Source organism: Streptomyces sp. MJM8645, from assembly GCF_001625365.1.
GTDB lineage: Bacteria > Actinomycetota > Actinomycetes > Streptomycetales > Streptomycetaceae > Kitasatospora.
Genome location: NZ_LJJF01000001.1, coordinates 4,401,401 through 4,515,269 on the forward strand (window position 1 = coordinate 4,401,401; position 113,869 = coordinate 4,515,269).

Consider the following 113,869-nt stretch of genomic DNA (forward strand, 5'->3'; position numbering starts at 1 on the left):
GCTCCCCGTCGAGCTCCGGCTCGGCCAGGCCGGCCTCGTCGGCCCCCGCGCGGTCGGCCGACGGGAACCAGTTGCAGGACGACTACCAGCGGGTCATCGCCGACGTGCTGCCCTCGGTGGTGCAGATCACCACCGGCGACAGCCTCGGCTCCGGGATCGTCTACGACGACAAGGGCGACATCGTCACCAACGCCCATGTGGTGGGCACCGCGACCACCTTCACCGTCACCCTCGCCAACAGCACCAAGTCGCTGGACGCCACCCTGGTCGGCAGCTACCCCGACACCGACCTCGCGGTGATCAAGCTGAGCAGCCCGCCGAGCGGCCTCAAGCCGGCCGCCTTCGGCGACTCCGGCAAGGTCCAGCTCGGCCAGATCACCCTCGCCATGGGCAGCCCGCTCGGCCTCTCCAGCAGCGTCACCCAGGGCATCGTCTCGGCCACCGGACGGACCGTCTCCGAACCCAGGGGCGGCGGCTCGCCCGGCGCCACCATCGGCAACATGGTGCAGACCTCGGCCGCGATCAACCCGGGCAACAGCGGCGGCGCGCTGGTCAACCTGGACAGCCAGGTGATCGGCATCAACACGCTCGCGGCGACGGAGCCCGAGGCCAACGGCGCGGCCGCGCCCGGCATCGGCTTCGCCATCCCGGCGTCCACCATCACCAACATCACCGACCAGCTGATCAAGCAGGGCAAGGTCACCAACTCCGGCCGGGCCGCGCTCGGCATCACCGCCCGGACCAGCTTCAACCAGCAGTTCAAGCCCGCCGGCGCGGTCATCGTGGCGGTCACCGCGGGCGGCCCGGCCGCCTCGGCGGGGATGCAGGCCGGCGACGTGATCACCAAGATCGGGGACGCCACGGTCGACTCGCTGAACGCGCTCACCACCGCGCTCGCCTCGCTCACCCCGGGCGACAAGGCCACCGTCGCCTACACCAGGGACGGCAACAGCCGGACCGCCGACGTCACCCTCGGCGCCCTGGAGAGCCCGTAGGACCCGGCCGGCCGGGCCGCACGCCGCGCAAGGGCTCCGCGGACCGGGCCGCCCCACCGGACCGGCGCCGGGACCTCGTCACTTCCTCGACGAGGTCCCGGCGCCGTGCCGCGCCCCGGTTCAGCGGCGGGCGGTGCGGGTGCGCCAGGGCAGTTCGACGGTGATGCTGCTCGGGCCGCCCTCCGGGCTCTGTACCAGGAGCACCCCGTCCACCGCGCGGATCCGCTCGGTCAGCCCGGCCAGGCCGCTGCCCGGGTAGGGGGCGGCGCCGCCCTTGCCGTCGTCCTGGACCAGCACCATCAGCTGGTTGTCGGAGCGCCAGACGTCGACCGAGGCGGTGCGGGCGCCGGCGTGCTTGGAGACGTTGGTCAGCAGCTCGCTGACGGTGAAGTACGCGATGCCCTCGACCGCCGAGTCCGGGCGCTCGGCCTGGCCGTCCGGCCCCTTCAGGTCGACGTTCACCTTGACCCCGCCGGGGACGGTGCAGCGGGCGGCGACCGAGGACAGGGCCGCGTCCAGGCCGCGGTCGGTGAGCACCGCCGGGTGGATGCCCCGGGCCAGGTCGCGCAGCTCCTGGAGGGCCAGCTTCACCTCGCCGTGCGCGTTGTCGACCATCTTCGTGGCGGCCACCACGTCGTCCTCGGTCTCGACCTCGCGCAGCCGCTCCTTGGCCATGCCCAGGTCCATGGCCAGCGCGACCAGGCGGGCCTGGGCGCCGTCGTGCAGGTCGCGCTCGATCCGGCGTAGGTCGGCGGCGGCGGTGTCGACCACCGTGCCGCGGTCGTCCTCCAGCTCGCGCACCCGCTCGGCCAGGGCGCCCGGGAAGAGCAGCGACTCGACCAGGATCCGGTCGACCGCCGCCAGCGCCCGGATCACCCAGGGCAGCACCGGCCACATCACGGTGACCGCGACCAGGGCCACCGTGAAGCTCAGGATGCCCCAGGGCAGCATCAGCACGTTGTAGAGCGCCGAGCGCCAGTTCAGCAGGTCGGTCAGGTGGGCGATGGTGAAGCCCACCACCCCCGGCCGGCGCTGCTGCACCGGCTCCGGCTCGTGGATCGCGGAGTCGTACGCCGCGCGGGCCCGCCAGCGGCCCAGCCCGCCCAGGGCGCGGGAGACGGCCAGCCCGCCGGCCAGCAGCGGCAGGCCGACCACGGTGATCGACATCCCCAGGCCGGCCGTGAGCGTGATGGCGGTGAGCGTGAAGCCGGCGACGCCGAGCGGCAGGTTGAGCAGCAGCTGGCCGACCTGCCGCCACATCTGCGCGCCGTACAGCGGCGAGCGGACCATCTGAGCGTCCTGCTCCTTGATGGCATCCACGGTGCGGCGGTGCAGCGGCTTCATCTGGATCTACCGTCCCTCTTGGTCGAGCTGGTGGAGCAAGCTTCCCGAACCCGGGGCGGGAGATGCCATGGGGGTGATACATCTTCCGGGACGGGGGTTATCCCTACCCCCGTCCTGGTCGTCGGGCCACTGCCCGGTGCTCGCGGGAGTGTCCACCGGACGTCTTGCGGAGCGGGCAGGGTTCGGGCGGAGCGGAGCCGTCCCCTTAGACTCACGCATTGGCCATGGTTATGACCGTGCGAGGAAACGTCGTAGAACTGCCTTGAGGGGTTGTTCACGGCCGAGGTGGAGGGCGAAGGCATGGAGGGGCAGCATGCGGCTGCCGTCGCGGCCGACCCGGCGGTCGGCGGCGGCTACTTCGACGCGTACGCCGCGATGGGCCTGCTGGCCGTCGTCGGGGTGCTCTTCGTCGCCGCGGCGTTCACGGCCAACCGCCTGCTGCGGCCGGTGGTGTACTCGCCCGAGAAACTCCTCGCCTACGAGTGCGGGGTGGACCCGGTGGGCGAGGACTGGGCGCACACCCAGATCCGCTACTACGTGTACGCCTTCCTGTACGTGATCTTCGCGGTCGACGCGATCTACCTGTTCCCGTGGGCGACGGTCTTCGCCACCGCCGGGTACGGCGCCGGAACGCTGATCGAGATGTTCCTCTTCATCGGCTTCCTCGCGGTCGGCCTGCTCTACGCCTGGAAGAAGGGCGTTCTGGAATGGACGTGACGCACACCCACTCGCACGGCGCCCAGGGCGGGCCGGTCCCACTCGGCCTCCCGGACCCGTCGCGCCCCGGCGCCGTCGAGCGCCGTGGCATCGGCCCGCTGGCCCGGCTCGCGCCCGACCCGGTCAAGGTCGTGCTCAACTGGGGCCGCCGCTACAGCCTCTGGTGCTTCAACTTCGGCCTGGCCTGCTGCGCGATCGAGTTCATCGCCGCGTCCATGGCCAAACACGACTTCATCCGGATGGGTGTCATTCCGTTCGCGCCCGGACCCCGTCAGGCCGACCTGATGATCGTCTCGGGGACGGTGACCGACAAGATGGCGCCCGCCGTCAAGCGCCTCTACGAGCAGATGCCCGAGCCGAAGTACGTCATCTCCTTCGGTGCCTGCTCCAACTCCGGCGGCCCGTACTGGGACTCCTACTCGGTGACCAAGGGCGTGGACCAGATCATCCCGGTCGACGTCTACGTGCCCGGCTGCCCTCCCCGGCCCGAGGCGCTGCTCCAGGGCATCCTCAAGCTCCAGGAGAAGATCGCCGCCGAGTCGCTGCCCGACCGCTACGCCGCGCCCGCGGCGGCGCTGCGCCGCCCGCTGGTGACGGGGCCTTCGACCGAGGGAGGGGCCTCATGACTTCCGCCGAGCAGTACGCGGCGTCGGTCGGGGAGTGGGCGACCGGCGCCGAGGCTTACGGGCTGGTCACCGTCGACGTCCCCGCCGAGCACTGGATCGAGGCGCTCACCAACGCCCGCGACACGCTCGGCCTGGGCTACTTCGACTGGCTGAGCGCCGTCGACGAACTGGCCGAGGGCTTCTCCGTGGTCGCCCACCTCGCCTCCGCCGACGCCCCGGGCGTGCGCCACCTGGCGCTGCGCACCCGGGTGCCGCGGGACAAGGCCGCGCTGCCCACCGCCGTCCCGGTCTACGCGGGCGCCGCCTGGCACGAGCGTGAGACCCACGAGATGTTCGGCATCGACTTCCCCGGACACCCCTACCTCGCCACCCTGCTGCTGCCGGACGGCTTCGAGGGGTACCCGCTGCGCAAGGAGTTCGTGCTCGCGGCCCGGGTCGCCAAGGCCTGGCCGGGAGCCAAGGAGCCGGGCGAGTCGGACCACGGCGACGGGCCCGCCCGGCGCAAGATGCAGCCGGCCGGGGTGCCGGACCCGAACGAGTGGGGGCCGCTGAAGGGCACCCTGCCGCCGGTCGCCGAGCGGCCCGCGCGTGGTGCGCGGGCGGCGGGCGCGGCCGGGCGGACGCCCCGGGCTGCTGGTGCTGCTGGTGCTGGGGCCGGTGCTGCTGCCGGTGCCGAGGGCGCGGCGGCGGCGGTGCGGGCGGACCGGCCTCGGCGGACCAGGACGGTGGCGGAGGGGTCGGCGAGTCAGGCGGGGGCCGAGGCTGCTGGTGCCGTTGCTCCGGACGCTGCTCCGACCGCTGGTTCGGCTGCTGCTTCGGCCGCTGGCGAGGCGGCGCCCGTGGTGCGGGCGGACCGGCCGCGCCGGGTCAGGTCGGTGTCCGACGGCTCGGTCAGCCAGGCTGCGGAGCCGGCGCCCGCCGAGGCTGCCGAGGCCGCTGCGCCTGCCGAGCCGAAGGCCGAGGGCTCGGCGTCGCCGCGGACCCGGTCCTCGGACGCGCCCTGGCACAACCCGGTGCCCGCGCACGACGAGCCCGCGAAGCCCGCCGAGGCGAAGGCACCGGCCGAGTCGCAGACACCGGCCGAGCCCGCGAAGCCTGTGGAGAAGCCTGCGGAGGAGTCTGCCGAGGAGCAGTCGCCCGCCGGGCCGGCGAAGCCCGCCGCGCCCGCGGGTGAGCAGGACGAGACGTCGGCCGGACCGGCCGGCCAGGACGGAGACGGCGCGTGAACCTGCTCGACACGGTGCTGCGCTGCGTCGCCACCCTGGTCGTCTTCCTCACCCTCCCGCTGGTCATCGGCCAGACCGAGCACAAGGTCATGGCGCACATGCAGGGCCGACTCGGCCCGATGTACGCGGGCGGCTTCCACGGCTGGGCGCAGCTCGTCGCGGACGGCGTGAAGTTCGCGCAGAAGGAGGACATCGTCCCGGCCGGGGCGGACCGCCGGATCTTCCAGCTGGCGCCCGCCGTCTCGCTGCTGCCGTACCTCTTCGTGCTGCTGGCGATCCCGGTCGGCCCGAACGGCTTCGTCGGCCAGGCGATCGACGCCGGCCTGTTCTTCGTGCTGGCCGTGATGGGCGTCGGCGTGATCGGCAAGCTGATGGCCGGCTGGGCCTCGGCGAACAAGTTCTCGCTGCTCGGCGGCCTGCGCACGGCCGCGCAGCTGATGTCGTACGAGCTGCCGATGGTGCTGGCGGCGGCCTCGGTGGCGATGGCCGCCGGCACGCTCTCGCTGCCCGGGATCGTGGACGCCTGGGAGTGGTACTGGCTGCCCTGGCAGCTCATCGGCGCGTTCGTGTTCTTCACGGCCGGCCTGGCCGAGCTCCAGCGCCCGCCGTTCGACATGCCGGTCGCCGACTCGGAGATCATCTTCGGCGCGTACACCGAGTACACGGGCCTGCGCTTCGCGCTGTTCCTGCTGTCCGAGTACGCGGGCATCCTGGTGGTGTCGGCGCTGACCGCGGTGCTCTTCCTGGGCGGCTGGCACGGCCCGCTGGCGGACCAGCTCGGCTGGCTCTGGATGATCCTGAAGACCTTCGCGTTGGCCTTCGTGGTCATCTGGCTGCGGGTCACCTACCCGCGTCTGCGCGAGGACCAGCTGATGCGCTTCGCGTGGACCGTGCTGATCCCGCTCGCCCTCGTCCAGCTGGCCCTGACCGGCGTCATCAAGGTGGCGATCTCATGAGTTTTCCCGGTGCCGGCCTGGCCAAGGGCCTGGCCGTGACCCTGCGGACGATGACGAAGAAGACCGTCACCGCGCAGTACCCCGACGTGCAGCCGGTGTTGCCGCCGCGTTCGCGCGGCGTCATCGCGCTGCTGGAGGAGAACTGCACGGTGTGCATGCTCTGCGCGCGCGAGTGCCCGGACTGGTGCATCTACATCGACTCCCACAAGGAGACGCTGCCGGCCGCCGAGCCGAACGCGCGGGCCCGCACCCGCAACGTGCTGGACCGGTTCGCCATCGACTTCTCGCTCTGCATGTACTGCGGGATCTGTATCGAGGTGTGCCCCTTCGACGCGCTGTTCTGGTCGCCCGAGTTCGAGTACGCCGAGACCGACATCCTGGAGCTGACCCACGAGCGGGACAAGCTCCGCGAGTGGATGTGGACCGTCCCGGCGCCGCCGGCGCTGGACCCGGCGGCCGAGGAGCCCAAGGAGATCACCACCGCGCGCAAGACGGCGGACAAGCTGGCCGCCGCCGCAGCGGCCGCAGCGGCTGCCTCGGTGGCCTCGGATGAGGGGGAGGCCCAGTGAGCGCCGCCACCCTGCTCGCGGCGACCGGCTCGCTGGAGCCGGCCGCCCGTTCGTTCCTGTCCCCGACCGGGGTGGAGATCGTCTTCCTGCTGGTCGGCATCGCCGTGCTCGGCTCGGCCGTGGTCGCCGTCAGCACCAAGCAACTGGTGCACGCCGCGCTCTGGCTGGTGGTCGCGCTGGGCGGGCTGGCGGTGGAGTTCCTGCTGCTCACCGCCGAGTTCATCGCCTGGGTGCAGGTGCTGATCTACCTCGGCTCGGTGATCGTCCTGGTGCTGTTCGGGCTGATGCTCACCAAGGCGCCGATCGGGCGCTCGCCGGACGCCGACTCCAAGAACCGCTGGGTGGCCCTGGTCGTGGCGCTCGCCTCGGCCGGGACGCTGGTGACGCTGGTCGTCGACGCCTTCCGGACCTCCTGGATCGACCTCGGCGCGGGGGGCGGCTCGGCCGCCGTCACCGGGGCGAGCCTGTTCCGCCACTGGGTGCTGCCCTTCGAGGCCCTCTCCGTGCTGCTGCTGGCGGCGCTGGTCGGTGCGATCGTGCTGTCGCGCGGGTCGACGCGGCGGGTGCCGCCGCCCCGGGCGGGCCGGCTGCGCGCCGGCCGGCCGGTGGGCTCGAACGGGACCGTCGCCGCCACCGTGCCCCGGCCGGCGCCGGAGAACCCGGCGGCCCCTGAGGCTGCGGCGGATCCGAAGGCCGCAGAGGCCCCGGCGGCCCCGAAGGCCGCAGAGGCTGCGCCGTCCGCGCCGTCCGCGCCGTCCGCGTCGGAGGAGAGCTGATGCACCTCGCCTACCCCGTCGTCCTCGCCGCGCTGCTGTTCAGCATCGGCGTGTACGGCGTGCTCGCCCGGCGCAACGCCGTCCTGGTCCTGATGTCCGTCGAGCTGATGCTCAACGCCGTCAACCTCAACCTGGTCGCCTTCGACACCTGGCTGCGCGACTCGCTGCACGCCGGCCAGGCGCTCACCCTGTTCACCATCACCGTCGCCGCCGCCGAGATCGGGCTGGGGCTCGCCATCGTCCTGCTGCTGTTCCGGGCCCGGGGCACCGCGGACATCGACCGGGCCACCGCGCTCGGCGATCCGGCGGAGCCGCTCGCCGAGGAGACGCCGGCCGGAGCCGAGGCGCTGAAGGGCCAGGCCGCCGCATGAACCTCGCCCTGCCCGCCCTCGTCCCCGCGCTGCCCGCACTCGGGGCCGCCGCGACCTTGGCCGTCGGCAAGAAGGCGCCCGGCCTGGCCCGGCCGCTGGCCATCGTGCCGGTCGCCGTCTCGGCCGTGCTCGCCCTGGTCGTCGCCCTCCAGCTCGGCACCGGCCAGGTGCTGGACGCCGCCACCCGGCTCACCCCCACCGGTGGCCCGGACATCGCGCTCGCCCTCCACCTGGACGGCTTCAGCTCGCTGATCTCCGTGTTGGTCGGCCTGGTCGCCACCTGCGTGCAGGTCTACTCGACCGCGTACCTCAGGAAGGACCCGCGCTACCCGTCGTACGCCGCGCTGGTCTCGCTGTTCACCGCGGCGATGTTCCTGGTGGTCTACTCGGGCGACCTGATCGTGCTGCTGGTCGGCTGGGAGGTCATGGGCATCTGCTCGTACTTCCTGATCGGCCACCACTGGGAGACCGAGGACGCCCGCTCGGCCTCGCTGAAGGCCTTCCTGGTCACCAAGCTCGGCGACGTGCCGTTCCTGTTCGGGATCTTCCTGCTCGGCGCGGACGCCGGCAGCTTCCGGATCCCCGACGTGCTGGCCGCCGCGACCGACGGGCGGCTCGGCCACCCGACGCTGATCGCCCTGCTGCTGCTCGCCGGGGTGGCCGGCAAGAGCGCGCAGTTCCCGCTGCACACCTGGCTCCCGGACGCCATGGCCGGCCCGACGCCGGTCTCCGCGCTGATCCACGCCGCCACCATGGTCGCGGCCGGCATCTACCTGGTCGCCCGGCTGCTGCCGGTGTTCCTGCTGTCGGGCGCGGCGCTGGTCGTGCTGGCCGTGATGGCCGCCGTGACGATGATCGGCTCGGCGCTCTGCGCGCTCGCCCAGGACGACCTCAAACGGGTGCTCGCCTACTCCACCGTCGGCCAGCTCGGCTACATGGCCGGGGCGCTGGCCACCGGCGACCGCGAGGCCTCCGTCTTCCACCTGGTCAGCCACGGCGCCTTCAAGGCGCTGCTGTTCCTGGCCGCCGGTGTGGTGATCCACGCCGCGCACACCAACTCGATCTCCGCGATGTCCCGGATCCCCGGGCTGCGCAAGCGCGTCCCGGACGCCTACTGGACGATGGGCATCGCGCTCGTCGCCCTGGTCGGGCTGCCGCCGTTCTCCGGTTTCTTCAGCAAGGAGGCGGTGCTGACCGCCGCCGAGCATGCCGCCAACGGCGAGGCGCTCACCAACGGGCTCGGCCCGGCCTCGGCCGTGCCGGAGGCCGCCGGGTGGATCGTGCTGATCTCCGCCGGACTCACCGCGCTGCTCACCGCCGCGTACGCGACCCGGCTCTTCCTGGTCAGCTTCCACAGCCCGCAGGCTGCCGGGGCGCAGGCTGGCGGGGCGTCGCAGGCCGCAGTGCCGCAGGCCGTGGCGTCTGCGGCCGGGCACGAGGCGGACGCGCCGTACTCGCCCGAGCTCGACGAGGCCGACCCGGCCACCGCCGAGCCGCCCGCGATGCGCTGGCCGCTCTGGGTGCTGGCGATCCCGACCATGGGCTTCGGCGTCGCCGGCCTGCGCTCGGACTGGCTGCCCGCGCTGCTGGACGGCGGCTCGCTGCGCCCCTCGGCCGTCACCGCCGTCATCGGCACCGGGCTCGCCGTGGTCGGCGTGCTCGCGGCGTACGGCGCCTGGCGCTCGGCGACCGCGCGGCTGGCCACCGGCCGCCCGGCCCCGGCCGACGCCGGCCGGGTGCCCGAGCAGGCCGGAGCTCCGATCGCCGAGGTGATCGTCGCCGACCCCGGGCGCACCCTGCTCGGCCCGCTGTTCGGCCCGGCCCGGCACGGCTTCGGCGTCGACCGGCTGTACCACGCGCTGTTCGTCCGCCCGGTGACCGCCGCCGCCCGGCTGGTCCGCTTCCTCGACCGCGAGGTCGTCGAGACCTACGTGCGTGGCAGCGGGGCCGGCGCCAACCTGCTCGGCCGGGCCGTCCGGCTCGCGCAGACCGGCAACGCGCAGACCTACCTCAGCGCGCTGCTCGCCGGCGTCGTCCTGCTGGCCGTCCTGGTGGCGGTGTAGCGGATGCCGTACCCCCTCTCCCCGGTTCTCCCGATTCCGACCGCCGCCCGTAGGAGCCCCCGATGAACGCAGTCCTCATCGCCCTCCTGGTGCTGCCGCTGCTCGGCGCCGCGCTCACCCTGGCGCCGGTGTTCGGCCGGGAGCCGGCCGCCGCCGACCGGCGGGCGCTGCGGCTGAACAGCGTCGTCACCGGCGCGGTGCTGCTGCTCACCGTCGCCTTGGCGGCCGGTTTCGACCACGATGAGCCCGCCCGGATGCAGGCCACCACCGACGTGTCCTGGATCCCGGCCCTCAACGTGCGCCTCCACCTCGGCGTGGACGGCATCTCGCTGCCGCTGATCGTGCTGACCGCACTGCTCACCTTCCTCTGCGCGCTGTACTCGGAGAAGCGGCTGCCGGGTGGGGACAGCGTGCCGTCGGCGAAGGCCTTCGTCGGGCTGTTCCTCCTCCTCGAAGTCGGCATGCTCGCCACCTTCGCGGTGCTGGACCTCCTGCTCTTCTTCCTGGCCTTCGAGATCGTGCTGATCCCGATGTACTTCCTGATCGCCCGCTGGGGGAGCGGGGCGAAGGCCCCGGCCGCCAACCGGTTCATCCTGTACACGCTGCTCGGCTCGGCCGTGATGCTGCTCGGCTTCCTGCTGATCGGCAGCAAGGCCGGCACCTTCGACATGCAGGCCCTGGCCGCCGCGCACGGCAACGGCCTGAGCCACACCACCCAGGTGATCGCCGCCCTGGCGATCATGGTCGGGCTCGCGGTCAAGGCCCCCGCCTGGCCGCTGCACAGCTGGCTCCCGGACGCGCACACCGCCGCCCCGACGGTCGGCTCGGTGCTGCTCGCCGGCGTGCTGCTGAAGATGGGCACGTACGGTCTGGTCCGCGTCCTCCTCCCGGTCGTGCCCGACGGCACCGCGACGCTCGCCCCCTACCTGGGCGCGTTCGCCGCCGTCGGCATCGTCTACGGATCACTGGCCTGTCTGGCGCTGGCCCGCCCCGGCGCCAAGGGCGACCTCAAGCGCCTGATCGCGTACTCCTCCGTCGGCCACATGGGCTTCGTGCTGCTGGGCATCGCCTCCCTCACTCCGGTGGGCGTCAACGGCGCGCTGTTCGCCAACATCGCCCACGGTCTGATCACCGGTCTGCTGTTCTTCCTCGTCGGCGCCCTCAAGGACCGCTACGGCACGGCGGACCTCGACACCCTCTCCGGCGCCACCGGCGCCGCCCTGTACGGCCGCGCCCCGCGGATCGGCGCGCTGCTCGCCTTCGCCGCCGTGGCCAGCCTCGGCCTGCCCGGCCTGGCCGGCTTCTGGGGCGAGCTGCTCGCCATGTTCGGCGCGTTCGACCCGGCCGACGGCCTGTCGCGCCCCGCGTTCGTCACCTACATGGTCCTGGCCGGTCTCGGCACCCTCCTCACCGCCGCCTACCTGCTGATCGTGGTCAAGCGCGTCTGCATGGGCGACCCCCAGCAGCCCGCCCCGGTGGACCAGGTCGCCGACCTGCGCCCGTACGAGGCCGTCAGCTGGACGCCGCTGGCCGCCCTCACCCTGCTCGCCGGCCTCTGGCCCGCGCTCCTGCTCGGCCTCTCCGACCCCGCCGTCAAGCACCTCCTCGGGGGTGGCTGACCGTGCTCGGAGCCCAGATCGCCGCACTCGGACCTCACTCCACGGGGCAGCACACTGTGACCTCCCTCGCCGTAGCCAACCCGGGCAGCCTGATCCAGTCCGTGGACTGGGTGGCGATCGCGCCCCCGCTGATCGCCGCGGTGGCCGCCCTCGCCGTCCTGCTCACCGACCTGTTCCTGCCCGAGCGGCACCGGAAGTGGCTCGGCCGCCTCGCCGCGGCCGGACTCGCCCTCGCCCTCATCGCACTCCTCCCCCTCACCGAGGGATCACCCCGGGCGACCTTCTGTGTGCAGAACGTAGCAGGGGGGTCTGACAACGCGGGCTGCTCGTACGTCGCCGACCACTTCGCCCTGGTGTTCCAGCTGCTCGCCCTCGGCGGCGCGCTGATCGCCGCCCTGCTCTCCGCGCACACCGTCGAGGAGGAGAAGCTGCCCGGCGGCGAGTACTGGTTCCTGCTGCTCTCCAGCGCCACCGGCGCCGCGCTGCTGCCCGCCTCCCGCGACCTCGCCACCATGGTGATCGCGCTGGAGGTCGCCTCGCTGCCCGCCTTCGCGCTGGTCGCGCTGCGCCGGGACGGCCGGGGCGCCGAGGCCGCGCTCAAGTTCTTCGTCTCCTCCGTCACCGCCACGGCCGTGATGCTGCTCGGCGTCGGCTTCGTCTACGCGGCCAGCGGCAGCCTGCACCTCGGCGCCGTCGCCCAGGGCCTGGAACACGCCCCCGGGCAGCTCAAGCCGCTGGCCGAGGCGGGCGCCGTGCTGACCCTGGTCGGTTTCGCCTTCAAGGTCGCCGCCGTCCCGTTCCACTTCTGGGTGCCCGACACCTACATCGGCGCCCCGCTGCCGGTGGCCGGCTACCTCTCGGTGGTCGGCAAGGCGGCCGGCCTGTCCGGCCTCGCGCTCGCCACCACCATCGCCTTCCGCCCGTACGCGCACACTTGGGGCCTGGCGCTCGCCGTGCTGGCCGCCGTCACCATGACGGTGGGCAACGTCGGCGCGCTGCGCCAGCGCTTCGACACCCGCTACAGCGCGGTGCGGCTGCTCGCCTGGTCGTCCGTCGGCCAGGCCGGCTACCTGCTGGTGCCGCTCGCCGCCGCCGGCTACGCGCCCACCGGGGTCGACCCGCTCGGCGCCACCGCCGCGTACGCGCTGATCTACGGCGTGGTGAACCTCGGCGCGTTCGGCGTGGTCGCGGCGGTCGGCCGCCGGGCCGGGACCAGCGTGGACGACTTCCGCGGCCTGTTCGCCCGGCGCCGCTGGACGGCCCTCGCGCTCGCCTTCTTCCTGCTCTGCCTGGCCGGGCTGCCCCCGGGCGTGATCGGCCTGTTCGGCAAGGTCGTGGTGTTCCGCGCGGCCGTCGACGCCGGGCTGGGCTGGCTGGCCGTCGTGATGGCCGCCAACGTGGTCGTCGCGCTGTACTACTACCTGCTCTGGACGACCCGGCTGTTCGCCCCGGCGCCGGGTGCCGAGGAGGGTGCCGCACCGGGCGCCGCACCGGTCGGCGAGGCCGGGGCCGAAGGCCGGCTGCCAGCCACCCTGACCGCCACGCTGGGGCTCACCGCCTCGGTGGCCGTGGTCCTCTCCTTCGCCCCGCAGCTGGTCCTCCAGGTCGTCGGCGGAAGCCTGTTCTGAGCGCGCACCCGCCCGGCCGGCCGTCGCGGTCCGGCCCGGCGGGGTGCCGCGGCGGTGTCACGCCGGTCACAAGGGAACAAGGCCCGGGCCCCCACCCGTTGACCGGGCAAGAGGGACGAGGCAGAAAGGGCTTCCCCACCGCACCATTGGAGGGCCTGACGTGCACCGCCGGCACAACGGACTGAGGACCGCCGTCCTGCTCGGCGGCCTCTCGGCGCTCATCTTGGTGATCGGCGGATTCTTCGGCCGAACCGGCTTGGTGATCGCCCTGCTGGTCGCCCTCGGCACCAACGCCTACGCCTACTGGAACAGCGACAAGCTCGCGCTGCGGGCCATGCGGGCCCGGCCGGTCAGCGAGATCGAGGCGCCGCGGCTCTACCGGATCGTCCGCGAGCTCTCCACCGCGGCCCGCCAGCCGATGCCGCGCCTCTACATCTCCCCGACCCCCGCGCCGAACGCCTTCGCCACCGGCCGCAACCCGCGCAACGCGGCCGTCTGCTGCACCGACGGCATCCTGCAGCTGCTGGACGAACGCGAGCTGCGGGGCGTGCTCGGGCACGAGCTGAGCCACGTCTACAACCGGGACATCCTGATCTCCTCGGTCGCCGGGGCGCTCGCCTCGGTGGTGATGTTCCTGGTGAACTTCGCCTGGCTGATCCCCTTCGGCCGCGGCGACGACGACGACGGGCCCGGCCTCTTCGGCATGCTCGCCATCATGATCCTCGGCCCGCTGGCGGCCGGGCTCATCCAGCTGGCCGTCAGCCGCTCCCGCGAGTACCAGGCCGATGCCGACGGCGCCCGGATCACCGGCGACCCGCTCGCCCTGGCCGGCGCCCTGCGCAAGCTCGACGCCGGCACCCGCCGGCTGCCCCTCCCGCCGGAGCCGCAGATCCAGACCGCCAGCCACATGATGATCGCCAGCCCCTTCCGCCCCGGCGAGGCCGGCGCCCGGCTCTTCTCCACCCACCCGCCGATGGCGGAGCGCATCGCCCGGCTGGAGCGGATGGCGGGCTACGGGCGCTGAGGCCTGCCACAGGCGCTGAGACCTGCTACGGGCGCTGAGGCCCGCTCCGCGCGGGGCCGGAGGTCAGGCCGGCAGGTCCTCGTAGGCCCGGCGGAGGCGGTGGATCCCCTCGACGGCGTGCGCGGAGCTCTCGGCGGCGGCGTAGCTGAGGCGCAGGTGCGGGGCCGGGGGTTCGGCGGCGTGGTACGGGCGGCCGGGGGTGACCTGGACGCCGGCGCGCAGGGCGGCGGCGGTGAGGGCGGCGTCGTCGACGCCGTCCGGGAGCCGCAGCCACAGGTGGTAGCCGCCGGGCCGGTAGGTGCCGAGCAGGCCGGGGAGTTCGCGGTGCAGGGCGGCGACGGTGGCGGTGCGGCGGGTCCGCAGTTCCGCCCCGAGGGCGCGCAGGTGGCGGGCCCAGCCGGGGTCGGCGACCAGCTCCAGCGTCGCCTCCTGGAGCGGCCGGGGCACGAAGAAGCTGTCCACCACCTGGGTGGCCCGGAGCCGGGCCAGGGCCGGGCCGCGCGCGGTGAGCGCGCCGACCCGCAGGTTGGGCGAGGCGGCCTTGGTCAGCGACCGCAGGTGCACCACGACCCCGTCCTGGTCGTCGGCGGCGAGCGGGCGCGGCAGCGCGGGGGCGTCCGCGTGGACGAGCAGGCGGGCGAAGTCGTCCTCGACGACGAAGGCGCCGGCCGCCCGGGCGATCCGCAGCACCTCGGAGCGCCGGGTGGGTGAGAGCACCGCGCCGGTCGGGTTCTGGAACAGTGGCTGGCAGACGAAGACCCGCGCCCGGGTGGCCTCGAAGGCGTCGGCCAGCAGGTCGGTGCGCACGCCGTCGGCGTCGACCGGGACGGGGACGGGCCGCAGCCCGGCCGCGCGGACGACCGCCAGGATGCCCGAGTAGGTCGGCGACTCCACCAGGACGGGCGCGCCGGGCGCGGCGAGCGAGCGCATGGCCACGGTGAGCCCGCCCTGCCCGCCGGAGGTGATCAGGACGTCCCCGGCGCCGATCGGCCCGCCGGTGCCGCCGATGTCGCGGGCGAACCAGCCGCGCAACTCGGTGAGGCCGTCGGTGGGTGGCCGGTTCCAGGCGCCCGGGCGCCGGCCGGCCCGGGTGAGGGCGGTGGCCAGCAGGCGTTCGGGCAGCAGCGAGGCGTGCGGGTAGCCGCTGTTGAGGTCGATGACGTCGGGCGGGGGGACGCGGAGGGTGGCGAACACCGGGGCGGCCAGCAGGTCGCGGGGGTCGGAGTCGGCGCTGAGCGCGACCTCCTGCCAGGAGAGGTCGCCGGGACGGGCGGCGGGCGCGGCGGTGCCGGCCGGGCGCCCGGCGAAGGCCGCCGCGCGGAACACCCCGGCGCCCGGCCGGGAGACCACCAGGCCCTCGGCCGCGAGGACCGCGATGGCCCGGGAGACCGTCACCGGGCTGACCTGGTGGCGCTCCACCAGCACCCGGCTGGAGGGCAGCTTTCGCCCCTCCGGGTAGCGCTCGACCTCTCGTCGCAGCCTGTCGGCGAGTTCGGTCACACTGCTACGCTCGTTCATGACGGCACAAGATAGCGCTACCCGCCCGTCGGCGGTAGCACCGCGAAGCCCCGCCTCCGGCACCGCCCTGGCCGCCCTCGGGGTGGCCTCCTTCTCCTTCAGCTTCCCCGCGACCGCGTGGGCCCTGGAAGGCTTCGGCCCGTGGACCGCGACCGGGCTGCGCGGCGCCCTGGCGGGAGTTCTGGCCGCGCTCTACCTGGTGGCCGTCGGCGCCCCGCTGCCGAAGCGGCGGCACTGGCCCGCCCTGCTGGTGGTGTCGGGCGGCTGCGTGCTGGGCTTCCCGCTGCTGACCACGCTCGCCCTGCGGACCTCCTCGACGGCCCACTCGGCGGTGGTCATCGGTGTCCTGCCGCTGGCCACCGCGGTGTGCGCGGCGCTGCGCACCGGCCGTCGGCCGTCCCGGGCGTTCTGGGCGGCGGCGGTGGCGGGGGCGGCGGCCGTCCTCGGCTTCACCTTGCTGCAGAGCCACGGTCGGCCGACCGTCGCGGACCTGCTCCTGTTCGTCGGGGTGGCGATCTGCGCGGCCGGGTACGCGGAGGGCGGGCGGCTCTCCCGGGACCTGCCGGGAGCCCAGGTGATCGCCTGGGCGGTGGTGGCCGCGCTGCCGGTGACGCTGCTGACCGCGGCCCTCGCGCTGCCCGCCGAGCCGGTCCACCTCGGGGCGAAGGCGCTGACCGGGCTGGCGTACACGGCGGCGGTGTCGCAGTTCGGCGGGTTCGTGCTCTGGTACCGGGGGATGGCGGAGATCGGGGTGCCGCGGGCCAGCCAACTGCAGCTCGCGCAGCCGCTGTTGACGCTGGTCTGGTCGGTGCTGCTGCTGGGCGAGGACCTGCCGGCGGCCGCACCCGTCACGGCGGTGGTGGTGCTGGTCTGCATCGCGGTCACCCAGCGGGCCCGGACCTGAGACGGGTCCGGGCCTGAGGCGGGTCCGGACCTGAGACGGGTCCGGGCGCGTGGACCACCGGGGCGTCAGAGCGTGGTGCCCTCCTGGGGGCGGTAGACGCAGAGCGCGCAGATGATGAAGACGTCCAGTGCGATCACCACGAGCGACCAGAGCGGGAAGTACGGCAGGACCAGGAAGCTGTCGAGGGCACTCAGCGAGGTGAAGAAGATACCGGCGTAGCGGGCCCAGGCGGCGCCCTTGAGCAGGAACGCGCCGGTCACCGCGACCAGCACGCCGACGACGATGTGGACCCAGCCCCAGCCGGTGAGGTCGAACCGGAAGACGTAGCGGGGGGTGTGGACGAAGAGGTCGTCGTTGGAGACCGCCATGATGCCCCGGAGGGCCTCCATGATGCCGTTGATCAGCATCAGCACACCGGCGAACATCACCAGGCCGGGCGCCCAGTCGCGGAACTCGTTGCCCGGCGTCGGCTGCGGTGTGCCGGGGGTGGTGCGCCAGGTCTGCCCGGGCTGTTCGGGGCCGGTGCGCGGGGGCTGCTCCGGCTGCGCGGGGTCGGGCGACGGGCTGCTCATGGACTCCTCCAGGGGCCGAACAGGCCTACGGGCGGACCGTACGGACTTCGACCGTCCGCCGGGCCGGGGCGCCGGGCAACCGGGCCTGGGCCGTTCGAGCGACGCGTCGAGGGCGGTGGAGGCGGGAAGCCCGGCGCGAACCGGTTCGCGCCGGGCCCGCGCTCGTTAGGATGAACGCGTGCCCCGCCGGCTACGGGGCGCGACATCCGGAGGGAGTGGGCCGTCATGGCAGACGAGAGGCACGCCTCGGCGGCCGCGGAAGCGCCCGTCAGACGGCGCGGCCAGGGCGAGTTGGAGGCACAGGTGCTCGCTGTGCTCCAGCAGGCGCCCGGCCCGGCCACCGCGGGGTGGGTCCAGGAGCGCCTGGAGGGCGACCTGGCGTACACCACCGTGATGACCATCCTGTCCCGGCTGCATGCCAAGAGCGCCGTCTCGCGGTCCCGTTCGGGCCGCTCCTACCTGTGGCAGGCCTCCTCCGACGCGGCCGGGCTGGCGGCCCTGCGGATGCGCCGGATGCTCGACGGAGAAGCGGACCGGGACGCCGTCCTGGCCAGCTTCGTGAGCGCGCTGCTCCCGCACGACGAGGACCTGCTGCGGGCGCTGCTGGACGCCGCGTCCGTCGATCCGGCAGCGGCCGACCGTGAGAGCTGACCCGTGGGCTTCTTCGTCTTCCTCCCACTCATCCTGCCGCTGACCGCGGTGCCGATCGCGCGTCTCACCGAGCAGCACCTGCACCCGCGCGGTGCGGCCCGGTTGATGACCGTGATCAGCGCGGTGATGGCGGTGTGCAGTGTGCTCTGCCTCGGCCTGATCGGCGTGGTGGGCACCGCGCAGATCCCCGGCAACCCGCTGCCGGACAGCTGGTCCGACCCGGAGGTGCGGGCCGCGCTGCCGTACCACGAGACGTTCGGGACGGCCGCGATGTGGCTGCTGGTCCTGGTGGCCGCGGCCTGTGTCCGGACGGTCGGCCGGCACCTGCGGGTGCGCTCCCGGGCCCGGCGGGCGCTGACCGGGCTGCCGGCGGGGCCGGAGTCGGCCGGCGACCTCGCGGTGCTGCCGGACCGCAGCCCGTACGCGTACGCGCTGCCCGGTTCGCCGGGGCGGGTGGTGGTCTCCACCGGGATGCTGGCCGGGCTGCCCGAGGACGAGCGGGAGGCGCTGCTCGCGCACGAGCGGGCGCACCTGCGCCACCGCCACCACCGGTACCTGCTGACCACCCAACTGGCCGCCTGCGTCAACCCGTTCCTGCGGCCGTTGCAGTACGCGGTGGCGTTCAGCGCGGAGCGCTGGGCGGACGAGGAGTCGGCCCAGGAGGTGGGGGACCGCCGGATCACCGCGCGGGCGGTGGCCCGGGCGGCCCTGGTGTCGCACGCGGCGCCGGCGCCCGGCTTCGCGGCCTTCGCCGCCCCGGCACCCGCGCCCGGCCCGGTGCCGCGCCGGGTCGCCGCACTGCTGGGCCCGGTGCCGACGTCCCGCAACTGGCCCCCGGCGAAGACCCGGGCGGGCCTGGCCGCGATGGTCGCCGCGGCCGGTACGGCGGCGTCGGCGCTGTGCGCGCTCAACGCCGCCGTGGCCCTGCTGGTGGTGCTGAAGGCCGTCACCCCGCTGTAGATCAGGCGGTGGCGAGCGCGTCCAGGGCGGCCTCGGCGTCGGCCAGGGACTTCGCGGCGAGCGGCTGCAGCCCGGCCAGGGCGGGGATGTCGTCGGCGCGGGTGAGTTCGGCCGGGACGATGTGCAGGTGCTCGGCCGGGACGCCGAGCCTGGCGAAGTAGGCCCGCAGGTACGGGGTCTGGAAGTCGAAGGCCTCGCGCGGGGTGCCGGGGCCGTAGCCGCCGCCGCGGGCGGCCGCGACGACGACCCGGGTGCGGCGCAGCAGGCTCTCGCCGGTGGCCGGGTCGGTGAAGACGCCGGGGAAGCTGATCCGGTCGATCCAGGCCTTGAACACGGCCGGGACGGTGAGGTTGTACATCGGCACGCCGAGCAGCACGGTGTCGGCGGCGAGCAGCCGGTCGATCAGCGGGTGGGTGAGGGACCACTCGTGTTCCTCGTCCGGGCCTTCGGCGAGGGCGGCGATGTCGGAGGCCGGGATGGTCCCCTTGCGTTCGACGCGGCGGCCGAGCAGGGCGTACCCGGCGCCGATCGCGGCGACCGGTTCGGCGGCGAGGTCCCGGTAGACGTACCGGCCGGCGGTGCCGTGCCGGGCGCGCCAGGCGGCGGCGAACCGGGCGGTCAGCGCGCGGCTGACCGAGTCGCCGAGGCTGATGCTGGAGTCCAGGTGCAGCAGGGTGGTGGTGGTCACAGCGTTCTCCCGTCACTTCGGTGCTGGGTGGATCGTCATCGGTGTGACGGGCGGGGCCGAGGAAAGGTGACCGATGGACCGGGACGAGGTGCTGGCGGCGCGGTTCGAGGCCGAGCGGGGGCGGCTGCGGGCGGTCGCCCAGCGGATGCTCGGGTCGACGGGGGAGGCGGAGGAGGCCGTCCAGGAGGCATGGCTGCGGCTGGACCGGGCCGGCCCGGACGAGGTGGACAACCTGCCGGGCTGGCTGACCACGGTGGTGTCGCGGATCTGCCTGGACGTGCTGCGGGCCCGCGCGGTGCGCCGTGAGGAACCGGCCGGAGACGCGCTGCCGGACGGCCTGCCGGCCCTGGTGGCCGGCGCGGGGGCCGACGCGGGGGCCGAGGGAGCGGATCCGGAGCGGGAGGCGCTGCTGGTCGACTCGGTGGGCCGGGCGCTGCTGGTCGTGCTGGATCGGCTGGGGCCGGCCGAGCGGGTCGCCTTCGTGCTGCACGACGGCTTCGCGGTGCCGTTCGAGCAGATCGCGCCGATCGTCGGCCGGAGCCCGGCGGCCGCCAAGAAGCTGGCCAGCCGGGCCCGGCAGCGGGTGCGCGGGGCGGCCGCGCTGCCGCCGGAGCGGCTGGCCGGGCACCGGCGGGTGGTGGAGGCGTTCCTGTCCGCCGCCCGGGGCGGGGACCTGGCCGCGCTGCTGGCGGTGCTGGCGCCGGACGTGGTGCGTCGGGCCGATCCGGCCGCGCTGCCGGCCGGGCGTTCCCTGGTGGCCCGGGGCGCGGAGACGGTGGCCCGGGAGACGACGGTGTTCGGCCGGCGGGCCCGGTTCGGCGCGGTGGCGCTGGTGGACGGGGTGCCGGGGATCGTGATCGCCCCGGGCGGGCGGTTGCGGCTGGTGCTGCGGGTGGCGGTGGCGGACGGCCGGGTGGCCGGCTACGAGGTGGTCGCCGACCCGGCGCGGCTGGCCGCCCTGGAGCTGGCCGTGCTGCCGGAGTGACCGGGTCGTGCCACTGGATCCGGCGGCCGTCAGCCGTCAGCTGTCAGCCCTCAGTCCTCAGCCGTCAGCCGTCCAGGGTGTCCCGGAGCCGGCGGAACTCGGCGGCCAGCGCGTCCAGCGTGTAGTGCGCGTTGAGCCCGCTCGGGTTGGGCAGCACCCACACCGCGGTGTCGCCGATGCCCTCCGGCTGGCGGCCGATCGCGGCCCGCCGCTGCCCGAAGGCCGTCCGGTAGGCGCCGATGCCGAGCACGGCCAGGACGCGCGGGCGCAGCCGCAGCACGCGCTCGGTGAGCGCGGCGCCGCCCTCGCGCAGTTCCTCGGCGGTCAGTTCGTCGGCCTTGGCGGTGGTGCGCGGGGCGACGTTGGTGATGCCCAGGCCGAGCGCGGGCAGTTCGCCCTGCTCGTCCGGGCGGAACTGGCGCGCGGTGAAGCCGGAACGGTGCAGGGCGGGCCAGAAGCGGTTGCCAGGGCGGGCGAAGTGGTGCCCGGTGGCGCCGGACCACAGGCCCGGGTTGATGCCGCAGAACAGCACCCGCAGTCCGGGCCCGGTGACGTCCGGGATGGTGGTGTCCTTGGCCGCCTGGAGCTGTTCGGCGGTGGGCTTCACGGGAGGGAGGGGCTGGTTCGGCACCCGGCCAAGTCTGCCCGCTCCCTGATGAGCCGGGTACGCCGGTTCCGCAGCCGGCGCAGGCCCAACACCACCACCGCCGCGTACGCCCAGCCCGCGAAGATGTCCACGATGAAGTGCTCGGCGCCGTACACCAGGGTGAACGCCATCGCGAGCGGATAGGCGACCAGCAGCGCCCGCAGCCAGGGGCGGGCCGTCGGCCAGAAGAAGAACAGCAGCATCGCCGGGTAGGCGGAGTGCAGCGAGGGCATCGCGGCGACGTCGTTGGCGAACTGGCTGCCGTTCTCGACCAGCGAGTTGGCCTGCGGCAGCCCGCTGGTGGAGATCACGTCCCACACGACCCGGGTGAGCCCCGGCAGGTGGCCCTCCTGGGCGACCAGCCACGGCGGGTCGGCCGGGTAGAGCAGGTACGTGGCGAAGCCGGCGAAGGTGAGCAGCAGGTAGCAGGCGAGCAGTTGGCGGAACCGGTCGTGCCGGCGCCGCCAGAGCACCGCGAGCAGGACGAAGACCAGGAAGAAGTGCGAGAGGTAGACGACGGTCGCCGCGTAGTCGTACCAGTGCGGCGAGCCGGGCGTCCACAGCGCGTGCTGGAGCCGGACGGTCCAGGTCTCGCCGAAGCCGAGCACCTCGTCGGCGCGCAGTTGCGGCAGCCAGTGCGGGGCCCACGGGGTGTGCGCGCCGTAGCCGCGCAGCAGCGAGTACGTCCAGACCGCGGCCATCACCGGCACCCAGTCGCGCAGCACCAGCAGGAAGCCGCGGCGGCCGTGCCCGCTGTGCACGGCCGCCGTCAGCAGGGCACCGATCAGCCACAGGAACACCACGTCGTTGGCGAAGGCCATGCCCTGGGTGCGCAGGAACCAGACGAGCGCGGTCAGGTAGACCGGCCAGGCCAGCAGCCGGAGTCTCGACAGACCGGTACGACGGGGGCGGGCGGTCAGGGGTCGCAGTCGCCCGGCCCGCGCCGGGGTGGGCGGGGCCGGGCTGAGCAGCTTGGTCATGCTCACCGAAACTACCAACGCAAACTTGGAGGACGCTGGGTGAACCATGACCGCCTCGTAAGAAAATCGCACAGCCGGGCTGCCGTTCTGACGGCGGAGCAGCGGGGTGGCGGCCCCGTCATGAGACGAAGCCCAGCTCGTGCGGGGTGTAGTCCTCGGTGGTGAAGGGTCGAGGCACGGTCGGGTCCTCCTCGAAAGCCGGGCGGGCTACTTGCGGACGGTGTCCTGCAAGTTGAGGTCGTCGATCTTGTCCTGGATCTCGGCGAGCCTGCCCGGGCAGTACACCGAGAGCACGATCGCCTCGGCCCGCACCGCGTCGCGGTCGGACAGCACCGGCCGTTGGCCCGGCCCGTCGGCGCCGTTGGACATGCCGGACGTCCACTGCGCCTGGGTCAGCGCGTTCGACGGGTTCGCGCAGACGGCGCCGCCGTCCTCGCCCAGGGTGTGCACGATCTGGTCCCGCGCGGGCACCGGATAGCCGGCCGAACCCAGCGCCCGGGCGAGCTGCCCGGCCTTGCGGTCGGCCTGGTCGGTGGCGTGCAGCCGGGTGAACGAGAGCAGGCCGGTGATCAGCATCGCGACCAGCAGCCCGATCGCCCCGAGGTAGATCCAGCGGTGCCGGGAGGCCATCAGGCTCGTGGTCATGCCGCACCGCCCGCGGCGCCGCGCAACTCGGCCGACTCCTGCGCGGCCAGCTCCGCCGCCGCCTCCGGGGAGCGCCAGCCGGGCTTGCGCAGCCGCAGGAACAGGTACGGGACCAGCAGGCCGAGGACCAGCAGACCGCCGCCGACGATCCCGATGTACGTCCAGACGCTGCCGCTGCCGAACTGCGAGGACGGTACGAAACCGATCGCCATCGCGCACGCCGAGGCGAGCAGCCCGACCACGCAGATCGGCACCAGCGCCGGGGCCCGGTAGCCGCGCGGGTGGTCCGGCCGGGTGCGGCGCAGCCGGATCGCGGCGGTGAACATCAGCAGGTAGACGATCAGGTACACCTGCGTGGTGATCACCGAGAAGATCCAGTACGCACTGGAGACGTTCGGGATGAGCGCGTACAGCAGGGCGATCGCCGTGGTGACCACACCCTGGGCGACCAGCAGGTTCTGCTGGACGCCCTCCCGGTTCAGCTTCTGCAGGAACGGCGGCAGGTAGCCCTCCTGTCGGGAGATCATCAACAGGCCCTTGGACGGCCCGGCCAGCCAGGTCAGCATGCCGCCGAGCGAGGCCGAGATCAGCGCCACCGCGATCACCGGGGTGAGCCAGCCGATGTCGAAGTACTGGAAGAAGGCGTCGAAGGCCTGCATCACGCCGGCCGTCAGGCTCAGCTCGCTGGACGGCACCACCCAGCTGATCGCCAGTGCCGGCAGGATGAAGATCAGCAGCACCATCACGGACGCGGTGAACATCGAGCGCGGGAACTCCCGCGCCGGATTGCGCAGCGAGGAGACGTGCACCGCGTTCATCTCCATGCCGGAGTAGCTGAGGAAGTTGTTGACGATCAGCACCAGGCTGGCCAGGCCGGTCCACTGCGGCAGCAGGTGCGCGGAGTCCATCGGCGCGGCGGAGCCGTTGCCCTGGCCGAGGAAGACGAAGCCGAGCACCACCAGCAGCGTGCCGGGGATCAGCGTGCCGATCACCAGGCCCATCGAGGACAGGCCGGCCACGGCCTTCGTCCCGCGCGAGGAGACCCAGACGCCGGTCCAGTACAGCACCATGATCACCACGGCGGTGTACGGGCCGTTGCTGGCCAGCCCCGGGTTCACGACGTACGCGATCGTCGACGCCACGTACGCCAGCAGCGACGGGTAGTAGAAGATCGTCATCGCGAACTGGCACCAGACGGCGAGGAAGCCCAGCGGCTTCGACAGGCCCTCCGAGACCCAGCGGTAGACGCCGCCCTCCCAGCCGGACGCCAGCTCGGCGGAGACCAGCGCGGTCGGCAGCAGGAACACCAGCGCCGGGACGAGGTAGAGGAAGACGCAGGCCAGGCCGTAGACGGCCATGGTCGGGGCGGAGCGCAGGCTGGCCACCGAACTCGTGGTCATCAGGGCGAGCGTCAGCCAGGACATCCGGGGGGCGGTGACCACCCGGGCGGCCACCGAGCCGGTCCGCTCGCGGGTGGTCGGGGCGCCGGGGCTCGCCCGGTCGCCGGGGTCTCCCTGCTCACCAGGGCTGCTCGGGTCACCAGGGTCGCTCGGGTCACCGGACCTGCTGGAACCGTCGGGGGCAGCGGCCTCGCCGGGGCCGCCCCGGCCGGGCGAGGGCGCGTCCGTGGAACCCATCTGTCCTCCTCCGGTACGGCCCCGGTCGGCTGCGCGACGTCCGGGCGGGAGGCGCCCCGGGCGCGGACGCCGCCCGGGAAGGGCCCCGGGGCGGGCCGTACCCGGCCAGTTCACCCGGTTGCCGAGGACGCCGCATGCGGCGTGCACCCGCACGGGTGAGCGACTGTCAGGGGCGGGCCGCCGGATCCTGCGGGGCCGGCCAGGCGGCGCGACGCAGCGTACGGCTCACGGTCGCGGGCAGCAGGGCGGCCGCGAGCAGGACGCTGATCGCGGTCAGCGCGACGGCGGGGGAGAGGTGGTCCAGCAGCAGGCCGCTGCCGAGCGTCCCGGCCGGCATGCCCGCGGTCAGCAGCGTCATGGTCGCCGCGATCACCCGGCCGCGGAGCTCGTCCGGCACCTGCCGGAACACCAGCAGGTCCAGCATCACCCGCAGGGCCGGAACGCCGATCCCCACCACGAACAGCGCGGCGAACACGGTGACCACCCCGCCCGGCAGCAGCGGCGCCAGCGACACCGGCACGGCGGTCCAGGCCACCACCAGCAGCAGGACGCCCGGCCCGGCCAGCCGGTGCAGCCGGGACACCAGGACCGTTCCGGCCAGCGCCCCGACCGCCTCGCCGGCCAGCGCCAGGCCGATCCCGGCGCTGCCCGTGCCGCCGTCCCGCAGCAGCACCATCACCGGCAGCATCAGGGCCGTCCCGGCGAGGTTGACCACCAGCAGGACGGCCAGGGCGGAGCGCAGCAGCGGGGAGGCGGCGAGCAGGCGGAACCCGGCCAGGGCGCCGCCGGACTCGGGGGCCGGCTCCGCGCCGCCCGGTTCGCGGTTCGGCTGCGCGGTGGCTTCGCCGCTCGGCTGCGCGTCGGCTTCGCCGCTCGGTTGTGCGGGGGCGGGGCGGCCGGGGAAGCGCACCACGAGCGCGGCCACCAGCGCGAGCAGGGAGGCGAGCGCGGTGCCGAGGAACGGCACCGCGCTGCCGAGCCCGTACAGGAAGCCGGCCAGCGGCGGACCGGCCAGCGCGGCCCCGGTCATCCGGGCCTCGTCCTGGGCGAGCGCCTGCGGCAGCTGCTCCGGCGCCACCACCGAGCGCAGCGCCAGCAGCCGGATCGGGCCGCTGTACGCGATGGTCGCCCCGACGGCGGCGGCGACGAGCAGCAGGTGGGCCAGGGTCAGCCGGTCGAAGGCCATGGCCACCGGGACGGTCGCCGTGACGAGCAGTCGGGCGGCGTCGGAGGCGATCAGCACCCGGCGGCGGTCGAGGCGGTCGGCGACCACGCCGCCGTGGACGCCCAGCAGCAGGGTCGTGACCATCTGTACGGCCCCGAAGGCCCCGGCGGCGGTGGAGGAACCGGTGAGCGCGAGGACCAGCAGCGGGAAGGCGGTGTCGCCGATCCGCATGCCGAGCGTCGCGGCGGCCTGGCCGGCCCAGAGCGCCTGGAAGCGCAGGTTCCGTCGCAGCGGGACGGGCGGCGTGGCCGCCTCGGCCTCCGCCGTCTTCCCTGCCTTCGCCGTCGTCCTCGACTCGTCAGCCGCCGTTCTGTTCCCCGCCATGGCCCACCCCGCCGTTCGCGCTTCCGACATCATTCACGTTGCCGTGAATGATGTCGGAAGCATGATTGGTTGCGCAAGGGTGAGCGCTCACCAGAGCGTGATTGCGTGCGGCGCGGCCGATCTGCCAAGGTGGTGCCCGTGGCCGAGCACGATCTGGAACCCGCCGACGGCGGCGAGCAACCCACCACCTGGGTCAAGGAACGCCAGGTGGCCGACGTCGCCGTGCTCAAGGCGCTGGCCGACCCGTTGCGGCTGGCCATCCTCGGCGCCCTGAAATCCGGCGAGGAACGCCCGCTCACCGCCAAGGAGATCGCCGCCGCGCTCGGCGAACCGCAGACCAAGCTCTACCGGCACATCAAGCAGCTGGAGAAGGCCGGGCTGGTCATCGTGGCCGGCACCCGGCTGGTCTCCGGCATCGTCGAAAGCCGCTACGCCGCCGCGCAGGAGTCGATCCGGCTCGCCCCGGAGATGTTCACCGCCGACTCCCCGGGCCGCTCCGAGGCGTACGACGCCATCCTGGCCGCCATCGACCGGGTCCGCGGCGACTTCCGGGCACAGGTCCTCGGCGGGCGGCTGGACTTCAGCTCGCCCCGGGACGGATCGGTCGGGCCGCCCGGCCTGTTCGTGCACTCGACGCTGCGGCTCAGCCCGGACCGGCTGATCCGGCTGCGGACCCAACTCGCCGCAGTCATCGACGAACTGAACGAGGAAGCACCCAGCACGGCCGAGGACGCGGTGGACGTGACGGTCTTCACCCTGCTCTACGGACTCCAGCCGGGCACGGAATCATAAACTCCGCGCCGACTGTCGGTGCGGTGGGACACGATGACCGGCATGTCCTATGAACTCCAGGCCCTGATAGGAACATTCGAGCTGCTGGCGGTGGCCGCGGCAGAAACCTCGGCGGCCCGGGTGGTGCCGCTGGCGCAGGGGCTGGCCCTGATACCGGTCACCCCCGCGGTGCTCTCCGCCCTCCAGACCGACGGCGGCTCGACGAAGCCCGCCGAGGCGGCCGGCTTCGGCTGGCACCCGGGCGGCTTCGAACTCCGGTTGGCCGCCTGGTCCAAGGCGGGCCCGATCGCCTGCGTCGAGGCCGAGTACTTCGGCGGCAGCGGCACCCAGCGCGCCGCCGTCTGGGAGGACGGCCGGATCGTCCTCGGCCCGCTCACCAAGGGCGAGTTCGAGCCATTCCCGCCCGAGGGCTCCCCGATCTCCCGCGCCCTGCGGCGGATCGGCGCCCGCACCGAGGCCGGCCGGGCGGACGAGTTCGAGTCCGTCGGCCTGTCCGCCCACCGCGGCACCAGCGGCTGGGCGGCCGACGACTGACCTGTCGTCGGGTGGCTCATCGTCGGCCAGCTGCCGCGCGCCGTTCGGCGTAACTGCGGTGGCTGCGTCAGGAATGCTGCCCCACCGTGTGGAGCAGGCGATCCCGCCTGCCTCGCACTTGAGAGGAAGCAGTACCCATGCGTGCCACCCGGATGGTCGCCGCGCTGATCGCGGCCCTCGCGCTGACCGTGGTCACCACGGCGTCCGCCACCGCCGCCGGCCACGAAGCCACGGCCTCGCGTACCACCGTCGCCTCCGCCCCGAACCCCGCCGCCATCCAGGCGCCCGCCGACCTGGCGGTCTCCGCCCCGCTCCTGCCGGCGGACCTGGCCCTGCCCGCCGACCTGACCCTGCCGGCCGTTCCGGTGCCCGCCGTCCCCGCCCTGCCCGCGACCCCGGACCCGAGCACGGCCCTCGGGGCTCTCGGCGACGTCATCAACCAGATCGCCGGCCTGCTCGCGGAGACCACGTCCACCACCCCCGACCCCGCAGCCGTCCAGCAGCTCGTCGCCACCCTTCAGGCCACCCTGCAGAGCCTGATCGCCCAGCTCCCGGCCGCCCCGACGGCGACCGCCCCGACCCGGGCCAAGACCTCCGGCCCGGCCACCCTGCTGGACCAGCTCGCCACCCTGCGCGCCCAGACCCAAGCCCTCGCCACGGCCACCCACCCCCACCCCGCCGCCGGCTGACCCCACCCACGCGAAAGGCCCCGCCCCCGGGAACCCAAACAAGTTCTGGGGGCGGGGCCCTGCCGCACAACCCTCCAGGGGTCAGCGGTAGTTCACGTACTGGATCGCGAAGTCCAGGTCCTTGCCCTTGAGCAGGGCCTGCACGGTCTGCAGGTCGTCACGGCTCTTCGAGCTGACCCGCAGCTCGTCGCCCTGGACCTGAGCCTTGACGCCCTTCGGGCCCTCGTCACGGATGATCTTCGCGACCTTCTTGGCATCCTCCGTGGAGATGCCCTCCTTGATGTCCGCGAAGATCTTGTACTCCTTGCCGGACAGCTGCGGCTCACCAGCGTCCAGGGCCTTGAGCGACAGTCCGCGCTTGATGAACTTGCCCTGTAGGACGTCCAGGATGGCCTTCACGCGCTCCTCGCCGTTGGCCTTCATCTCGATCTTCTCGCCGGAGCGGCTGATCTCGCCGCCGACGCCCTTGAAGTCGAAACGGGTGGCGATCTCACGGGAGGTCTGGTTGATCGCGTTGTCGACCTCCTGCCACTCGACCTTCGAGACGATGTCGAAACTGGAGTCGGCCATGGGTGTTGGTCTCCTTGATGTTCTGGCTTCACTGGCACGGCCTGCCCCACCGGGCGTCCGCCTCCCCAGCCTATCCAGCGGCACCCCGCCCCCGCCCCCGACAGCCACGCCGTGGCCCTTGATCATCACGTGACCTATCGAGTGGCGGAGCACCCCCCGGCATCAGGTATTGTTTACGAAGTCGAACGGGGCGTACGCCCCGGGGGACAAGATCCTGGCTGGTTGCCCGAGCGGCCAAAGGGAGCAGACTGTAAATCTGCCGCGCAAGCTACGCAGGTTCGAACCCTGCACCAGCCACAGGATAGAGAAGGGCCCGTGACCTGCGGAAACGCAGATTGCGGGCCCTTTTTCGTTTTCTGAAGCGAGGAACGAGCGGCACCCCATTTGAGTGGCTTGTCTCACTTTGCGCCACCCGAATCCCAGCGCTGATCAGCGCATACGGACCAGCTGCGGACCAGGACCCAGGGCCGGCGGCGCCGGACGGTTCCGGTTGAGCCGCTTCGAGATCAACTCGTTCGCGTACCCGACGGTGCCGTGCAGGCACTTCGCGTAGACCCGCAGCATGACGGCCACGCCTCCGTCGGGCCGACTCCGGAGTTCAGCCCGAGCGAGATCCCCGCGTGCCGAAGGTCGTACGGCCGCTTGCCGAGCTTCGTCGCGCAGTCGGCCGGCGCCAGCACCTCGGCCCGGGCCCGCTGCCAGACGACCCCTCTAGACCCGGATGACTCTCGCCCCCGTATCAGCAGGTCGGCAGCTCTCTGCGGGCCTCGATCCTCATGAAGAAGCCAGGCTTCGAGACCGGTGACAAGCTCCCCTCCGGCCCCGAGTTGGCGAAGCACTTCGGTGTGGCGCGCGGCACGGTGGACAAGACGCTCGACCCGCTCCGCGCCGAGGGGCTGATCGTGACTCGGCAGGGGAGCGGCTCGTTCGTGCGGGAGCGCACCTCCCGGCCGGTCGGGCTGCGGCCTCACCTCGAAGCGGCCTTCGAGCAGCAGCAGGTGACCCTCGACTTCGCCGGGTTCTACAGCGAGACCCTTCACAACGCGCTGCAGGAGCCGCTCGACAAGGTCCGCTCCGGTCGGCTGGCGCCGGAGTCCATCACGGTCCGCCTGCCGCTGCCGGACACCACGGCGCCTATGGCAATGCCGGTCCTGGTCGACGGGCTCCAGGGTGAGGCCGCCCTCCGGCAGCGTGCCCGCAACATCGCCCTGACGAACGCTGGCGGCATCGCGCACTCGGTGGAGATGCTGGCCGAGCTGGGCCTGGTCCAGAAGGCGAGCGTGCAGGTCAAGGTGCACCGGGCGAGTAGCCTGTTCAAGCTGTACATCCTGAACCGGTCGGAGGCCTTCTTCGGCTTCTACCCGCTCCGCGAGCGCACCGTGGCCATCGACGACACCGCCCACACCTTCTACGACGTGACCGGCAAGGACACCACCCTGTTCCACCACGTTGCCGGCCCGGACGACGCCTCGCTCGGATCGCAGTACGTCCAGCAGGCCCAGATGTGGTTCGACAGCGTGTGGAGCACGATTGCCTACGAGCGGCAGCCATGACCGCCACCCCTCAGCAACTCGCCGACGTCCTGCGGCCGGTGAAGCACGTCCTCCTCGACTTCGACGGCCCGGTCTGCTCGGTCTTCGCCGGCCTCCCCGCTCCGGAGGTCGCGCGCCGACTCCGTGAGGACCTGCTCGCCGCTGGCGAGCAGGCCCCGGCCGGGGCGGAGGGTGCGAGCGACCCGCCCGCCCTGCTCCGGCTGATCTCGGACGCCCGCCCCGATCTCGCGGTTAGCACCGACGCCGCCTTGGCCGCGCTGGAGGCTGAAGCCGTTCGGGCTGCCAGCCCGACCCCGGGGGGAGAATCGGTTCTCCACGCGTGTGCCCGCTCCGGCCGCTTGGTCTCGGTGGTCAGCAACAAGGCGGGCACGGCTACCGAGGCCTACCTCGCCGAGCACAGCCTCAACGGCTTCGTGGCCGGCGTCTTCGGACGTACCCCGGGCGACCCCTCGTCCATGAAGGCGAACCCGCGCCTCCTGCTCGAAGCGATGGATGCTGCGGGCACCGGGCCGGAGTACTTCATCTTCATCGGCGACGCGGCCCGCGATGTCGAGGCCGGGGAGGCCGCCAGCATCCCGACGATCGGCTACGCCAACAAGCCAGGGAAGGATGCCAAGCTGGCCGCGGCGGGCGCCGTGGTGATCGTGGACTCGATGGAGCTCACCTCGGATGCCTTGACCTGACGTTCAAGTTCTGGTCAACCACCGGGCTGGCCAGCGGGCGGGCACTCCCTCATCCCACTGACCAGCTCGAAAGTCGTCGCCAGTTGTCAACGTTGATTGGTGTTGGTTGACCTCACATGGCCCAGATACGGCCTCGGGATTCTCATGCCGGGGCCTTCGTCAGCTCTGCCAATCCCTTGGAGACCGTAGCTGACCGGCTACGGGGCGCTATGGATCATGTCCCCGAGCCGTCGTCGCTAGACGTCGCACTCGGGGCGGTCAAGAACCGGTGAGTCGTGAGCCCCAGAGTGCAGCCCCCCATGAAGACCACGCCACCTGCGCAGATTGATGCAGGTAGATCGGCGCCAGCCATGTGGAGAAGGCTGCCCGCGATCACTGCGGCGAAGGCGGCCCCCAGGGTGATGACAGCCAACCAGAGGCCACGCAGAGATGCGTCCGACGCGTTCATATCACTCCCCAACTGGGCCACGATTCCCCGCCGCGGCCCGGTGTCGATGGCGGCCGCTTGGTGCGACCTCCCCCTCTGTTCTCAGCTTTACACCAGTAAAATTGCAGGTCAAACAGCATGTAATGCCTCTGTGGAGGGGTGACTATACGATTGGAACTGGGCAAATCTGCGCTTGTGGAGCAGTCTGTGGGCCCCTGTGAAGGGCCAGGTTGGCGCTAGCGACGGAAAAGGTAGTAAAGCCAAGAACCCCCAGTACCCCCGGCACCCCCGTACCCCTGTTTCTCCTGTAGGAAGGTAGATTTTTTCGTGGATCTAGCAGAGATGGAGCGCAGAGAGGTTGCACGCGCGCGGCTGAGGAGCGCGGTCCAGAAGGCGCAGCGAACATCGGTCGCGTTCCCTCATGAGTTCATCAAGGCGGATGACGGCCGCCCGCCACTGGCCCGCCTCGTTCACGGAGGCCGGGGCGGTGCGGTGAGGCTGCGGCTCTACCTGTGCATCACGATGATGGCCACCAGTGCCCCATATGACCTGCAAAGGCCGCCGACTGGGTCGACGTGGTGCCGGCTGCTCGGCCTGCCGGAAGACGGTGGCCCTCGACGGGTGACGAGCAACTTGAAGTGGCTTGCCGACGCCCGACTGATCTCGCTCACAAGGAGATGGGGAGGGCCTCCAGCGATCACTCTGCTGGATCCGGCAGGAACCGGTGCCCCCTACGTTCGGCCGCTGGGGCGGTATGTCGGTGTGCCAGCTGAACTGTGGGAGAACGGTTGGCTGCTCGACCTCTCGCCAACGGCCCTGGCCCTCCTGCTGGTGCTTCTGGAGAGGCAGGGTGGTCAATCGGAGCCGCAATACGTGACTCGGCATCGGCGAGACCTCTATGGACTTTCGCCGGACACGTGGACGAAGGCGCGAAAGGAGCTGGAGGGCCAAGGGCTCCTGACCGTACGGAGGGTGCCGCAGGGGAGTGACTTCGACTATCAGCGGCTGAGAAACACGTACTGGGTGGAACTCTCGCGGCTAAAGCTGCCCTCGACGCCTCTTGGCTCGCTGGTCTAGCCCCGACCAGCAGTCGGGAACGTGCGCCCCAGGCCGTGACGGGTCCAGAGCCTCAGGTGCCCCGGTCGCCAGCAGCTGGCACAGCCGACACCGCAAGCGCGGCGAGCCTTGCTGAAGTAGCGAACCTCGCGACAGTCCGCCCTTGTCCCGCCTGCGCGCGCCTTTTGACTGGGGCTGCCGGGACCATGATCCGGACCAGTGGCGGACTGGATCCGGTCCGTGGTCAAGAGTCCGCAGGTCTGAGTGTGCCTGGCCAGCGGCCTGTAGATCTGCCGCGCAAGCTACGCAGGTTCGAAGCCTGCACCAGCCACGGGATGGAGAACAGCTTCCGATCTGCGGAGACGCGGATCGGGGGCTGTTGTTGTTTTCCCGTCGCGTGAGGGTCGCGGCGCCGCCGGGCGCACTTATTGCGCATTGCTTGCAATTACGGGCGGCAGGCAGCAGAGTGGGTGCGGGGGTGGGTGGGGCCGTTCAGCGTGATTGTGGTGGTGTCCCGGGTGTGCGTACGGCGCGCCGGGGGTTCTTCGCAAGAGCTGGTCGTCTTCCCAACCGGCGCCCGCCGGGACAGCGGCCCACCCATCCCCGCCACCGCCCCCCGCCATGAGCTCTCCCGCGGTGCGTCAAGGGCCCGTCAATGGTTCCTGGGGTGGCGTCAGGAACGCGTAGAGGTCGGGGGAAGGGCAGGGGTGCGGCCCGCAGGATCGGAGGAACTACCGATCGCGGAGGTTCCGTCCGATGTCCAGCGCCATCACCACCCCGGCCGTCACGGCTGAACCCGAGCCGCCGGACGCCGGTGCGGGCGACGAGCGGCACCGGTTGAGTGCGCTGGGCGGTCTGGCGGCGCTGTCGTTGGACGCGATGGCCTCGGTCGCGTACGGGCCGGAGTCGATCGTGCTGGTGCTGGCCGCGGCCGGGGCGTACGGGCTGGGCTTCACGCTGCCGGTGACGGTGGCGATCGCGGTGCTGCTGGGTGTGCTGGTGGCGTCGTACCGGCAGGTGATCGCGGCGTTCCCGGACGGCGGCGGCGCGTACGCGGTGGCGAAGGAGCACCTGGGCCGACGGACGGCGCTGACGGCGGCCGCCTCGCTGGTGATCGACTACATCCTGAACGTGGCGGTCTCGGTGACGGCGGGGGTGGCGGCGCTGACTTCGGCGGTGCCGAGCCTGTACGACGACCGGGTCTGGCTGTGCCTGGGCGTGCTGGCCCTGGTGACGGCGGTGAACCTGCGCGGGATCGCCGAGTCGGCGCGCTGGTTCATGGCACCGACGGCCGTCTTCGTGGTGTCGATCCTGGCGATCATCGTGGTCGGCTTGTTCCGGGACGGCCCGGCGAGCACCGAGGCCGCCGCGGGCCACGCCTCGACGCTGGCCGAGAACGCCACGACCGTCGGTGCGCTGCTGCTGCTCAAGGCGTTCGCGGCCGGGTGCTCGGCGCTGACCGGGGTGGAGGCGGTGGCGAACGCCGTCCCGTCGTTCCGGACCCCGCGGGTGAGGCGGGCGCAGCACACCGAGGTGGCGCTCGGCGCCCTGCTCGGCGTGATGCTGATCGGGCTGGCCGTGCTGATCGGCCGTTTCCACCTCCAGCCGGTGGAGGGCGTCACGGTGCTGGCCCAGCTCGCCGACGCCTCGCTCGGCCACGGCGCTGCGTTCTACGTCGTCCAGTTCGCCACCGTGGTGCTGCTCGGGCTGGCCGCGAACACCTCTTTCGGCGGGCTGCCGGTGCTGCTGCACCTGCTCGCCCGGGACAACCACCTGCCGCACGTGTTCGCGCTGCGGGCCGACCGCCAGGTGCACCGGCACGGGGTGCTGTTCCTCGCCCTGGTGTCGGCGGCGCTGCTGGTCGGCTCAGGCGGGGACGTGAACAGCCTGGTGCCGCTGTTCTCGATCGGCGTGTTCGTCGGGTTCACGATCTGTCAGGTCGGCATGGTCCGGCACTGGTCCCTGCACCGGCCGGCCGGCTGGGTGTGGAAGGCCGCGCTGAACGGGTTCGGCGCGCTGCTCACCGGGGTCGCGACGGTGGTGGTGACCGGCACCAAGTTCACCGAGGGCGCCTGGGGCATCGTGGTGGCGCTGCCGCTGCTGGTGGTGCTGTTCGAGGCGGTGCACCGCAGCTACGGGCTGATCGGCGAGCGGCTGGAACTGGGCCGGGTGCCGGGCGCGGTGACCCGCCAGCGCAGCCTGGTCGTCGTGCCGGTGACGGCCATCACCCGACTGACCCGGGACGGCCTGTCGGCGGCGCTGTCGCTCGGCGACGAGGTCCTGGCGGTGACGGTGGTGCACGAGCAGTCCGAGGCGGAGGCGCTGCGGCGGGACTGGGAGCTGTGGCAGCCGGGCGTGCCGCTGGTGGAGATCCCGGAGGACCGCCGCCGGCTGGGCCAGCCGATCGCCGCGTTCGTGAACCGGCTCGGCGAGGAGCACGCCTACGACCGGCTGACGGTGCTGATCCCGGAGGTGGAGCCGGCCCGCTGGTGGCAGCGGGCGCTGCAGAACCGGCGTGGCGCCGTGATCGACCGCGCGCTGCGCCGGCACACGGACGCGGTGGTCTGCCGGCTGCGGATGCGGATGTGACCCGGGCCGGTGCAGCCGAGGTGTCGGGCGGCCTGGCGGGGCTTCCGGGGAGGCGCCCCGGTGGGCGTCCACACCCTGGACGCCCGATAACAACCTGGCATCTTGACGCGGTCTTAACGGGGCACTCTTGACGCCCTCGATACGCCCGGCGCCCACCCACCCGCAGCGGCTCTGACCTGCGGGAAGGCCTTTGATCTGGTGGGCACCGGGCGATCTCCACAACGAATTCCGTTGCGTTTTCCCGACCTAACCTCACATTTGTGTTCAACGTGCCCCAGGCGCTCAAGCGCCTCGTCATCGGCCGGGCCATGCGCAGCGAGGAGCTCGGCGAGACGCTGCTGCCCAAGCGGCTGGCGCTGCCGATCTTCGCCTCCGACCCGCTCTCCTCGGTCGCCTACGCGACCCAGGAGATCCTGCTGGTGCTCACCGTCGGTGGCGCCGCCTTCCTCTACCTGACCCCGTGGGTCGCGGCCGGTGTGGTCGCGCTGATGGCGGTCGTGGTGATGTCCTACCGCCAGGTGGTGCACGCCTACCCGAGCGGCGGCGGCTCGTACGAGGTGGTGTCCCGCAACCTCGGCGCCAACTCCGGTCTGGTGGTGGCCGCCTCGCTGCTGGTCGACTACGTGATGACGGTCGCGGTGTCGGTGGCCTCCGGGGTGGACAACATCATCTCGGCGGTGCCGTCGTTGGCCGGTCACCGGGTCTGGCTGGCGCTGGGTTTCGTGCTGCTGCTGATGGCGGTGAACCTGCGCGGCGTCCGGGAGTCCGGCAAGGCCTTCGCCGCGCCGACGTACCTGTTCATCGGCGGCATCCTGCTGATGGTGGTCACCGGGCTGGTCCGGGTCGCGCTCGGCGACGCGCCGGTGGCGTCCAGCGCCTCGTACGGGATCCTCCCGGAGGAGGGCAAGGACACGGTGGCCGGCCTCGGCCTGCTGATGCTGGGCCTGCGGGCGTTCGCCTCCGGCTGTACGGCGCTGACCGGGGTGGAGGCGATCTCCAACGGCGTCCCGGCGTTCCGGGCGCCGAAGGCGAGGAACGCCGCGCGCACCATGGCCGTGATGGGCACCACGGCCGTGGTGATGTTCGCCGGCATCACCGCCCTCGCGCTGATCGCCAAGGTGCACATCACCGAGGGCGGCGCCTGCCGGCTGACCGGCTTCCCCGGCGACTGCGCGAGTACGCCCCAGCAGACCGTGATCGCCCAGCTCGCGGCGGCGATCTTCGGCGGCGACCACAGCGTGCTGTTCTACGCGATCCAGGCGGTCACCGCGCTGGTGCTGATCCTGGCCGCCAACACCGCCTTCAACGGCTTCCCGCTGCTGGCGTCGATCCTGGCCGAGCACCGCTACCTGCCCCGGCAGATGCACACCCGCGGGGACCGGCTGGCCTTCTCCAACGGCATCATCGCGCTCGCGGTGGTGGCCGGCGGGCTGCTCTGGCTGTACGACGCGAACGTCACCAGCCTGATCCACCTGTACATCCTGGGCGTCTTCACCTCCTTCACGCTGTCCCAGATCGGCATGGTCCGGCACTGGAACCGGGCGCTGGCCACCGAGACCGACCCGGTGGTGCGCCGCTCGGCGCTGCGCTCCCGGGTGATCAACGCCTTCGGCGCGGTCGTCACCGCGCTGGTGCTGGTGATCGTGCTGCTCACCAAGTTCACCCAGGGCGCCTGGCTGGCCGTGGTCGCCGCGCTGGTGCTGTGGCTGATGATGCGCGGCATCCGCCGGCACTACGACGGCGTCGCCGCCGAGCTGGCGGTGGACGACCCGGAGGCCGAGTCGGCGCGGCCCGCCCGGGTGCACGGGATCGTGCTGGTGTCCAAGCTGCACAAGCCGACGCTGCGGGCGCTCGGCTACGCGGAGGCGTTCCGGCCGGACTCGCTGGAGGCGCTGACGGTGGCGGTGGAGCCGGAGGCCACCGGGGAGTTGGAGCGGCAGTGGACGGAGGCCGGCGTCCGGGTGCCGCTGAAGGTACTGGACTCGCCGTACCGGGAGATCACCAAGCCGGTGCTGGCGTACGTGCGGGAGTACCGCCGGGACAGCCCCCGGGAGGCGGTCGCCGTGTTCATCCCGGAGTACGTGGTCGGCCGCTGGTGGGAGCACCTGCTGCACAACCAGTCGGCGCTGTGGCTGAAGAGCCGGCTGCTGTTCACGGCGGGCGTGATGGTGATCAGCGTGCCGTGGCAGCTGACCTCCTCCGGGCGCGCGGGCGGCCCGTCGCGCCGGGCGCCCGGCGCGGTGCGCCGGGGCGAGCCGGCCCCGGGGAGCGGGTACGAGCGGCTCCCGGCGCCGGAGAAGGTCTGACCGGAGCAGTAGCCGCCCCCCCCGGGCCCCCGCCGGCCGGCCCGCACGAAGCCCGCAGGAGTCCGCACCCCTACCCGCACCCCCATCCGTACGGAAGCCCCGGAATCCCGGGGCTTCCGGCGTTCCGGCGCCGGGCCGATCACGGCCTGATGACGACGGTCACGGCCCGGTGAAGCGGGCGTCAAGGTCGCGTCAACGTCCCGCAGTCACCCGTATGGAGGGCGTCAGGGAGCCATAACGCGCCTCTGACGGCTGCTTTGCTGCATCTGCCGGTCGTCCGCCGGCGCCGCGCGAAGCCCCCGGCCCGCCCGCGGCAGTCTCCCGAACCGCTCTGGTGGAGCCCATGTCCGATCTCATCTACGTCGGTGTCACGGTCGCCGTGTTCGCCGTCATCGCCCTGATCGCGCGGGGGGTGGAGAAGCTGTGAGCGCGGAGAACATCGCAGGTCTGATCGTGGCCGTCGCGCTCGTCGGCTATCTCGTCGTGGCGCTGATCTTCCCGGAGAAGTTCTGACATGGGATCCACTCTCGCGGGCTGGCTGCAGGCCCTGGCCCTGGTCGGGGCACTGGCCCTGTGCTACCGCCCCCTTGGCGACTACATCGCCAAGCTCCTCACCACCACCAAGCACCTCAGAGTCGAGCGCGGCATCTACAAGGTGATCGGCGTCGACGGCGACGCCGATCAGCGCTGGCCGGTGTACCTCCGCTCGGTGCTGGCCTTCTCGGCCGTCTCCGTCCTCTTCCTCTACGGCCTGATCCGCCTCCAGGGCTACCTGCTGCTGAACCTGGGTGTTCCGCAGATGGAGGGCCACCAGGCCTGGAACACCGCGATCTCGTTCGTCGCGAACACCAACTGGCAGTCCTACGCCGGTGAGTCCGCGATGGGCCACCTGGCGCAGATGGCGGGCCTGGCGGTGCAGAACTTCGTCTCCGCGGCCGTCGGCATCGCCGTCGTCGGCGCGCTGATCCGGGGCTTCACCCGCAACCGGACCGACCGGGTCGGCAACTTCTGGGTGGACCTCACCCGGATCAACCTGCGCCTGCTGCTGCCGATCTCGATCGTCTTCGCCCTGGTCCTGGCCGCCTCCGGCGTGATCCAGAACTTCCACGGCTTCCACGAGGTGGCCACGCTCGGCGGCGAGGTGCAGAAGATCCCGGGCGGCCCGGTGGCCTCCCAGGAGGTCATCAAGCTGCTCGGCACCAACGGCGGCGGCTTCTTCAACGCCAACTCCGCGCACCCGTTCGAGAACCCGACCGGCTTCTCCAACCTGGTCGAGATCTTCCTGATCCTGCTGATCCCGTTCGCGCTGCCGCGGGCCTTCGGCCGGATGGTGGGGGACAACCGCCAGGGCTACGCGATCCTCGCCGTGATGGGCCTGTTCTGGGTCGCCTCGACCGCCCTGCTCACCTTCGCCGAGTCGCAGCACCAGGGCACCGCCCTGCAGGCCGCGGGCGCCGCGATGGAGGGCAAGGAGCAGCGTTTCGGCATCGCCGCCTCCGGCCTGTTCGCCGCCTCGACCACGCTGACCTCGACCGGCGCGGTGAACTCCTTCCATGACTCGTACACGCCGTTCGGCGGCGGGTTGACGGTCTTCAACATGATGCTGGGCGAGATCGCGCCCGGCGGTGTGGGATCGGGCCTGTACGGCATGCTCGTGCTGGCGATCGTCGCGGTGTTCGTCGCCGGCCTGATGGTCGGCCGCACCCCCGAGTACCTGGGCAAGAAGCTCGGCGGCCGGGAGATGAAGTTCGCCTCGCTGTACATCCTCACCACGCCGACCCTGGTGCTGGTCGGCACGGGCCTGGCGATGGCCCTGCCGGGGGAGCGGGCCGGGATGCTCAACTCGGGCGCCCACGGCTTCTCCGAGGTGCTGTACGCCTTCACCTCGGCCGCCAACAACAACGGCTCGGCCTTCGGCGGCATCACCGTCAACACCGACTGGTACGACACGGCGCTCGGCCTGGCGATGATCTTCGGCCGCCTCCTGCCGATCGTCTTCGTCCTGGCGCTGTCCGGTTCGCTCGCCCAGCAGCAGCCGGTCCCGGCCACCCCGGGCACCCTGCCCACCCACAAGCCGCTGTTCGTGGGCCTGCTGTCAGGCGTCATCCTGATCGTCGTCGGCCTCACCTACTTCCCGGCCCTGGCTCTCGGGCCGATCGCGGAAGGTCTCTCCTGATGTCCACCCCTACGCTCAACCCCGCACCGGCCGACAAGGCCGAGCCCGCCGCGCAGCACAGAGTGGCCAGCGGCCTGCTCGACCCGAAGCTGATCGTCGCGTCCCTGCCGGACGCGGTGAAGAAGCTCGACCCCCGGGTGATGGTCAAGAACCCGGTCATGTTCGTGGTCGAGGTCGGCTCGGTGGTCACCACCGTCTCCGCGATCGCCAGCCCGTCCGTGTTCGCCTGGTCCATCACCGTCTGGCTCTGGCTCACCACGATCTTCGCCAACCTGGCCGAGGCCGTCGCCGAGGGCCGCGGCAAGGCCCAGGCCGACACCCTGCGCAAGACCAAGACCGAGAGCGTCGCCCGCCGGCTCACCGACTGGCCCGCCACGCAGGCCGAGGAGGAGGTGCCGGGCACCGCGCTGCGGCTCGGCGACCACGTGGTGGTCGAGGCCGGGCAGATCATCCCCGGCGACGGCGACGTCGTCGAGGGCGTCGCGAGCGTCGACGAGTCGGCGATCACCGGCGAGTCCGCGCCGGTCATCCGCGAGTCCGGCGGTGACCGCTCGGCGGTGACCGGCGGCACCAAGGTGCTGTCCGACCGGATCGTGGTGAAGATCGCCTCGGAGCCCGGCAAGTCGTTCATCGACCGGATGATCGCCCTGGTCGAGGGCGCCGCCCGGCAGAAGACGCCGAACGAGATCGCGCTGAACATCCTGCTCGCCTCGCTGACCATCGTCTTCCTGGTCGCCGTGGTGACCCTGCAGCCGATGGCCACCTACGCGGGCGCCCCGCAGTCGATGATCGTCCTGGTCGCCCTGATCGTGGCGCTCATCCCGACCACCATCGGCGCGCTGCTCTCCGCGATCGGCATCGCCGGCATGGACCGGCTGGTGCAGCGCAACGTGCTGGCGATGTCCGGCCGGGCCGTCGAGGCGGCCGGCGACGTCAACACCCTGCTGCTGGACAAGACCGGCACCATCACCCTGGGCAACCGCCAGGCCGCCGAGTTCCTGCCCGCCCCGGGCGTGTCCACCGAGGAACTGGCCAGCGCCGCTCAGCTGTCCTCCCTCGCGGACGAGACCCCGGAGGGCCGCTCGATCGTGGTCCTCGCCAAGACCGAGTACGGCCTGCGGGCCCGCGCCCAGGGCGAGCTGACGCACGCCACCTGGGTCCCGTTCACCGCCCAGACCCGGATGTCCGGCGTCGACCTGGACGAGGCCGAGGCGGTCCACCAGGTCCGCAAGGGCGCGGCCGGCGCGGTCACCAACTGGGTGACCGAGAACGGCGGTTCGGTCGGCAACGAGGTCTCCGCCCTGGTCGACGGGATCTCCGCGGCCGGCGGCACCCCGCTGGTGGTGGCGACCAAGGTCGGCGCCAAGCCGGCCCGCGTCCTCGGGGTCATCCACCTCAAGGACGTGGTCAAGGAGGGCATGCGGGAGCGCTTCGACGAGCTCCGCCGGATGGGCATCAAGACCATCATGATCACGGGCGACAACCCGCTGACCGCCAAGGCGATCGCGGAGGAGGCGGGCGTGGACGACTTCCTCGCCGAGGCCACCCCCGAGGACAAGATGGCGCTGATCAAGAAGGAGCAGGAGGGCGGCAAGCTGGTCGCGATGACCGGCGACGGCACCAACGACGCCCCCGCGCTCGCCCAGGCCGACGTCGGCGTGGCCATGAACACCGGGACCATGGCGGCCAAGGAGGCCGGCAACATGGTCGACCTGGACTCCAACCCGACCAAGCTGATCGAGATCGTCGAGATCGGCAAGCAGCTGCTGATCACCCGTGGCGCGCTGACCACCTTCTCGATCGCCAACGACGTGGCCAAGTACTTCGCGATCATCCCCGCGATGTTCGCCGGGGTCTACCCGGGCCTGAGCCACCTCAACATCATGGGCCTGCACAGCCCGCAGTCCGCGATCACCTCGGCGATCATCTTCAACGCCCTGGTCATCATCGGCCTGATCCCGCTCGCCCTGCGCGGCGTGCGCTACCGCCCGTCCGACGCCAGCTCCCTGCTGCGCCGCAACATCGGGGTCTACGGCTTCGGCGGTCTGGTGGTGCCGTTCGTCGGCATCAAGCTGATCGACCTGATCGTCCAGTTCATCCCCGGCCTGAGCTGAGAGAGGAGAATCCGATGTCCAAGCCCCTGCCGACGACCGTCCGCACCCACTTCACCGCACTGCGGGCGCTGCTGGTGCTCACCGCGATCCTCGGGATCGCCTACCCGCTGCTGGTCACCGGGATCAGCCAGGTCGCCTTCACCGAGAAGGCCAACGGCTCGCTCGTGAAGTCCGACGGCAAGGAGGTCGGTTCCAGCCTGATCGGCCAGAACTTCAACCTCCCGAAGAAGAACCCCGACGACCCGAAGGAGGAGGCGCAGCCGGACCCGAAGTGGTTCCAGCCCCGCCCCTCCGCGGCCGGGACCGGCTACGACTCGTCCTCGTCCGGCGCCTCCAACCTCGGCCCGAACAGTGACGACCTGCTGAAGGCCGTCAACGACCGCCGCGCCGCCGCCGCCGAGTTCGACGGCGTCGCCCCGGAGAGCGTCCCGGCCGACGCGCTGACCGCCTCCGGCTCCGGCCTCGACCCGTACATCTCGGTCGCCTACGCCGAGGAGCAGGTGAACCGGGTCGCCAAGACCCGGAACCTGTCGGCGGAGGCGGTGCGCAAGCTGGTCGAGAAGTACACCGAAGGCCGCTCGCTCGGCTTCCTCGGACAGGAGGGCGTCAACGTCCTCCTGCTGAACCGGGCCCTCGCGGAACAGAAGTGACCGGCCGAACAGAGATGGCCAGCGGAACAGAAGTGACAGGTCAACGGCTGGATCCGTGAAACAGGCCGACCCGGGCCGGGGCACCACCCCCGCGCCCGGGTCGGCCGCCGTACGTCCCGACCCCGGCCCGAGGACGCCCTGGCGGCAGCCCTCGCAGGAACGAAAGAGCAGTGCCCATGGCCCGCGACCTCACCCCCGGCACCGGCATCCGCAAGGGCCGGCTGAGGGTGTACCTCGGTTCCGCCCCGGGGGTCGGCAAGACCTACCGGATGCTGGACGAGGCCCGGCGCAGACAGGAGCGCGGGGCCGACGTCGCGGTCGGGTACATCGAGTGCCACGGCCGCCGCCACACCGAGGGCATGCTGGACGGCCTGGAGGTCCTGCCGCGTGTCCAACGCTCCTACCGCGACGCCGAGTTCGACGAGATGGACCTCGACGCGGTGCTCACCCGCCGCCCGTCCGTCGTGCTGGTCGACGAACTGGCGCACACCAACATCCCCGGCGGCCGCCACGCCAAGCGCTGGCAGGACGTCGAGGAACTGCTGGCCGCCGGGATCGACGTCATCACCACCGTCAACATCCAGCACCTGGAATCGCTGAACGACGTCGTCCAGAAGATCACCGGCATCCCGCAGCGCGAGACCGTCCCGGACGAGGTGGTCCGCCGGGCCGACCAGATCGAACTCGTCGACATGGCCCCGCAGGCGCTGCGCCGCCGGATGGCCCACGGCAACGTCTACAGGGCGGAGAAGGTGGACGCCGCGCTCTCCAACTACTTCCGGGTCGGCAACCTCACCGCCCTGCGCGAACTCGCCCTGCTCTGGGTGGCCGGGCGGGTCGACGAGGGCCTGCGCGACTACCGGGCCAGCCACAACATCGACCGGGTCTGGGAGACCCGCGAACGCGTCGTGGTCGCCCTCACCGGCGGCCCCGAGGGCGAGACCCTGATCCGCCGCGCCGCCCGGATCGCCGACCGCACCGCCGGCGGCGACCTGCTGGCCGTCCACGTCACCCGCAGCGACGGCCTGGCCGGCGCCTCCTCCGGCGCGCTCGCCCAGCAGCGCCAGCTGGTCGAGACCCTCGGCGGCAGCTACCACGTGGTGGTCGGCGACGACATCCCCACCGCGCTGCTCACCTTCGCCCGCGCCCACGACGCCACCCAGCTGGTGCTCGGCACCAGCCGCCGCGGCCGGATCAACCGCTTCCTCACCGGCCCCGGTATCGGCGAGACCACCGTGGACGACTCCGAGGACATCGACGTCCACATGGTCACCCACGAGTTCACCGGCCGCGGCCGGCTGCCCTCGCTCGGCCGCCGCCACTCCAAGCGCCGCACCATCGCCGGCTACGCCGCCGGCCTCGTGGTGCCCTGGCTGCTGACCGCGATCCTGTCCCAGGCGCACGAGAGCATCAACCTGACCACCGATGCGCTGATCTTCCAGCTCGGCGTGGTCATCGTCGCCCTGCTCGGCGGCGCCATCTCCGCCCTGCTGGCCTCGGTCAGTGCCTCGCTGCTGCTCAACTACTACTTCATCCCGCCGATACACGCCCTGACCATCGGCGAGACCAACAACATCGTCGCCCTGGTCGTCTTCGCCTCCGTCGCGCTCGCCGTCGCCACCATCGTCGACCACGCCAGCCGGCTCACCAGTCGCGCCGCCCGTGCCACCGCCGAGGCCGAGACCCTCTCCACCCTGGCCGGCAGCGTGCTGCGCGGCGCCGACGCCCTGTCCGCCCTGATGGAGAAGTCCCGGACGGCCTTCGGCATGCAGGCCGTCGCCCTGCTCTCCCGGGTCGACGACGAGGTGCTCGCCCACTCCGAGGCCGAGCACCAGGACGACGCCGACGGGCAGAGCGAGACCACCGAGGTGCCGGTCGGCGCGGATGCCGTCCTGGTCCTCACCGGCCGCCGGCTGCCGGCCGCCGACCAGCGCGTCCTCACCGCCTTCGCCGCGCACGTCGCCGTCGCGCTGGAACGCGACCGGCTCGCCATGGTCGCCGCCGAGGTCGAGCCGATCAAGGCCGCCGACCGGATGCGCACCGCCCTGCTCGCCGCCGTCAGCCACGACCTGCGCACCCCGCTCGCCGCCGCGCTCGCCTCGGTCGGCTCGCTGCGCAGCCCCGACGTCGAGTTCTCGCCCGAAGACCAGGCCGAACTGCTCGCCACCGCCGACGAGTCGCTGGTCAAACTCACCCGCCTGGTCGACAACCTGCTCGACATGAGCCGCCTCCAGGCCGGCGCGCTCACCCTGCACCTCGCCGAGACCCACCTCGACGAGATCCTGCCCCGGGCGCTCGACAGCCTCCCCGACCCGTACGCCCCGATCCAGCCGCTCGACCTGGACACCGCGCCGCCGGTGCTCGCCGACCCGCCGCTGCTGGAGCGGGTGCTCGCCAACGTGATCACCAACGCGCTGCGCTACAACGCGCCCGGCGCGCCCGTCCTGGTCACCGCCAGCCACCACGCCGACCAGGTCGAGATCCGGGTGATCGACCGCGGCCCCGGCATCGCCCCCGAGGAGCGGGACCGGGTCTTCCTGCCCTTCCAGCGCCTCGGCGACACCGACAACACCACCGGTGTCGGTCTCGGCCTCGCGCTCTCCCGCGGCCTGGCCGAGGCCATGGGCGGCAGCCTGGAGGTCGAGGACACCCCCGGGGGCGGCACCACCATGCTGCTCACCCTGCCCGCCGCCACTCGGGAGGAGCCCGTACATGAGTGGACGAACTGAACGAACCGCCGAAAGCTGCGTGTCCCGCGAAGCGACCGCCGAGCGGAGCGAGGTGGCCGCATGAGCGAGATCCTGATCGTCGACGACGAACCGGCCCTGCTGCGCACGCTGCGGATCAACCTCAGCGCCCGGCAGTACGCCGTGCGGACGGCCGCCAGCGGCGGCGAGGCGCTGGACCGCGCCGCGCACTCCGCCCCGGACGCCGTACTGCTCGACCTCGGCCTGCCGGACCTGGACGGCATGGACGTGCTGCGCGGCCTGCGCACCCGCAGCGCGATGCCGATCATCGTGCTCTCCGGCCGGTCCGGTGCCGCCGACAAGGTGGGCGCCCTCGACGCGGGCGCGGACGACTACCTCACCAAGCCGTTCCTGATGGAGGAACTGCTGGCCCGGCTGCGTGCCGTGCTGCGCCGGCCGGTGGGCGGTGCCCCGCTGGGGCGGCCGGTGATAGGCGACCACACCGTCGACCTGACGGCCACCACGGTGACCGGCCCGCGGGGCCCGGTGCGGCTCACCCCGACCGAGTGGCGGATCCTCGCCCTGCTGGTGGCCAACCCGGGCCGGCTGGTGCCCGGGCGGCAGATCCTGCGGGAGGTGTGGGGGCCGGCCCAGGAGGCGCGCGGCAACTACCTGCGGGTCTACCTGGCCGGGCTGCGCCGCAAGTTGGAGCGTGACCCGGGCCGCCCGCGGCACCTGATCACCGAACCGGGGATCGGGTACCGGTACGAGCCCTGAGCGCCCCCGGCCGCCGCCGCGTCAACGACCCGTCAAGAGCGGGCCGGAGACCGACAGGGGAGCGTCAAGGCAGGCCCGGAGCGGTGTTCCGTGGGCGTAGCGTCAGTGCTGACCGAGCGGGCCCGGCTCCAATGTGGGGGAGGCCCGGGACCGCTCCAGCCGCCGTTGAACGGCGGCCAGCAGGTGGGGGAGGGGCGCGCGACATCCGTCGCGCGCCCCTTGAATTTTCCCGGGGACTGTTCAGCCTCCGCCGGTGCTCCCGGACTGCCGGGGCAGTGCCAGTGCCACGGTGTCCGCGAACTCCCGCACCGCGCTCGTCCGGCTGACCACCCGGCCGCTGTGCACCACCAGTCGGCTGTGGCCGCCCGCGAGCGCCCCGGCCAGGCTGTCCCCGCGCACCGCCAGCAGCTCCGCCGGGAACCCGGCGTCCACCCGGACCGGCGGCAGCCCGAGCGCCGCCCGGGCCTGGTTCGCCACCGCGTCGTACGCCGCCTCCAGGTCCAGCTCCCCGCCCGCCGCCAGCAGGTACGCCGACTCCAGCGGATCCGCCCGGCCGACCGGGTTGGACTGGTCCCGCAGCGCGCCGCTGCCGGCCGCCAGCGGCACCCGGGCCTCCGTCAACTCCCGTAGCAGGCCCGGCCGCAGCCCTGGCACCCGGCCCTCCAGCCCGGTGCAGCCGCCGTTCTGCGGCAGGCAGACCACCCGCACCCCGCCGGCCGCCAGCACCGTGGACGCACCCCGGGTCAGCGCCCCGCACGGCCCGAGCGTCACCCGCGGCCGCAGCGGGGCCAACGCGCTGACCAGCCGCGCGAGTTGGGCCGGATCGCCGGCCGTGGTGTGCAGGTCCACCGGGCAGTCCGCCTCCCGGGCGGCCTCCAGCAGCACCTGGACGTACCCGGCCGGATCCGGGTCCAGCTCCGGGCAGCCGCCGGCCGCGGTGGCGCCCAGTTTGAGCGCGTCGCGCAGTTGCGCCCGGCCGTCGGCGCCGGCCCGGCCGGTGAGCAGCCGGGGCATCGCCACCGCCTGGAGTTCGGCCAGGCCGCGCAGCGCCTGCCGGGCGGTGAGCACCGCCTCCAGCCGACGCAGCCCGTGCACGTCGCCGATCCGGACGTGGGTGCGCTGGGCGGTGGCGCCGTAGCCGAGCGAGGCGAGCGCGGCCTCGGTGACCCGCCGGGTGAGGTCGCCGGGGCTCTCCGGCGGCGGGGCGGACAGGGCGGCCGAGAAGGCGGTGTCGTAGTGGGCGTGCGCCTCGGCGGGGGCCGGCAGCAGCAGGTAGCCCTTGAGGTCGATCCGGGCGCCGGTGGTGACGGTGGGGGCGCCGGGCAGGGCGGGAAGCGGGCCGAGGCTGCCGACGGTGCCGACGGCCTGGATCCGGTCCCCGCTGATCCGGACGTCCACCACCCGCCCGTCGGCCAGCCGGGCGCCGGTGAGCAGGAGGACCGGTCCGTGCCCGAGCGGGTTGGCTGTCGGGCCGGAGCCGGAGTGCGGTCCGTCGGCGGCTGCGCTGTCCATCGCAGGCTCCTTCCCGCGCTGGCCCGTCCGGTCGGCCGGACCGTCCTGATCCCGGGTCGTCCTGACGCCCCGGGCCGTCCCCGTCGATGAGGGTCGAGCCTATGGCGCGTGGGGGCGGGGCGCTCGGAGGCGGGCAATAGTCGTATCGGGTCGGGCCGTGCGGCTGGTGGGCCGATCGAACGCGGGGCCTTGGATCGTCCGTCCGTTCACCTCGCCGACCTGCGGTCTTCGCGTCGGGATACGGATTTCACCTCTGGGCGCGGAACGTGTAATCTCTTCCTCGTTCGCCCCTATAGCTCAGTCGGTAGAGCGTCTCCATGGTAAGGAGAAGGTCTGCGGTTCGATTCCGCATGGGGGCTCTGGTGAAAAGCAGTCGGCTTCGGTTGTGCTGCGGATCACTGTGGCGGTGTAGCTCAGTTGGTAGAGCAAGCGGCTCATAATCGCTGTGTCACCGGTTCAAGTCCGGTCACCGCTACCCCGCGTAGTCGGTCGGGAGATCGCACTCCCGGTCGGCTACTCTTGTTGTGTTCTTATTCGTTGTCCCAGGAAGGCACTCCCGTGGCTGCCACCGACGTCCGCCCGAAGATCACGCTGGCCTGCGTGGAGTGCAAGGAGCGGAACTACATCACCAAGAAGAACCGGCGTAACGACCCGGACCGTCTTGAGATGAAGAAGCACTGCCCCCGCTGCAACTCGCACACCGCGCACCGCGAGACCCGCTGACCCTCTCGCAGGGCGTCGGGCCTGTGTGACAGGTCTTGAGCTCCGGGCCGCATCCCTCAGGGGGTGCGGCCCGGAGTTTTTCGCGTATGCACCCATGCGCGCCCCGCCGGCGGCAACGGCCGCCGGATCCACCGTGCTTCCGAGGAGTTGCCCCATGGCACTCGACCCCTCCTTCATCGGGCGGACCTACCCGCCCACCGAGCCGTACGAGGTCGGCCGGGAGAAGATCCGCGAGTTCGCGATCGCGATCGGGGACACCAATCCGGCGTTCACCGATCCGGCGGTGGCGAAGGCGCTGGGCCACCCCGACGTGATCGCCCCGACGACCTTCCCGTTCGTGATCACCTACCAGGCGGCCTCCCAGGTGGTCGAGGACCCGGAGCTGGGCCTGGACTACAGCCGAGTGGTGCACGGGGACCAGAAGTTCTCCTACTCCCGCCCGGTGCTGGCCGGCGACCGGCTGACGGTCGCGGTCACCATCGACAACATCAAGTCGCTGGCGGGCAACGACGTGCTCACCGTGCGTGGCGAGGTGTCGGACGCGATCGGCGAGCACGTGGTGACGTCGATCATGACGCTGGTGGCCCGGGCCGCCGACGAGACGGGGAAGTGAACACGATGGCGATCAGCTACGACGAGGTCGAGGTCGGCACCCAGCTGCCGGCGCAGTCCTTCCCGGTGACCCGCGACACCCTGGTGCGGTACGCGGGCGCCTCCGGCGACTTCAACCCGATCCACTGGAACGAGAAGTTCGCCGTGGAGGTCGGCCTGCCGGACGTCATCGCGCACGGAATGTTCACCATGGCTGCGGCCATTCGGGTGGTCACCGACTGGGTCGGCGACCCGGCCGCGGTGGTCGAGTACGGCGTCCGCTTCACCCGCCCCGTCCCGGTGCCGAACGACGGCGTCGGCGCGGTGGTCGAGGTGTCGGCGAAGGTCGCCAAGCTGCTGGACGACCGCAAGGTGCAGGTCGACCTGCTGGCCACCACCGGCGGGCAGAAGGTGCTCGGGATGTCCAGGGCGGTCGTCCGGCTCGCCTGAAGGCCCCTCGGCCCCAGGTGTGTCCGGCCGCGGCGGGGCCCGTCCGACGGGATTCCCGCCGCGCCCGTCGGCCTTGCGAAGATAGTGATTGGCCACTAACTTTGTCCGCATGGCGAGGGCGAGCATGCGGATGAGTGCGGAGGAGCGGCGCGAGAGCGTCGTTCGCGCCGCAGTGATCGAGTTCGCCAGGAGCGGCTACCGGGGGACGTCCACCGAGGCGATCGCCCGCCGGGTGGGTGTCTCGCAGCCGTACCTGTTCCGGCTGTTCCCCGGCAAGCAGGCGATCTTCACGGCCGCCGCCGAGCGCTGCATCGAGGAGACCTGGAAGGTCTTCGACGAGGCCTCGGTCGGGCTGACCGGGCCGGCGGCCGCCCAAGCGATGTCCGAGGCGTACCTGGGCCTGGTCGCGGACGGCGAGCAGCTCATGATGCAGATGCAGCTCTACGTCTCGGTGTTCGCGGCCCGGACGACCGGCGAGGACGAGATCGGGGAGACCGCCCGCAGGCTCTGGGAGGAGCTGTTCGAGCGGGTCAGGGGCCGGATCGGCGGTGACGTGCAGGGCACCGCGGAGTTCTTCGCGTACGGGATGCTGATCAACACGCTGGTGGCGCTGGGGTACCCCCGGGACCACCGGATCTGGAGCGGCCTGGGCTTCGGGGAGCACGAAGAGCACGGAGAGCGTGGAGAGCGCGGCGAGGGCGGGGAGTAGCGGGCCGCACGGTGGAGTCCGTGCGGCCTTTTTTCGGGCCTCGAAAGTTAGTGATCAATAACTATCTAAGACCCCTGGGGGGAAACCATGACGGAGAGAACGGAAGAACAGGGCCTGGGACGGCTCGGTGTCTGGACGCTGGTGATCACCAGTGTCGCGGGCTTCATGGCCAGCCTGGACAACCTGGTCGTCACCACCGCGCTGCCGTCCATCCGCGAGGACCTCGGCGGCGGGCTGTCCGACCTGGAGTGGACGGTCAGCGCCTACACCCTGTCCTTCGCCGTCCTGCTGATGTTCGGCGCCGCGCTCGGCGACCGGTTCGGCCGCCGCCGGATCTTCCTGGTCGGGCTCACGCTCTTCACCGTCGGCTCCGCCGCGGCCGCCCTCTCGCCGGGCATCGGCGCGCTGATCGCCGCCCGCGCCGTCCAGGGCGCCGGCGCCGCGGTCTCCATGCCGCTCACCCTCACCCTGCTCACCGCCGCGGTGCCGGCGGCCAGGCGGGGTCTGGCCTTCGGCATCTGGGCGGGCGTCAACGGCCTGGCCGTCGCCACCGGACCGCTGGTCGGCGGGACGCTCACCGAGCACTTCTCCTGGCAGTGGATCTTCTGGGTGAACGTCCCGGTCGGCCTCGTCCTGATCCCGCTCGCCGCCCTCAAGCTCCGCGAGAGCCGGGGCGCCAACCCGGCGCTGGACGTGGTCGGCACGATCCTGGTCAGCCTGGGCCTGTTCGGCGTCGTCCTCGGCCTGATCCGCGGCAACCCGAACGGCTGGACCAGCCCGCTGGTGCTCGGCTCCCTGATCGGCGGCGTCGCGCTGCTCACCGCCTTCGTGCTCTACGAGCAGCGCTGGGCCCGGCACCCGATGCTCCCGATGCGGCTGTTCCGCAGCCGGGCCTTCTCCGCCGTCAACGCCTCCGGCCTGCTGATGTTCCTCGGCATGTTCGGCTCGATCTTCCTGATCAGCCAGCACCTGCAGAGCGTGGGCGGCTACAGCCCGCAGGAGGCCGGCATCCGGATGCTCCCGTGGACCGGCATGCCGCTGATCGTCGCCCCGATCGCGGGCATCCTGGCCGACCGCTTCGGCGGCCGCCCGATCGTGGTCACCGGGCTGCTGCTGCAGGGCGCCGGCCTGGCGATGTACGCGGCGGTCACCAGCGGCAGCACCGGCTACGACTACGCCGCCGAGATCCCCGCCGTGGTGATCTGCGGTATCGGCATGTCGCTGTACTTCGCCCCGACCGCCGCCCTGGTGATGGACAGCGTCCGGCCGGAGGAGCAGGGCATCGCCTCCGGCGCCAACAACGCGCTGCGCGAGGTCGGCGGCGCGCTCGGCGTGGCCGTCCTCTCGGCGGTGTTCTCGGCGCAGGGCGGGTACACGTCGGAGCAGTCCTTCATCGACGGGCTGGTGCCCGCGCTGTACGTCGGCGCCGGGGTGGTGGCGGTCGCGGCGGTCTGCGCGTTCTTCCTCCCGCGCCGGGTGAAGCCCGCGGCCGTCGCCGACGAGCCGGCGGCCGTGGAGCCGGAGCAGGCCGGTGCCGAGCAGACCGGTGCCGAGCGGGCCGAGGACGCGGCGCCCGTCCACGCCGAGGCCTCGAAGGCCTGACCGGCCGATCCGGGTACGGGTGCGGGGGCGGCCGGGCGGCCGCCCCCGCACCCGTACGCTGGTGGGCGTGCTGGTAGAAAACGACGCCCCCCTCGCCCCGCTGACCACGCTCCGGCTCGGCGGCCCGGCCCGCCGCCTGGTGACCGCCCACACCGACGACGAGGTGATCGCCGCCGTCCGCGCGGCCGACGAGGCCGGCGAGTCGTTGTTGGTCCTCGGCGGCGGTTCCAACCTGGTGATCGGCGACGCCGGCTTCCCCGGCACCGTGCTGCGGATCGCGACCACCGGCTTCGCCCTGGACGGCACCGTGCTGGAGCTGGCGGCCGGCGAGGTCTGGTCGGAGGCGGTCACCCGCGCGGTGCGCGAGCACGGCCTGGCGGGCGTCGAGTTCCTGGCCGGCATCCCCGGCTCGGCCGGTGCGACCCCGGTGCAGAACGTCGGCGCGTACGGCCAGGAGGTCGCCCAGTCGATCACCGAGGTGGTCGCCTACGACCGCACGGCCAGCGAGGTGGTCACGCTCCCCAACGCCGAGTGCGCGTTCTCCTACCGGCACAGCCGCTTCAAGGCCGAGCCGGACCGCTACGTGGTGCTGCGGGTGCGGTTCGCCCTGGCCGACCACGAGGGGCTCTCCACCCCGGTCAAGTACGCCGAGGTGGCCAGGCACTTCGGTGTCGAGCAGGGCGAGCGGGTGCCGCTGGAGCGGGCGCACGACGCGGTGCTGGGGCTGCGCTCCGGCAAGGGCATGGTGCTGGACCCGGCGGACCACGACACCTGGTCGGCCGGCTCCTTCTTCACCAACCCGGTGCTCACCGTCGCCCAGTACGAGTCCTTCCGGACCCGCCCGGGCACCGAGAACGCCCCCGCCTACCCGGCGCCGGAGGGCTGCACCAAGACCTCGGCCGCCTGGCTGATCGACCGGGCCGGCTTCGGCAAGGGCTACGGCAGCGGCCCGGCGACGCTCTCCACCAAGCACACCCTGGCGCTCACCAACCGCGGCGCGGCCACCGCCGAGGACCTGCTGGCGCTGGCCCGGGAGATCCGGGACGGCGTCCGCGAGGCCTTCGGGGTCGAGCTGGTGAACGAGCCGGTGATGATCGGCGTCAAGCTCTAGGCCTGTTCGGGGTCGGCCTGGTCCACAAGACACGCCTCAGGTGGCGCTGACCAGCCAGGTGTCGATGTCCGCCAGCAACTCCTTGCGGACGGCCTCCGGCGCGCGCGAGCCGCGGACGGACTGCCGTGCCAGCTCGGCGAGTTCGGCGTCGTCGAAGCCGAGGACGTCGCGGGCCAGGTCGTACTGGGCGGCCAGCCGGCTGCCGAACAGCAGCGGGTCGTCCGCGCCCAGGGCCAGCGGCACGCCGGCGTCGAACAGCCGCCGCAGCGGGACGTCCTCGGGGCGCTCGTAGACGCCGAGCGAGACGTTCGAGGAGGGGCAGACCTCGCAGGTGATCTGGCGGTCCGCCAGCCGTTCCATCAGCCGGGGGTCCTCGGCGGCGCGGACGCCGTGGCCGATCCGGCCGGCGCCCAGGTCGTCCAGGCAGTCCCGGACGGATTCGGGCCCGGCCAGCTCGCCGCCGTGCGGGGCGGCCAGCAGCCCGCCCTTGCGGGCGATCTCGAAGGCCCGGTCGAAGTCCCGGGCGAGGCCGCGCCGCTCGTCGTTGGAGAGGCCGAAGCCGACCACGCCCTGGTCGGCGTACCGGACGGCGAGCCGGGCCAGCGTCCGGGCGTCCATCGGGGACTTCATCCGGTTCGCCGCGACCAGCACCCGGATGCCCACCCCGGTGGCCGTGGCGGCGTTCTCCACGGCGTCCAGGATCAGCTCCAGCGCGGGGATCAGCCCGCCCAGCCGGGGCGCGTACGAGGTCGGGTCGACCTGGATCTCCAGCCAGCGGGAGCCGTCCCGCCGCTCGTCCTGGGCGGTCTCCAGGACCAGCCGGCGGATGTCCTCCTCGTCCCGCAGCACCGAGCGGGCGGTGTCGTACAGGCGCTGGAAGCGGAACCAGCCGCGTTCGTCGGTGGCCCGCAGTTGCGGCGGCTCGCCGGAGCTGAGCGCCTCCGGCAGTCGGACGCCGTGCTTGTCGGCCAGCTCCAGCAGGGTGGCGGGCCGCATCGAGCCGGTGAAGTGCAGGTGCAGGTGGGCCTTCGGGAGGTCCCTGACGTCTCGCGGATTCAACAGGCGTTCCATTCGCCGATACTGCCGCATCGGACCCCCAAACGGGAACCGCCCTCCTTCCGTCCCCCGAAGGGGTGAAAGAGGGCGGTACCCGACGTGAAGCGCGGGTGTCAGCGGACGTCAGCGGACGTCAGCGGGCGCCGGCGGGTGTCAGTCGCGGGCCTCGCCGAGCAGCTTCTGCAGCCGGCCGATGCCCTCGGCCAGGTCGGCGTCGCCGAGCGCGTAGGAGAACCGCAGGTAGCCGGGGGTGCCGAAGGCCTCGCCCGGGACGGCCGCGACCTCGGCCTCGTCCAGGATCAGCGAGGCCAGCTCGCCGGAGCTCTGCGGGCGGTGGCCGCGGATCTCCTTGCCCAGCAGGCCCTTGACGGACGGGTACACGTAGAAGGCGCCCTCCGGCTCGGGGCAGTACACGCCCTCGATCTCGTTGAGCATCCGCACGATGGTCTTGCGGCGGCGGTCGAAGGCGGTGCGCATCTCGTGCACCGCGGCCAGGTCGCCGCTGACGGCGGCGATCGCGGCGCGCTGGGCGACGTTGGAGACGTTCGAGGTGGCGTGCGACTGCAGGTTGGTCGCGGCCTTGATGACGTCCTTGGGGCCGATCACCCAGCCCACCCGCCAGCCGGTCATCGCGTAGGTCTTGGCGACGCCGTTGACCACGATGCACTTGTCGGCCAGCTCGGGCAGCAGGGCCGGCAGCGAGGTGAAGGAGGCGTCGCCGTACACCAGGTGCTCGTAGATCTCGTCGGTGAGCACCCAGAGGCCGTGCTCCAGCGCCCAGCGGCCGATCGCCTCGGCCTCGGCCTCGGTGTACACCGCGCCGGTCGGGTTGGACGGCGAGACGAAGAGCACCACCTTGGTGTTCTCGGTGCGGGCGGCCTCCAGCTGCTCGACCGAGACCTTGTAACCGGTGGTCTCGTCGGTCACGACCTCCACCGGGACGCCGCCGGCGAGCTGGACCGACTCCGGGTAGGTGGTCCAGTACGGGGCCGGGACGATGACCTCGTCGCCCGGGTCCAGGATCGCGGCGAACGCCTCGTAGATCGCCTGCTTGCCGCCGTTGGTGACCAGCACCTGGGAGGCGTCCACCTCGTAGCCGGAGTCGCGCAGCGTCTTGGCGGCGATCGCGGACTTCAGCTCGGGCAGGCCACCCGCCGGGGTGTAGCGGTGGTTCTTCGGGTCGCGGCAGGCCTCGACGGCCGCCTCGACGATGTAGTCCGGGGTGGGGAAGTCGGGCTCGCCGGCTCCGAAGCCGATCACCGGACGGCCGGCCGCCTTGAGGGCCTTGGCCTTGGCGTCCACGGCGAGGGTCGCGGACTCGGCGATCGCACCGATCCGGGCGGAGACCCGGCGGTCGGCGGGGCGGATGGAACGGTCGGGCTGCGGGGTGGAAGCGCTCATGCCTGCATCGTCGCAGAACCGGGACGGACCGGGCATCGTGGTTTCACCATCCGTACGGGACCGTCCACATGGCGGCGCCCGCCGATCCGCCGGTGATCATGCGGGCATGCCGGACATATGCCGGACAACCGGTTCCCCCGGAAGAAGAGGTTCGACCAAACACCCCTCGACCACGTATGCTCACTGCTCGACGGCCCGCCGAAAAAGAACCGGAGCTTCACCAGCTGTGCAGACAGCAGGGGGAGATGCGGTAGGTTGGTCGCTACGGAGTCGCGAGACCCCGTAGGGCAATAGCTCAATTGGTAGAGCACCGGTCTCCAAAACCGGCGGTTGGGGGTTCAAGTCCCTCTTGCCCTGCTGCTTGATCCGTTTTCAGCCCGTTCGCTCCGCAGAGCGAGCGGGCTTGATGCGGAGAGGGCTCCGAATCAGCACCGCTTGTAGCCGGCCGTTCGTGCCCCATCGGGCGCGAGCCGCTCGGCCGGACCCGGATTCAGGTGAGGACGAGTGACGGAGACCACGGGCTCCACCGCAACGCCTGAGAGCGGCAACCCCGAGGGGGCCGACGGCGCTGCCGACACCACGCCCGCGGAGGGCGAGGACAAGTCGCTCTCGCGCCGCGAGCGCAAGCGCGCCGCCCGCGCCGGTGACAAGAAGTCCGGCAAGCGCGGCAAGATGGGCCCGTTCGCCCGAATCGGCCTGTTCTACCGCCAGATCATCGCCGAGCTGCGCAAGGTCGTCTGGCCCACCCGCAGCGAGCTCACCCAGTACACGACCGTCGTCGTCGTGTTCGTGGTGGTCGTGATGGGCTTCGTGGCCGGCCTCGACTACGGCCTCTCCAAGCTGAGCCTCCTGGTCTTCGGCTGACCTGGCCGTCCCACCTCCGTAGCAGTCTCCCGACCCGGGCCGAATCTTCGGCCCGGGTCGTGCTGTCTGCGCCGGACGTACGCGGCCGCTACCGTGGACTCGGTACTGTTGAAGTCTCCGAGTCCTCTCCTGGCGCCCGCGCGAGCGGCAGCCCGCCGGAGCCGGCCCCGGAGCGCGCCACCTTCACCATCTCCAGGAAAGAAGCAGCCACCGTGTCTGAGTCCCCCCTGTACGACGCCGACGAGACCGTCCGCGAGGCGGATGTCGCCGCCGAGCTGGACGCGGCCGAGCTGGCTGACGAAGCCGAGTCCGCCGAGCAGATCGTTGACGCCGTGGACGGCGACGAGGACGAGGTCGAGGCGCACGACGAGGCCGAGGCCGGCGAGCCCGCCGAGGAGGCGGCGCTGCACGTGGAGGACGACGTGGAGCCCGCCGCCGAGGAGACCGAGGCCGACGCCGAGGACGCCGACGCCGAGGAGGCCGAGGCTGAGGAGACCGTCGAGGTCGACCCGGTCGCCAAGTTCCGCGAGGACCTGCGCTTCATGCCGGGCGAGTGGTACGTGATCCACACCTACGCCGGCTACGAGAACCGGGTGAAGCAGAACCTGGAGCAGCGCGCCGTCTCGCTGAACGTCGAGGAGTACATCTTCCAGGCCGAGGTGCCGCAGGAGGAGGTCGTCCAGATCAAGAACGGCGACCGCAAGACCATCCGCCAGAACAAGCTCCCCGGCTACGTCCTGGTGCGCATGGACCTCACCCCCGAGTCCTGGGGCGTCGTGCGCAACACCCCCGGTGTCACCGGCTTCGTCGGCAACGCCTACGACCCGTACCCGCTGACCCTGGACGAGGTCGTCAAGATGCTCGCCCCGGACGTCGAGCGCCAGGCGGCCAAGGAGGCCGGCAAGCCCTCGCCGATCAAGCCGAGCGAGATCCAGGTGCTGGACTTCGAGGTCGGCGACTCGGTCACCGTCACCGACGGTCCGTTCGCGACGCTGCAGGCGACCATCAACGAGATCAACCCCGACTCGAAGAAGGTCAAGGGCCTGGTCGAGATCTTCGGCCGGGAGACCCCGGTCGAGCTCTCCTTCGACCAGATCCAGAAGAACTAGTCCCACAATCTTCGGATCCGGGGCGGGGCCGAGGGCCCTGCCCCGGATCCGTTTTGGTCCAGCGGCGCTAAGGCGTTAGCCTGGTTCGATGTGTGTGTTGGCGGCCGGGTGTCGCCCCGGTTCCGCACACACCAGCACTCACCTCTCGGAAGGACCCGGAGAGACATGCCTCCCAAGAAGAAGAAGGTCACGGGGCTTATCAAGCTCCAGATCAACGCCGGTGCGGCCAACCCGGCGCCGCCGGTCGGCCCCGCGCTGGGCCAGCACGGCGTCAACATCATGGAGTTCTGCAAGGCCTACAACGCTGCGACCGAGTCGCAGCGCGGCATGATCGTGCCGGTGGAGATCACGGTCTACGACGACCGTTCCTTCACCTTCATCACGAAGACGCCGCCGGCCGCGCGCCTCATCCTGAAGGCCGCCGGTGTGGACAAGGGCTCCAGCGAGCCGCACAAGACCAAGGTCGCCAAGCTCACCAGCGCCCAGGTCCGCGACATCGCGACCACCAAGATGCCCGACCTGAACGCCAACGACCTGGACGCGGCGGAGAAGATCATCGCCGGCACCGCCCGGTCGATGGGCATCACCGTCGAGGGCTGACCAGCTCTTTTCGTCCCTGTGGTAGGGCCTGCGCAGGCCCGTGATACCACGACTCCCATCACCATTCAGGAGCAGCAGTGAAGCGCAGCAAGGCTCTGAAGGCCGCGGACGCTCAGGTCGACCGCGACCGCCTCTACGCCCCCCTCGAGGCCATCCGCCTCGCCAAGGCGACCAGCACCACCAAGTTCGACGGCACCGTCGAGGTCGCCATGCGTCTGGGCGTCGACCCGCGCAAGGCCGACCAGATGGTCCGCAGCACCGTGATCCTCCCGCACGGCACCGGTAAGACCGCTCGGGTCCTGGTCTTCGCGACCGGTGACCGTGCCGAGGCCGCGCGTGCTGCGGGCGCCGACATCGTCGGCTCCGACGAGCTGATCAACGAGGTCGCCAAGGGCCGCCTGGACTTCGACGCCGTCGTCGCCACCCCGGACCTCATGGGCAAGGTCGGCCGCCTCGGCCGCGTGCTCGGTCCCCGTGGTCTGATGCCGAACCCGAAGACCGGCACCGTGACCCCGGACGTCGCCAAGGCTGTCAACGACATCAAGGGCGGCAAGATCGAGTTCCGCGTCGACAAGCACTCGAACCTGCACTTCATCATCGGTAAGGCCTCCTTCACCGACGAGCAGCTGGTCGAGAACTACGCCGCCGCGCTGGACGAGGTGCTCCGCGCCAAGCCGTCCGCCGCCAAGGGCCGCTACATCAAGAAGACCGCCATCAGCACCACGATCGGCCCCGGCATCCCCGTGGACCCGAACCGCACCCGCAACCTCTTCGTCGAAGAGGACCCGGCCGCGGTCTGAGCCGATCGGCTCTGAAGCAGTCTGTACAGCGGGCCCGTACCCCCTTCACCGGGGGTGCGGGCCCGCCGTCGTTTCCGGATCGGAATAGGGGTGGATGGGAACGGTTGCCCGAAGCGTCGTACGCTCTGCCGGTCAGATCATGTGCAGAACGTGTGACCGTCGGAGCGTGCCGTGCCGCCCACCCTTCGCCCCGCCGCCGCGGTGGCCACCCTGCTGCTGATCGGTGCCACCACCGGGTGCAGCCTGCTGGCCGCCCCGGGAACCCGCACCCCCGACGGCGACCCCGCGCCCGTCCCGCCCCGGCAGGTGGTGCTCGCCGCCGCCCAGGCGCTGGACGACGCCGGCGGCGCCCGGATCGACGTGGTCGAGGAGGGCCCGGCCGGCCGCCGCACCGCGAGCGGCACCCTGGTCTGGGGCACCCGGGACGAGGGCGCCCTGAGCGTCACCGACGAGCAGGGCACCGGGCAGCTGACCCTGCGGGACGGCGCACTCGACCTCAGCTACCAGGGCGCCCCGCCCAAGCACGCGGACCGGGACGGCGCCGAGTCGCTCGATCCGCGGGCGACCGCCGGCCCGGGCGGCTACGCGGGTGGCTGGATGACCGCACTGGTCACCAACCCGGGCAGCCGCGCGTACAAGATCGCGCAGGCCGGGAAGCTCGGCTCGCTCGGCGGCGAGCAGCTGGCCGGGATGACCGTGGCGCACTACCAGGGCTCCACGCCGGTGGCCGAATACTTCGGCGCGGACCAGGAGTTGACCCCGGCACGACTCGCCGCGGTGGTCGACTGGTACGGCCGGCGAGGGGTGGCGGCGATCGGTTACGACGTCTGGGTCGGGCCCGACGAGCGGCTGCTGCGACTGCGTGAGACGGTCCGGGGGAGCGACGGCACCACGGTGACCACGACGGATGTCTCGACCCCCGGAGAAGGTGACGCGCCCCCTGTCGAAGCCGGGTGACGGGAGGGTGTTGTTCGGCGCGTGGGGGATCTGGCGATCCGTTAGAGTCCGCGTGAGAAGAAGCCGAAAATCGGTTCTTCATCGGATCGTTCGGATCTCACGGGGGACTCCATGCGCGCTACGCGCCTCGCCTCGACCGTCGCCATCGCGGCCGTGCTGCTCGGTGCCGTCACCGCCTGCGGCAGCAAGGGCGGCGACGCCAAGAACGGCGACGCGGCGGCCGCGGCGCTGACCGGAGACCCCAAGGCCGCGCTGGCAGCCTCCGCCCTGGTGATGCAGAAGGCCGGCAACGGCAAGGTCACCATGATCTCCCCGGACGGCTCGACCCACACCGCGGGCAGCGGCGACGCCGACTGGAAGGACCCGAACCGGGCGGCCGTCGACCTGACGGGCGAGGTCGAGACCAAGAAGATCCGGTTCCGGGTGATCGGGACCGACGGCTACCTCGGCGGCGGCGACAGCGAGGCCGCAGCCATGGGCGGCAAGCACTGGATCAAGCTGCCCGCCTCGAACGAACTCGGCAACGGCGTCCTGCTGATGAGCCAACTGCTCAACCCGGTCGCCCAGCTCGGGCTCGCCGCACAGAGCGGCAAGCCCGCCAAGGTCGGCCAGGAGAGCCTCGATGGCGTCCAGGTCACCCACCTGCGGGCGGTCGAGGAGGCCTCCGCCATGGTGGCCGCCATGCCGGCGCTCACGGCCGGCCAGCGCACGGCCGTCCAGAAGTCCCTGGAAGAGGACGGCAGGACCCTCACCATCGACTTCTGGCTCAACGGCCGGCAGGAACTCGTCCAGTACCAGGAGTACGGGGACAAGAACGGCGAGCACGACGCCGTCACCGTCAAGTACGCGGACCTCGGCAAGGCCGCGAAGATCGACGCCCCCGCCGCCACCGACCTCGGCAGCGAGACCGACCTCCTCAAACTGCTCGGCTGATCCGCCGAACCCGCACACCGGAGCCGACGAGACCTCTGGGTGGACGCCGACCAGTTGGTCGTCCAGCGGAGCGCGACCGGCGACACCAAGGCGGGCGCGTTCAAGTCCACCGTCCTCTACTCGGACTACGGCACGCCGGTCACCGCCGCGGTGCCGGGCGCGGCCGACACGGTGGAACTGGCCGAGCTGGCGAAGCTCGGCAAGGGGGGCGCCACCGGCTGATCCGGGTCAGGGTGGCAAGGTGGCCGGAACGAAAGCCGCCGACGCGGCGCCCGGGCGAGAGGGGACCAGACGATGGCGGGACGACGGCGGTTGGCGGCGCTGGCCGCGGTCGTCCTGCTGGCGAGCGGGCTGGCCGGATGCGGCGGGGGTGGCGGCGCGCCGTCCACGCCCTCCGGCAGCCCGACCCCGACGAGTTCCTCGTCGACCGAGGCGGCCAAGCCCAGCGACCGCTCGCCGCACGGCGTCCTGGTCTCCGCCCAGCTGGCGATGCAGACCGCCCGCCGGGCCAAGGTCAGCTACCGGTTGGGCGCGGACGCCGGGGCCGGGCCGCTGTTCTGGCAGCCCAAGACGGCGCTCCAGATCAAGCGCTCCACCCCGGCCGACGCCGAGCAGCTGATCGTCGTGGACACCGTCGCCTACCAGGGCGGCGACGCCGCCACCGCGGCCCGCCAGGGCGGCCGGCACTGGGAGCGCTTCTCCGTCCCGCCGGACCCGGACGGCCACCGGGAGGTCCCGTACGCGGGGCTGATCGACCTGCTGAACCCGGTCGAGGCGCTGGCCGCCGCCACCGCCGACGGGGTGGACCCCCGGTTCATCGGCGAGGAGAGGTTCGACGACTCGACGGTCGAGCACTACCGGATCACCACCACCGCCGAGCGCTACGCCGCCGCCCAGACCCAGCTGACCCAGGCCCGCCGGGACGGCCTGCGGGCCGCGCTGGCCCCCGGCGGCTCGATCTCGCTCACCGTGGACCTCTGGCTCAACGACAAGGACCAGCTGGTCCGGCTCCAGCGCACCGGCAGCGGTGACAGCGGCCGGGCGGACGACTCGGTGCTCTACTCCGACTTCGCCGGCGCCCTGCTCTCGGTGCAGGCCCCGGCCGAGACGGACACCGTGGACACCGGGCCCCGGACGGTCTCCCCGCTGGCCCGCTGAGCCCCGTCCGGCGCGGCCGGCCCGGCGGGCATCGGCCGTTCAGGGGCGATTTGCCCCGGACGGCGGAGTCCGGTTACTGTTACCGAAGCCAAAGACCGCTGGTTGTCACCGTGCTCGCGAGGGATTCGGTGGCCGAAGGATCTGCGCTTCGTCGCAGGCAGCCCGCGCAGGTGTGTCTGGAGCTTCGACTTCCGGGTCCGCGTTCGCGCGAACATCCGTTGAGGTCGTTTCGAGCCCCGTGCGCCCTGCGCATCGGGGCTCATCTGCTTTCCGCAGGCTTTCCTTCCGTCCGGTTGGTTCGAGGCGTGAATGGTCGACTTTCGCGGTCGGCCGGATTTCGACATCACGGAAGGAGGCGTAAGCCTATGGCAAGGCCCGACAAGGCTGCTGCCGTCGCCGAGATCACGGACAAGTTCCGTGGCTCCTCCGCGGCGCTGCTGACCGAGTACCGCGGTCTCTCGGTGAAGCAGGTCAAGACCCTGCGTCGCTCGCTCGGCGAGAACGCCGAGTACGCCGTGGTGAAGAACACGCTGACCAAGATCGCGGCCAACGAGGCCGGGATTTCGGAGCTCGACGACCTGTTCAACGGTCCGACGGCTGTCGCCTTCGTCACCGGTGACCCGGTGGAGTCGGCGAAGGCTCTGCGTGACTTCGCCAAGGAGAACCCCGCTCTCATCATCAAGGGCGGTGTCCTTGACGGTAAGGCGCTGTCCGCCGATGAGATCAAGAAGCTCGCGGACCTCGAGTCCCGCGAGGTGCTGCTCGCCAAGCTGGCGGGTGCCCTGAAGGCCAAGCAGTCCCAGGCTGCCGCGCTCTTCCAGGCCCTGCCGTCGAAGCTCGTCCGCACTGTGGACGCGCTGCGCGACAAGGTCGAGCAGGGCGGTGCCGGTACGCCGGCTCCCGCCGCCGAGGACGCCGCCGCCGAGTAATCGGCAGGCTCACGCCTCGCTGCGGGCCCGTGCCCGCCCCACCCGTACATACGGCATCACCTGCCGATTTAGTGGAAGGACGCCATCATGGCGAAGCTGTCCCAGGACGAGCTGCTCGCGCAGTTCGAGGACCTCACCCTCATCGAGCTCGCTGGCTTCGTGAAGGCCTTCGAGGAGAAGTTCGACGTCACCGCCGCCGCCCCGGTCGCCGTTGCCGCCGCCGGTGGCCCGGCCGCCGTTGAGGCCGTCGAGGAGCAGGACGAGTTCGACGTCATCCTCGATGGTGCCGGCGACAAGAAGATCCAGGTCATCAAGGAGGTGCGCACCCTGACCTCCCTCGGCCTGAAGGAGGCCAAGGACCTCGTTGACACCGCTGGTGCCAAGGTCCTGGAGAAGGTTGCCAAGGACGTTGCCGAGAAGGCCAAGGCCGCCCTCGAGGGTGCCGGCGCCAAGGTCACCGTCAAGTGACTTCTCGCCCCCTCTGAGGGGGCCTGAAGCCGGGCCGATCACCCTTGTGGGTGGTCGGCCCGGCTTTTTCGCGTTTCCGGCCCTGGGCGGCCCTGGACGGCCCTGGGACCACTCCGCGGCCGGGACGCGCCGGTGTGGCCGAGAGCCCACTCGGCAGCGTCGGTGCGGACGGGTATGGTGATCACCGTCATCGACGGTGGCCCCCACCACGGCTTCTGTAACGCCGGGGGGCGTCCGGCCGATGGACGGGTCGAGGTCCGCACCGCCTGCGGGCCCTTGACGAACCCGGCGAGGCGCGCGATTCTCAAGGCGCGAGTCCGCCCGGTTGGTTTGCCACTGGATGCATAACCAGTGGCTCAGGCGGGAAATGACTCCACGTGAGTTATGGGGCCCGGGCAGTGCCCGGGCCGGTGCAGTACCCGGTGGGCGTTCGCGTCCGCCGGCTACCGGGAGGAGTCTCCGATTCGGTTTCCGAATCAGAGCTGGACAGCAGTGTGCCCTTTGGCTACACTGTCCCTTTGCGCTGCCTGTTAGCTGCTCCGTGACTCGTCGCCCGGAGTTTGCGTTGCCCTGAAGGGGTCTGGCATCGCCTCCGCAAAGCGGCTCTGACCTGGGATTCCGATCCCGGCGGAGGCCAGTGGCGAGGGAGGCGGGACCAAGCCCGTGAAGGCCCGGCTGGTACGCGCGTAGTGAGCTCCGAGCCCTCGGAAGGACCCCCCTCTTGGCCGCGCCGCGCAACGCCTCGAACAATTCCGCCGCATCCACCGCCCCGCTCCGCGTCTCCTTCGCGAAGATCAAGGAGCCCCTCGAGGTCCCCAACCTCCTGGCCCTGCAGACCGAGAGCTTTGACTGGCTGCTCGGCAATGCGGCCTGGAAGTCCCGGGTCGAGGCGGCGCTGGAGAACGGTCAGGACGTCCCCACCAAGTCCGGTCTGGAGGAGATCTTCGAGGAGATCTCCCCGATCGAGGACTTCAGTGGGTCGATGTCGCTGACCTTCCGCGACCACCGTTTCGAGCCGCCGAAGAACTCGATTGACGAGTGCAAGGACCGCGACTTCACGTTCGCGGCTCCGCTCTTCGTCACGGCCGAGTTCACCAACAACGAGACCGGTGAGATCAAGTCTCAGACGGTCTTCATGGGCGACTTCCCGCTCATGACCCACAAGGGCACGTTCGTGATCAACGGCACCGAGCGTGTCGTCGTGTCGCAGCTGGTCCGCTCCCCGGGCGTGTACTTCGACTCCACCCTGGACAAGGTGTCCGACAAGGACATCTACTCCTGCAAGGTCATCCCCTCGCGTGGTGCCTGGCTGGAGATGGAGATCGACAAGCGCGACATGGTCGGCGTCCGCATCGACCGCAAGCGCAAGCAGTCCGTCACCGTGCTGCTCAAGGCGCTCGGCTGGACCAACGAGATGATTCTCGAGGAGTTCGGCGAGTACGAGTCCATGCGCAACACCCTGGAGAAGGACCACACCCAGGGCCAGGACGACGCGCTTCTGGACATCTACCGCAAGCTGCGTCCTGGCGAGCCGCCGACGCGCGAGGCCGCGCAGACGCTTCTGGAGAACCTGTACTTCAACCCGAAGCGCTACGACCTCGCCAAGGTGGGCCGCTACAAGGTCAACCGGAAGCTGGGCAACGCCGAGTCGCTGGACTCCGGCGTGCTCACCGAGCCCGACATCATCGGTGCGATCAAGTACCTGGTGAAGCTGCACGCCGGTGAGACCGAGTGGAACGACCAGACCGGTCGCGACATCGTGGTCGAGGTCGACGACATCGACCACTTCGGCAACCGTCGCCTGCGCAACGTCGGCGAGCTCATCCAGAACCAGGTCCGTACGGGTCTCGCCCGTATGGAGCGCGTCGTGCGCGAGCGCATGACCACCCAGGACGTCGAGGCGATCACGCCGCAGACCCTGATCAACATCCGGCCGGTCGTCGCCTCCATCAAGGAGTTCTTCGGCACCAGCCAGCTGTCGCAGTTCATGGACCAGACGAACCCGCTGTCGGGCCTGACCCACAAGCGCCGTCTGTCCGCCCTCGGCCCCGGTGGTCTCTCCCGTGAGCGCGCCGGCTTCGAGGTCCGTGACGTGCACCCCTCGCACTACGGGCGCATGTGTCCGATCGAGACCCCCGAAGGCCCGAACATCGGTCTGATCGGGTCGCTGGCCTCGTACGGCCGGGTCAACGCCTTCGGCTTCATCGAGACCCCGTACCGCAAGGTCATCGAGGGTGTCGTCACGGAGCAGGTCGACTACCTCACGGCCGACGAGGAGGACCGCTACGTCATCGCGCAGGCCAACGCCCCGCTGACGGCGGAGCTGACCTTCGCCGAGCCGCGTGTCCTGGTCCGCCGCCGTGGCGGCGAGATCGACTACATCCCGGGCACCGAGATCGACTACATGGACGTCTCGCCGCGCCAGATGGTGTCGGTCGCGACCGCCATGATCCCGTTCCTCGAGCACGACGACGCCAACCGCGCGCTCATGGGCTCGAACATGATGCGCCAGGCGGTGCCGCTGCTGAAGAGCGAGGCTCCGCTGGTCGGTACCGGCATGGAGTACCGCTGCGCCGTCGACGCCGCGGACGTCATCACCGCCGAGAAGGCCGGTGTCGTCCAGGAGGTCTCGGCCGACTACGTCACCGTCGCCAACGACGACGGCACGTACACCACGTACCGCGCCGCCAAGTTCACCCGCTCCAACCAGGGCACCGCCTTCAACCAGAAGGTGCTCGTGGACGAGGGCGCCCGGGTCGAGTCCGGCCAGGTGCTGGCCGACGGCCCGTGCACCGACGAGGGCGAGATGGCCCTCGGCAAGAACCTGCTCGTGGCGTTCATGTCGTGGGAGGGTCACAACTACGAGGACGCGATCATCCTGTCGCAGCGCCTCGTGCAGGACGACGTCCTCTCCTCGATCCACATCGAGGAGCACGAGGTCGACGCCCGTGACACCAAGCTCGGCCCCGAGGAGATCACCCGGGACATCCCGAACGTCTCCGAGGAGGTCCTCGCCGACCTCGACGAGCGCGGCATCATCCGCATCGGCGCCGACGTCGTCACCGGCGACATCCTGGTCGGCAAGGTCACGCCCAAGGGTGAGACCGAGCTGACCCCGGAGGAGCGCCTGCTCCGCGCGATCTTCGGTGAGAAGGCCCGTGAGGTCCGCGACACCTCGCTGAAGGTGCCGCACGGTGAGTCCGGCAAGGTCATCGGCGTCCGCGTCTTCGACCGTGAAGAGGGCGACGAGCTGCCCCCGGGCGTGAACCAGCTGGTCCGCGTCTACGTGGCCCAGAAGCGCAAGATCACCAACGGTGACAAGCTCGCCGGCCGTCACGGCAACAAGGGCGTCATCTCGAAGATCCTGCCGGTCGAGGACATGCCGTTCCTGGAGGACGGCACCCCGGTCGACATCATCCTCAACCCGCTGGGTGTCCCGTCCCGAATGAACCCGGGACAGGTCCTGGAGATCCACCTCGGGTGGCTCGCCAAGCAGGGCTGGGACGTCTCCGGCCTCGCCGACGAGTGGGCCCAGCGCCTCCAGGCGATCGGCGCCGACACCGTCCAGGGCGGCACCAACCTCGCCACCCCGGTCTTCGACGGCGCCCGCGAGGACGAGATCACCGGCCTGCTGGACAACACCACCCTCACCCGTGACGGTGAGCGCCTGGTGAACTCCACCGGCAAGGCCCGGCTGTTCGACGGCCGCTCCGGCGAGCCGTTCCCGATGCCGGTCTCGGTCGGCTACATGTACATCCTCAAGCTGCACCACCTGGTCGACGACAAGCTGCACGCCCGTTCGACCGGTCCGTACTCGATGATCACCCAGCAGCCGCTCGGTGGTAAGGCGCAGTTCGGTGGTCAGCGCTTCGGTGAGATGGAGGTGTGGGCCCTTGAGGCGTACGGCGCTGCTTACGCGCTGCAGGAGCTGCTCACCATCAAGTCCGACGACGTCCTCGGCCGTGTGAAGGTCTACGAGGCCATCGTCAAGGGCGAGAACATCCCCGAGCCCGGCATTCCCGAGTCCTTCAAGGTCCTCATCAAGGAAATGCAGTCGCTCTGCCTCAACGTGGAGGTGCTGTCCTCGGACGGCCAGTCCATCGAGATGCGGGACTCCGACGAGGACGTGTTCCGCGCCGCCGAGGAGCTCGGCATTGACCTGTCCCGGCGCGAGCCGAGCAGCGTCGAAGAGGTCTGACGGAGGTTGGGCCGGCTGCCCGAGCAGCCGGCCCGCCCCCAGGCCCCCCTCAGACCACATGAACGACTCTCGACTTACGAAAGAGGGCTTGACGACCAGTGCTTGACGTCAACTTCTTCGACGAGCTCCGCATCGGCCTGGCCACCGCCGACGACATCCGCCAGTGGTCGCACGGCGAGGTCAAGAAGCCGGAGACCATCAACTACCGCACCCTGAAGCCCGAAAAGGACGGACTCTTCTGCGAGAAGATCTTCGGCCCCACCCGGGACTGGGAGTGCTACTGCGGTAAGTACAAGCGCGTCCGCTTCAAGGGCATCATCTGTGAGCGCTGCGGCGTCGAGGTGACCCGCGCCAAGGTGCGCCGTGAGCGGATGGGCCACATCGAGCTGGCCGCCCCGGTCACCCACATCTGGTACTTCAAGGGCGTGCCGTCCCGCCTGGGCTACCTGCTCGACCTGGCGCCGAAGGACCTCGAGAAGGTCATCTACTTCGCCGCCTACATGATCACCTGGGTCGACGACGAGCGCCGCCAGCGCGACCTGCCGTCCCTGGAGGCGCACGTCTCGGTCGAGCGCCAGCAGATCGAGAACCGCCGCGACTCCGACCTCGAGGCCCGTGCCAAGAAGGCCGAGACCGACCTGGCCGAGCTGGAGGCCGAGGGCGCCAAGGCCGACGTGCGCCGCAAGGTGCGCGAGGGCGCCGAGCGCGAGATGAAGCAGCTGCGCGACCGCGCGCAGCGCGAGCTCGACCGCCTCGACGAGGTGTGGGCCCGCTTCAAGAACCTCAAGGTCCAGGACCTCGAGGGCGACGAGCTGCTCTACCGCGAGCTGCGCGACCGCTTCGGCACCTACTTCTCCGGCTCGATGGGCGCGGCGGCCCTCAAGGACCGCCTCGAGACCTTCGACCTGGCGGAGGAGTCCGAGCGCCTGCGCGAGATCATCCGCACCGGCAAGGGCCAGAAGAAGACCCGTGCGCTGAAGCGCCTCAAGGTCGTCTCCGCGTTCCTGCAGACCACCAACAAGCCCAACGGCATGGTGCTGGACTGCGTCCCGGTCATCCCGCCGGACCTGCGTCCGATGGTGCAGCTGGACGGTGGCCGCTTCGCGACCTCCGACCTGAACGACCTGTACCGCCGCGTGATCAACCGCAACAACCGCCTGAAGCGGCTTCTCGACCTCGGCGCGCCCGAGATCATCGTGAACAACGAGAAGCGCATGCTCCAGGAGGCCGTCGACGCCCTGTTCGACAACGGCCGTCGCGGCCGTCCGGTCACCGGCCCGGGCAACCGCCCGCTGAAGTCCCTCAGCGACATGCTGAAGGGCAAGCAGGGTCGTTTCCGCCAGAACCTGCTCGGCAAGCGCGTCGACTACTCGGCCCGTTCGGTCATCGTCGTCGGCCCGCAGCTCAAGCTGCACCAGTGCGGTCTGCCCAAGGCCATGGCGCTGGAGCTCTTCAAGCCGTTCGTGATGAAGCGCCTGGTCGACCTGAACCACGCGCAGAACATCAAGTCGGCCAAGCGCATGGTCGAGCGTGCCCGCCCGGTCGTGTGGGACGTGCTCGAAGAGGTCATCGCCGAGCACCCCGTCCTGCTGAACCGTGCGCCCACCCTGCACCGCCTCGGCATCCAGGCCTTCGAGCCCCAGCTGGTCGAGGGCAAGGCCATCCAGATCCACCCGCTCGTCTGCACCGCGTTCAACGCGGACTTCGACGGTGACCAGATGGCCGTCCACCTGCCGCTCTCCGCGGAGGCGCAGGCCGAGGCCCGCATCCTGATGCTGTCCTCGAACAACATCCTGAAGCCGGCCGACGGTCGCCCCGTCACCATGCCGACCCAGGACATGGTGCTCGGTCTGTTCTTCCTGACCTCGGACCGGGAGACGGTGAAGGGCGGTGGCCGTTCCTTCTCCTCGACCGCCGAGGCCGTCATGGCCTTCGACGCCCGCGAGCTGGACGTCCAGGCCCCGATCGAGCTGCGCCTGCCGGCCGGCACCGTCCCGCCGCGCGGCTGGACCCCGCCGGTGGACGAGGAGGGCCAGACGGCCTGGTTCGACGGCGAGCCGTTCCGTCTGACCACCACCCTGGGCCGCGCGCTCTTCAACGAGCTGCTGCCCGAGGACTACCCGTTCGTCGACTACGAGGTGGGCAAGAAGCAGCTCTCCGCGATCGTCAACGACCTGGCGGAGCGCTACCCCAAGGTCGTCGTCGCGGCGACCCTGGACAACCTGAAGGCGTCCGGTTTCCACTGGTCGACCCGCTCGGGTGTCACCGTCTCGATCTCCGACGTCGTCGTCCCGCCGAACAAGCCCCAGATCCTCGAGGGCTACGAGGCGAAGGCGGAGAAGGTCCAGCGTCAGTACGAGCGCGGCCTGATCACCAACGACGAGCGCAAGCAGGAGCTCATCGGCATCTGGACCCAGGCGACCAACGAGGTCGCCGAGGCCATGAACGAGAACTTCCCGAAGACGAACCCCATCTTCATGATGGTCGACTCGGGTGCTCGTGGAAACATGATGCAGATGCGCCAGATCGCCGGTATGCGTGGTCTGGTGTCGAACGCCAAGAACGAGACCATCCCGCGACCCATCAAGGCGTCGTTCCGTGAGGGTCTCACCGTGCTGGAGTACTTCATCTCCACCCACGGTGCCCGTAAGGGTCTGGCGGACACCGCCCTCCGTACCGCCGACTCCGGCTACCTCACCCGTCGTCTGGTCGACGTCTCCCAGGACGTCATCATTCGCGAGGAGGACTGCGGTACCGAGCGCGGCCTGAAGCTGGCGATCGGCGCCGTCGGCGCGGACGGCGTCCTGCGCAAGGCCGACGACGTCGAGACCAGCGTGTACGCCCGCATGCTCGCCGAGGACATCACGGTGGACGGCAAGCTCCTTGCCACCGCCAACACCGACCTCGGTGACGTGCTGATCGACGAGCTGATCCGCCACGGCATCGGCGAGGTCAAGACCCGCTCGATCCTGACCTGCGAGTCGGCCGTCGGCACCTGTGCCTTCTGCTACGGGCGTTCGCTGGCCACCGGCAAGCTGGTCGACATCGGTGAGGCGGTCGGCATCATCGCCGCCCAGTCCATCGGTGAGCCCGGCACCCAGCTGACGATGCGTACCTTCCACACCGGTGGTGTGGCCGGTGACGACATCACCCAGGGTCTGCCGCGTGTCGTCGAGCTCTTCGAGGCCCGTACCCCCAAGGGTGTGGCCCCGATCTCGGAGGCCACCGGCCGGGCGCGGATCGAGGACACCGAGAAGACCCGCAAGCTCGTCATCACCCCGGACGACGGCAGCGAGGAGATCGCCTACCCCGTCTCCAAGCGTGTGAAGCTGCTGGTCAGCGAGGGCGAGGCGGTCGAGGTCGGCCAGAAGCTGACCATGGGTGCCACCAACCCGCACGACGTCCTGCGGATCATGGGCCAGCGTGCCGTCCAGATCCACCTGGTCGCCGAGGTCCAGAAGGTCTACAACTCGCAGGGTGTGTCGATCCACGACAAGCACATCGAGATCATCATCCGGCAGATGCTCCGCCGCGTGACGATCATCGAGTCGGGCGACGCCGAGCTGCTCCCGGGCGAGCTCGTCGAGCGCGGCCGCTTCGAGACCGAGAACCGTCGCGTGGTCGCCGAGGGTGGTCACCCCGCCTCCGGCCGTCCGCAGCTGATGGGTATCACCAAGGCCTCGCTGGCCACCGAGTCCTGGCTGTCGGCCGCCTCCTTCCAGGAGACGACCCGGGTCCTCACCGACGCGGCGATCCACGCCAAGTCGGACCCGCTGCTGGGCCTCAAGGAGAACGTCATCCTCGGTAAGCTCATCCCGGCCGGTACGGGTCTTCCCCGCTACCGCAACATCCGGGTCGAGCCGACCGAAGAGGCCAAGGCCGCGATGTACTCGGCCGTCGGCTACGACGACTACGACCTGTCGCCCTTCGGCGCCGGCTCCGGCCAGGCGGTCCCGCTGGACGACTACGACTACGGCCCGTACACCGGCTGAGTCCGACGTTCGGCTGTCAGGGCGGTCACCCCTCGCGGGGTGGCCGCCCTGCGGCGTTCCTGCTGCGCGGCCCGGGACCGGGGGGTCTGCGGGGCAGCGATTAGGTTCCCTGGCAGAAGTCGCGTAGAGTCGTGTTTACCGACGCGGGGTGGAGCAGCTCGGTAGCTCGCTGGGCTCATAACCCAGAGGTCGCAGGTTCAAATCCTGTCCCCGCTACTCAGTAGCAACGAAGGGCCCGGAGGCATCAAGCCTCCGGGCCCTTCGTCGTTCCCGGCTCCGGTCCCTCCCTCGTGCGGGGGAGGGACCGGAACCGCTCTGGTGAGGGAGGCGGAGGAGGGGGCGGCCGGGGCAGGCTTCGCGTGTCGGGACGACGGGGCTTTCGAAGGGGGCCGGGCATGAAGCGGGTACTGGGCGCGATGGCGATCACGGGGACGGTGCTGGTCGGTATGTCCGCCTGTCTGCCCTTCGGGGACGACCAGGAGCACCGGACCGTGGACTACGGGGTGTCGGAGCCGGTCAGGGAACTGGTGGTCGAGGCGCACACCGGCGGGATCGTGGTGACCGGCGGCGGCGACGCGGTGCACGTGACCGAGGCGCAGAACTACCGGGGCGAGGCGCCGCGGACCACGCACGAGGTGAAGGACGGCGTGCTGCGGCTGACGTACGACTGCCGGGGCTGCGGCGTCGGGTACACCGTGCAGGTGCCGGCCGGGACGAAGGTGCGGGTGACCCAGGAGACCGGCGGGGTGCGGCTGGTCGGGCTGGCCGCCGAGGTGGAGGCCTCGGTGGACACCGGCGGGGTCGAGGCCACCGGGCTGACCTCGCAGACCGTCCGGTTGAGCACCCGGACCGGCGGGGTGCGGGCCGACTTCGCGGCGGCACCCGTGAAGGTGGAGGCGGAGGCGGAGACCGGCGGGGTGCGGGTCAGGGTGCCCGCCGGGGAGGCGTACGCGGTGGACGCGCACGCCGGGGCCGGCGGAGTGGAGCTCGGGATCCCCTCGCAGCCGGGGGCCGCGCGCAGCATCACGGCGCGTACGGGCGCCGGCGGGGTGTCGGTCGACGGTGTCTGACCGGGCCGTTCCGGAGGTCCTGCCGGTAGGGCATGATCTTCTCCGCGGGGGCGGCGCCCCCGGACACGGGGGAGGGGCTGCGGTGGTGCGAGCGGCGCGCTGGCGGAGCTGGTCGGCCGGGCTGAGTCCGTACGTGCTGGACTCGCTGCTGGCCGTGGCATCGGCCGGGATCTCGGTCTGGGCGGTCGGCAACGACGACAGGGCCTGGCCGTGGTGGGTCTACCTGGTGGCGGTGTCCACCTCGCTGTCGCTGCCCTGGCGGCGCCGGGCGCCGCTGGCCGCGCTGGCGGCGGGCAGCGTGGCCTTCATGACGCTGTCCGTGGTGGCGCACTCGGCGAGTCCGCAGGTGCCGCTGGCCGGTGTGATCGGCATCTACACGGTGGCGGAGCGCTCCCCGGACCGGCAGCGCTGGACGGTACTGGCGGTGGTGGTGGTCGCCAACGTGATCGGCACCCACTCGCCCAACGGCATGCTGTTCAGCCTGCTCACCTCGGTCGGCTCGTTCGTCTTCGGCTCGCTGGTGCGCGCCCAGCGGCGGCTGGCCCGGCTGGAGGCCGAGCGGGCCCGCGAGGCCGGGGAACGGGCGGCCAGTGAGGCGGGCCGCGCGGTGGTGGAGGAGCGGGCCCGGATCGCCCGGGAGATGCACGACATCCTGGCGCACGCCGTCTCGCTGATGATCATCCAGGCCGAGGCCGGGCCGCTGGTGGTGCACGCCAACCCGGACCGGGCGATCCGCGCCTTCGACACCATCGCCGACGCGGGCCGCGACGCGATGGTCCAACTGCGGCGCGTCCTCGGAGTGCTGAAGGAGGAGGGGGCCGGTCCTGAGCTGGCCCCGCAGCCCCGGCTGGCCGAACTCGCCGACGTGGCCGAGCGGGTGCGCCGGGCCGGACCGGCGGTGGAGCTCGAACTGGCCGACGGGCTGGGCGCGGTGCCCGCCGACCTCCAGGCCGCGGCGTACCGGATCGTGCAGGAGGCGCTGACCAACACGGTCAAGCACTCCGGCGCCGACCGGGTGGCGGTCCGGGTGCGGCGGTCCGGGGACACCCTGGAGGTCGTGGTGTCCGACAACGGGCGCGGGCTGCCGGTGACCGTCGGCGGCGTGGTGAACGGCTGGTCCGGCGGCCGCGGGCTGGTCGGCATCCGGGAGCGGGCGGCGGCCTGCGGCGGGCGGGCCGAGGCCGGACCCGGACCGGAGGGCAAGGGCTTCCTGGTGAGTGCCCGGCTGCCGTTGGGGGTGGCGGGCGTGGTGGAGAAGGCGGGCGGATGAAACCGATTCGGGTGGTCGTCGCGGACGACCAGGAGCTGGTGCGGGCGGGGTTCGGGATGATCCTGGACGCGCAGCCCGACATCGAGGTGGTGGCCGAGGCCTGCGACGGCGCCGAGGCGGTCGAGGCGGTCCGCGCCCACGGCCCGGACGTCCTGCTGCTGGACGTCCGGATGCCGGTCATGGACGGGCTGGAGGCGGCCCGCCGGGTCTGCGCCGAGTTCCCGTCCACCAAGGTGATCATGCTGACCACCTTCGACGCCGACGACTACGTCTTCGACGCGCTGTACGCGGGCGCCAGCGGCTTCCTGCTCAAGGACGTCCGGCGGGACGACCTGGCGCACGGGGTGCGGATGGTGGCCTCCGGGGAGGCGCTGCTCGCGCCCTCGGTGACCAGGCGGCTGATCGGCGAGTTCGCCGCCCGCCGCCCGGGCTCGCCCGAGCGGGCGCTGCGACCGCCGTCCAAGCTGCTGGAGCAGCTCACCCTGCGTGAGCAGGAGACCCTGCGGCTGCTGGCGCGCGGGCTCTCCAACGCGGAGATCGCGGCCGAGCTGGTGGTCAGCGAGCACACGGTGAAGACGCACGTCAGCAATGTGCTGAGCAAGCTGGGGCTGCGGGACCGGGTGCACGCGGTGGTGTTCGCGTACGAGGCCGGCGCGGTGGTGGCGGGGGAGGCGTAGGGGCTCTCTTGCGGATCACGCCGGGCGCGGGGCCCCTGGTCGGGGCTCCCCCGTGCGGGGGAGGCGGCGGGTTCGCCGGTGCGGGCGATCCGCGACGAGGGGTGCGGCGGACAGCATCTGTGGTGTCGGAACGGACCACGGGCCACCAGCTACCTGCCGGGGCCGCGGATCACCACAGGAGATCGTCGGATGAACACCCCGCAGGAGAACCGCCGCACCGCCTACGCCGTCGTCGGCGCCCCCGCCCTGATGGCCCTCTACGGGGGGATCCGGCTGATCCCGGGCTCCCGGGAGCCCGGCCTCGGCTGGACGGCCGGCCACACCGCGATGTTCGCCGGGCTGCTGCTGTTCGCCCCGGTCCTGCTCGCCCTGCGCGGGCTGCTCGCCCCGCGCGGCACCACGGCCGGGCGGCTCGCGGCCGGTGCCGCGCTCGGCACGGCGTTCGCCGGCCTGGCGGCCTCGCTGGTGCAGATCGGGATCGATCTGTACGTCGGCCTGGCGGCGGCGGACAAGGCCGGGCAGTCGCGGATGTTCGACCGCGTCCAGGGCGTCCCCGGGGTGCTGCCGGCGGTCTACCAGATCGGCCCGCTGCTGTTCTACGTCGGCCTGCTGGCCCTGCTGGTCGCCGCCGCAGTGGGCGCGGCCCGGACGCTGCCCTGGTGGAGCCCGGTGCTGATGCTGGTCGGCACCGCCGCCTCGGGGGCCGACCTGGCGCTGATCCCGGTGGCCGCGGTCTGCTACCTGGCGGCGCTGGCCCCGCTGGCCCGCCGCGCCGCCGGGCCCCGCCCGGCACTGGTCTGACCGGTACTGGTCTGACCGGTGCTGGTCCGCCCGGTGCTGGTCTGGCTGGGCGGTCCGGACGGGCGGTACGGACGGGCGGCCGCTCCCGCAGGGGAGGGGCGGGCGCCCGTCAGCTCATCCGGAACACCGGTCCGCGCGGGGTGAACGGCAGCCCTGCGCCCCGGGGGACCAGGAAGGCGTGCTCGCGGCGTACCCGCAGCACGTCGCACGCGCCATCGGTGATCACCAGCACGGGCGCCCCGCGCGGGAAGTCCTCGGCCCGCTCCAGCAGGTCGACGCCCGGCTGCAGCTCGGTGCCGCCGCGCCCGCGCACCCGGACCCGGCCGGCGATCTCGCCGACCGGGACGTACCCGGCGTCGTGCGGCGCGGCGTCGCAGTGCACCACCCGGGCCGCGGGCACGTCCCGGGCGGCCGCGTACGAGGCGATCGCGCCGAGCGCCTTGCCGAGCAGGACCCGGTTCATCGAGCCGGAGGTGTCCAGGACGACGCCGAAGGTGCAGCGCGGCACCTCCTCCGGCGGGTGGTAGCGGCCGGCCCGGGGGATGTCCGGGGTGGCGGACTGCCGACGGGCCGGGCGGGAGTAGCTGCGGACCGGCTCCGGACGGGGCACGAACTCGTCGAACCAGCGGGCCAGCCGGGCGTCCCAGGGCAGCGGCGGGTGGGCGAGGGCGCGGATCTCCTCGACCAGTCCGGCGGGCAGCAGCCCGCGGTCGCGCTGGTGCAGCTCGAAGCCCTGCTGGAGGCCGCGGCGGTAGAAGTCGTCGAGGTCCACGTAGTCGCGCGGGCCGCGGTCCAGCGGTGCGCCGAGGATGTCCGGGCGGTTCTTGCCGGCCAGAGTGGCGAGCCGGCGGGTCCGGCGCTCGTCGCGGACGATCCGGTCGTACACCTCCTCGGCCGACAGCCCCTTCAGCTGTGGGTCGTGCAGCAGGCCTTCGGGCATGTCGCCGACGCCCATCTCCAGCAGCCAGCCGTTGATGACGTAGTCGGCGGCGACGTTGAAGAGGAACGGGTCCCGGCCGCCGCGGCGCTCGCCGTGCCGCAGGGCGGCGTGCAGCATCTCGTGGCCGAGGATGAACCGCCACTCCTCGTCGGTCTGCTGGCGCAGCGGGTTGATGTAGACCTCGCCGGCCTCGGCGTTGACGGCGGCGATGGAGATGCCGTGGGCGCGGGCCAGTTCGGCGTCGGCGACGACGGTGAGGCCGGCCGCGATGCCGCCGAGCAGCGGGTAGGAGGAGACGAACCAGCCGAGCGCCCTGGTCCACGGCCGTACGGGCAGGCGCTCGCCGGTCTCCCGGTCGAAACGGCCGCCGGCCCGGTCCATCGCGGCGGACATGGTGCGGGTGAGGGCGGCGGCGAAGGCCGCCGACCAGTCCTTCGGGGTGTGGCCGTAGTCCTGCCACTCGACCAGCAGCTGGTCGTGGTCGGCGGTGCCGGCCGTCCCGGCGGTGACGGCGGGCGGCAGGCCGTCGCGGCGCCAGCGGGCGGCCAGCTCCTCCTCGTCGCCGCCCGGGTACTCCTGCGGGAGGGCGACCGGGGGGCGGCCGACGGGGAAGGTCGCGAGGAAACGGTTCACCACCGCGCAGCGGGCCGCCTCCTCGTAGGCGTCGGGCTGGACCCGGACACCCTTGGCGGCCGGGACGTGGCCGAAGCCCAGGTGCAGCAGGCAGTGCGCCAGCACCCAGGCCCACTCGTCCGGCTCGGCCCGGCGGCGCGGGTTGACGTGCACGGTGCCGTCGGAGTCGACCACCGCCCAGCCGCCGGTCGGGGCCAGCCCGCAGTCGTCCCGGCGGCAGAAATCGGCGGGCACGGCGTCGAAGGCCGGGTTCTGGCGCAGCAGCCGGACCCCCTCGGCGAAGACCTCCGCGCCCGGGTCCGGCTTCTTCGCACCCTTCTGGACGGAAGGGCTCACCGGCGGGCCTCGACCAGCCGGGGCATGTCCCGGGCCGCCTCGATCAGGAACCAGGAGGGCAGCACCGGATTGCCGTCCGCGCCGTCGGCGATCACCGTCTGGGCGACCTCCACCGAGATCTCGGCCAGCTGCACCAGCAGCGACTTGGCCCGGAAGGCGGTCTGCCGCTGCGCCCCCGAGGCGTGCTCCTTGCTGGCCGGAAGCTCCTTGACCAGGCGGCCGCGGAAGGCGTCGGCCAGGTAGTAGAGCAGGTCGCGGTCCTCCAGCCGGTGCGGCCAGCGGGCGTCGCCCTTGAGGATCGCCTCCAGGCCGTAGGCGTTGCGGACGATCTTGGCGTAGCCGCAGAAGGCGATCGCGTGCTGCGGGGTGAGCAGCCCGTACGCGAGCACCTTGAGGGTCTCCTCGTCCAGGGTGGGGCCGAAGGAGTGCAGCGCGTCGGAGAGCATGTGCCAGGCGCGTGGGGTGGAGAACGGCTCCTCGGTCTTCGGCGGGGCGGACCACAGGTGGTCGGGCCGGTCGGTGACGTAGTCGACGACCCAGGGGTGGATGCCGGCGCCGGCCGCCCAGTGCAGCCAGTCCGCGGCGCTGGCCCGCAGGTGCACGTGGACCATGCGGTTGACCAGCGCGGACGCCATCGGTCGGGCGAGCGCGCCGTCGGTGGCGCGGTTCCCGGCGCCGATCACGATCGAGCCGGGCGGCAGCTCGTACGAGCCGATCCGGCGGTCCAGGATCAGCGAGTAGAACGCCTTCTGGACGTCCGGGGTCGCCGCGTTGAGCTCGTCCAGGAACAGGCAGTACGGCTCGTCGCGGGCGATCTGCTCGGGCGGGCAGAACCGGGAACGGCCCTCCGGGGTCAGCTGCGGGACACCGATCAGGTCCTCCGGGGCGAGCTGGGTGCCGACCAGGCTCACGCACTCCAGGCCGAGCGACTCGGCGAACTCCCTTACCAGCGAGGACTTTCCGATCCCGGGCGCGCCCCAGAGGAACACCGGCCGGACGGTGGCCAGCCCGAGCAGCAACTCGGGAATCTGGACGGGCGAGACGCTGACTGCTCCCTGCACGGGGCTCCTTGGCAAGTGGTGGGGTGACCGGCCCAGTCTGCGGCGGGAGTTGACGCGGCGCACCCGGATTTTCGCTGGCGCCCCGAACCGGCCCGCCCGTACCGTCCGGGGCATGAACGCGAAACGCCCCCTGATCGCCGTCCTCACCGGCGCGGGCATCTCGACCGACTCGGGCATCCCCGACTACCGAGGCCCGCAGGGGCTCTGGCAGCGCGACCCGTCGGCCCAGGACCTGGTCACCATCGGCCCGTACCGTGCCGATCCCGAGGTGCGGCGGCGGGCGTGGCGACTGAGGCTGGAGACGGGTGTGCTGGGGGCCGAGCCGAACGCCGGGCACCGGGCGCTGGTCGACCTGGAGCGCTCGGGGCTGCCGCTGCGGGTGCTCACCCAGAACGTGGACGGGCTGCACCAGCGGGCCGGGCTGGCCCCGCGCAAGGTGCTCGAACTGCACGGCACCGCACTGGAGGTGAAGTGTCTGGGCTGCGGGGCGACGGGGCCGATGGCGGAGGCGCTGCGGCGGGTCGAGGCGGGCGAGCCGGACCCCGCCTGTCGGGCGTGCGGGGGGATCCTGAAGCCGCGCACGGTGATGTTCGGCGAGAACCTGGACCAGGAGGTGCTCGGGCAGGCCGACTCGATCGCCCGTGCCTGCGACGTGTTCATCGCGGTCGGTACCAGTCTTCAGGTGTTCCCGGTGGCCGCGCTGCCGTACGACGCGGTGCGGACCGGGTCGAAGCTGATCATCCTGAACGCCGAGCCGACGCCGTACGACGAGGCCGCCGTCGAGGTGATCCGCGAGCCGATCTCCCAGGCGCTGCCGGACCTGGTGCGGAGGCTGGTGGGGGAGGGGCTCTGAAAAAAGGGCTCTGAAGAAGGGGCTTAAAAACGGGTGAACCGCATGCGTACGATGATCCTTCCGGCTCCCCCCTCATGGCCTGGAGTGATCGAGCGATGACGACGACGGCGAAGTTCGACCCCTGGTCGGCGGCGTTCGTGGCCCACCCGTACGACGCGTACGCCGAGTTGCGCGAGCACGCGCCGGTGACGTACTTCGAGCCGACCGGGCAGTGGCTCGTCTCGCGGCACGAGGACGTCAGCGCGCTCCTGCGCGACCGGCGGCTCGGGCGCACCTACACCCACCGCTTCAGCCACCAGGAGTTCGGCCGGCCCGAACCCGACCCGGCACACGAGCCCTTCCACACCCTCAACGACTTCGGGCTGCTCGACCTGGAGGCCCCCGACCACACCCGGATCCGCCGGCTGGTCTCCAAGGCCTTCACCCCGCGCATGGTCGAGGGCCTGCGGCCGACCGTCCAGCGGCTCGCCGGGGAACTCGTCGACGGCCTGCTCGCGGCCGGCGGCGGCGACCTGATCGCCGCCGTCGCCGAGCCGCTGCCGGTCGCCGTGATCGCCGAGATGCTCGGCGTGCCGGAGAGTGACCGGCACCTGCTGCGGCCCTGGTCCGCCGACATCACCGGCATGTACGAGCTCAACCCGAGCGAGGAGGCCGCCCGCAAGGCCGTCACCGCGAGCACCGAGTTCTCCGACTACCTGCGCGCCCTCATCCGCGAACGCCGCACCGCCCCCGGCACCGACCTGATCAGCGCGCTGATCCAGGCCCAGGAGGGCTCCGACGCGCTCAGCGAGCAGGAGATGATCTCCACCTGCGTGCTGCTGCTCAACGCCGGCCACGAGGCGACCGTCAACACCACCGGCAACGGCTGGTGGGCGCTGTTCCGCAACCCCGGTGAACTCGCCCGGCTGCGCGGCGCGACCGACGCGCTCCTGCCCACCGCCATCGAGGAGCTGATGCGCTGGGACACCCCGCTGCAGCTGTTCGAACGGTGGGTCCTGGAGGACATCGAGCTGCGCGGCGTCACCATCCCGCGCGGCTCCGAGGTCGCCCTCCTCTTCGGCTCCGCCAACCGCGACCCCGAGCGCTTCACCGACCCCGACCGCCTCGACCTCGGCCGCACCGACAACCCCCACATCACCTTCGGCGCCGGAATCCACTTCTGTCTCGGCGCCCCGCTCGCCAGACTGGAACTCACCGAGTCCTACGGCGCCCTCCTGCGCCGCGCCCCCGGCCTGCGCCTGGCCCGCGAACCCGAGTGGAACCCGGGCTACGTGATCCGGGGCCTCAGGGAACTGGTGGTCGAGGTCTAGATCGAGGTCGGGGCCAGGTCGGGGTCGGTTCGAGGAACGGGGGAGAGCTGTGGGCAAGGCGACGGGGTCACTGCTGGGGCTGGCGATCGGGGATGCGATCGGCCGGGTGACCGAGTTCAAGACGGTAGAGATGATTGCCGACGACCACCCGGACTGGCGGCAACTTCCGCTGCCCCCAAGGGCGCTGGTCACCGACGACACCCAGATGACCCTCGCCCTCGGCCGTGGTCTGCGCATTGCCCTGGAGCGCGGGCCGCTCACCCCGCTACGGCTGGAGCGGCCCGTTCGCGAGGAGTTCGTCGACTGGTGGCGCTCCCCGCAGAACAACCGTGCTCCCGGCATGACCTGCCTGCGCGCCTGCGAGCGGCTGAGCCGCCCCGAGTACCGCTGGCAGCAGGCGAGCGACGTCGGTTCCAAGGGCTGCGGCGCCAACATGCGGGTCGCTCCGGTCGGACTGATCCGCGAACTCGACGCCCGCCAGCTCGCGGGCGCCGCGCAGCTGCAGTCCGCGCTCACCCACGGGCACCCGACCGCACTCGCCGCCAGTGACCTCACCGCGTACGCCATCCGCAAGCTCGCCGAGGGCGTTCCGCCGGCCGGCCTGCCCGCGGTGCTGCGGGCGTACGTGCTGGCGAGCCGCGAGCGGTACGACGAGTTCTGGCTCGGCGACCTCTCCGCGCGCTGGTACGGCCGCTCGCCGCAGGACGTCATCGCCCGCGGCTGGGACGACTGCCTGGCCGTGCTCGACCAGTTGGACGCCGCGCTCGCCGCGCCCGACGTCGAAGCGGACCCGTGTCTGGCCACCGGTGAGGGCTGGGTCGCCGAGGAGGCCTTCGCCACCGGCCTGCTCTGCTTTCTGCTGCTGCCGGACGACCCGGTGTCCGCCGTCCGCCGGGCCGCCTACTCCAGCGGCGACTCGGACTCCCTGGCCTGTCTGACCGGCGCCTTCGCCGGGGCCCATCACGGGGAGTCGGTCTGGCCGCAGGAGTGGGTGGAGCGGATCGAGTACCGGGACGAGCTGCTCGCGCTCGGGGCGCTCTGGGACTGAGCTCCACAACCTGTGTTCCGGGCCCGGGGGGAACCGGGTTCGGGGGTGGTGCGTCGAAGGGCCATGACGAAGCGCAGCACCGCAGGGCATGGCCGTTCCCGCCGTCGGGTGGGGCTGCTTCTCGCCGCCGGGTTGGCGGCCGGTCCGGCGCTGGCCGGGTGCGGGAGTGCGGTGGGCGGGGGGCCCGTGGTGGTGCGGGCCTCGGCGTCGGGGAGCCGGGCGGCGGTGGATCCGGGGCAGGTGGCGGCGGTGGCGGCCGGGACCAGCGCCTTCGGGCTGGACCTGCTGCACGCGCTGACCGCGACGCCGGACGGGGCGGGGCGCAACGTCGTGGTCTCGCCGGCCGGGCTGGCGAGCGTGCTCGGGATGCTGCTGCCGGGGGCGCGCGGCGCCACCGCCGAGGAGCTGGCCAAGGCCCTGCACACCGGGCTCGACCCGCGGCAGTACGCCCTCGCCGTCGGCGCGCCGGACAGCGGGAGCCGGGCCGGCGGCGACCAGGTCGTCCTGCGCCGCTCCGACGCCCTGTGGACGCAGCAGGGCCTGGCCGTCGCCCCGGATTACCTGGACACGCTCGCCGCCGCCTTCGACACCGGCGTGCACCCCGTCGACTTCGCCAGGGACCCGGCCGGCGCCCGCGGGAGCATCAACGCGGCGGTGGAGAAGGCCACCGAGGGGCGGATCAAGGAGCTCTTCGGCCCGCGGCAGATCACCGCCGACACCCGGCTGGCGCTCACCGACGCGCTCTACCTGAAGGCGGCGTGGGCCTCCGGGTTCAAGCCCGCGAACACCTCCGAGCGCCCCTTCCACCGGCTGGACGGCTCCACCCCGTCGGTGAGCACGATGAGCCGCACCGGCACCCTCCGGTACGCCGAGGGCTCCGGCGGCATCGTCGGCGAACCCTGGCAGGCCGTCGAACTCCCTTACGTGGGAGGTGGGTTGGCGATGGATCTGATCGTCCCCGCGCAGGGCGGGTACGCGGCCTTCAGCAAGGGCCTGGACCAGGCCCAGCTCGACCGGATCCTCGGCGGGCTCGGCGAGCGGTCCGTCGACCTGACCCTGCCGCGGTTCCACTTCGACACGGCCAACGACCTCGTCCCCGCCCTGCGCTCACTCGGCGTCAAGGCGGCCTTCGACGCGCCCGACTTCACCGGCATCACCGCCAAGGAGCCGCTCGTCCTGGGCGCGGTGGTGCAGAAGGCCACCGTCGAGGTGAACGAGGACGGTACGGTCGCGGCGGCCGGCAGCGGCGCCGGGGTGGCGGCGATGGCGGCGCCGGCCGCGCCGGAGTCCGTCCAACTGCACATCGACCGGCCGTTCCTGTTCCTGATCCGCGACACCGCCGACGGGCGGCCGCTGTTCCTCGGCCAGGTCACCGACCCGCAGGCCTCCTGAGCCGACCCGCAGACGAAGCAGGCGAAGCGGACGAAGCAGGCGAAGCCGCCGGAGGAGGACCGGGCGTCACCAGGCCGGGTAGCGCCCGCCGAGCGCCGGGTGGGCCGGGTCGCGGCTGCCGAACAGCACCAGCAGGTCATCCGCGACCCGCAGCAGTTCTGCCCGGCCCTCGACCGCCCCCGCCCACTCGGCGGGCAGCGCCGAGGCGCCGTACGCGGCGCCGACCAGGTTGCCGCAGACCGCGCCGGTGGAGTCGCTGTCCCCGGAGTGGTTCACCGACAGCAGCAGCGCGCTGCGTACCGGGTCGGGTTCGAGGGTGGTCGCCAGCAGCGAGTACACCGCGATGGCCAGGCACTCCTCGGCGATCCAGCCGAGGCCGACCCGCTCCACGGACTCCGCCGTCGGCTGCGACTCCTGGGCCACCCGGACGGCCCGGGCCAGCGCCTGCACCGTCTCCTTGGACCCCGGCAGCTCGCGGATCTGCTCCACGGTCTCGCCGACCGCCGCCCACGGCTCGGTCCCGTTGGCGAGCCGCTCGACCAGCGCCGCGAAGGCGCCTGCCGAGAGGTAGCCGGTCGGGTGCCCGTGGGTGAGCTGGGCGCACTGCACGGCCAGCCCGAAGGACAGCTCGACGCCCAGCCGGGCCAGCCCGAACGGTGCCGAGCGCATCACCGTGCCGCAGCCCTTGGACTCCGGGTTGATCGGCCCCGGCTGCCCGATCACGGACGGCGACTCGAACTCCGGGTGCTCGGCCACCCCGCTCATGCAGGCGTTGCCGGGCGCCCGCGACGCGTACAGGAAGGGCCTGGTCAGCAGCCAGCCGTCGTACGGGCGGGGCTGCGGCGCGGTGTCCGGCGAGTCCTGGCGCTGGGTCAGCAGCCAGCGCCGGTAGGCGGCGTGGACGGCCTCCGGCACCGAGCCGCCGCCGCCCGTCCAGCCGCGGACGAACGCGCGGATCAGGCCCTCGGCGGTGAACAGGGTCATCTGGGTGTCGTCGGTGACTTCGACCGGCCCGGCGCCGGCCGGCAGCCCGGTCACGCCGTCCGGCCCGTACCGCTGCTGGATCTGGTGGAGCTGCTGGAACTCCACCGGCCAGCCCAGCGCATCGCCGACGGCCCCGCCGAGCAGCGCCCCGCGCACCCGGTCGCGGTATCCCGATTCGGCCGCCGACTCCGTCACGTCGATCCCCCTTGGTTCATGGCGGGATACGTTCTATCAGGTCTACCGGCGGATCTGCCCGGCGCGCCCGTGCAGCGCGGCGCGGTCGGCGGCGGCGCGCCCGGCCGCCCAGCCCACTCCGTCGCTCACCCGGACCCGCTGCGAGACCAGCTTGGGGAACAGCCGGCCGACCTCGTCGTCCACCGCCTCGGAGCGGGCTGCGAGCGCGGGCAGCAGCCGCTCGTCGGGCAGCAGCTGCTCCTCGGTGCCGTCCTCGCGCAGGTGCCGGCCGGCCGCGGCGGCGCTGGTCGCGCGCTCGGTGGCGGCGGTCAGCCGCTCGCGGATCCGCGCCGCGTACGCGACCAGGAAGGAGTGCCGGAACGCCTTGCTGCGCGAGTCCCGGCGGGAGCCGGCCTTGTTGAGCGCGTGGGTGGCCTGCACCAGCAGCGAGGTGTAGAGCAGTTCGACGCCGTCCAGGTCGCCGTCGAAGCCGACGACGGTGCAGAAGCCGAACTCCTTGGCCCACACCGCCCGGCACCGGTTGGCCGCCGCGACGGCGTCCAGCAGCATCGTCTTGGGGCTCTCGTACGGGTTGTCCACGCCGATCCGCAGCGCCGCCGGGGTGTTCCGGTCGTCGCCGGTGGCGGCCAGCAGCGCGTCGTCGATGCTGTGCTGGGCCATCAGCTGCTGGGCCTTGGTGGTGAGCGCCTCGGCCTCCTCCGGGTACTCGGTGGACTCGGCCTTGGCCAGCAGCGCCCGGATCCGGGCCAGCATCCGCGGCTCGCCGGTCAGCGGGCCCGTGGTGCGTTCGGCCTGCGGGCCCGTGGTGCGCTCGGTCTGCGGCCGCCGGCCGGGCGCGGGGCCGACCGGGGAGATCGGCGGCAGCCGGCCCCAGGTCCGCAGCAGCTCCAGGGCGGCGGTGGCGAGCGCGAAGCGGTCCAGCCGGTGCCGGTCGGCGAAGGCGCCGAGGTACTGCTCGTCGCCGGGCCACCAGACCTCGGCCTCCAGCTCGCGCAGCTGCTCGTGCCAGCGCCGGTCGAGGGCGGCCGCGGGGTGCCGACGGCCCTCGGCGGCGATCAGGTCCACCGCGAGGGCCAGGTGGACGGGCTTCAGCCCGCGCCGGACCACCCGGGCCAGGTCGGCCGGGCGCCACCCGGCGGACCAGCAGCGGCCGACGGCGGTGTCCGCGTACCCCAGCAGCGCCCGGCTGACCGCCGGCCACTGCCCGGCCGAGGCGGCGAGCAGCGACGCCCCGGTGTCGAGGGCGAGGTCCAGCGTTTCGTCCGGGGCCGTCAGCACCGATCGCACCGCCTGCTCCAGCAGTGGGCCGGCGCCCCCGTCCCCGTCCTGCTGCGCGCGCTTGCCCACGGTGTGTCCCTGCTCTCCTCGACGGCCCGGCCCTCCCGCCCATGATGCCGGAGCGCCCGGCCCCTTCGACGGGACCGGGTGCTCCGGGGTGACGCAGGCGACTCAGCGCTCGACGGCCTTGGCCAGGATCTCCGGGGCGCGCTCCAGCAGCCGCCCGGCCGCGAAACGGATGCCGAGGGCGGCGATCAGGGCGCCGTAGAGCGGGCCGACCACCAGGACCGGCCAGGTCGGGCCGGCGGAGAGCAGCGCCCAGCCGAGGTAGCCGCTCACCGGCAGGGAGAGCAACGCCACACCGAACAGCGAGCCGAACTGGTTGACCAGCACCAGGCCGCCCTGCCCGGGGGCGGCGTTGCGCATCGGGTTGCTGTCGGCCGGCATGGTGTACGGCGCGAGCACGCTGAGCGTCGCGCCGAGCGCGACGCCGCAGCCGAGCAGGGCGAGCGCGAGGCCGAGTGCGGACGGCAGGCCGGCCCAGTCGCCGGTGGCGGCGGCCAGCACGGGCCCGAGCACCAGCGTCACCGGGATGGCGTACGACAGCACCGCGTAGGCCCGGCCGCGCAGCTCGTCCCGGGCGTCGGCCGGGGTGAGCAGGGTGGCGGCGACCATCCAGAACGCCGAGCCGTCCATGCCGAACAGGTTGAGCATCTGCAGCCCGAGGAACATCCCGGTCATCGCCAGCAGGTAGACGCTCGACCAGCCCTGGACCATCGACAGCACGCAGATCACCAGCGTCATGCCGATGCTGGTGAACACCGCGGCCTTGGCCCGCGGCTCCCGCCAGGCGTACCGGAGGTGGCGCTGCATCACCGCCCCGGCCCGGCCCTCGGGCAGGAAGCTCCAGCCGCGCGAGCTCTGCACGCCGCGGGCCACCTCCAGGGTGGAGGAGTCGGCGGTGACCATCAGCTCCTGGAGGCTGCCGCGCCACCAGCGCAGCAGCAGGGCGAGCAGCGCCGCGGCCGCGGCGAGCTGGAACAGCGCCAGCCCGTACCGTCCCTCGCCGGCGGTGCGGGCCGCGTCGGCCGCGCCGACCGGCGGCAGCCAGCGCAGCACGGAGGCGATCGGCGCCAGCGGGCTGAGGTCGAGGTGGTCCCCGGGCCGGCCGAAGACGCTCTGCGAGCCGACGTTGGCGGCCTGCACGAGCAGGGCGAACAGCAGTCCGCCGAAGATCGCGAAGTCCTTGCCGCGCCGGCTGGAGAGCATCCGGGCGTTGCCGGCGGCGACCGCCCGGGAGAGCGTGACCAGGCAGAGCACGGCCAGCGGGACGCCGACCAGCGCGGCCGCGGCCGAGGCCCCGCCGTTGGCGCCGGACAGCGCCGCGCCGGTCACCAGCACCAGGCTGACCAGCGGGCCGGGCCCGATCAGCGCGGCCAGCAGCGAGCCGCGCAGCAGCGGTCCGGGCCGCAGCGGGAGCATGGTGAGCCGGGTCGGGTCGGCGCTCTCGTCGCTGGAGAAGAGGAACAGCGGCAGCGCCGCCCAGCCGAGGGTGAGCACGCCGAGCAGCATCACCCCGGCGTCCCCGGAGCCGTCGAAGCGCCCGTTCATCATGGCGAGGGCGAAGGCGATGCCGGCCGCGAAGGCCAGGCCGAGGACGCCGCCGATGACGTACACGGCGGTCCGGCCGGGGCTGCGCCGCAGGCCGTTGCGCAGCAGCCGCAGCTTGAGCGCCACCAGGGCGCGGACCACCGTCCGCCCGTCGGGCACCGGGGTGCGGGCGGCTGCGGGGGCGGTGCTCACTGCCCGCCCCCGAGCTGCGCGCCGGCCTGCCCGCCGCCGGCCGGCGCGTTCCCGGCCGCTCCGCCGCCGAGCCAACCGAGCGCCTGGCCGTCGTCCTCGCGGACGCCGATCAGGCCGAGGAAGGCCTCGTGGAGGCTGCGCCCGCCGCGCACGGTGTCCAGCGGGCCGTGGGCGATCACCCGGCCGGCGTTGACCACGGCGACCCAGTCGCAGAGCTGTTCGACCAGTTCCATCACGTGGCTGGAGAAGACCACCGTGGATCCGGCCGCCGCGTACCGCTTGAGCACGCCGCGGATGGTCTGCGCGGAGACCGGGTCGACGCCCTCGAAGGGCTCGTCGAGGAACAGCACGTCGGGGTTGTGCAGCAGCGCGGCGGCCAGGCCGATCTTCTTGCGCATGCCGGTGGAGTAGTCGGCGACCAGCTTGTCGGCGTCGCGGGCGAGGTCCAGGACGGCCAGCAGCTCCTCGGCGCGGCGGTCCACCTCGGCGCCGGGCAGGCCGCGCAGCCGCCCGTTGTACTGCAGCAGTTCGCGGCCGCTGAGCCGCTCGAACATCCGCAGCCCCTCGGGCAGGATGCCGATCCGGGCCTTGACCGCGACCGGGTCGGCCCAGACGTCGCCGCCGTGGATGAGGACGGTGCCCTGGTCGGGCCGGAGCAGGCCGGTGGCCATGGACAGCGTGGTGGTCTTGCCGGCGCCGTTCGGGCCGACCAGGCCGATGAAGGAGCCGGCCGGCAGCTCCAGGCTGAGTCCGGCGACGGCGGCCTGGCCGCCGAAGTGCTTCCACAGCCCCTGGATGCTGACGGCGGAGGGGGGAACGGGTGCGGGGTGGTCGGACGGCGGCGGCGCTGACGCCTGCATGGCGGCCTTCTCTGTTCGCTGGCGGATGGGTGTCTCGGACTCAGCCTGTCACTGCGGAAACGGGCTGTCTCCCGAGTTGAGGATCCCCTGAGCGAGTGGGCCGAACGGGTGAGGCGCGCCGTCCGGACGGCGCGTTACGGCGGGTGCCGGGCTGGAATTGGCAACTACTCAGCTGCGCCGTTCGTCCTGCACTATGAGGGGCAGTGAGGGACAGCGAGGGGCGCGGGGCCGCGCCGGGTGCCGGGAGGTGCGGATGGCCGTTCAACCGTGGGGAGCCTCGGACCCCGGCGAGCCGGATCGCCGCCCGGCCGGGGGCTGGCAGCCCCAGCCCGTACCGCAGCCCGGGTTCCACGCGGGGATGCGTGCCGGGTACGCGGACCGGGACCGGACGATCGACGTGCTGAAGGCCGCGTTCGCCGAGGGCCGGCTCTCCGCCGAGGAGTACGAGCAGCGCCACGAGCAGGCCTCCGTCGCGCAGACCTACGGCCAGCTGGCCGGGCTGGTGTCCGACCTGCCCTCCGGCCCGATGCCGGCGCCGATGGCCTTCGCCGCCCCGCCCGTCCCGGCGACCTTCCTCCCGCCGCCTCCGCCGCCGGTTCGCTCCACCAACGGGCTGGCGGTCACCTCACTGGTCTTCGGTCTGACCGGCCTCTCGCTGCCCGCGGTGGTCGTCGGGCACGTCGCGAAGGCCCAGCTGAGCCGCCACGACCGGGCCGGCGACTGGGTCTCCACCCTCGGCCTGCTCTTCGGCTACGCGGGCTGCGCGCTCTGGACGCTGCTGCTCCTGGTGGTGCTGCAGGTGCCGGTCTGAGCGGGTCGCCCCGGGCGCGTCCCGCCCCGGTGGCGGCGGTCGGCGGGCTGTGGTAGAGCGGGTGGAGGGCGGTCCGACACCGGGTGGTCGCGTCCGGGACACTCCTGGGACATCCGGCCGAAGGTCGCGACCTGCGGCGTTGCATTTGTTTTGACCGCGCCCGATGCGCTAGGTACGCTCTGACCTTGTGCCTGGGGTGTCCCCGGGTCCTTGTGCGTGCATGCACACCGGTCGCCGCGCCGAGCCGGAGCGCCTTCCAGCGCCCCGCGCGTTGAGCGCCGTCGCTGTACATCAGCTCATGGGATTCCGTGTCGGAATAAGCCCAACACACCCGACCGCGTGGGTCGACCACGGGGCCGTGTGCGGGGGATCACCGCAGGTTAGTTTTACCAAGCCTTGGCACACAGAAAACGGAGAAACGGTGCCTACGATCCAGCAGCTGGTCCGAAAGGGCCGGCAGGACAAGGTCGAGAAGAACAAGACTCCCGCGCTGAAGGGTTCCCCGCAGCGTCGTGGGGTCTGCACGCGTGTGTACACGACCACCCCGAAGAAGCCGAACTCGGCTCTCCGCAAGGTCGCCCGTGTGCGCCTCACCAGCGGGATCGAGGTCACCGCTTACATCCCGGGCGAGGGCCACAATCTGCAGGAGCACTCCATCGTGCTGGTGCGCGGTGGTCGTGTGAAGGACCTTCCTGGTGTCCGCTACAAGATCATCCGCGGTTCGCTTGACACCCAGGGTGTCAAGAACCGCAAGCAGGCTCGCAGCCGCTACGGCGCCAAGAAGGAGAAGTAAGAATGCCTCGTAAGGGCCCCGCCCCGAAGCGCCCGGTCATCATCGACCCGGTTTACGGCTCCCCGGTCGTCACCCAGCTGGTCAACAAGATCCTGCTGCACGGCAAGCGCTCCACCGCCGAGCGGATCGTCTACGGCGCCCTTGAGGGCGTCCGTGAGAAGACCGGCTCGGACCCGGTCGTGACGCTGAAGCGCGCGCTGGAGAACGTCAAGCCGGCCCTCGAGGTCAAGTCCCGCCGTGTCGGTGGCGCGACCTACCAGGTTCCGGTCGAGGTCCGTCCGGGCCGCGCCAGCACCCTGGCGCTGCGCTGGATGGTCGGTTACTCCCGCGCCCGTCGCGAGAAGACCATGACCGAGCGCCTGATGAACGAGATCCTCGACGCCAGCAACGGCCTGGGCGCTTCCGTGAAGCGTCGCGAGGACACCCACAAGATGGCCGAGTCCAACAAGGCCTTCGCGCACTACCGCTGGTAGTCCCTACCCCGTCACTAGACAGAGAGAGAACGAGCCACCATGGCTGCAACCTCCCTTGACCTCGCCAGGGTCCGCAACATCGGGATCATGGCGCACATCGACGCGGGCAAGACCACCACCACCGAGCGGATCCTGTTCTACACCGGCGTCTCGTACAAGATCGGTGAGGTCCACGATGGCGCTGCCACCATGGACTGGATGGAGCAGGAGCAGGAGCGCGGCATCACGATCACGTCGGCCGCGACGACCTGTCACTGGACGGTCGACGACGTCGACAACACCATCAACATCATCGACACCCCGGGTCACGTCGACTTCACCGTAGAGGTGGAGCGTTCGCTGCGCGTCCTCGACGGTGCCGTGACGGTGTTCGACGGTGTCGCCGGTGTCGAGCCCCAGTCCGAGACCGTGTGGCGGCAGGCTGACCGCTACGGCGTCCCGCGCATCTGCTTCATCAACAAGCTGGACCGCACGGGCGCGAACTTCTTCTTCTGTGTCAAGACCATCGTGGACCGCCTCGGCGCGACCCCGCTGGTCATGCAGCTCCCGATCGGTGCCGAGGCGGACTTCAAGGGCGTTGTCGACCTTGTCCGCATGAAGGCGCTGGTCTGGTCCGCCGAGGCCGCCAAGGGCGAGATGTACGACATCGTCGACATCCCGGCCGAGCTGCAGGAGCAGGCGAACGAGTACCGCGAGATGCTCCTGGACGAGGTGTCGAACGTCAGCGATGACGTGATGATGCTCGCCATGGAGGGCGAGGACGTCCCCGAGGAGCTGCTGTACGAGGCGATCCGCAAGGGCACCCTGGAGTCGGCCTTCACGCCGATCTTCTGCGGTACCGCGTTCAAGAACAAGGGCGTTCAGCCCCTGCTCGACGCGGTCGTCAAGTACCTCCCGTCGCCGCTGGACATCGAGTCGGTTGAGGGCACCAAGCCCAACGACCCGGAGACCAAGATCACCCGCAAGGCCTCGGACGACGAGCCCCTGGCCGCGCTGGCGTTCAAGATCATGTCCGACCCGCACCTGGGCAAGCTCACCTTCGTCCGGATCTACTCCGGCCGCCTGGAGTCCGGCACCTCGGTGCTGAACGCCGTGAAGGGCAAGAAGGAGCGCATCGGCAAGATCTACCGCATGCACGCGAACAAGCGTGAGGAGATCGAGTCGGTGGGCGCCGGCGACATCGTCGCCGTCATGGGCCTGAAGCAGACCACCACCGGTGAGACGCTGTCCGACGAGAAGGCCCCGGTCATCCTGGAGTCCATGGACTTCCCGGCCCCGGTCATCCGCGTCGCGATCGAGCCCAAGTCCAAGGGTGACCAGGAGAAGCTGGGTGTTGCCATCCAGCGTCTCGCCGAGGAGGACCCGTCCTTCCAGGTCAACACGGACGAGGAGACCGGCCAGACCATCATCGCGGGTATGGGCGAGCTGCACCTTGAGGTGCTGGTCGACCGTATGAAGCGTGAGTTCAAGGTCGAGGCCAACGTCGGCAAGCCGCAGGTCGCGTACCGCGAGACGATCCGTCAGGCCGTCGAGCGCATCGACTACACCCACAAGAAGCAGACCGGTGGTTCCGGTCAGTTCGCCAAGGTGCAGATCGCGATCGAGCCGCTCGAGCAGGCCGAGGGCTACGAGTTCGTCAACCAGGTCACCGGTGGCCGCGTGCCGCGGGAGTACATCCCGTCGGTCGACGCCGGTTGCCAGGAGGCCATGGAGTTCGGCATCCTCGCCGGCTACCCGCTGCAGGGTGTCCGCGTGAAGCTGCTCGACGGCCAGGCGCACGACGTCGACTCGTCCGAGCTCGCGTTCAAGATCGCCGGTTCGATGGCGTTCAAGGAAGGCGCGCGGAAGGCCAAGCCGGTCCTCCTCGAGCCGATGATGGCCGTCGAGGTCACCACGCCCGAGGACTACATGGGCGACGTGATCGGTGACATCAACTCTCGCCGTGGCCAGATCCGGTCCATGGACGAGCGTCACGGTGCCCGCGTCGTCACGGCGCTGGTGCCGCTCTCCGAGATGTTCGGCTACGTCGGTGATCTGCGCAGCAAGACCTCTGGTCGCGCGAGCTACTCGATGCAGTTCGACTCGTACGCCGAGGTTCCGAAGGCCGTGGCGGAGGAGATCATCGCCAAGGCCAAGGGCGAGTAAGGACCGGCTCCAGCCGGTTCCCTACGAGGCCGCGGCCGTCCCGATATTTCGGGACGATTGTGAACCCTTAGGCTATTAGGAGGCGTCCCGGGAGAATCCGGTCGGATTCTCCCGGGGGGCCTCCGGCCCCCACCCCGCGGGACGGTGCGAGGTGCTTCCGGCACCTCGGGCCCAAACCCGATCAAAGACCAACTGACGTCAGCACGGCGTACAGAACTGTCCTCAGGAGGACTGCAGTGGCGAAGGCGAAGTTCGAGCGGACGAAGCCCCACGTCAACATCGGCACCATTGGTCACATTGACCACGGTAAGACGACCCTTACCGCGGCCATCACCAAGGTGCTGCACGACGCTCACCCGGAGATCAACCCCTTCACGCCGTTCGACCAGATCGACAAGGCGCCGGAGGAGCGGCAGCGCGGTATCACCATCTCGATCGCGCACGTCGAGTACCAGACCGAGGCGCGTCACTACGCCCACGTCGACTGCCCGGGTCACGCGGACTACATCAAGAACATGATCACCGGTGCGGCCCAGATGGACGGTGCGATCCTCGTCGTCGCCGCCACCGACGGCCCGATGCCGCAGACCAAGGAGCACGTCCTCCTGGCCCGCCAGGTCGGCGTCCCCTACATCGTCGTCGCCCTGAACAAGGCCGACATGGTGGACGACGAGGAGATCCTGGAGCTCGTCGAGCTCGAGGTCCGCGAGCTCCTCTCGGAGTACGAGTTCCCGGGTGACGACCTGCCGGTCGTCCGCGTCTCCGCGCTGAAGGCGCTGGAGGGCGACAAGGAGTGGGGCGAGAAGCTCCTCGGCCTCATGGCCGCCGTGGACGAGGCCATCCCGACCCCGGCCCGCGCCGTGGACCAGCCGTTCCTGATGCCGATCGAGGACGTCTTCACGATCACCGGTCGTGGCACCGTCGTCACCGGTCGTATCGAGCGTGGCATCCTCAAGGTCAACGAGACTGTCGACATCATCGGCATCAAGGAGACCAAGACCACCACCACGGTCACCGGCATCGAGATGTTCCGCAAGCTGCTCGACGAGGGCCAGGCCGGTGAGAACGTCGGTCTGCTCCTCCGTGGCATCAAGCGCGAGGACGTCGAGCGCGGCCAGGTCATCATCAAGCCGGGTTCGGTCACGCCGCACACCGACTTCGAGGCCCAGTCCTACATCCTGTCGAAGGACGAGGGTGGCCGTCACACCCCGTTCTTCAACAACTACCGCCCGCAGTTCTACTTCCGTACCACGGACGTGACCGGCGTCGTGACCCTCCCCGAGGGCACCGAGATGGTCATGCCGGGCGACAACACCGCCATGACGGTCGCGCTGATCCAGCCGATCGCCATGGAGGAGGGCCTGAAGTTCGCCATCCGTGAGGGTGGCCGCACCGTGGGCGCCGGCCAGGTCACCAAGATCATCAAGTAATTGATGTTCTGACCTGTCTGTCCCGCACAGGCGAACCGAAGGGCTCCGCACACCCAGGTGTGCGGAGCCCTTCGGCCTTCATCAGGCCTTCACCCGCTCTCACAGCCTGCTCATGGCCGACTGTTATTGTCGGGCGACCGTCCAGCCCGCCGTCGCGGAAAGTGGGATCCAACGCATGCCAACGGCACCACTGTTGTCGGTCGTGATGCCGATCTACAACGAGCAGGAGGCGCTCCCGCTGACCGTCGAGCGGCTGCGGCCGATCCTGGACGGGCTCGGGGTCGACTACGAGGTCGTGGGCGTCGACGACGGCAGTACGGACGCCACCCCCGTCGTCCTGCAGAAGGTCCGGCAGGACTGGCCGGAGTTCCGCATCGTCCGCTTCGCCCGCAACTCGGGACACCAGGCCGCGCTCACCGCCGGCATCCACCGGGCGCGCGGCGACTACGTGGTGAGCATCGACGCCGACCTCCAGGACCCGCCGGAGAAGATCCCGGAGATGCTCGACCTGGCCCGCGAGCAGGGCTTCGACGTCGTCTACGGCGTGCGCGGGGACCGCGCCACCGACACCGCCTTCAAGCGCCGGACGGCCGGCGCCTACTACTGGCTGATGCGCAAGCTGGTCGGCAAGCGGATGCCCAACCAGGCCGGCGACTTCCGCCTGCTCAGCCGTGCGGCCGTGGAGGCCCTCAAGCAGCTGCCCGAGCACCAGCCGGTCTACCGGCTGCTGGTGCCGTGGCTCGGCTTCCCCAGCGGCGAGGTGGTGTACGTCCGGGAGGAGCGGGTGGCCGGCGGCACCCACTACCCGCTGTCCAAGATGGTCCGGCTCGCACTGGACAGCGTGACCAACTTCTCCGCCGCCCCGCTGCGGCTGGCCACCTGGCTGGGCCTGGTGAGCTTCGTGGTCTGCCTGGCCCTCGCGGTCTACACCACTCTCTCGTACGCGCTCGGTGCGACCGTGCCCGGCTGGTCCTCGCTGTTCATCGGCATGCTCTTCATCGGCGCTGTGCAGCTGATCTGCGTCGGACTGTTGGGGGAGTACGTCGGCCGGATCTACTCGGCGGTGCAGGCCCGCCCGACCTACTTCGTCGGCTACGACTCGGCCGACGACGAACTGGCGCAGGACGACGCGGCGCACGGCGACGCGCGGGGCCCGGGCCGGTGACCGTCACCGAGGAACCGGCGGAGCCCGCCGAGCCGGCCCCGTCGACCCGCCGCCAGCTGCCGTCCTTCCTGGTCATCGGCGTGCTCAGCACCGTCTTCTACCTGGCGCTGTTCGTCGCCGCGCGGTGGTTCACCGACCCGCAGGCGGCGAACCTGATCGCGCTGGCCGTCAGCGCGGTGGCCAACACCGCGGCCAACCGCCGCTTCACCTTCGGGGTCACCGGCTCGCAGGGCATGGTCCGGCACCAGTTGCAGGGCGCGGTGGCCTTCCTGATCGGGCTCGGCCTCAGCGCGGGCGTGCTCGCCCTGCTGGACCAGGTGGCGCCGAACGCCTCCCGGCCGGTGGAGGTCGCCGGACTGGTCGCCGCCAACGGCCTGGCCACGGTGGCCCGGTTCGTGCTGCTGAAGATCTGGGTCTTCCGGGGCTGAACCGGCGCTCGACGGCGCCCGTTACCGGCCGTTCGCGGACCGTCCACCCGGCCCCCTCAGCCCGTCGTGCCGACGGGCCCCTCGGTATGCTGTGGCTCGTAGCCTGCCCGCTGACGGTAGTGGAAGTCCGCACCCGGCCGGGGAGACGGGCGGCAGGGACTTGACCGAAGGGGCACGGCACCGTGTCGACCGTACATTCCTCGCCTGAGCGCGAGCTTCAACGTCCGACCGCACCGCCGGGGCCGCCGCCCGAGCCGATCACCAGTGGACGGTCCAGGCGCAATCCGCTCGTCCTGGCCGGGGGGCTGGCCCTGTCCTGGCTGGTGCCGACCGGGCTGGTCGCGCTGGACCTGGGCGTCCTGCTGCTGCCGCTGCTGCTGTTCTCCATAGCCGCCGTGCTCCGGGTCGGCGGCGTGCTGCTCGACCGGCTGTTCGTCGCCGGGCTGGTGCTCGCCGGTTCGGTGCTGACGTTCGGCCTGCTCTTCTCGCTCTGGCCGTGGGGCCTCTCGCCGGTCGCCACCAGCGGCCTGATGTTCAGCGTGGTGACGGTCGCCGCCTGGGCCGCCCGCCGCGGCCCGCGCCTGCCGTTGCGCTTCCGCTGGTCCGACCTGCTGGTCCTGGGCACCGGCTACGGCGTCTGGCACTACCTGTTCCACCCGATCGCGGGAACGTCGGCGGCCGAGCGGGTCGCCTACTTCGCCACGTCGGAGGACCGGCTCGCGCACTTCTCCTTCTTCTCCGGCATCCAGAACGTCGGCGGCTTCAACTTCCTCCACCAGGAGGCGGCCCGGTCCTACCTGATACCGCCGTCCGAGGTGACGTACCCGCAGGGCTCCCACTTCCTGCTGGCCTGGACGGACACCCTCGTCCACTCCGCCGCCGACTCCGGCGACATGCTCTACACCATGAACCGGTACTTCCTGTACCTGCTGGTGGGGTACGCGCTGTTCTGCGCCGCACTGGTCTGGGCGGCCCGGTGGATCGGCGGGCCGCGGCTGCGCGGCTGGCGCTGCGCGGCGGTGTGCGCGACCGTCGGCGCGATCATGTTCGCGAGCAACTACATGGACCTGATGGTCCACGGCTTCGACTCGACCTTCATCGGGCTGCTGCTGATAGCACTCGCGCTGGCCGTGATGATCCGGCCGGCGATGGGCACCACCGAGTTCGTGCTGGCCGCGTCGGCCGGGCTGATCACCGTCACCTACGCGTACAACATCTACGGCGCCTTCGTCAGCGTGGCACTGCTGGGCACGCTGGTGGCGCACCGGCGCAAGTTCGCCGGGCGCTGGTGGTGGACCGCCGGCGCGCTGGCGTGCGCGCTGGGCGTGGCCGCGCTGCCGAGCGTCCTGTCCGTGCTGGGCAACCTCGACGTGGCCAGTGCCTCGAACATGAACGGCCCGAGCGTCGGGGCCGACCGCTCCATACTCATCGGCGGCGGGCTGCTCGGCCTGCTGGCCGCGGTCATGCCGCGCAACCGCCGGACGGCCGTCGGCCAGGCGCACCTCGCGGTCCTGCTCGGCACCGGCGGGCTGCTCAGCGCCTTCGCCGCCTACCAGCTGCACACCATCGGCAAGTACTCGTACTACTTCCACAAGATGACGGCCGTGGGCGTCGTGGTCAGCCTGATATCCCTCGGCGCCGTCGGGGCCATGCTGCAGAGCCCGTACCGGGGGACGGGCCGCACGCTGCCGAGCCGCCTCGGCGAGCTGGCGATATCCGGCCTCGCCGTCGCCGCCGCGCTCAGCCTCTTCGCCAACGTGCAGTGGGGCTTCCTGACCACCAAGGACAACCCGTCCGCCTGGTCCGGCAACCCGCTGGTGGCCTGGGGACGCGGCGAGTTCAAGGGGGACATGGGCCCCAAGGGCGCGCAGGCGCTCGACATATCGAGCAAGGGCCCGGTGATCGCGCTCTTCGCCAACGACGACTACAAGAACCTCAAGGCCACCTGGCTCGCCTCGCTGCTGAACCGGCGCGGGGGCGACATGACGGCGCTGTACGACATCCACTGGGTGTCCATCGGCGGCCCCCAGGTGAAGGAGGAGGACTACCAGAAGTCTCTGGGCCGCCTCAAGGGAGCCATCGACAAGCTCCCGGCCGCGCCCGTCCCGCCGACCATCCTGACCGCCGACCGCTCCGTGGGCGACCGGATCAAGCGGGACCTGGCGGCGCAGGGTGTCACGGTGACGGTGCTGAGCGATCCTCAGAACCTGTGGACGGAGCCGTGGTCCCGTACCTTCCCGGGGGTCTGAGGGTGGGGCCCACCGTCATCGGACGTTCACGGCTACCCGCTACTATTCACAGCAATCGCACGGCCGGGCCGGCCTCGTGCGGAGACGTGTGGCAAGGTCGGCCGGTTAATTCGGTGATCATGTGATGAAGAACCCGATCGCCAAGCTGCTCGGGGTGCTACCCCCGGGGGCCCGGCTCGTGGTCGGTGGGACGGTCGTACTCGGGGCCTCGGCGTACGTCTACATGGCGCTCGTGGGCTACAGCCTGGGCACGGCCGGCGCAGCCAGGGTGACGATGCTCTGGACGATCGTGATGTCCGTCGGGTGGGGCCTGTTCCAGCCCGTCGAACTGGAGCTGACGCGGCTGGTCGCCACCCGCAAGGTGTCCGGGGCGGGGGCACTGCCCGCGGTACGGCGGATGCTGCTGCTCGCCCTGGCGATCCTGGCCGCGGCCTGCGCCGTGCTGGCGGCCGCCGCCGGCCCGATCGCCGACCAGCTGTTCGGCGGCGACCGGACCCTCGTGGTGGCCCTCGCCGGCGGCATGGCGGGCCTCGCGGTGAGCTCGGTCTCCCGCGGTGCGCTGGCCGGCCTCGGGCTGTTCGGCCCCTACGGCACCCAGCTGGCCGTCGACGGTGCCCTGCGCATCGGGCTGGCCGCGCTGACCGCCGTCCTCGGGCTGCACTCGGCGCTGGCCTTCGGCCTGATCCTGGTGGTCGCCCCGGTCGCCGCCTCGCTGATCGGCCTGCGCGGCATCCTCGCCGACCGCGCCCCCGGGCCGGAGGTGTCCTGGCGCCAGCTCACCAGCGGGCTCGGCCTGCTGATCGGCTCCGTGATGCTCAGCCAGCTGGTGGTGAACGCGACCGTCGTCTGCGTGCGCCTGCTCGCGCCGAAGCACTCCGAGGCGTCCGACGCCCTGGTCTTCGCCCTCGGCCAGGCCGTGGTGATGGCCCGCGTGCCGCTCTTCGCCTACAGCGCCCTCCAGGCCTCCATGGTCTCCGCGCTCTCGGGTGCCACCGCGGCCGGCGACCACGCCGAGTTCCGCAAGGTGCTGACCCGCACCACGGCGATCGTCGCCGCCATGTGCATCGGCGGCGGGCTGCCGGTCATCGCGCTCGGCGCCTGGCTCAACCCGCTGCTCTTCAACGCCAAGGACCTGCTCAACCCGCTGGACTTCACCTGGCTCGTCCTCGGCACGCTCTGCTACGTCCTCGCGACGGTCTTCGGCCAGGCGCTGATGTCGAGCGCCCAGCACCGCCGACAGCTGGTGGGCTGGACGGCCGGTTCCGTAGCATTGGTTGCGGTCGCCCTCTCCCCGGGTGACGTCGGTCTCCGTGCCGAGCTCGCGTACCTGGCCGGCGCGCTGATCAGCGCCGTCCTGATGCTGTGGGCGCTGTACCGCGCGTTCCCCTCCAGCCCTGCCGCCTCCGGGCGCTCCGGGCTGGACAGCAGGAGCGCGGCCGAGCCGCTGCGGACCTCGTGACGGTGGGGGACCGGACTGTGATTGGCCGACGACGCCCGTGATCACCACCGACAGACAGACCGAGGCACGCGACGCCGTGCCGTTCGCCAAGCATGGAGCCCCTGTGTCCGACTATGACAACGTCTGGCTGGTGATCCCGGCCTACAACGAAGGCCAGGTGATCGCCGAGGTCGTGGAGGGGGCACGCAAGACCTTCCCCAACATCGTGGTGATCGACGACGGCTGCACCGACGACACGGCGAAGCACGTCATGACGACCGGCGCCCACCTGGTGCGGCACCCGGTCAACCTGGGCCAGGGCGCAGCGCTGCAGACCGGCCTGAAGTACGCGCTGGAGCAGGAGGGCGCCGAGTACTTCGCCACCTTCGACGCGGACGGCCAGCACCAGACCGCCGACGTGGAGAAGATGGTGGCGCTGCTGCGCCAGGACGAGGCCGACATCGTGCTCGGCTCCCGCTTCATCGAGCAGACCGGCCAGGTGCCGTGGATCAAGCGGGTCGTGCTCCGCACCGCCGCCGCGGTCAGCCCGACCGCCCGCAAGCTCAAGCTCACCGACGCACACAACGGTCTGCGCGTGATGAACCGGGAGGCGGCCAGCCGCATCCGGATCACCATGAACGGCATGGCCCACGCTTCGGAGATCGTCTCCTTCCTCGCCGGCTCGGACCTCCGGGTGGCAGAGGTGCCGGTGGACATCCTCTACACCGACTACTCGCGCGCCAAGGGCCAGTCCCTGATCAACGGCGTGAACATCCTCTTCGACATCTCGCTGCGGGAGCGTAACCGCCGATGAATCACCTCTGGATCCAGCTGATCCTCGTCCTGGCCGCCGTGGGCATGGCCCTCCTGTTCGTCCGGCGCTGGGACGCCGCGAACACCCGGGCGTGGAAGCGCATCGCCTTCTCGCTCTTCGTCGTCGCCAACGTCATCGCGATCCTGTGGCCGGCCGGCGTGACCAAGCTGGCCACCGCGCTGGGCGTCGGCCGTGGCACGGACCTGGTGCTCTACCTGATGGTCATCGCCATGGGCTTCCTGACGCTCAACACCTACCTGCGCTTCCGGTCGCTGGAGAAGAAGCTCACCGACCTGGCCCGTACGGTCGCCATCACCGAGGGCGTCCGTCACAACAACGACCGCCTCGACGCTCCGGTCGGCTCCGACCACTGATCGCGCTCCACGCGACAGGGCACGAGGCCTGAGGGCCGGCACCCCCGACGGGGTGCCGGCCCTCAGCCGTGCGTGCGGGCGAGCGCGCCGCCGGAGAGGCCGGCGAACGATCCCGTCGACCGTCGGCCACCGAGCCGAACGGTGACGCCCGTTCATCCGTTGTGGAAGAAGGGGGCGCCAATAGGTGCCGCCTTTTTGGGCTCCGGAAAATCCGGACATTACCGAGTTCATTCATCCCCCGGCCGCCCGGCGGACGTATTTCCTTGTGCCAGAATTTCCGATTGGCGGCCTCTGTACACCCGATCTCCGCCCCCCGGAGCCGGTGTGGGCCGACCGGCTGACGCACGGGCCCGGCAAAGCTGGTTGACTTGGGGCGCCCGCTGGCCGCGGCCGGGCGGCACCGAAGCGTGATCCAGGACCAGGAGGTGCGGCGCCGTCATGAGCGTCGATTTCGTCATCCCGTACTACGGCGATCCGGAGTACCTGTTCGCCACCATCGACAGCATCCGGGCCCAGCACCAGCAGGACTGGCGGCTGACCATCGTGGACGACCAGTACCCGGGCTTCCGGGCGCCCCAGTACATCGAGAGCCTGAACGACGAGCGGATCCGGTACATCCGCAACGCGGAGCGGCTGGGGCCCAACGGCAACACCTACAAGGCCTCCACCCTGGCCGAGCGCGAGTTCGTCTCGATGATGGGCGCCGACGACCTGCTGGAGCCCGACTACCTGGACGTCGTTCTGGAGCGCCTGCGGGCCGACCCGAACGCGATCGCCGTCCAGCCGGGCGTGCGGGTGATGGACAGCGACGGGACCCTGGTGCCCTCGCTCGGCATCGGCGACAAGGTCAAGCGCCGGATCAGCGCGCCGGCCCGCAAGGCCGGGGTGATCAGCGGCGAGGCCGCGGTGAAGAGCCTGCTGTCCGGCAACTGGCTGTACACGCCGTCGCTCACCTACCGCCAGTCCGCGCTGTCGAAGATCCCGTACCGCCCGGACATCGACGCCATCCACGACCTGGCGTTCATGGTCGACATGCTGATGGAGGGCGGCAACCTGCTGGTCGACGAGCGCGAGGTGTTCCGCTACCGGCGCCACCAGGCCAGCGACTCCTCGAACCGGGTCAAGGACGGCAAGCGCTTCGACGAGGAGCTGCGGTACTACTCGCTGATCTCCAAGGAACTGCGCGCCAAGGGCTGGACCAACGCTGCGCGCTCGGCCGACCTGCACCTCTCGTCCCGCCTGCACGCCCTGATGGTCGCCGCCGGCCGGCTCGGCGCGGGTGACTTCTCCCACGCCGGCGCCATGGTCGGCCGCGCGGTCCGCAGCAGCTGACCGGAGCGGGTCCGAGGGCGGTGCCGGCAGCCGGCCGGACGCCCCCGGGTCACGGCGCCCCCGAGGTGCCCGGCCGAATTCGACGGGGCGGGAGTAAGCGCTTCGGTCGGCCGCTGGGCTCTGGATGGGTGAGGGGGTGCTCATGGGGAGCACCGACGACCGACCGGGCGGATCCTGCTGAACCACCACGCCCCAGCCCCGACACGGCCGGAACGGGGTTCTTGCCCGAGGCCGCGGCTTCTGGTAAGCGCCCTATGATGGCCGCTGATCGCCGGTCCACTGCGCCATTCTTCGCCACTCATCGGACGTGGCCACTGCACGGAAGTGACTGACATGACTGATCTGGCCACCAGCCCGGTCGGCGGCTCCCGCAAGGGGTCGCTCGAACCGGAGGGCGCGATCGCGCCCCGCCCCGGACGGCTCGACGGCCTGCTGGAGCGCCCCTGGGCGGTCCGCTCGGCCGAGGCCCTGGTCTCGATCGTGGCGGCGTTCGGCTTCGCGCTGCTCTGCACCCGCATCGACGTCAACCCGCTGAACCGGGTGGGCCAGGTCAGCGGTCTGGCCATGCTCCAGAAGTACGCCGCCATCGTGGGCCTGCCCATCCTGGCGGTGCTGCTGTACGCCGCCTACCGGGGCAGCCTGGCCCGGTACCAGCTGGCCCAGCGGCTGGTCTGCGCGGCCGTCGCGGGACTGGCCACCGGCGCGGTCGCGGGCGGGATCGCGGTGGCGCTGAACGGCACCCAGTGGGGCCTCGGCGGTCAGGAGGGCGACCCGGGCAACCTCATGGGCATGGCCAACGACATGCTGCGCGGCAAGGGCCTGCCCGGGGTCTACCCGCCCGGCTTCCCGGCGCTGCTGGCGGTCTGGTCGAAGCTGTTCTACGGCGGCGTCGGCGGCGTCGGCTACGCCATGAAGGACGTCCAGCTGATCTGCAGCGCACTGGTCGGCCCGATGGCGTACCTCTCCTGGCGGCTGATGCTGCGGCCGGTCTGGGCGCTGCTGATCGCCGTCCCGTCGGCGATCCTCTTCCTCGACCCGATCCGGCCGTACAGCCACGTCACGATGCTGGTCATGGTGCCGATGCTGGCCGCCGCCCTGCGGGAGCTGCGCCGGTCGCACGAGCTGTCGACCCGGTCCACGGTGCTGCGCGGCCTCGGCTTCGGCGTCTCGTTCGGCCTGATGTTCCTCTGGTACTCGGGCTGGTTCGTCTGGGCCGCGCCCGGCGTCCTCGTCCTGACGCTGTTCGTCATCCCGTGGCGCCAGGGCGCCGCCCGGATCAAGCGGGTGCTGCTGTTCCTCGGCGTGACGCTGGTGAGCGCCGGCGTGGTCGGCTCGCCGCTGCTGTACGAGCTGGTGCGGCTGGGCGCCCAGGCCAAGGACCGGTACGCGTACCTCTCGGTGTACATCGACCCGGCGTACATCATGGGCTGGGCCTCGGACCGCAACGGCGACCTGAACTACCACGACTTCCCGTGGCACGGTGAGCTCGCCGGGCAGAGCGCCTACACCCTGCTGCTGCTCGCCGGGGTCGCGCTGGCGCTGGGCCTCGGGCTGCGCAGCATCACCGTCCGGACCGTGACGGCCACCCTGATCAGCGCCTGGCTGCTGCGCTTCTGGTTCGCCTCCCAGATGGCCCAGACCAAGTCCATCCAGCTGTACCCGCGGACGACCTGGATCATCCTGTACGCGTTGATGATCCTCGCGGTGCTCGGCCTGATGTTCCTCGTCCAGCGGGGCGCCGGCTGGCTGCGCACGGTGCAGCGGGTCGCCGCCGTCGGGCGGCCGGCGCCGCTCACCCTGCGGCCCGCGGTCACCGGCCGGCTGGTCGCCGGCGCGGTCTGCGCGGTGGCGCTGTTCGCCACCATGGCCGCCTCCTGGTCGGCGGACCGCTACATGCCGACCACGAAGCCCGAGTTCGTGCCGGTCGCCGGGGCCAAGGGCATCGACATGGGCGCGGACGCCTGGCGCGCCCACATCCTGGTGAACCGCGACGGCAAGTGCCCGAAGTACGACCCGGCCGGGCCGACCGACTGCGCGCCGGTGAACAAGGAGCTCAAGGAGTACAACAACGAGCCCGACAAGGGTCAGCTGTGGTGCGCCAACGTGACCGGCGACGAGTGGGCGCTGACCTGCGGGAGCAAGCGACCCTGGTGACGCGGGTCCGCGGCGGTGCGCGCCGCGGGTGAGGACGGTCACCCGATCGGGGCCGGTGAGGGCGACCTCACCGGCCCCGATTGGCATCCGGGCTGCTCCATGTGGCAGTATGTCCAAGTTGCTCGGTTGAGTTGCCGATGCTGTGCGCCTCCCGCCGGGAGGACTGGAAGCGAGTCCCAGGTACTCGTCGTTCCCGTGATGGCCGTTAAGCGTGAAGTCGACGCCACGGCAGCTGCGGGGCGAAAGTACGGGAATCTTCCGGGAAGTGCATGCGGGGCCTCGGCCCGGCCCCCCCACCCCGAAAGTTTGAAACCGACGAGCTTTTCGCCGGTTTTTTGCAAGCGCGAGCGCGACACGCCCGAGCGCGGGGGTCGGAGGGTGGTCGTGCAGTGACTAAGGACAAAGGACTACTGAGTAGCCATGGCGGGACAGAAGATCCGCATCCGGCTCAAGGCCTACGACCACGAGGTCATCGATTCCTCGGCGAAGAAGATCGTCGAGACGGTGATCCGAACTGGTGCGCAGGTCGCAGGCCCGGTGCCGCTGCCCACTGAGAAGAACGTGTACTGCGTCATCCGCTCGCCGCACAAGTACAAGGACTCGCGCGAGCACTTCGAGATGCGTACTCACAAGCGTCTGATCGACATCCTCGACCCCACGCCGAAGACGGTTGACTCGCTCATGCGTCTCGACCTGCCGGCTGGCGTCGACATCGAGATCAAGCTCTGAGAGGCGCACCGAAGATGGCTAAGCAGATTAAGGGCATCCTGGGCGAGAAGCTCGGCATGACCCAGGTCTGGGACGAGAACAACCGGATCGTTCCGGTGACCGTCGTCAAGGCTGGGCCCAATGTCGTGACCCAGGTCCACACCGCTGACAGTCCGGCCGGCTACGACGCCGTCCAGATCGGCTTCGGCGAGATCGACCCCCGCAAGGTGAACAAGCCCCTCGCGGGCCACTTCGCCAAGGCCGGTGTCACCCCGCGCCGCCACCTGGTCGAGCTCCGTACCTCGGACGCGTCCGAGTACACCCTCGGCCAGGAGATCACCGCGGAGCTGTTCGAGGCGGGTGTCAAGGTCGACGTGACCGGCACCTCCAAGGGCAAGGGCTTCGCCGGTGTCATGAAGCGCCACAACTTCCGGGGCCTCGGCGCCGGTCACGGTGTGCAGCGCAAGCACCGCTCGCCCGGCTCGATCGGTGGCTGCGCCACCCCGGGTCGCGTGTTCAAGGGCATGAGGATGGCCGGCCGGATGGGCCACGAGCGCGTGACCACCCAGAACCTGACCGTCCATGCCGTTGACGCGGAGAAGGGGCTGCTCCTGATCAAGGGCGCAATCCCGGGTCCGAACGGCGGCCTCGTCCTCGTCCGCACCGCGGCGAAGGGGCTGTGAGGATATGAGCACCATTGACATCCTGTCGCCCTCGGGCGACAAGACCGGCAGCCTCGAGCTGCCGGCCGAGATCTTCGACGCGAAGGTCAGCGTTCCGCTGATGCACCAGGTCGTCGTGGCGCAGCTCGCTGCGGCCCGTCAGGGCACCCACAAGACCAAGACTCGTGCCGAGGTCCGCGGTGGCGGCCGTAAGCCGTACCGCCAGAAGGGCACCGGCCGCGCCCGTCAGGGCTCGACCCGCGCCCCGCAGTTCGCCGGCGGTGGCGTCGTGCACGGTCCCGTGCCGCGCGACTACTCGCAGCGGACCCCGAAGAAGATGATCGCCGCCGCCCTGCGCGGTGCGCTCACCGACCGGGCCCGCCACAACCGCATCCACGTCGTCACCGACGTGATCGCGGCCGAGGCGCCGTCGACCAAGGCCGCCAAGGGTCTGTTCGGCAAGATCACCGAGCGCAAGAACATCCTCCTCGTCGTCGAGCGTGCCGACGAGCTGGGTCTGAAGAGCGCCCGCAACCTGCCGCACGTGCACATCCTGGACGCCGGTCAGCTGAACACCTACGACGTGCTCGTCTCCGACGATGTGGTCTTCACCCAGGCCGCCTTCGAGCGTTTCGTGGCGGGTCCCGCCGCGTCCGCCAAGGCCGTGGCTGCTGAGGGCGAGCTCGAAGGGAGCGCCGCCTGATGGCTGCAGAGATCACGAGCAAGACGTTCACGGACCCCCGTGACGTCCTGGTGAAGCCGGTCATCTCGGAGAAGAGCTACTCGCTCCTCGACGAGAACAAGTACACGTTCGTCGTGTCGCCCGGTGCCAACAAGACCCAGATCAAGCAGGCCGTCGAGGCGGTCTTCTCGGTCAAGGTCGAGTCCGTCAACACGCTCAACCGTCAGGGCAAGCGCAAGCGCTCCAAGACGGGCTTTGGCAAGCGCAAGGACACCAAGCGCGCCATCGTGACGCTGGCTGAGGGCAACCGCATCGACATCTTCGGTGGTCCGGTCTCCTAACGGAGATCGTGATCGTCGATAAGGACGAGGACGAGAGAGCCAAATGGGCATCCGCAAGTACAAGCCGACTACGCCGGGCCGTCGTGGCTCCAGCGTGGCCGACTTCGTAGAGATCACGCGGTCCACGCCGGAGAAGTCGCTGGTTCGCCCCCTGCACAGCAAGGGCGGCCGTAACAACGCCGGTCGGATCACCGTTCGCCACCAGGGTGGCGGGCACAAGCGCGCCTACCGCGTGATCGACTTCCGTCGTCACGACAAGGACGGCGTGCCGGCCAAGGTCGCGCACATCGAGTACGACCCGAACCGCACCGCGCGCATCGCGCTCCTGCACTACGCGGACGGCGAGAAGCGCTACATCATCGCGCCGCGCGGCATCGCGCAGGGTGACCGGATCGAGAACGGCGCTGGCGCCGACATCAAGCCGGGCAACAACCTGCCGCTGCGCAACATCCCGGTCGGTACCACCATCCACGCGGTGGAGCTGCGTCCCGGTGGCGGTGCCAAGATGGCCCGCTCCGCCGGTGCCGGCATCCAGCTGCTGGCGCGTGAGGGCAAGATGGCGCACCTGCGCATGCCCTCCGGTGAGATCCGCCTGGTGGACGCGCGCTGCCGCGCCACCGTCGGCGAGGTCGGCAACGCCGAGCAGTCGAACATCAACTGGGGCAAGGCCGGCCGTATGCGCTGGAAGGGCGTTCGCCCGACCGTGCGTGGTGTCGCCATGAACCCGATCGACCACCCGCACGGTGGTGGTGAGGGTAAGACCTCTGGTGGCCGCCACCCGGTCTCGCCGTGGGGCCAGAAGGAGGGTCGCACTCGTAGCCCGAAGAAGGCTTCGAACGCCCTCATCGTGCGCCGCCGCAAGACCAACAAGAAGCGCTAGGAGCAGGTCAGATGCCGCGCAGTCTCAAGAAGGGCCCCTTCATCGACGGCCACCTTCTCAAGAAGGTGGACGCGCAGAACGAGGCGGGTACCCAGAACGTCATCAAGACCTGGTCCCGTCGCTCCGTGATCTTCCCGGCCATGCTCGGCCACACGATCGCGGTGCACGATGGCCGTAAGCACGTCCCGGTGTTCGTCACCGAGTCGATGGTCGGCCACAAGCTCGGCGAGTTCGCGCCGACGCGTACCTTCCGCGGTCACGTCAAGGACGACCGCAAGTCGAAGCGTCGCTAGTCGCCAGCGAGATTACCGACTCAATGACTTACACCAGCAAGGGGACAACCATGGAAGCCAGGGCCCAGGCGCGGTACATCCGCGTCACGCCCATGAAGGCCCGCCGCGTGGTGGACCTCATCCGTGGCCTTCCGGCCACGGAGGCCCAGGCCGTCCTGCGTTTCGCTCCGCAGGCCGCCACCGTGCCCGTCGGCAAGGTGCTCGACAGCGCCATTGCCAACGCCGCGCACAACTACAACCACTCCAACGTGGACGACCTCGTCATCAGCGAGGCGTACGTTGACGAGGGCCCGACCCTGAAGCGGTTCCGTCCGCGTGCGCAGGGTCGTGCCTACCGGATCCGCAAGCGGACCAGCCACATCACCGTGGTCGTCAGCAGCAAGGAAGGGACCCGGTAATGGGCCAGAAGGTTAACCCGCACGGGTTCCGCCTCGGCATCAGCACGGACTTCAAGTCCCGCTGGTACGCCGACAAGCTGTACAAGGACTACGTCAAGGAAGACGTTGCCATTCGTCGCATGATGACGAAGGGCATGGAGCGCGCCGGCATCTCCAAGGTCGAGATCGAGCGCACCCGCGACCGCGTCCGCGTTGACATCCACACCGCTCGCCCCGGCATCGTCATCGGCCGCCGTGGCACCGAGGCCGACCGCATCCGCGGCGACCTCGAGAAGCTGACCGGCAAGCAGGTCCAGCTGAACATCCTCGAGGTCAAGAACCCCGAGCTGGACGCCCAGCTCGTGGCTCAGGGCGTCGCGGAGCAGCTGTCCTCCCGCGTCTCCTTCCGCCGTGCCATGCGCAAGTCGATGCAGGGCACCATGAAGTCCGGCGCCAAGGGCATCAAGGTCCAGTGCTCCGGTCGTCTCGGCGGCGCCGAGATGAGCCGCTCGGAGTTCTACCGCGAGGGCCGTGTGCCGCTGCACACCCTGCGCGCGAACGTCGACTACGGCTTCTTCGAGGCCAAGACGACCTTCGGCCGCATCGGTGTGAAGGTCTGGATCTACAAGGGCGACGTCAAGAACATCGCCGAGGTCCGCGCTGAGAACGCCGCTGCCCGCTCGGGTAACCGCCCGGCCCGTCCCGAGGGTGGTCGTCCCGCCCGCGGTGGCGAGCGCCGTGGTGGCGAGCGCGGTGGCCGCGGCCGTCGCCCCGCCGCGTCCGAGGCCCCCGCGGCCGCGGCCGCGGAGGCTCCGGCTGCCGAGAACACCGGAACGGAGGCCTGACTCCAATGCTGATCCCCCGTCGGGTCAAGCACCGCAAGCAGCACCACCCCAAGCGCCGTGGCGCTGCCAAGGGTGGCACCGAGCTCGCCTTCGGCGAGTACGGCATCCAGGCCGTCACCCCGGCCTACGTGACGAACCGGCAGATCGAGTCCGCTCGTATCGCCGTCACCCGTCACATCAAGCGTGGCGGCAAGGTCTGGATCAACATCTACCCGGACCGTCCGCTCACCAAGAAGCCGGCCGAGACCCGCATGGGTTCCGGTAAGGGTTCGCCCGAGTGGTGGATCGCGAACGTGCACCCGGGTCGGGTCATGTTCGAGCTGTCGTACCCCAACGAGAAGGTGGCTCGTGAGGCGCTGACCCGCGCAGCTCACAAGCTCCCGATGAAGTGCCGGATCATCCGGCGCGAGGCAGGTGAGAGCTGATGTCGGCCGGCACCAAGGCTGCTGACCTCCGCGAGCTGGACAACGAGGGTCTCGTTGCCAAGCTCCGTGAGGCCAAGGAGGAGCTGTTCAACCTCCGCTTCCAGGCGGCGACCGGGCAGCTCGACAACCACGGACGGCTCAAGCTCGTCCGTAAGGACATCGCGCGGATCTACACCCTGATGCGCGAGCGCGAGCTGGGCATCGAGACGGTGGAGAACGCCTGATGACTGAGAACACCAACGAGACGCGCGGTTTCCGCAAGACCCGTGAGGGTCTCGTCGTCAGCGACAAGATGGACAAGACCGTCGTCGTCGCCGTCGAGGACCGCGTCAAGCACGCTCTGTACGGCAAGGTCATCCGCCGTACGAACAAGCTGAAGGCGCACGACGAGGCGAACGCCTGCGGCATCGGCGACCGGGTCCTCCTCGCGGAGACCCGCCCGCTGTCCGCGACGAAGCGCTGGCGCGTCGTCGAGATCCTCGAGAAGGCCAAGTAACGAAGTTGATGCGGTACGGCCGTATGTGCACCAGGCCCCTCGCGGGCGCTGGTGTGAGCAGCGGCCGGCCCGTCAGCTCTCGTTGACGATCAGGAGAAAGCTGTGATCCAGCAGGAGTCGCGACTGCGAGTCGCCGACAACACGGGCGCGAAGGAAATCCTTTGCATCCGCGTTCTCGGTGGTTCCGGTCGCCGCTACGCCGGCATCGGGGACGTCATCGTCGCGACCGTCAAGGACGCGATCCCCGGCGGTTCGGTGAAGAAGGGTGACGTCGTCAAGTGCGTCGTCGTCCGTACCGTGAAGTCGCGTCGTCGTCCGGATGGCTCGTACATCCGCTTCGACGAGAACGCCGCGGTCGTTCTGAAGAACACCGATGGTGACCCCCGTGGTACCCGCATCTTCGGCCCGGTGGGCCGCGAGCTGCGTGACAAGAAGTTCATGAAGATCATCTCGCTTGCGCCGGAGGTGCTCTAACCCATGGCGAACAGCATGAAGATCAAGAAGGGTGACCTGGTTCAGGTCATCACCGGCAAGGACCGCGGCAAGCAGGGCAAGGTCATTCAGGCCATGCCCGCCGAGAACAAGGTCCTGGTCGAGGGTGTGAACCGGGTCAAGAAGCACACCAAGCCGGGCCCGGGCACTCAGGGTGGCATCGTCACCGTCGAGGCCCCGGTGCACGTCTCCAACGTCCAGCTGGTCGTGGAGAAGGACGGCAAGAAGGTCGTCACCCGCGTTGGCTACCGCTTCGATGACGAGGGCAACAAGATCCGCGTTGCCAAGCGAACCGGTGAGGACATCTGATGTCTGAGACGACTGTTGAGAAGGTGACCCCCCGTCTCAAGGAGCGTTACAACTCCGAGATCAAGGGTCAGCTGCAGGAGCAGTTCTCGTACGAGAACGTCATGCTGACGCCCGGCCTGGTCAAGGTCGTCGTCAACATGGGTGTCGGCGAGGCCGCCCGTGACAGCAAGCTGATCGAGGGCGCGATCCGCGACCTCACCGCCATCACCGGTCAGAAGCCGGCGGTGACGAAGGCTCGCAAGTCCATCGCGCAGTTCAAGCTGCGTGAGGGCCAGCCGATCGGCACCCACGTCACCCTCCGCGGTGACCGCATGTGGGAGTTCCTGGACCGTCTGGTGTCGCTGGCCCTGCCGCGTATCCGTGACTTCCGTGGCCTCTCCCCGAAGCAGTTCGACGGCCGTGGCAACTACACCTTCGGTCTGACCGAGCAGGTCATGTTCCACGAGATCGACCAGGACAAGGTCGACCGTCAGCGCGGTATGGACATCACCGTCGTGACCACCGCCCAGACCGACGACGAGGGCCGGGCGCTCCTGCGCGCTCTGGGCTTCCCGTTCAAGGAGGCGTAACCACATGGCGAAGAAGTCCCTCATCGCGAAGGCCGAGCGCAAGCCGAAGTTCGGCGTCCGGGCCTACACCCGGTGCCAGCGCTGCGGCCGTCCGCACTCGGTGTACCGCAAGTTCGGCCTCTGCCGTGTCTGCCTTCGTGAGATGGCGCACCGCGGCGAGCTGCCGGGCGTGACCAAGAGCTCCTGGTAGTCCAGGACCTCGCGGTAATGCCATAGCGAAGCAGGTGTGCCCGACCCCACAGCGCCCCTTTTTGGGGCTGCGTACGGAATCCCGTAGGGTAGTGAGGTCGGGCCCCCTGTCGCGGGAGCTCCATAGCTGCCGTCGACCCTCTTCGGAGGGCTCGCACCCAGTCTTACGACGCCGCAGGTCCCCTGCGTCTGTGCCCCTGCCGCACTCCTCGGAGTGCGGCGGGGGGACCTGGCGCGGAGAAACCACGGCGAGAGAGGCCTGAGGCCATCATGACCATGACCGACCCCATCGCAGACATGCTCACGCGTCTGCGTAACGCTAACTCGGCGTACCACGATTCCGTGGCGATGCCGGCCAGCAAGATCAAGGCGCACGTCGCCGAGATCCTGCAGCAGGAGGGGTACATCTCCTCCTACAAGGTTGAGGAGCCCGTTGAGGGCGAGGTCGGCAAGAAGCTGACCATCGAGCTCAAGTTCGGCCCCAACCGTGAGCGCTCGATCGCTGGCATCAAGCGGATCAGCAAGCCGGGCCTGCGGGTCTACGCAAAGTCCACCAACCTGCCGAAGGTGCTCGGCGGCCTGGGCGTGGCGATCATCTCCACGTCCTCGGGTCTCCTCACCGACAAGCAGGCCGCCAAGAAGGGCGTAGGCGGAGAAGTTCTCGCCTACGTCTGGTAATTCGGGAAACGGAGGTACAGCAATGTCGCGCATTGGACGGCTGCCCATCCAGGTCCCCGCTGGCGTGGACGTCACCATCGATGGCCGGGCGGTCTCGGTGAAGGGCCCCAAGGGCTCCCTCACCCACGTTGTCGCCGCGCCGATCGAGATCGGTAAGGGCGAGGACGGCACGCTGCTCGTCACCCGCCCCAACGACGAGCGTCTGTCGAAGGCCCTGCACGGCCTTTCCCGCACGCTGGTGGCGAACATGATCACCGGCGTGACCGCGGGCTACCGCAAGTCGCTGGAGATCAGCGGTGTCGGCTACCGAGTTCTGGCGAAGGGCTCCGACATGGAGTTCCAGCTGGGCTACAGCCACCCGATCCTGGTCGAGGCCCCTGAGGGCATTTCCTTCGTCGTCGAGTCGGCCACCAAGTTCCACGTGGACGGCATCGACAAGCAGAAGGTCGGCGAGGTCGCCGCGAAGATCCGCAAGCTGCGCAAGCCCGACCCGTACAAGGCCAAGGGCGTCAAGTACGCGGGCGAGGTCATCCGCCGCAAGGTCGGAAAGAGTGGTAAGTAAGCGATGAGCGTCTCTGTCAAGATCGGCAAGGGCAACGCCTACAAGAGCGCCGCTCGCAAGCGCCGCGCGATCCGCGTTCGCAAGCGCGTCGTCGGCACCGAGGTGCGTCCGCGCCTCGTCGTGACGCGCTCGAACCGTCACATGGTCGCCCAGGTCATCGACGACGCCAAGGGTCACACCCTGGCGTCGGCGTCCACCCTCGACGTGTCCATCAAGGGCGCCGAGGGCGACAAGACCGAGCTGGCCAAGAAGGTCGGGAGCCTGGTCGCCGAGCGCGCCAAGGCCGCCGGCATCGAGTCGGTCGTCTTCGACCGCGCGGGCAACCGGTACGCCGGCCGCATCGCCGCCCTGGCGGACGCGGCTCGCGAGGCCGGGCTCGACTTCTAAGCCGCTCGTCGACTCAGTCGACGGACGTAATCGAGAGAGGTAATTCCAATGGCTGGACCCCAGCGCCGCGGTAGCGGCGCCGGCGGTGGCACCGGCGGTGGCGAGCGGCGCGACCGTAAGCGTGACGACCGGGGCAACGCCCCCGCCGTCGAGAAGACCGCTTACGTCGAGCGCGTTGTCGCGATCAACCGTGTCGCCAAGGTTGTCAAGGGTGGTCGTCGTTTCAGCTTCACCGCGCTGGTCGTGGTGGGCGACGGTGACGGCACCGTGGGTGTCGGTTACGGGAAGGCGAAGGAGGTTCCGGCCGCCATCGCCAAGGGTGTTGAGGAGGCCAAGAAGAACTTCTTCAAGGTCCCCCGTATCCAGGGCACCATCCCGCACCCGATCCAGGGTGAGAAGGCCGCCGGCGTCGTGCTCCTGAAGCCCGCCGCCCCCGGTACCGGTGTTATCGCCGGTGGTCCGGTGCGCGCCGTCCTGGAGTGCGCCGGCATTCACGACATCCTGTCGAAGTCGCTCGGCTCGGACAACGCGATCAACATCGTGCACGCCACCGTGGCTGCTCTGAAGGGCCTCGTGCGCCCCGAGGAGATCGCCGCTCGTCGTGGCCTGCCGCTGGAGGACGTGGCTCCCGCTGCTCTGCTGCGGGCGCGTGCTGCAGGGGTGAGCGCCTGATGGCTCGCCTGAAGATCACGCAGACCAAGTCGTACATCGGCAGCAAGCAGAATCACCGTGACACCCTGCGTTCGCTTGGTCTCAAGCGCATGCACGACGTCGTGGTGAAGGAGGACCGTCCCGAGATTCGCGGGATGGCCCAAACGGTCCGTCACCTGGTGACGGTTGAGGAGGTGGACTGATCATGGGCGACAACCCGATCAAGATCCACAACCTGCGTCCCGCCCCGGGTGCCAAGACCGACAAGATCCGCGTGGGTCGTGGTGAGGCCTCCAAGGGTAAGACCGCCGGTCGTGGTACCAAGGGCACCAAGGCCCGCTACCAGGTTCCGCAGCGCTTCGAGGGTGGCCAGATGCCGCTCCACATGCGCCTGCCGAAGCTGAAGGGCTTCAAGAACCCGTTCAAGATCACGTTCCAGGTCGTCAACCTCGACAAGCTGGCCGAGCTCTACCCGCAGGGTGGAGAGGTCACCGTCGAGGACCTGGTCGCCAAGGGCGCGGTTCGCAAGAACTCCCTCGTCAAGGTGCTCGGCACCGGCGAGATCTCGGTTGCGCTGCAGGTGACGGTCGACGCCGTCTCCGGCTCCGCCACCGAGAAGATCACCGCCGCGGGCGGTACCGTCACCGAGCTCGTCTGAGCCCGCTGACTTCCGTGCGAGCCCCGCACCTCCTTCGGGAGGTGCGGGGCTCGCGCGTTTTCCGGGCATCGCGTTTCCGGGCATTCCGTTGACGTGTCCTCGTTCTTTTGTGTGGCAAACCCGGGCATCCCGTACCCCGTGAGTGGGGGAGGGGCGGTACGCGCTTCTTCCGAGTGGCTGCGCACTGTTAGAGTCCGTGGAGTTCCCTTGTAGGCTGCGCGTAGGCTCGCCTGTGCCGTCTGTACGGGAGCCCGTACCGCCAAAACTCCCATTCAGGACCGACCCTCCCGCCGACGACGCGCGGGAGGCGCAGGAGGCACCGTGCTCAGTGCGTTCGCGCGGGCGTTCCAGACGCCCGACCTGCGCAAGAAGCTGCTGTTCACGCTGGGCATCATGGTGCTGTTCCGCCTGGGCTCACACATTCCGATCCCCGGCGTGAGCTTCACGGCCGTGAACGAGTGTGTGAAGGACACCAAGAACAACGGCCTCTTCGGGCTCGTCAACCTGTTCAGCGGTGGCGCGCTCCTCCAGCTGACGATCTTCGCGCTCGGCATCATGCCGTACATCACCGCGAGCATCATCCTCCAGCTCCTCACGGTCGTGATCCCGCGACTGGAAGCGCTGAAGAAGGAGGGCCAGGCCGGCCAGACGAAGATCACCCAGTACACCCGCTACCTGACCATCGCGCTCGCCGTGCTCCAGGGCACCGGCATCGTGGCGACGGCCTCCAGCGGCGCGCTGTTCTCCGGCTGCCCGGTGGGCAACCAGATCGTCCCGGACACGAGCGTGTTCCGGATCGCCGTCATGGTGATCACGATGACCGCCGGCACCACGGTGATCATGTGGCTGGGCGAGCTGATCACGGACCGCGGCATCGGCAACGGCATGTCGCTGCTGATCTTCACCTCGATCGCCGCGCAGTTCCCGTCCTCGATGTGGGCGATCAAGGGCTCCGGCACCATCGGTGGCGGCTGGGTCGAGTTCCTGTCCGTGGTCGCGGTCGGCATCATCGTTGTGATGCTGGTCATCTTCGTCGAGCAGGCCCAGCGCCGGATCCCGGTGCAGTACGCGAAGCGGATGATCGGCCGGCGGGCGTTCGGCGGCACGTCGACCTACATCCCGCTCAAGGTGAA

The 113,869-nt window shown here is 71.3% G+C and carries 110 protein-coding genes, 5 tRNA genes and 1 pseudogene (2 of these 116 cut by a window edge); 96 read left to right on the forward strand and 20 right to left on the reverse strand.

Translation table 11 applies throughout. From position 1 onward, the window contains the following. A protein-coding gene (locus A6F73_RS18910; RefSeq protein ID WP_244293649.1) for a trypsin-like peptidase domain-containing protein crosses the window boundary here: on the forward strand, positions 1–995 show its 3' portion. 64 nt of this gene lie to the left of the window's left edge; only the last 995 of its 1,059 coding nucleotides appear in the window; the start codon falls outside the window, past its left edge; it ends in the stop codon at positions 993–995. 120 nt (positions 996–1,115) lie between these two features. Here the strand turns inward: A6F73_RS18910 and A6F73_RS18915 are convergent, their stop codons facing one another. Beyond that, positions 1,116–2,285: a sensor histidine kinase gene (locus tag A6F73_RS18915; protein ID WP_063351316.1), complete on the reverse strand. Its 1,170-nt coding sequence runs from the start codon at positions 2,283–2,285 to the stop codon at positions 1,116–1,118. Positions 2,286–2,639: 354 nt separating this feature from the next. Between A6F73_RS18915 and A6F73_RS18920 the strand changes: the two genes are divergently transcribed. The 11 genes from A6F73_RS18920 to htpX all read left to right on the forward strand — a co-directional run bounded on the left by A6F73_RS18920 (position 2,640) and on the right by htpX (position 13,914). Further along, positions 2,640–3,056, forward strand: a complete 417-nt coding sequence (locus A6F73_RS18920; protein ID WP_063351317.1) for an NADH-quinone oxidoreductase subunit A — start codon at positions 2,640–2,642, stop codon at positions 3,054–3,056. Next, positions 3,047–3,682, forward strand: a complete 636-nt coding sequence (locus A6F73_RS18925; RefSeq protein WP_063348898.1) for an NADH-quinone oxidoreductase subunit B — start codon at positions 3,047–3,049, stop codon at positions 3,680–3,682. The genes A6F73_RS18920 and A6F73_RS18925 overlap by 10 nt, the downstream gene beginning before the upstream one ends. Then, on the forward strand, positions 3,679–4,908 hold the full coding sequence (locus A6F73_RS18930) for an NADH-quinone oxidoreductase subunit C (protein WP_063348899.1): 1,230 nt from the start codon (positions 3,679–3,681) through the stop codon (positions 4,906–4,908). Before A6F73_RS18925 ends, A6F73_RS18930 begins: the two co-directional genes overlap by 4 nt. A gap of 2 nt (positions 4,909–4,910) precedes the next feature. Beyond that, positions 4,911–5,864: an NADH-quinone oxidoreductase subunit NuoH gene (gene nuoH, locus A6F73_RS18935; protein ID WP_063351318.1), complete on the forward strand. Its 954-nt coding sequence runs from the start codon at positions 4,911–4,913 to the stop codon at positions 5,862–5,864. Continuing rightward, positions 5,861–6,433, forward strand: coding sequence for an NADH-quinone oxidoreductase subunit I (locus tag A6F73_RS18940; protein ID WP_063348900.1), 573 nt, complete (start codon positions 5,861–5,863; stop codon positions 6,431–6,433). The genes nuoH and A6F73_RS18940 overlap by 4 nt, the downstream gene beginning before the upstream one ends. Beyond that, positions 6,430–7,209, forward strand: coding sequence for an NADH-quinone oxidoreductase subunit J (locus tag A6F73_RS18945; protein WP_063348901.1), 780 nt, complete (start codon positions 6,430–6,432; stop codon positions 7,207–7,209). The genes A6F73_RS18940 and A6F73_RS18945 overlap by 4 nt, the downstream gene beginning before the upstream one ends. Continuing rightward, positions 7,209–7,580 (forward strand): NADH-quinone oxidoreductase subunit NuoK, encoded by a 372-nt coding sequence (gene nuoK / locus A6F73_RS18950; protein ID WP_063348902.1) that lies wholly within the window; start codon positions 7,209–7,211, stop codon positions 7,578–7,580. The genes A6F73_RS18945 and nuoK overlap by 1 nt, the downstream gene beginning before the upstream one ends. Next, positions 7,577–9,643 carry an NADH-quinone oxidoreductase subunit L gene (locus A6F73_RS18955; RefSeq protein ID WP_063348903.1) on the forward strand — a complete coding sequence of 689 codons (2,067 nt, stop codon included), beginning with the start codon at positions 7,577–7,579 and terminating at the stop codon, positions 9,641–9,643. Before nuoK ends, A6F73_RS18955 begins: the two co-directional genes overlap by 4 nt. Positions 9,644–9,705: 62 nt before the next feature. Then, positions 9,706–11,262, forward strand: coding sequence for an NADH-quinone oxidoreductase subunit M (locus A6F73_RS18960; protein ID WP_063348904.1), 1,557 nt, complete (start codon positions 9,706–9,708; stop codon positions 11,260–11,262). Positions 11,263–11,318: 56 nt separating this feature from the next. Further along, on the forward strand, positions 11,319–12,890 hold the full coding sequence (locus A6F73_RS18965) for an NADH-quinone oxidoreductase subunit N (protein WP_063351319.1): 1,572 nt from the start codon (positions 11,319–11,321) through the stop codon (positions 12,888–12,890). Positions 12,891–13,050: 160 nt separating this feature from the next. Next, positions 13,051–13,914 (forward strand): zinc metalloprotease HtpX, encoded by an 864-nt coding sequence (gene htpX / locus A6F73_RS18970; RefSeq protein ID WP_063348905.1) that lies wholly within the window; start codon positions 13,051–13,053, stop codon positions 13,912–13,914. Positions 13,915–13,977: 63 nt separating this feature from the next. Here htpX and A6F73_RS18975 read toward each other — a convergent pair whose 3' ends face one another. Next, the gene (locus A6F73_RS18975) at positions 13,978–15,432 is read right to left on the reverse strand and encodes a PLP-dependent aminotransferase family protein (RefSeq protein ID WP_079135810.1); all 1,455 of its coding nucleotides are present in this window, start codon (positions 15,430–15,432) and stop codon (positions 13,978–13,980) included. Here A6F73_RS18975 and A6F73_RS18980 point away from each other — a divergent pair. Continuing rightward, a complete protein-coding gene (locus tag A6F73_RS18980) occupies positions 15,431–16,336 on the forward strand; it encodes a DMT family transporter (protein WP_079135811.1) in 906 nt (301 codons plus the stop codon). The genes A6F73_RS18975 and A6F73_RS18980 overlap by 2 nt on opposite strands. 65 nt (positions 16,337–16,401) lie before the next feature. On the opposite strand, the gene A6F73_RS18985 is transcribed toward A6F73_RS18980, so the two are convergent. After that, the gene (locus tag A6F73_RS18985; RefSeq protein ID WP_244293438.1) at positions 16,402–16,908 is read right to left on the reverse strand and encodes a hypothetical protein; all 507 of its coding nucleotides are present in this window, start codon (positions 16,906–16,908) and stop codon (positions 16,402–16,404) included. 225 nt (positions 16,909–17,133) lie between these two features. On the opposite strand from A6F73_RS18985, the gene A6F73_RS18990 reads away from it, so the two are divergent. Continuing rightward, entirely contained in the window at positions 17,134–17,559 is a 426-nt protein-coding gene (locus A6F73_RS18990; protein ID WP_063348908.1) for a BlaI/MecI/CopY family transcriptional regulator, read from the forward strand. Between the two features lie 3 nt (positions 17,560–17,562). Beyond that, the gene (locus tag A6F73_RS18995; RefSeq protein WP_063348909.1) at positions 17,563–18,519 is read left to right on the forward strand and encodes a M48 family metalloprotease; all 957 of its coding nucleotides are present in this window, start codon (positions 17,563–17,565) and stop codon (positions 18,517–18,519) included. Position 18,520: 1 nt separating this feature from the next. Here the strand turns inward: A6F73_RS18995 and A6F73_RS19000 are convergent, their stop codons facing one another. Next, positions 18,521–19,207 carry an NAD(P)H-dependent oxidoreductase gene (locus A6F73_RS19000; protein WP_208869095.1) on the reverse strand — a complete coding sequence of 229 codons (687 nt, stop codon included), beginning with the start codon at positions 19,205–19,207 and terminating at the stop codon, positions 18,521–18,523. 73 nt (positions 19,208–19,280) lie between these two features. Here A6F73_RS19000 and A6F73_RS19005 point away from each other — a divergent pair, with 73 nt between their 5' ends. Then, a complete protein-coding gene (locus tag A6F73_RS19005; RefSeq protein WP_063348910.1) occupies positions 19,281–20,192 on the forward strand; it encodes a sigma-70 family RNA polymerase sigma factor in 912 nt (303 codons plus the stop codon). A gap of 64 nt (positions 20,193–20,256) precedes the next feature. Here A6F73_RS19005 and mug read toward each other — a convergent pair whose 3' ends face one another. From mug to A6F73_RS19030, 5 genes are all read right to left on the reverse strand, one after another. After that, positions 20,257–20,799: a G/U mismatch-specific DNA glycosylase gene (mug, locus tag A6F73_RS19010; RefSeq protein WP_063351322.1), complete on the reverse strand. Its 543-nt coding sequence runs from the start codon at positions 20,797–20,799 to the stop codon at positions 20,257–20,259. Continuing rightward, positions 20,796–21,818 carry a phosphatase PAP2 family protein gene (locus A6F73_RS19015; protein ID WP_063348911.1) on the reverse strand — a complete coding sequence of 341 codons (1,023 nt, stop codon included), beginning with the start codon at positions 21,816–21,818 and terminating at the stop codon, positions 20,796–20,798. Before A6F73_RS19015 ends, mug begins: the two co-directional genes overlap by 4 nt. Before the next feature lie 207 nt (positions 21,819–22,025). Further along, positions 22,026–22,463 carry a hypothetical protein gene (locus A6F73_RS19020; RefSeq protein ID WP_063348912.1) on the reverse strand — a complete coding sequence of 146 codons (438 nt, stop codon included), beginning with the start codon at positions 22,461–22,463 and terminating at the stop codon, positions 22,026–22,028. Then, positions 22,460–23,887, reverse strand: a complete 1,428-nt coding sequence (locus tag A6F73_RS19025) for an APC family permease (RefSeq protein ID WP_079136299.1) — start codon at positions 23,885–23,887, stop codon at positions 22,460–22,462. The genes A6F73_RS19020 and A6F73_RS19025 overlap by 4 nt, the downstream gene beginning before the upstream one ends. 379 nt (positions 23,888–24,266) lie before the next feature. Then, positions 24,267–25,649: an MFS transporter gene (locus A6F73_RS19030; RefSeq protein WP_079135813.1), complete on the reverse strand. Its 1,383-nt coding sequence runs from the start codon at positions 25,647–25,649 to the stop codon at positions 24,267–24,269. A gap of 138 nt (positions 25,650–25,787) precedes the next feature. Here A6F73_RS19030 and A6F73_RS19035 point away from each other — a divergent pair, with 138 nt between their 5' ends. The 3 genes from A6F73_RS19035 (at position 25,788) to A6F73_RS19045 (ending at position 27,664) form a co-directional block, all read left to right on the forward strand. Next, the gene (locus A6F73_RS19035; RefSeq protein WP_159398490.1) at positions 25,788–26,441 is read left to right on the forward strand and encodes a helix-turn-helix domain-containing protein; all 654 of its coding nucleotides are present in this window, start codon (positions 25,788–25,790) and stop codon (positions 26,439–26,441) included. 42 nt (positions 26,442–26,483) lie between these two features. Further along, on the forward strand, positions 26,484–26,975 hold the full coding sequence (locus tag A6F73_RS41525; protein ID WP_063348913.1) for a hypothetical protein: 492 nt from the start codon (positions 26,484–26,486) through the stop codon (positions 26,973–26,975). Between the two features lie 137 nt (positions 26,976–27,112). Then, positions 27,113–27,664 carry a hypothetical protein gene (locus tag A6F73_RS19045; RefSeq protein ID WP_063348914.1) on the forward strand — a complete coding sequence of 184 codons (552 nt, stop codon included), beginning with the start codon at positions 27,113–27,115 and terminating at the stop codon, positions 27,662–27,664. An 81-nt stretch (positions 27,665–27,745) separates the two neighbouring features. On the opposite strand, the gene A6F73_RS19050 is transcribed toward A6F73_RS19045, so the two are convergent. After that, positions 27,746–28,234 (reverse strand): YajQ family cyclic di-GMP-binding protein, encoded by a 489-nt coding sequence (locus A6F73_RS19050; protein WP_063348915.1) that lies wholly within the window; start codon positions 28,232–28,234, stop codon positions 27,746–27,748. Positions 28,235–28,450: 216 nt separating this feature from the next. Here A6F73_RS19050 and A6F73_RS19055 point away from each other — a divergent pair. Continuing rightward, a tRNA-Tyr gene (locus tag A6F73_RS19055) sits at positions 28,451–28,531 on the forward strand. Positions 28,532–28,663: 132 nt separating this feature from the next. Here A6F73_RS19055 and A6F73_RS44390 read toward each other — a convergent pair. After that, positions 28,664–28,807, reverse strand: coding sequence for a hypothetical protein (locus tag A6F73_RS44390; protein WP_159398491.1), 144 nt, complete (start codon positions 28,805–28,807; stop codon positions 28,664–28,666). Positions 28,808–28,980: 173 nt separating this feature from the next. Between A6F73_RS44390 and A6F73_RS19060 the strand changes: the two are divergent. The 11 genes and pseudogenes from A6F73_RS19060 to A6F73_RS19115 all read left to right on the forward strand — a co-directional run. Further along, positions 28,981–29,787: pseudogene (locus A6F73_RS19060) on the forward strand (GntR family transcriptional regulator); the annotation flags it as partial. Beyond that, positions 29,784–30,470 (forward strand): HAD hydrolase-like protein, encoded by a 687-nt coding sequence (locus A6F73_RS19065; protein WP_063348917.1) that lies wholly within the window; start codon positions 29,784–29,786, stop codon positions 30,468–30,470. The pseudogene A6F73_RS19060 and the gene A6F73_RS19065, both read left to right, overlap by 4 nt. A gap of 754 nt (positions 30,471–31,224) precedes the next feature. Beyond that, positions 31,225–31,974, forward strand: a complete 750-nt coding sequence (locus A6F73_RS41535; RefSeq protein ID WP_159398492.1) for a hypothetical protein — start codon at positions 31,225–31,227, stop codon at positions 31,972–31,974. A 735-nt stretch (positions 31,975–32,709) separates the two neighbouring features. Beyond that, on the forward strand, positions 32,710–34,542 hold the full coding sequence (locus A6F73_RS19080; protein ID WP_079135816.1) for an APC family permease: 1,833 nt from the start codon (positions 32,710–32,712) through the stop codon (positions 34,540–34,542). Between the two features lie 308 nt (positions 34,543–34,850). Beyond that, complete coding sequence (locus A6F73_RS19085; RefSeq protein ID WP_107453063.1) at positions 34,851–36,848, forward strand: APC family permease; 1,998 nt, start codon at positions 34,851–34,853, stop codon at positions 36,846–36,848. A gap of 423 nt (positions 36,849–37,271) precedes the next feature. Then, entirely contained in the window at positions 37,272–37,361 is a 90-nt protein-coding gene (gene kdpF / locus A6F73_RS40465) for a K(+)-transporting ATPase subunit F (RefSeq protein WP_037971201.1), read from the forward strand. A 1-nt stretch (position 37,362) separates the two neighbouring features. Then, the gene (kdpA, locus tag A6F73_RS19095; RefSeq protein ID WP_063348921.1) at positions 37,363–39,024 is read left to right on the forward strand and encodes a potassium-transporting ATPase subunit KdpA; all 1,662 of its coding nucleotides are present in this window, start codon (positions 37,363–37,365) and stop codon (positions 39,022–39,024) included. After that, a complete protein-coding gene (kdpB, locus tag A6F73_RS19100) occupies positions 39,024–41,138 on the forward strand; it encodes a potassium-transporting ATPase subunit KdpB (protein ID WP_063348922.1) in 2,115 nt (704 codons plus the stop codon). Before kdpA ends, kdpB begins: the two co-directional genes overlap by 1 nt. Positions 41,139–41,152: 14 nt before the next feature. After that, positions 41,153–41,788, forward strand: coding sequence for a potassium-transporting ATPase subunit KdpC (kdpC, locus tag A6F73_RS19105; protein WP_063348923.1), 636 nt, complete (start codon positions 41,153–41,155; stop codon positions 41,786–41,788). Positions 41,789–41,964: 176 nt separating this feature from the next. Further along, the gene (locus A6F73_RS19110; protein WP_063348924.1) at positions 41,965–44,517 is read left to right on the forward strand and encodes a sensor histidine kinase KdpD; all 2,553 of its coding nucleotides are present in this window, start codon (positions 41,965–41,967) and stop codon (positions 44,515–44,517) included. Positions 44,518–44,577: 60 nt separating this feature from the next. Then, the gene (locus tag A6F73_RS19115) at positions 44,578–45,252 is read left to right on the forward strand and encodes a response regulator (protein WP_063348925.1); all 675 of its coding nucleotides are present in this window, start codon (positions 44,578–44,580) and stop codon (positions 45,250–45,252) included. Positions 45,253–45,492: 240 nt separating this feature from the next. Here A6F73_RS19115 and A6F73_RS19120 read toward each other — a convergent pair whose 3' ends face one another. Continuing rightward, the gene (locus A6F73_RS19120) at positions 45,493–46,764 is read right to left on the reverse strand and encodes a hypothetical protein (protein WP_063348926.1); all 1,272 of its coding nucleotides are present in this window, start codon (positions 46,762–46,764) and stop codon (positions 45,493–45,495) included. Positions 46,765–47,050: 286 nt separating this feature from the next. Between A6F73_RS19120 and A6F73_RS19125 the strand changes: the two genes are divergently transcribed. The 8 genes from A6F73_RS19125 to A6F73_RS19160 all read left to right on the forward strand — a co-directional run bounded on the left by A6F73_RS19125 (position 47,051) and on the right by A6F73_RS19160 (position 51,950). Further along, positions 47,051–47,123: transfer RNA gene (locus tag A6F73_RS19125), tRNA-Thr, on the forward strand. Between the two features lie 43 nt (positions 47,124–47,166). Then, positions 47,167–47,239: transfer RNA gene (locus A6F73_RS19130), tRNA-Met, on the forward strand. An 83-nt stretch (positions 47,240–47,322) separates the two neighbouring features. Next, positions 47,323–47,487, forward strand: a complete 165-nt coding sequence (gene rpmG, locus A6F73_RS19135; protein WP_006604855.1) for a 50S ribosomal protein L33 — start codon at positions 47,323–47,325, stop codon at positions 47,485–47,487. Between the two features lie 154 nt (positions 47,488–47,641). Continuing rightward, entirely contained in the window at positions 47,642–48,100 is a 459-nt protein-coding gene (locus A6F73_RS19140) for a MaoC family dehydratase N-terminal domain-containing protein (RefSeq protein WP_063348927.1), read from the forward strand. A gap of 5 nt (positions 48,101–48,105) precedes the next feature. Further along, positions 48,106–48,528 (forward strand): MaoC family dehydratase, encoded by a 423-nt coding sequence (locus tag A6F73_RS19145; protein ID WP_063351327.1) that lies wholly within the window; start codon positions 48,106–48,108, stop codon positions 48,526–48,528. Between the two features lie 109 nt (positions 48,529–48,637). Beyond that, on the forward strand, positions 48,638–49,237 hold the full coding sequence (locus A6F73_RS19150) for a TetR/AcrR family transcriptional regulator (RefSeq protein WP_244293439.1): 600 nt from the start codon (positions 48,638–48,640) through the stop codon (positions 49,235–49,237). An 87-nt stretch (positions 49,238–49,324) separates the two neighbouring features. Then, positions 49,325–50,839, forward strand: a complete 1,515-nt coding sequence (locus tag A6F73_RS19155; RefSeq protein ID WP_063348928.1) for an MFS transporter — start codon at positions 49,325–49,327, stop codon at positions 50,837–50,839. 67 nt (positions 50,840–50,906) lie between these two features. Further along, complete coding sequence (locus A6F73_RS19160) at positions 50,907–51,950, forward strand: UDP-N-acetylmuramate dehydrogenase (protein WP_063351329.1); 1,044 nt, start codon at positions 50,907–50,909, stop codon at positions 51,948–51,950. 36 nt (positions 51,951–51,986) lie between these two features. Here the strand turns inward: A6F73_RS19160 and A6F73_RS19165 are convergent, their stop codons facing one another. Beyond that, positions 51,987–53,021, reverse strand: coding sequence for an adenosine deaminase (locus A6F73_RS19165; protein WP_063351330.1), 1,035 nt, complete (start codon positions 53,019–53,021; stop codon positions 51,987–51,989). Between the two features lie 138 nt (positions 53,022–53,159). Further along, positions 53,160–54,407 (reverse strand): pyridoxal phosphate-dependent aminotransferase, encoded by a 1,248-nt coding sequence (locus A6F73_RS19170; protein ID WP_063348929.1) that lies wholly within the window; start codon positions 54,405–54,407, stop codon positions 53,160–53,162. A gap of 284 nt (positions 54,408–54,691) precedes the next feature. Here A6F73_RS19170 and A6F73_RS19175 point away from each other — a divergent pair. The 18 genes from A6F73_RS19175 to A6F73_RS41540 all read left to right on the forward strand — a co-directional run bounded on the left by A6F73_RS19175 (position 54,692) and on the right by A6F73_RS41540 (position 74,233). Next, positions 54,692–54,764 (forward strand) — tRNA-Trp (locus A6F73_RS19175). 147 nt (positions 54,765–54,911) lie between these two features. Beyond that, positions 54,912–55,271, forward strand: a complete 360-nt coding sequence (secE, locus tag A6F73_RS19180; RefSeq protein WP_063348930.1) for a preprotein translocase subunit SecE — start codon at positions 54,912–54,914, stop codon at positions 55,269–55,271. 290 nt (positions 55,272–55,561) lie between these two features. Next, entirely contained in the window at positions 55,562–56,380 is an 819-nt protein-coding gene (nusG, locus tag A6F73_RS19185) for a transcription termination/antitermination protein NusG (protein WP_244293650.1), read from the forward strand. 165 nt (positions 56,381–56,545) lie between these two features. Then, positions 56,546–56,980 carry a 50S ribosomal protein L11 gene (gene rplK / locus A6F73_RS19190; RefSeq protein WP_063348931.1) on the forward strand — a complete coding sequence of 145 codons (435 nt, stop codon included), beginning with the start codon at positions 56,546–56,548 and terminating at the stop codon, positions 56,978–56,980. Positions 56,981–57,057: 77 nt separating this feature from the next. Then, the gene (rplA, locus tag A6F73_RS19195; protein ID WP_063348932.1) at positions 57,058–57,780 is read left to right on the forward strand and encodes a 50S ribosomal protein L1; all 723 of its coding nucleotides are present in this window, start codon (positions 57,058–57,060) and stop codon (positions 57,778–57,780) included. Positions 57,781–57,951: 171 nt separating this feature from the next. Beyond that, positions 57,952–58,737 (forward strand): hypothetical protein, encoded by a 786-nt coding sequence (locus A6F73_RS19200; protein WP_063348933.1) that lies wholly within the window; start codon positions 57,952–57,954, stop codon positions 58,735–58,737. A gap of 111 nt (positions 58,738–58,848) precedes the next feature. Next, positions 58,849–59,670 carry a hypothetical protein gene (locus A6F73_RS19205; protein ID WP_063348934.1) on the forward strand — a complete coding sequence of 274 codons (822 nt, stop codon included), beginning with the start codon at positions 58,849–58,851 and terminating at the stop codon, positions 59,668–59,670. A gap of 39 nt (positions 59,671–59,709) precedes the next feature. Continuing rightward, on the forward strand, positions 59,710–59,892 hold the full coding sequence (locus A6F73_RS19210) for a hypothetical protein (RefSeq protein WP_063348935.1): 183 nt from the start codon (positions 59,710–59,712) through the stop codon (positions 59,890–59,892). A gap of 72 nt (positions 59,893–59,964) precedes the next feature. Further along, on the forward strand, positions 59,965–60,828 hold the full coding sequence (locus tag A6F73_RS19215) for a hypothetical protein (RefSeq protein WP_159398493.1): 864 nt from the start codon (positions 59,965–59,967) through the stop codon (positions 60,826–60,828). A gap of 365 nt (positions 60,829–61,193) precedes the next feature. Continuing rightward, positions 61,194–61,757, forward strand: a complete 564-nt coding sequence (gene rplJ / locus A6F73_RS19220; protein ID WP_063348937.1) for a 50S ribosomal protein L10 — start codon at positions 61,194–61,196, stop codon at positions 61,755–61,757. 84 nt (positions 61,758–61,841) lie between these two features. Continuing rightward, on the forward strand, positions 61,842–62,225 hold the full coding sequence (gene rplL, locus A6F73_RS19225; RefSeq protein ID WP_208869184.1) for a 50S ribosomal protein L7/L12: 384 nt from the start codon (positions 61,842–61,844) through the stop codon (positions 62,223–62,225). Between the two features lie 721 nt (positions 62,226–62,946). Then, on the forward strand, positions 62,947–66,423 hold the full coding sequence (rpoB, locus tag A6F73_RS19230; RefSeq protein ID WP_063348939.1) for a DNA-directed RNA polymerase subunit beta: 3,477 nt from the start codon (positions 62,947–62,949) through the stop codon (positions 66,421–66,423). Positions 66,424–66,521: 98 nt separating this feature from the next. Further along, on the forward strand, positions 66,522–70,415 hold the full coding sequence (locus A6F73_RS19235) for a DNA-directed RNA polymerase subunit beta' (protein WP_063348940.1): 3,894 nt from the start codon (positions 66,522–66,524) through the stop codon (positions 70,413–70,415). Positions 70,416–70,557: 142 nt separating this feature from the next. Beyond that, positions 70,558–70,631 (forward strand) — tRNA-Met (locus A6F73_RS19240). A 179-nt stretch (positions 70,632–70,810) separates the two neighbouring features. Continuing rightward, positions 70,811–71,485: a hypothetical protein gene (locus A6F73_RS19245; protein WP_063348941.1), complete on the forward strand. Its 675-nt coding sequence runs from the start codon at positions 70,811–70,813 to the stop codon at positions 71,483–71,485. Positions 71,486–71,567: 82 nt separating this feature from the next. After that, a complete protein-coding gene (locus A6F73_RS19250) occupies positions 71,568–72,755 on the forward strand; it encodes a sensor histidine kinase (protein WP_063348942.1) in 1,188 nt (395 codons plus the stop codon). Beyond that, positions 72,752–73,432 (forward strand): response regulator transcription factor, encoded by a 681-nt coding sequence (locus A6F73_RS19255; protein WP_063348943.1) that lies wholly within the window; start codon positions 72,752–72,754, stop codon positions 73,430–73,432. Before A6F73_RS19250 ends, A6F73_RS19255 begins: the two co-directional genes overlap by 4 nt. Before the next feature lie 189 nt (positions 73,433–73,621). After that, positions 73,622–74,233 carry a hypothetical protein gene (locus tag A6F73_RS41540; protein WP_063348944.1) on the forward strand — a complete coding sequence of 204 codons (612 nt, stop codon included), beginning with the start codon at positions 73,622–73,624 and terminating at the stop codon, positions 74,231–74,233. Positions 74,234–74,342: 109 nt separating this feature from the next. Here A6F73_RS41540 and A6F73_RS19265 read toward each other — a convergent pair whose 3' ends face one another. Continuing rightward, on the reverse strand, positions 74,343–76,142 hold the full coding sequence (locus A6F73_RS19265) for a hypothetical protein (protein WP_063348945.1): 1,800 nt from the start codon (positions 76,140–76,142) through the stop codon (positions 74,343–74,345). Then, positions 76,139–77,203, reverse strand: coding sequence for a MoxR family ATPase (locus A6F73_RS19270; RefSeq protein WP_063348946.1), 1,065 nt, complete (start codon positions 77,201–77,203; stop codon positions 76,139–76,141). Before A6F73_RS19270 ends, A6F73_RS19265 begins: the two co-directional genes overlap by 4 nt. A gap of 112 nt (positions 77,204–77,315) precedes the next feature. Here A6F73_RS19270 and A6F73_RS19275 point away from each other — a divergent pair, with 112 nt between their 5' ends. The 4 genes from A6F73_RS19275 to A6F73_RS19290 all read left to right on the forward strand — a co-directional run bounded on the left by A6F73_RS19275 (position 77,316) and on the right by A6F73_RS19290 (position 81,806). After that, positions 77,316–78,056, forward strand: coding sequence for a Sir2 family NAD-dependent protein deacetylase (locus tag A6F73_RS19275; RefSeq protein WP_063348947.1), 741 nt, complete (start codon positions 77,316–77,318; stop codon positions 78,054–78,056). 95 nt (positions 78,057–78,151) lie between these two features. Further along, on the forward strand, positions 78,152–79,366 hold the full coding sequence (locus A6F73_RS19280) for a cytochrome P450 (RefSeq protein WP_063348948.1): 1,215 nt from the start codon (positions 78,152–78,154) through the stop codon (positions 79,364–79,366). A 49-nt stretch (positions 79,367–79,415) separates the two neighbouring features. Then, positions 79,416–80,414 (forward strand): ADP-ribosylglycohydrolase family protein, encoded by a 999-nt coding sequence (locus A6F73_RS19285; RefSeq protein ID WP_063348949.1) that lies wholly within the window; start codon positions 79,416–79,418, stop codon positions 80,412–80,414. Positions 80,415–80,639: 225 nt separating this feature from the next. Continuing rightward, on the forward strand, positions 80,640–81,806 hold the full coding sequence (locus A6F73_RS19290) for a serpin family protein (protein WP_063348950.1): 1,167 nt from the start codon (positions 80,640–80,642) through the stop codon (positions 81,804–81,806). A gap of 66 nt (positions 81,807–81,872) precedes the next feature. On the opposite strand, the gene A6F73_RS19295 is transcribed toward A6F73_RS19290, so the two are convergent. From A6F73_RS19295 to A6F73_RS19310, 4 genes are all read right to left on the reverse strand, one after another. After that, positions 81,873–82,985: an ADP-ribosylglycohydrolase family protein gene (locus A6F73_RS19295; RefSeq protein WP_063348951.1), complete on the reverse strand. Its 1,113-nt coding sequence runs from the start codon at positions 82,983–82,985 to the stop codon at positions 81,873–81,875. Between the two features lie 42 nt (positions 82,986–83,027). Further along, entirely contained in the window at positions 83,028–84,332 is a 1,305-nt protein-coding gene (locus A6F73_RS19300) for a DUF2786 domain-containing protein (RefSeq protein WP_079135821.1), read from the reverse strand. 102 nt (positions 84,333–84,434) lie between these two features. Then, on the reverse strand, positions 84,435–86,066 hold the full coding sequence (locus A6F73_RS19305) for a hypothetical protein (protein ID WP_063348952.1): 1,632 nt from the start codon (positions 86,064–86,066) through the stop codon (positions 84,435–84,437). Further along, positions 86,063–86,926 (reverse strand): ABC transporter ATP-binding protein, encoded by an 864-nt coding sequence (locus A6F73_RS19310; RefSeq protein WP_063348953.1) that lies wholly within the window; start codon positions 86,924–86,926, stop codon positions 86,063–86,065. Before A6F73_RS19310 ends, A6F73_RS19305 begins: the two co-directional genes overlap by 4 nt. 253 nt (positions 86,927–87,179) lie before the next feature. Here A6F73_RS19310 and A6F73_RS19315 point away from each other — a divergent pair, with 253 nt between their 5' ends. The 35 genes from A6F73_RS19315 to secY all read left to right on the forward strand — a co-directional run. Further along, positions 87,180–87,737: a DUF1707 and DUF4190 domain-containing protein gene (locus tag A6F73_RS19315; protein WP_244293440.1), complete on the forward strand. Its 558-nt coding sequence runs from the start codon at positions 87,180–87,182 to the stop codon at positions 87,735–87,737. A gap of 421 nt (positions 87,738–88,158) precedes the next feature. Next, the gene (gene rpsL, locus A6F73_RS19320) at positions 88,159–88,530 is read left to right on the forward strand and encodes a 30S ribosomal protein S12 (RefSeq protein ID WP_014144289.1); all 372 of its coding nucleotides are present in this window, start codon (positions 88,159–88,161) and stop codon (positions 88,528–88,530) included. 2 nt (positions 88,531–88,532) lie between these two features. Then, positions 88,533–89,003 carry a 30S ribosomal protein S7 gene (gene rpsG, locus A6F73_RS19325; protein WP_030055803.1) on the forward strand — a complete coding sequence of 157 codons (471 nt, stop codon included), beginning with the start codon at positions 88,533–88,535 and terminating at the stop codon, positions 89,001–89,003. Between the two features lie 39 nt (positions 89,004–89,042). Next, entirely contained in the window at positions 89,043–91,148 is a 2,106-nt protein-coding gene (gene fusA, locus A6F73_RS19330; protein WP_063348955.1) for an elongation factor G, read from the forward strand. 236 nt (positions 91,149–91,384) lie between these two features. Next, on the forward strand, positions 91,385–92,578 hold the full coding sequence (gene tuf / locus A6F73_RS19335; protein ID WP_063348956.1) for an elongation factor Tu: 1,194 nt from the start codon (positions 91,385–91,387) through the stop codon (positions 92,576–92,578). A 175-nt stretch (positions 92,579–92,753) separates the two neighbouring features. Continuing rightward, positions 92,754–93,743, forward strand: a complete 990-nt coding sequence (locus tag A6F73_RS19340) for a glycosyltransferase family 2 protein (RefSeq protein ID WP_063348957.1) — start codon at positions 92,754–92,756, stop codon at positions 93,741–93,743. Then, the gene (locus A6F73_RS19345) at positions 93,740–94,171 is read left to right on the forward strand and encodes a GtrA family protein (RefSeq protein WP_063348958.1); all 432 of its coding nucleotides are present in this window, start codon (positions 93,740–93,742) and stop codon (positions 94,169–94,171) included. Before A6F73_RS19340 ends, A6F73_RS19345 begins: the two co-directional genes overlap by 4 nt. Positions 94,172–94,353: 182 nt before the next feature. Continuing rightward, positions 94,354–96,420 carry a hypothetical protein gene (locus tag A6F73_RS19350; protein ID WP_159398494.1) on the forward strand — a complete coding sequence of 689 codons (2,067 nt, stop codon included), beginning with the start codon at positions 94,354–94,356 and terminating at the stop codon, positions 96,418–96,420. Between the two features lie 124 nt (positions 96,421–96,544). Further along, the gene (locus tag A6F73_RS19355; protein ID WP_063348960.1) at positions 96,545–97,879 is read left to right on the forward strand and encodes a hypothetical protein; all 1,335 of its coding nucleotides are present in this window, start codon (positions 96,545–96,547) and stop codon (positions 97,877–97,879) included. A gap of 103 nt (positions 97,880–97,982) precedes the next feature. Further along, on the forward strand, positions 97,983–98,672 hold the full coding sequence (locus A6F73_RS19360) for a glycosyltransferase family 2 protein (protein ID WP_063348961.1): 690 nt from the start codon (positions 97,983–97,985) through the stop codon (positions 98,670–98,672). Further along, positions 98,669–99,046 carry a DUF2304 domain-containing protein gene (locus tag A6F73_RS19365; protein WP_063348962.1) on the forward strand — a complete coding sequence of 126 codons (378 nt, stop codon included), beginning with the start codon at positions 98,669–98,671 and terminating at the stop codon, positions 99,044–99,046. The genes A6F73_RS19360 and A6F73_RS19365 overlap by 4 nt, the downstream gene beginning before the upstream one ends. A 438-nt stretch (positions 99,047–99,484) precedes the next feature. Next, positions 99,485–100,378 (forward strand): glycosyltransferase, encoded by an 894-nt coding sequence (locus A6F73_RS19370; RefSeq protein ID WP_063348963.1) that lies wholly within the window; start codon positions 99,485–99,487, stop codon positions 100,376–100,378. A 333-nt stretch (positions 100,379–100,711) separates the two neighbouring features. Beyond that, positions 100,712–102,532 carry a hypothetical protein gene (locus A6F73_RS19375; protein WP_063348964.1) on the forward strand — a complete coding sequence of 607 codons (1,821 nt, stop codon included), beginning with the start codon at positions 100,712–100,714 and terminating at the stop codon, positions 102,530–102,532. 420 nt (positions 102,533–102,952) lie between these two features. Then, positions 102,953–103,261 carry a 30S ribosomal protein S10 gene (gene rpsJ / locus A6F73_RS19380; protein WP_012785157.1) on the forward strand — a complete coding sequence of 103 codons (309 nt, stop codon included), beginning with the start codon at positions 102,953–102,955 and terminating at the stop codon, positions 103,259–103,261. A gap of 14 nt (positions 103,262–103,275) precedes the next feature. Next, positions 103,276–103,923 carry a 50S ribosomal protein L3 gene (gene rplC / locus A6F73_RS19385; protein ID WP_063348965.1) on the forward strand — a complete coding sequence of 216 codons (648 nt, stop codon included), beginning with the start codon at positions 103,276–103,278 and terminating at the stop codon, positions 103,921–103,923. 4 nt (positions 103,924–103,927) lie between these two features. Then, positions 103,928–104,605, forward strand: a complete 678-nt coding sequence (gene rplD, locus A6F73_RS19390; protein ID WP_063348966.1) for a 50S ribosomal protein L4 — start codon at positions 103,928–103,930, stop codon at positions 104,603–104,605. Further along, positions 104,602–104,925, forward strand: coding sequence for a 50S ribosomal protein L23 (rplW, locus tag A6F73_RS19395; protein ID WP_104816576.1), 324 nt, complete (start codon positions 104,602–104,604; stop codon positions 104,923–104,925). The genes rplD and rplW overlap by 4 nt, the downstream gene beginning before the upstream one ends. A 43-nt stretch (positions 104,926–104,968) precedes the next feature. Then, on the forward strand, positions 104,969–105,805 hold the full coding sequence (gene rplB, locus A6F73_RS19400) for a 50S ribosomal protein L2 (RefSeq protein ID WP_063348968.1): 837 nt from the start codon (positions 104,969–104,971) through the stop codon (positions 105,803–105,805). An 11-nt stretch (positions 105,806–105,816) separates the two neighbouring features. Further along, a complete protein-coding gene (gene rpsS / locus A6F73_RS19405) occupies positions 105,817–106,098 on the forward strand; it encodes a 30S ribosomal protein S19 (RefSeq protein WP_030055821.1) in 282 nt (93 codons plus the stop codon). 50 nt (positions 106,099–106,148) lie between these two features. Continuing rightward, the gene (rplV, locus tag A6F73_RS19410) at positions 106,149–106,496 is read left to right on the forward strand and encodes a 50S ribosomal protein L22 (protein ID WP_030055822.1); all 348 of its coding nucleotides are present in this window, start codon (positions 106,149–106,151) and stop codon (positions 106,494–106,496) included. Then, positions 106,496–107,320, forward strand: a complete 825-nt coding sequence (rpsC, locus tag A6F73_RS19415; RefSeq protein WP_063348969.1) for a 30S ribosomal protein S3 — start codon at positions 106,496–106,498, stop codon at positions 107,318–107,320. Before rplV ends, rpsC begins: the two co-directional genes overlap by 1 nt. A gap of 5 nt (positions 107,321–107,325) precedes the next feature. After that, positions 107,326–107,745 carry a 50S ribosomal protein L16 gene (gene rplP, locus A6F73_RS19420; protein ID WP_030055824.1) on the forward strand — a complete coding sequence of 140 codons (420 nt, stop codon included), beginning with the start codon at positions 107,326–107,328 and terminating at the stop codon, positions 107,743–107,745. After that, positions 107,745–107,969, forward strand: a complete 225-nt coding sequence (gene rpmC / locus A6F73_RS19425; protein WP_063348970.1) for a 50S ribosomal protein L29 — start codon at positions 107,745–107,747, stop codon at positions 107,967–107,969. The genes rplP and rpmC overlap by 1 nt, the downstream gene beginning before the upstream one ends. Continuing rightward, positions 107,969–108,241, forward strand: coding sequence for a 30S ribosomal protein S17 (gene rpsQ / locus A6F73_RS19430; RefSeq protein ID WP_030055826.1), 273 nt, complete (start codon positions 107,969–107,971; stop codon positions 108,239–108,241). Before rpmC ends, rpsQ begins: the two co-directional genes overlap by 1 nt. A 102-nt stretch (positions 108,242–108,343) precedes the next feature. Continuing rightward, positions 108,344–108,715, forward strand: coding sequence for a 50S ribosomal protein L14 (gene rplN / locus A6F73_RS19435; protein WP_030393301.1), 372 nt, complete (start codon positions 108,344–108,346; stop codon positions 108,713–108,715). A gap of 15 nt (positions 108,716–108,730) precedes the next feature. Beyond that, complete coding sequence (gene rplX / locus A6F73_RS19440; protein ID WP_030055828.1) at positions 108,731–109,042, forward strand: 50S ribosomal protein L24; 312 nt, start codon at positions 108,731–108,733, stop codon at positions 109,040–109,042. After that, positions 109,042–109,611: a 50S ribosomal protein L5 gene (rplE, locus tag A6F73_RS19445; protein ID WP_030393302.1), complete on the forward strand. Its 570-nt coding sequence runs from the start codon at positions 109,042–109,044 to the stop codon at positions 109,609–109,611. The genes rplX and rplE overlap by 1 nt, the downstream gene beginning before the upstream one ends. Before the next feature lie 4 nt (positions 109,612–109,615). After that, positions 109,616–109,801, forward strand: a complete 186-nt coding sequence (locus tag A6F73_RS19450) for a type Z 30S ribosomal protein S14 (RefSeq protein WP_030393303.1) — start codon at positions 109,616–109,618, stop codon at positions 109,799–109,801. 269 nt (positions 109,802–110,070) lie between these two features. Then, complete coding sequence (gene rpsH / locus A6F73_RS19455; protein WP_030055831.1) at positions 110,071–110,478, forward strand: 30S ribosomal protein S8; 408 nt, start codon at positions 110,071–110,073, stop codon at positions 110,476–110,478. A 22-nt stretch (positions 110,479–110,500) separates the two neighbouring features. Further along, complete coding sequence (gene rplF, locus A6F73_RS19460; protein ID WP_063348971.1) at positions 110,501–111,040, forward strand: 50S ribosomal protein L6; 540 nt, start codon at positions 110,501–110,503, stop codon at positions 111,038–111,040. A gap of 3 nt (positions 111,041–111,043) precedes the next feature. Next, complete coding sequence (gene rplR, locus A6F73_RS19465) at positions 111,044–111,427, forward strand: 50S ribosomal protein L18 (protein ID WP_030280785.1); 384 nt, start codon at positions 111,044–111,046, stop codon at positions 111,425–111,427. A 48-nt stretch (positions 111,428–111,475) separates the two neighbouring features. Continuing rightward, a complete protein-coding gene (gene rpsE, locus A6F73_RS19470; protein WP_030055834.1) occupies positions 111,476–112,099 on the forward strand; it encodes a 30S ribosomal protein S5 in 624 nt (207 codons plus the stop codon). Further along, positions 112,099–112,281 (forward strand): 50S ribosomal protein L30, encoded by a 183-nt coding sequence (gene rpmD / locus A6F73_RS19475; RefSeq protein ID WP_030251557.1) that lies wholly within the window; start codon positions 112,099–112,101, stop codon positions 112,279–112,281. Before rpsE ends, rpmD begins: the two co-directional genes overlap by 1 nt. Next, positions 112,281–112,736: a 50S ribosomal protein L15 gene (gene rplO / locus A6F73_RS19480; protein ID WP_107452913.1), complete on the forward strand. Its 456-nt coding sequence runs from the start codon at positions 112,281–112,283 to the stop codon at positions 112,734–112,736. The genes rpmD and rplO overlap by 1 nt, the downstream gene beginning before the upstream one ends. Positions 112,737–113,057: 321 nt before the next feature. Beyond that, positions 113,058–113,869 carry the 5' portion of a preprotein translocase subunit SecY gene (gene secY / locus A6F73_RS19485; protein ID WP_063348973.1) on the forward strand. 499 nt of this gene lie beyond the right edge of the window, so only the first 812 of its 1,311 coding nucleotides appear in the window; its start codon is at positions 113,058–113,060; the stop codon falls past the right edge of the window.

Coding starts and splice junctions, on each gene's coding strand:
- A6F73_RS19120 (WP_063348926.1), bottom strand. CDS start 46,764: ATGGACAGCGCAGCCGCCGACGGACCGCACTCCGGCTCCGGCCCGACA.
- A6F73_RS18990 (WP_063348908.1), top strand. CDS start 17,134: ATGGCAGACGAGAGGCACGCCTCGGCGGCCGCGGAAGCGCCCGTCAGA.
- A6F73_RS19045 (WP_063348914.1), top strand. CDS start 27,113: ATGCGTGCCACCCGGATGGTCGCCGCGCTGATCGCGGCCCTCGCGCTG.
- rpmD (WP_030251557.1), top strand. CDS start 112,099: ATGGCTCGCCTGAAGATCACGCAGACCAAGTCGTACATCGGCAGCAAG.
- A6F73_RS18925 (WP_063348898.1), top strand. CDS start 3,047: ATGGACGTGACGCACACCCACTCGCACGGCGCCCAGGGCGGGCCGGTC.
- A6F73_RS19145 (WP_063351327.1), top strand. CDS start 48,106: ATGGCGATCAGCTACGACGAGGTCGAGGTCGGCACCCAGCTGCCGGCG.
- A6F73_RS18920 (WP_063351317.1), top strand. CDS start 2,640: ATGGAGGGGCAGCATGCGGCTGCCGTCGCGGCCGACCCGGCGGTCGGC.
- kdpC (WP_063348923.1), top strand. CDS start 41,153: ATGTCCAAGCCCCTGCCGACGACCGTCCGCACCCACTTCACCGCACTG.
- A6F73_RS18915 (WP_063351316.1), bottom strand. CDS start 2,285: ATGGTCCGCTCGCCGCTGTACGGCGCGCAGATGTGGCGGCAGGTCGGC.
- A6F73_RS19150 (WP_244293439.1), top strand. CDS start 48,638: ATGGCGAGGGCGAGCATGCGGATGAGTGCGGAGGAGCGGCGCGAGAGC.
- nuoK (WP_063348902.1), top strand. CDS start 7,209: ATGCACCTCGCCTACCCCGTCGTCCTCGCCGCGCTGCTGTTCAGCATC.
- kdpA (WP_063348921.1), top strand. CDS start 37,363: ATGGGATCCACTCTCGCGGGCTGGCTGCAGGCCCTGGCCCTGGTCGGG.
- A6F73_RS19370 (WP_063348963.1), top strand. CDS start 99,485: ATGAGCGTCGATTTCGTCATCCCGTACTACGGCGATCCGGAGTACCTG.
- A6F73_RS41525 (WP_063348913.1), top strand. CDS start 26,484: ATGTCCTATGAACTCCAGGCCCTGATAGGAACATTCGAGCTGCTGGCG.
- A6F73_RS19280 (WP_063348948.1), top strand. CDS start 78,152: ATGACGACGACGGCGAAGTTCGACCCCTGGTCGGCGGCGTTCGTGGCC.
- A6F73_RS19005 (WP_063348910.1), top strand. CDS start 19,281: ATGGACCGGGACGAGGTGCTGGCGGCGCGGTTCGAGGCCGAGCGGGGG.
- rpsC (WP_063348969.1), top strand. CDS start 106,496: ATGGGCCAGAAGGTTAACCCGCACGGGTTCCGCCTCGGCATCAGCACG.
- rplF (WP_063348971.1), top strand. CDS start 110,501: ATGTCGCGCATTGGACGGCTGCCCATCCAGGTCCCCGCTGGCGTGGAC.
- rpsH (WP_030055831.1), top strand. CDS start 110,071: ATGACCATGACCGACCCCATCGCAGACATGCTCACGCGTCTGCGTAAC.
- A6F73_RS19365 (WP_063348962.1), top strand. CDS start 98,669: ATGAATCACCTCTGGATCCAGCTGATCCTCGTCCTGGCCGCCGTGGGC.
- A6F73_RS18930 (WP_063348899.1), top strand. CDS start 3,679: ATGACTTCCGCCGAGCAGTACGCGGCGTCGGTCGGGGAGTGGGCGACC.
- A6F73_RS19215 (WP_159398493.1), top strand. CDS start 59,965: ATGGCGGGACGACGGCGGTTGGCGGCGCTGGCCGCGGTCGTCCTGCTG.
- rplV (WP_030055822.1), top strand. CDS start 106,149: ATGGAAGCCAGGGCCCAGGCGCGGTACATCCGCGTCACGCCCATGAAG.
- A6F73_RS19375 (WP_063348964.1), top strand. CDS start 100,712: ATGACTGATCTGGCCACCAGCCCGGTCGGCGGCTCCCGCAAGGGGTCG.
- rplD (WP_063348966.1), top strand. CDS start 103,928: ATGAGCACCATTGACATCCTGTCGCCCTCGGGCGACAAGACCGGCAGC.
- A6F73_RS19025 (WP_079136299.1), bottom strand. CDS start 23,887: ATGTCCTGGCTGACGCTCGCCCTGATGACCACGAGTTCGGTGGCCAGC.
- rplR (WP_030280785.1), top strand. CDS start 111,044: ATGAGCGTCTCTGTCAAGATCGGCAAGGGCAACGCCTACAAGAGCGCC.
- rplK (WP_063348931.1), top strand. CDS start 56,546: ATGCCTCCCAAGAAGAAGAAGGTCACGGGGCTTATCAAGCTCCAGATC.
- rplE (WP_030393302.1), top strand. CDS start 109,042: ATGTCTGAGACGACTGTTGAGAAGGTGACCCCCCGTCTCAAGGAGCGT.
- rplX (WP_030055828.1), top strand. CDS start 108,731: ATGAAGATCAAGAAGGGTGACCTGGTTCAGGTCATCACCGGCAAGGAC.
- A6F73_RS18955 (WP_063348903.1), top strand. CDS start 7,577: ATGAACCTCGCCCTGCCCGCCCTCGTCCCCGCGCTGCCCGCACTCGGG.
- A6F73_RS19310 (WP_063348953.1), bottom strand. CDS start 86,926: ATGCAGGCGTCAGCGCCGCCGCCGTCCGACCACCCCGCACCCGTTCCC.
- A6F73_RS19110 (WP_063348924.1), top strand. CDS start 41,965: ATGGCCCGCGACCTCACCCCCGGCACCGGCATCCGCAAGGGCCGGCTG.
- A6F73_RS19015 (WP_063348911.1), bottom strand. CDS start 21,818: ATGACCAAGCTGCTCAGCCCGGCCCCGCCCACCCCGGCGCGGGCCGGG.
- A6F73_RS19450 (WP_030393303.1), top strand. CDS start 109,616: ATGGCGAAGAAGTCCCTCATCGCGAAGGCCGAGCGCAAGCCGAAGTTC.
- A6F73_RS19245 (WP_063348941.1), top strand. CDS start 70,811: ATGAAGCGGGTACTGGGCGCGATGGCGATCACGGGGACGGTGCTGGTC.
- rpsG (WP_030055803.1), top strand. CDS start 88,533: ATGCCTCGTAAGGGCCCCGCCCCGAAGCGCCCGGTCATCATCGACCCG.
- A6F73_RS19155 (WP_063348928.1), top strand. CDS start 49,325: ATGACGGAGAGAACGGAAGAACAGGGCCTGGGACGGCTCGGTGTCTGG.
- kdpB (WP_063348922.1), top strand. CDS start 39,024: ATGTCCACCCCTACGCTCAACCCCGCACCGGCCGACAAGGCCGAGCCC.
- A6F73_RS19170 (WP_063348929.1), bottom strand. CDS start 54,407: ATGAGCGCTTCCACCCCGCAGCCCGACCGTTCCATCCGCCCCGCCGAC.
- A6F73_RS19050 (WP_063348915.1), bottom strand. CDS start 28,234: ATGGCCGACTCCAGTTTCGACATCGTCTCGAAGGTCGAGTGGCAGGAG.
- A6F73_RS19065 (WP_063348917.1), top strand. CDS start 29,784: ATGACCGCCACCCCTCAGCAACTCGCCGACGTCCTGCGGCCGGTGAAG.
- A6F73_RS41540 (WP_063348944.1), top strand. CDS start 73,622: ATGAACACCCCGCAGGAGAACCGCCGCACCGCCTACGCCGTCGTCGGC.
- A6F73_RS19275 (WP_063348947.1), top strand. CDS start 77,316: ATGAACGCGAAACGCCCCCTGATCGCCGTCCTCACCGGCGCGGGCATC.
- rplB (WP_063348968.1), top strand. CDS start 104,969: ATGGGCATCCGCAAGTACAAGCCGACTACGCCGGGCCGTCGTGGCTCC.
- A6F73_RS19205 (WP_063348934.1), top strand. CDS start 58,849: ATGCGCGCTACGCGCCTCGCCTCGACCGTCGCCATCGCGGCCGTGCTG.
- A6F73_RS18940 (WP_063348900.1), top strand. CDS start 5,861: ATGAGTTTTCCCGGTGCCGGCCTGGCCAAGGGCCTGGCCGTGACCCTG.
- rpsE (WP_030055834.1), top strand. CDS start 111,476: ATGGCTGGACCCCAGCGCCGCGGTAGCGGCGCCGGCGGTGGCACCGGC.
- A6F73_RS19340 (WP_063348957.1), top strand. CDS start 92,754: ATGCCAACGGCACCACTGTTGTCGGTCGTGATGCCGATCTACAACGAG.
- rpsS (WP_030055821.1), top strand. CDS start 105,817: ATGCCGCGCAGTCTCAAGAAGGGCCCCTTCATCGACGGCCACCTTCTC.
- A6F73_RS19165 (WP_063351330.1), bottom strand. CDS start 53,021: ATGGAACGCCTGTTGAATCCGCGAGACGTCAGGGACCTCCCGAAGGCC.
- A6F73_RS19315 (WP_244293440.1), top strand. CDS start 87,180: ATGGCCGTTCAACCGTGGGGAGCCTCGGACCCCGGCGAGCCGGATCGC.
- A6F73_RS18980 (WP_079135811.1), top strand. CDS start 15,431: ATGACGGCACAAGATAGCGCTACCCGCCCGTCGGCGGTAGCACCGCGA.
- A6F73_RS18985 (WP_244293438.1), bottom strand. CDS start 16,908: ATGAGCAGCCCGTCGCCCGACCCCGCGCAGCCGGAGCAGCCCCCGCGC.
- rplJ (WP_063348937.1), top strand. CDS start 61,194: ATGGCAAGGCCCGACAAGGCTGCTGCCGTCGCCGAGATCACGGACAAG.
- A6F73_RS19355 (WP_063348960.1), top strand. CDS start 96,545: ATGAAGAACCCGATCGCCAAGCTGCTCGGGGTGCTACCCCCGGGGGCC.
- A6F73_RS18960 (WP_063348904.1), top strand. CDS start 9,706: ATGAACGCAGTCCTCATCGCCCTCCTGGTGCTGCCGCTGCTCGGCGCC.
- rpsJ (WP_012785157.1), top strand. CDS start 102,953: ATGGCGGGACAGAAGATCCGCATCCGGCTCAAGGCCTACGACCACGAG.
- A6F73_RS19255 (WP_063348943.1), top strand. CDS start 72,752: ATGAAACCGATTCGGGTGGTCGTCGCGGACGACCAGGAGCTGGTGCGG.
- A6F73_RS19140 (WP_063348927.1), top strand. CDS start 47,642: ATGGCACTCGACCCCTCCTTCATCGGGCGGACCTACCCGCCCACCGAG.
- fusA (WP_063348955.1), top strand. CDS start 89,043: ATGGCTGCAACCTCCCTTGACCTCGCCAGGGTCCGCAACATCGGGATC.
- rpsQ (WP_030055826.1), top strand. CDS start 107,969: ATGACTGAGAACACCAACGAGACGCGCGGTTTCCGCAAGACCCGTGAG.
- A6F73_RS19080 (WP_079135816.1), top strand. CDS start 32,710: ATGTCCAGCGCCATCACCACCCCGGCCGTCACGGCTGAACCCGAGCCG.
- rplP (WP_030055824.1), top strand. CDS start 107,326: ATGCTGATCCCCCGTCGGGTCAAGCACCGCAAGCAGCACCACCCCAAG.
- rpmC (WP_063348970.1), top strand. CDS start 107,745: ATGTCGGCCGGCACCAAGGCTGCTGACCTCCGCGAGCTGGACAACGAG.
- A6F73_RS19085 (WP_107453063.1), top strand. CDS start 34,851: ATGCGCAGCGAGGAGCTCGGCGAGACGCTGCTGCCCAAGCGGCTGGCG.
- A6F73_RS19020 (WP_063348912.1), bottom strand. CDS start 22,463: ATGACCACGAGCCTGATGGCCTCCCGGCACCGCTGGATCTACCTCGGG.
- A6F73_RS19030 (WP_079135813.1), bottom strand. CDS start 25,649: ATGGCGGGGAACAGAACGGCGGCTGACGAGTCGAGGACGACGGCGAAG.
- A6F73_RS19115 (WP_063348925.1), top strand. CDS start 44,578: ATGAGCGAGATCCTGATCGTCGACGACGAACCGGCCCTGCTGCGCACG.
- rplC (WP_063348965.1), top strand. CDS start 103,276: ATGGCTAAGCAGATTAAGGGCATCCTGGGCGAGAAGCTCGGCATGACC.
- A6F73_RS18975 (WP_079135810.1), bottom strand. CDS start 15,432: ATGAACGAGCGTAGCAGTGTGACCGAACTCGCCGACAGGCTGCGACGA.